This is a genomic window from Peribacillus sp. NPDC101481 (assembly GCF_044767165.1).
Classification (GTDB): domain Bacteria; phylum Bacillota; class Bacilli; order Bacillales; family DSM-1321; genus Peribacillus.
On record NZ_JBIWNJ010000002.1, the window covers coordinates 401,838 to 517,180 of the forward strand.

The 115,343-nt window shown below is 42.0% G+C and carries 113 protein-coding genes and 4 riboswitches (1 of these 117 only partly in view); of the genes, 63 read left to right on the forward strand and 50 right to left on the reverse strand.

The features are described 5' to 3' along the window. Positions 1-269: 269 nt before the first annotated feature. Together ACIROD_RS11915 and ACIROD_RS11920 are read left to right on the forward strand one after the other, a co-directional pair. Positions 270-410: an amidohydrolase family protein gene (locus ACIROD_RS11915; protein WP_230177252.1), complete on the forward strand. Its 141-nt coding sequence runs from the start codon at positions 270-272 to the stop codon at positions 408-410. Between the two features lie 495 nt (positions 411-905). Next, on the forward strand, positions 906-2,264 hold the full coding sequence (locus tag ACIROD_RS11920; protein ID WP_260356832.1) for a glycosyltransferase family 2 protein: 1,359 nt from the start codon (positions 906-908) through the stop codon (positions 2,262-2,264). Positions 2,265-2,603: 339 nt separating this feature from the next. On the opposite strand, the gene ACIROD_RS11925 is transcribed toward ACIROD_RS11920, so the two are convergent. After that, positions 2,604-3,797 (reverse strand): chromate transporter, encoded by a 1,194-nt coding sequence (locus ACIROD_RS11925; RefSeq protein ID WP_402941023.1) that lies wholly within the window; start codon positions 3,795-3,797, stop codon positions 2,604-2,606. A gap of 626 nt (positions 3,798-4,423) precedes the next feature. Between ACIROD_RS11925 and ACIROD_RS11930 the strand changes: the two genes are divergently transcribed. Further along, positions 4,424-4,564, forward strand: coding sequence for a hypothetical protein (locus ACIROD_RS11930; RefSeq protein ID WP_157831099.1), 141 nt, complete (start codon positions 4,424-4,426; stop codon positions 4,562-4,564). 176 nt (positions 4,565-4,740) lie between these two features. On the opposite strand, the gene uraH is transcribed toward ACIROD_RS11930, so the two are convergent. From uraH to ACIROD_RS11950, 4 genes are all read right to left on the reverse strand, one after another. Next, positions 4,741-5,100 (reverse strand): hydroxyisourate hydrolase, encoded by a 360-nt coding sequence (gene uraH, locus ACIROD_RS11935; protein WP_402941026.1) that lies wholly within the window; start codon positions 5,098-5,100, stop codon positions 4,741-4,743. 9 nt (positions 5,101-5,109) lie between these two features. Further along, positions 5,110-6,603: a factor-independent urate hydroxylase gene (gene pucL / locus ACIROD_RS11940; RefSeq protein ID WP_402941029.1), complete on the reverse strand. Its 1,494-nt coding sequence runs from the start codon at positions 6,601-6,603 to the stop codon at positions 5,110-5,112. 15 nt (positions 6,604-6,618) lie between these two features. Beyond that, the gene (locus tag ACIROD_RS11945; protein ID WP_101224284.1) at positions 6,619-7,944 is read right to left on the reverse strand and encodes a nucleobase:cation symporter-2 family protein; all 1,326 of its coding nucleotides are present in this window, start codon (positions 7,942-7,944) and stop codon (positions 6,619-6,621) included. Positions 7,945-8,102: 158 nt separating this feature from the next. Continuing rightward, complete coding sequence (locus tag ACIROD_RS11950) at positions 8,103-9,716, reverse strand: PucR family transcriptional regulator (protein ID WP_402941032.1); 1,614 nt, start codon at positions 9,714-9,716, stop codon at positions 8,103-8,105. A 309-nt stretch (positions 9,717-10,025) separates the two neighbouring features. On the opposite strand from ACIROD_RS11950, the gene ACIROD_RS11955 reads away from it, so the two are divergent. The 4 genes from ACIROD_RS11955 to ACIROD_RS11970 all read left to right on the forward strand — a co-directional run bounded on the left by ACIROD_RS11955 (position 10,026) and on the right by ACIROD_RS11970 (position 15,213). Next, positions 10,026-11,081: a Rieske 2Fe-2S domain-containing protein gene (locus tag ACIROD_RS11955; protein ID WP_402941034.1), complete on the forward strand. Its 1,056-nt coding sequence runs from the start codon at positions 10,026-10,028 to the stop codon at positions 11,079-11,081. Between the two features lie 197 nt (positions 11,082-11,278). Then, the gene (allC, locus tag ACIROD_RS11960; protein WP_402941037.1) at positions 11,279-12,526 is read left to right on the forward strand and encodes an allantoate deiminase; all 1,248 of its coding nucleotides are present in this window, start codon (positions 11,279-11,281) and stop codon (positions 12,524-12,526) included. Between the two features lie 14 nt (positions 12,527-12,540). Next, positions 12,541-13,803, forward strand: a complete 1,263-nt coding sequence (locus ACIROD_RS11965; RefSeq protein WP_101224280.1) for a pyridoxal-phosphate-dependent aminotransferase family protein — start codon at positions 12,541-12,543, stop codon at positions 13,801-13,803. Positions 13,804-13,833: 30 nt separating this feature from the next. Then, on the forward strand, positions 13,834-15,213 hold the full coding sequence (locus ACIROD_RS11970; protein WP_402941040.1) for an allantoinase: 1,380 nt from the start codon (positions 13,834-13,836) through the stop codon (positions 15,211-15,213). 137 nt (positions 15,214-15,350) lie between these two features. Here ACIROD_RS11970 and ACIROD_RS11975 read toward each other — a convergent pair whose 3' ends face one another. From ACIROD_RS11975 to ACIROD_RS11985, 3 genes are read right to left on the reverse strand one after another with little or no spacing between them, the layout of a single operon-like run. Further along, positions 15,351-15,797 (reverse strand): PaaI family thioesterase, encoded by a 447-nt coding sequence (locus tag ACIROD_RS11975; protein WP_101224278.1) that lies wholly within the window; start codon positions 15,795-15,797, stop codon positions 15,351-15,353. 14 nt (positions 15,798-15,811) lie between these two features. Continuing rightward, positions 15,812-17,362: a solute symporter family protein gene (locus ACIROD_RS11980; RefSeq protein WP_260356838.1), complete on the reverse strand. Its 1,551-nt coding sequence runs from the start codon at positions 17,360-17,362 to the stop codon at positions 15,812-15,814. Then, positions 17,359-17,712 (reverse strand): DUF485 domain-containing protein, encoded by a 354-nt coding sequence (locus ACIROD_RS11985; protein WP_230177268.1) that lies wholly within the window; start codon positions 17,710-17,712, stop codon positions 17,359-17,361. Before ACIROD_RS11985 ends, ACIROD_RS11980 begins: the two co-directional genes overlap by 4 nt. Positions 17,713-17,976: 264 nt before the next feature. On the opposite strand from ACIROD_RS11985, the gene ACIROD_RS11990 reads away from it, so the two are divergent. The 14 genes from ACIROD_RS11990 (at position 17,977) to paaX (ending at position 29,912) form a co-directional block, all read left to right on the forward strand. After that, positions 17,977-19,305 (forward strand): phenylacetate--CoA ligase family protein, encoded by a 1,329-nt coding sequence (locus ACIROD_RS11990; protein ID WP_402941044.1) that lies wholly within the window; start codon positions 17,977-17,979, stop codon positions 19,303-19,305. A 215-nt stretch (positions 19,306-19,520) separates the two neighbouring features. After that, positions 19,521-19,760, forward strand: coding sequence for a ferredoxin (locus ACIROD_RS11995; RefSeq protein WP_402941047.1), 240 nt, complete (start codon positions 19,521-19,523; stop codon positions 19,758-19,760). Between the two features lie 126 nt (positions 19,761-19,886). Next, positions 19,887-20,843: a 1,2-phenylacetyl-CoA epoxidase subunit PaaA gene (gene paaA / locus ACIROD_RS12000; protein WP_101224274.1), complete on the forward strand. Its 957-nt coding sequence runs from the start codon at positions 19,887-19,889 to the stop codon at positions 20,841-20,843. 18 nt (positions 20,844-20,861) lie between these two features. Beyond that, positions 20,862-21,221: a 1,2-phenylacetyl-CoA epoxidase subunit PaaB gene (gene paaB / locus ACIROD_RS12005; RefSeq protein WP_101224273.1), complete on the forward strand. Its 360-nt coding sequence runs from the start codon at positions 20,862-20,864 to the stop codon at positions 21,219-21,221. Continuing rightward, on the forward strand, positions 21,211-22,011 hold the full coding sequence (paaC, locus tag ACIROD_RS12010; RefSeq protein WP_230177270.1) for a 1,2-phenylacetyl-CoA epoxidase subunit PaaC: 801 nt from the start codon (positions 21,211-21,213) through the stop codon (positions 22,009-22,011). Before paaB ends, paaC begins: the two co-directional genes overlap by 11 nt. Positions 22,012-22,035: 24 nt before the next feature. Further along, a complete protein-coding gene (paaD, locus tag ACIROD_RS12015) occupies positions 22,036-22,533 on the forward strand; it encodes a 1,2-phenylacetyl-CoA epoxidase subunit PaaD (RefSeq protein ID WP_101224271.1) in 498 nt (165 codons plus the stop codon). A 20-nt stretch (positions 22,534-22,553) separates the two neighbouring features. Continuing rightward, complete coding sequence (locus ACIROD_RS12020) at positions 22,554-22,859, forward strand: EthD family reductase (protein ID WP_098372584.1); 306 nt, start codon at positions 22,554-22,556, stop codon at positions 22,857-22,859. Next, on the forward strand, positions 22,856-23,632 hold the full coding sequence (locus tag ACIROD_RS12025) for an enoyl-CoA hydratase/isomerase family protein (RefSeq protein ID WP_260356843.1): 777 nt from the start codon (positions 22,856-22,858) through the stop codon (positions 23,630-23,632). Before ACIROD_RS12020 ends, ACIROD_RS12025 begins: the two co-directional genes overlap by 4 nt. 10 nt (positions 23,633-23,642) lie before the next feature. Continuing rightward, a complete protein-coding gene (locus ACIROD_RS12030; RefSeq protein WP_402941056.1) occupies positions 23,643-24,416 on the forward strand; it encodes an enoyl-CoA hydratase-related protein in 774 nt (257 codons plus the stop codon). Positions 24,417-24,439: 23 nt separating this feature from the next. Beyond that, a complete protein-coding gene (locus tag ACIROD_RS12035; RefSeq protein ID WP_230177277.1) occupies positions 24,440-25,957 on the forward strand; it encodes an aldehyde dehydrogenase family protein in 1,518 nt (505 codons plus the stop codon). A 120-nt stretch (positions 25,958-26,077) separates the two neighbouring features. Then, positions 26,078-26,950, forward strand: a complete 873-nt coding sequence (locus ACIROD_RS12040) for a 3-hydroxyacyl-CoA dehydrogenase (RefSeq protein WP_230177278.1) — start codon at positions 26,078-26,080, stop codon at positions 26,948-26,950. After that, positions 26,947-28,155 (forward strand): acetyl-CoA C-acyltransferase, encoded by a 1,209-nt coding sequence (locus tag ACIROD_RS12045; RefSeq protein ID WP_101224266.1) that lies wholly within the window; start codon positions 26,947-26,949, stop codon positions 28,153-28,155. The genes ACIROD_RS12040 and ACIROD_RS12045 overlap by 4 nt, the downstream gene beginning before the upstream one ends. A 13-nt stretch (positions 28,156-28,168) precedes the next feature. Continuing rightward, the gene (locus ACIROD_RS12050) at positions 28,169-28,945 is read left to right on the forward strand and encodes an enoyl-CoA hydratase-related protein (protein WP_230177282.1); all 777 of its coding nucleotides are present in this window, start codon (positions 28,169-28,171) and stop codon (positions 28,943-28,945) included. 85 nt (positions 28,946-29,030) lie between these two features. Then, positions 29,031-29,912 (forward strand): phenylacetic acid degradation operon negative regulatory protein PaaX, encoded by an 882-nt coding sequence (gene paaX, locus ACIROD_RS12055; RefSeq protein ID WP_402942893.1) that lies wholly within the window; start codon positions 29,031-29,033, stop codon positions 29,910-29,912. A gap of 77 nt (positions 29,913-29,989) precedes the next feature. Here paaX and ACIROD_RS12060 read toward each other — a convergent pair whose 3' ends face one another. Next, the gene (locus ACIROD_RS12060) at positions 29,990-30,502 is read right to left on the reverse strand and encodes a gamma carbonic anhydrase family protein (RefSeq protein WP_034314889.1); all 513 of its coding nucleotides are present in this window, start codon (positions 30,500-30,502) and stop codon (positions 29,990-29,992) included. 80 nt (positions 30,503-30,582) lie between these two features. Between ACIROD_RS12060 and ACIROD_RS12065 the strand changes: the two genes are divergently transcribed. Then, positions 30,583-31,548, forward strand: coding sequence for an NAD(P)H-dependent flavin oxidoreductase (locus ACIROD_RS12065; protein WP_101224264.1), 966 nt, complete (start codon positions 30,583-30,585; stop codon positions 31,546-31,548). Between the two features lie 341 nt (positions 31,549-31,889). Continuing rightward, a complete protein-coding gene (locus tag ACIROD_RS12070; RefSeq protein ID WP_230177286.1) occupies positions 31,890-32,501 on the forward strand; it encodes a DedA family protein in 612 nt (203 codons plus the stop codon). A gap of 42 nt (positions 32,502-32,543) precedes the next feature. Here ACIROD_RS12070 and ACIROD_RS12075 read toward each other — a convergent pair whose 3' ends face one another. After that, positions 32,544-32,696, reverse strand: a complete 153-nt coding sequence (locus ACIROD_RS12075) for a YjcZ family sporulation protein (RefSeq protein ID WP_214743454.1) — start codon at positions 32,694-32,696, stop codon at positions 32,544-32,546. 216 nt (positions 32,697-32,912) lie between these two features. Here ACIROD_RS12075 and ACIROD_RS12080 point away from each other — a divergent pair, with 216 nt between their 5' ends. The 5 genes from ACIROD_RS12080 (at position 32,913) to ACIROD_RS12100 (ending at position 37,388) form a co-directional block, all read left to right on the forward strand. Continuing rightward, positions 32,913-33,656, forward strand: a complete 744-nt coding sequence (locus ACIROD_RS12080; RefSeq protein WP_402941065.1) for a metallophosphoesterase family protein — start codon at positions 32,913-32,915, stop codon at positions 33,654-33,656. A gap of 98 nt (positions 33,657-33,754) precedes the next feature. Next, entirely contained in the window at positions 33,755-33,886 is a 132-nt protein-coding gene (locus tag ACIROD_RS12085) for a hypothetical protein (protein WP_260356845.1), read from the forward strand. A gap of 208 nt (positions 33,887-34,094) precedes the next feature. After that, complete coding sequence (locus ACIROD_RS12090) at positions 34,095-35,021, forward strand: cation diffusion facilitator family transporter (RefSeq protein ID WP_402941069.1); 927 nt, start codon at positions 34,095-34,097, stop codon at positions 35,019-35,021. A 257-nt stretch (positions 35,022-35,278) separates the two neighbouring features. Further along, positions 35,279-35,968 carry a response regulator transcription factor gene (locus tag ACIROD_RS12095; RefSeq protein WP_402941072.1) on the forward strand — a complete coding sequence of 230 codons (690 nt, stop codon included), beginning with the start codon at positions 35,279-35,281 and terminating at the stop codon, positions 35,966-35,968. Beyond that, positions 35,958-37,388: a HAMP domain-containing sensor histidine kinase gene (locus tag ACIROD_RS12100; protein WP_230177435.1), complete on the forward strand. Its 1,431-nt coding sequence runs from the start codon at positions 35,958-35,960 to the stop codon at positions 37,386-37,388. The genes ACIROD_RS12095 and ACIROD_RS12100 overlap by 11 nt, the downstream gene beginning before the upstream one ends. A 55-nt stretch (positions 37,389-37,443) precedes the next feature. Here the strand turns inward: ACIROD_RS12100 and spx are convergent, their stop codons facing one another. Continuing rightward, positions 37,444-37,839 (reverse strand): transcriptional regulator Spx, encoded by a 396-nt coding sequence (gene spx / locus ACIROD_RS12105; RefSeq protein WP_034314875.1) that lies wholly within the window; start codon positions 37,837-37,839, stop codon positions 37,444-37,446. Positions 37,840-38,087: 248 nt separating this feature from the next. On the opposite strand from spx, the gene modB reads away from it, so the two are divergent. Continuing rightward, a complete protein-coding gene (gene modB, locus ACIROD_RS12110) occupies positions 38,088-38,741 on the forward strand; it encodes a molybdate ABC transporter permease subunit (RefSeq protein ID WP_101224257.1) in 654 nt (217 codons plus the stop codon). On the opposite strand, the gene ACIROD_RS12115 is transcribed toward modB, so the two are convergent. After that, positions 38,703-39,182, reverse strand: a complete 480-nt coding sequence (locus ACIROD_RS12115; protein ID WP_402942896.1) for a GNAT family N-acetyltransferase — start codon at positions 39,180-39,182, stop codon at positions 38,703-38,705. The two genes, modB and ACIROD_RS12115, sit on opposite strands and share 39 nt — an antisense overlap. A 115-nt stretch (positions 39,183-39,297) precedes the next feature. Between ACIROD_RS12115 and ACIROD_RS12120 the strand changes: the two genes are divergently transcribed. Then, a complete protein-coding gene (locus tag ACIROD_RS12120) occupies positions 39,298-39,789 on the forward strand; it encodes a hypothetical protein (protein WP_101224256.1) in 492 nt (163 codons plus the stop codon). A gap of 197 nt (positions 39,790-39,986) precedes the next feature. After that, a complete protein-coding gene (locus tag ACIROD_RS12125; RefSeq protein WP_028393295.1) occupies positions 39,987-40,184 on the forward strand; it encodes a cold-shock protein in 198 nt (65 codons plus the stop codon). A 41-nt stretch (positions 40,185-40,225) separates the two neighbouring features. Here ACIROD_RS12125 and ACIROD_RS12130 read toward each other — a convergent pair whose 3' ends face one another. The 4 genes from ACIROD_RS12130 to ACIROD_RS12145 form a co-directional block, all read right to left on the reverse strand. Beyond that, positions 40,226-40,393 (reverse strand): hypothetical protein, encoded by a 168-nt coding sequence (locus ACIROD_RS12130; RefSeq protein ID WP_402941076.1) that lies wholly within the window; start codon positions 40,391-40,393, stop codon positions 40,226-40,228. Positions 40,394-40,510: 117 nt separating this feature from the next. Further along, entirely contained in the window at positions 40,511-40,948 is a 438-nt protein-coding gene (locus ACIROD_RS12135) for a flavodoxin domain-containing protein (RefSeq protein ID WP_230177290.1), read from the reverse strand. Beyond that, positions 40,920-41,972, reverse strand: a complete 1,053-nt coding sequence (locus ACIROD_RS12140) for a ribonucleotide-diphosphate reductase subunit beta (protein ID WP_137023613.1) — start codon at positions 41,970-41,972, stop codon at positions 40,920-40,922. Before ACIROD_RS12140 ends, ACIROD_RS12135 begins: the two co-directional genes overlap by 29 nt. Positions 41,973-42,021: 49 nt before the next feature. Continuing rightward, positions 42,022-44,319, reverse strand: coding sequence for a ribonucleoside-diphosphate reductase subunit alpha (locus tag ACIROD_RS12145; protein WP_260356847.1), 2,298 nt, complete (start codon positions 44,317-44,319; stop codon positions 42,022-42,024). 138 nt (positions 44,320-44,457) lie between these two features. Continuing rightward, positions 44,458-44,638: riboswitch (cobalamin riboswitch) on the reverse strand. A gap of 294 nt (positions 44,639-44,932) precedes the next feature. On the opposite strand from ACIROD_RS12145, the gene ACIROD_RS12150 reads away from it, so the two are divergent. Then, on the forward strand, positions 44,933-45,862 hold the full coding sequence (locus tag ACIROD_RS12150; protein WP_101224252.1) for a manganese-dependent inorganic pyrophosphatase: 930 nt from the start codon (positions 44,933-44,935) through the stop codon (positions 45,860-45,862). A gap of 94 nt (positions 45,863-45,956) precedes the next feature. Here the strand turns inward: ACIROD_RS12150 and ACIROD_RS12155 are convergent, their stop codons facing one another. From ACIROD_RS12155 to ACIROD_RS12165, 3 genes are all read right to left on the reverse strand, one after another. Continuing rightward, positions 45,957-46,103 (reverse strand): hypothetical protein, encoded by a 147-nt coding sequence (locus ACIROD_RS12155; protein WP_155726446.1) that lies wholly within the window; start codon positions 46,101-46,103, stop codon positions 45,957-45,959. A gap of 85 nt (positions 46,104-46,188) precedes the next feature. After that, positions 46,189-47,646, reverse strand: coding sequence for a SulP family inorganic anion transporter (locus ACIROD_RS12160; RefSeq protein ID WP_402941084.1), 1,458 nt, complete (start codon positions 47,644-47,646; stop codon positions 46,189-46,191). A 1,099-nt stretch (positions 47,647-48,745) separates the two neighbouring features. Continuing rightward, positions 48,746-48,835: riboswitch (cyclic di-GMP riboswitch) on the reverse strand. A 229-nt stretch (positions 48,836-49,064) separates the two neighbouring features. Then, positions 49,065-50,276, reverse strand: a complete 1,212-nt coding sequence (locus tag ACIROD_RS12165) for an MFS transporter (RefSeq protein WP_402941088.1) — start codon at positions 50,274-50,276, stop codon at positions 49,065-49,067. Positions 50,277-50,475: 199 nt separating this feature from the next. Here ACIROD_RS12165 and ACIROD_RS12170 point away from each other — a divergent pair, with 199 nt between their 5' ends. Both ACIROD_RS12170 and ACIROD_RS12175 read left to right on the forward strand, forming a co-directional pair. Beyond that, on the forward strand, positions 50,476-51,783 hold the full coding sequence (locus tag ACIROD_RS12170) for a CitMHS family transporter (protein WP_402941091.1): 1,308 nt from the start codon (positions 50,476-50,478) through the stop codon (positions 51,781-51,783). 169 nt (positions 51,784-51,952) lie between these two features. Beyond that, positions 51,953-52,585, forward strand: coding sequence for a superoxide dismutase family protein (locus ACIROD_RS12175; protein ID WP_101224247.1), 633 nt, complete (start codon positions 51,953-51,955; stop codon positions 52,583-52,585). Positions 52,586-52,896: 311 nt separating this feature from the next. On the opposite strand, the gene trhO is transcribed toward ACIROD_RS12175, so the two are convergent. After that, on the reverse strand, positions 52,897-53,862 hold the full coding sequence (gene trhO, locus ACIROD_RS12180; protein ID WP_402941094.1) for an oxygen-dependent tRNA uridine(34) hydroxylase TrhO: 966 nt from the start codon (positions 53,860-53,862) through the stop codon (positions 52,897-52,899). 141 nt (positions 53,863-54,003) lie between these two features. Here trhO and ACIROD_RS12185 point away from each other — a divergent pair, with 141 nt between their 5' ends. The 3 genes from ACIROD_RS12185 (at position 54,004) to ACIROD_RS12195 (ending at position 55,710) form a co-directional block, all read left to right on the forward strand. After that, positions 54,004-55,020 (forward strand): nitronate monooxygenase, encoded by a 1,017-nt coding sequence (locus tag ACIROD_RS12185; protein ID WP_402941097.1) that lies wholly within the window; start codon positions 54,004-54,006, stop codon positions 55,018-55,020. 17 nt (positions 55,021-55,037) lie between these two features. Next, entirely contained in the window at positions 55,038-55,493 is a 456-nt protein-coding gene (locus ACIROD_RS12190; RefSeq protein WP_402942899.1) for a GNAT family N-acetyltransferase, read from the forward strand. A 73-nt stretch (positions 55,494-55,566) separates the two neighbouring features. Then, complete coding sequence (locus ACIROD_RS12195) at positions 55,567-55,710, forward strand: hypothetical protein (protein WP_157831096.1); 144 nt, start codon at positions 55,567-55,569, stop codon at positions 55,708-55,710. A 46-nt stretch (positions 55,711-55,756) separates the two neighbouring features. Here ACIROD_RS12195 and ACIROD_RS12200 read toward each other — a convergent pair whose 3' ends face one another. Beyond that, positions 55,757-56,335 (reverse strand): GNAT family N-acetyltransferase, encoded by a 579-nt coding sequence (locus ACIROD_RS12200; RefSeq protein ID WP_402941101.1) that lies wholly within the window; start codon positions 56,333-56,335, stop codon positions 55,757-55,759. Between the two features lie 103 nt (positions 56,336-56,438). Between ACIROD_RS12200 and pdxR the strand changes: the two genes are divergently transcribed. Next, positions 56,439-57,830 (forward strand): MocR-like pyridoxine biosynthesis transcription factor PdxR, encoded by a 1,392-nt coding sequence (gene pdxR, locus ACIROD_RS12205; RefSeq protein ID WP_402941104.1) that lies wholly within the window; start codon positions 56,439-56,441, stop codon positions 57,828-57,830. 33 nt (positions 57,831-57,863) lie between these two features. On the opposite strand, the gene ACIROD_RS12210 is transcribed toward pdxR, so the two are convergent. Then, a complete protein-coding gene (locus ACIROD_RS12210; RefSeq protein ID WP_034314851.1) occupies positions 57,864-58,283 on the reverse strand; it encodes a MarR family winged helix-turn-helix transcriptional regulator in 420 nt (139 codons plus the stop codon). 659 nt (positions 58,284-58,942) lie between these two features. Beyond that, complete coding sequence (locus ACIROD_RS12215) at positions 58,943-59,146, reverse strand: hypothetical protein (protein WP_101224447.1); 204 nt, start codon at positions 59,144-59,146, stop codon at positions 58,943-58,945. Positions 59,147-59,274: 128 nt separating this feature from the next. Between ACIROD_RS12215 and ytvI the strand changes: the two genes are divergently transcribed. Continuing rightward, the gene (gene ytvI, locus ACIROD_RS12220; RefSeq protein WP_402941109.1) at positions 59,275-60,318 is read left to right on the forward strand and encodes a sporulation integral membrane protein YtvI; all 1,044 of its coding nucleotides are present in this window, start codon (positions 59,275-59,277) and stop codon (positions 60,316-60,318) included. A 345-nt stretch (positions 60,319-60,663) separates the two neighbouring features. Here the strand turns inward: ytvI and ACIROD_RS12225 are convergent, their stop codons facing one another. Then, complete coding sequence (locus tag ACIROD_RS12225; RefSeq protein ID WP_101224242.1) at positions 60,664-62,016, reverse strand: hemolysin family protein; 1,353 nt, start codon at positions 62,014-62,016, stop codon at positions 60,664-60,666. Between the two features lie 615 nt (positions 62,017-62,631). On the opposite strand from ACIROD_RS12225, the gene ACIROD_RS12230 reads away from it, so the two are divergent. From ACIROD_RS12230 to uptA, 4 genes are all read left to right on the forward strand, one after another. Continuing rightward, positions 62,632-63,204, forward strand: coding sequence for a YitT family protein (locus ACIROD_RS12230; RefSeq protein ID WP_402941112.1), 573 nt, complete (start codon positions 62,632-62,634; stop codon positions 63,202-63,204). Between the two features lie 94 nt (positions 63,205-63,298). Further along, positions 63,299-64,012 carry a FixH family protein gene (locus ACIROD_RS12235; protein ID WP_402941115.1) on the forward strand — a complete coding sequence of 238 codons (714 nt, stop codon included), beginning with the start codon at positions 63,299-63,301 and terminating at the stop codon, positions 64,010-64,012. 91 nt (positions 64,013-64,103) lie between these two features. Next, complete coding sequence (locus ACIROD_RS12240) at positions 64,104-64,268, forward strand: hypothetical protein (RefSeq protein ID WP_157831095.1); 165 nt, start codon at positions 64,104-64,106, stop codon at positions 64,266-64,268. 162 nt (positions 64,269-64,430) lie between these two features. Further along, the gene (gene uptA / locus ACIROD_RS12245) at positions 64,431-65,060 is read left to right on the forward strand and encodes an undecaprenyl phosphate transporter UptA (RefSeq protein ID WP_101224445.1); all 630 of its coding nucleotides are present in this window, start codon (positions 64,431-64,433) and stop codon (positions 65,058-65,060) included. 54 nt (positions 65,061-65,114) lie between these two features. On the opposite strand, the gene ACIROD_RS12250 is transcribed toward uptA, so the two are convergent. The 4 genes from ACIROD_RS12250 to ACIROD_RS12265 all read right to left on the reverse strand — a co-directional run bounded on the left by ACIROD_RS12250 (position 65,115) and on the right by ACIROD_RS12265 (position 69,889). Next, a complete protein-coding gene (locus ACIROD_RS12250) occupies positions 65,115-66,446 on the reverse strand; it encodes a hemolysin family protein (RefSeq protein WP_101224240.1) in 1,332 nt (443 codons plus the stop codon). Positions 66,447-66,719: 273 nt separating this feature from the next. Further along, positions 66,720-67,829: a histidine kinase N-terminal domain-containing protein gene (locus ACIROD_RS12255; RefSeq protein ID WP_230177300.1), complete on the reverse strand. Its 1,110-nt coding sequence runs from the start codon at positions 67,827-67,829 to the stop codon at positions 66,720-66,722. A 236-nt stretch (positions 67,830-68,065) separates the two neighbouring features. Beyond that, the gene (locus ACIROD_RS12260) at positions 68,066-68,953 is read right to left on the reverse strand and encodes a cation diffusion facilitator family transporter (protein ID WP_402941120.1); all 888 of its coding nucleotides are present in this window, start codon (positions 68,951-68,953) and stop codon (positions 68,066-68,068) included. Between the two features lie 411 nt (positions 68,954-69,364). Then, positions 69,365-69,889: a universal stress protein gene (locus tag ACIROD_RS12265; RefSeq protein ID WP_402941123.1), complete on the reverse strand. Its 525-nt coding sequence runs from the start codon at positions 69,887-69,889 to the stop codon at positions 69,365-69,367. Between the two features lie 292 nt (positions 69,890-70,181). Here ACIROD_RS12265 and ACIROD_RS12270 point away from each other — a divergent pair, with 292 nt between their 5' ends. Then, entirely contained in the window at positions 70,182-72,215 is a 2,034-nt protein-coding gene (locus ACIROD_RS12270) for a transglycosylase domain-containing protein (protein WP_402941125.1), read from the forward strand. A gap of 405 nt (positions 72,216-72,620) precedes the next feature. Here the strand turns inward: ACIROD_RS12270 and ACIROD_RS12275 are convergent, their stop codons facing one another. Then, positions 72,621-72,929, reverse strand: a complete 309-nt coding sequence (locus ACIROD_RS12275; protein ID WP_402941128.1) for a hypothetical protein — start codon at positions 72,927-72,929, stop codon at positions 72,621-72,623. Positions 72,930-73,123: 194 nt separating this feature from the next. Here ACIROD_RS12275 and iadA point away from each other — a divergent pair, with 194 nt between their 5' ends. The 6 genes from iadA (at position 73,124) to ACIROD_RS12305 (ending at position 81,743) form a co-directional block, all read left to right on the forward strand. Next, entirely contained in the window at positions 73,124-74,299 is a 1,176-nt protein-coding gene (gene iadA / locus ACIROD_RS12280; RefSeq protein ID WP_101224235.1) for a beta-aspartyl-peptidase, read from the forward strand. Between the two features lie 857 nt (positions 74,300-75,156). Further along, positions 75,157-76,269, forward strand: coding sequence for a pyruvate dehydrogenase (acetyl-transferring) E1 component subunit alpha (pdhA, locus tag ACIROD_RS12285; RefSeq protein WP_402941131.1), 1,113 nt, complete (start codon positions 75,157-75,159; stop codon positions 76,267-76,269). Continuing rightward, a complete protein-coding gene (locus ACIROD_RS12290; RefSeq protein ID WP_101224443.1) occupies positions 76,269-77,252 on the forward strand; it encodes an alpha-ketoacid dehydrogenase subunit beta in 984 nt (327 codons plus the stop codon). Before pdhA ends, ACIROD_RS12290 begins: the two co-directional genes overlap by 1 nt. Positions 77,253-77,281: 29 nt before the next feature. After that, entirely contained in the window at positions 77,282-78,562 is a 1,281-nt protein-coding gene (locus ACIROD_RS12295) for a dihydrolipoamide acetyltransferase family protein (protein WP_402941134.1), read from the forward strand. Continuing rightward, positions 78,563-79,987 carry a dihydrolipoyl dehydrogenase gene (gene lpdA / locus ACIROD_RS12300; RefSeq protein ID WP_402941137.1) on the forward strand — a complete coding sequence of 475 codons (1,425 nt, stop codon included), beginning with the start codon at positions 78,563-78,565 and terminating at the stop codon, positions 79,985-79,987. It abuts the gene before it with no gap. A 376-nt stretch (positions 79,988-80,363) separates the two neighbouring features. Continuing rightward, complete coding sequence (locus tag ACIROD_RS12305; protein ID WP_101224231.1) at positions 80,364-81,743, forward strand: amino acid permease; 1,380 nt, start codon at positions 80,364-80,366, stop codon at positions 81,741-81,743. A gap of 88 nt (positions 81,744-81,831) precedes the next feature. Here the strand turns inward: ACIROD_RS12305 and hisC are convergent, their stop codons facing one another. Next, positions 81,832-82,944, reverse strand: a complete 1,113-nt coding sequence (gene hisC, locus ACIROD_RS12310; protein ID WP_101224230.1) for a histidinol-phosphate transaminase — start codon at positions 82,942-82,944, stop codon at positions 81,832-81,834. Between the two features lie 173 nt (positions 82,945-83,117). On the opposite strand from hisC, the gene ACIROD_RS12315 reads away from it, so the two are divergent. After that, complete coding sequence (locus ACIROD_RS12315; protein WP_101224229.1) at positions 83,118-83,585, forward strand: Lrp/AsnC family transcriptional regulator; 468 nt, start codon at positions 83,118-83,120, stop codon at positions 83,583-83,585. 96 nt (positions 83,586-83,681) lie between these two features. Here ACIROD_RS12315 and ACIROD_RS12320 read toward each other — a convergent pair whose 3' ends face one another. Then, positions 83,682-84,080 (reverse strand): carboxymuconolactone decarboxylase family protein, encoded by a 399-nt coding sequence (locus ACIROD_RS12320; RefSeq protein WP_402941142.1) that lies wholly within the window; start codon positions 84,078-84,080, stop codon positions 83,682-83,684. 118 nt (positions 84,081-84,198) lie between these two features. On the opposite strand from ACIROD_RS12320, the gene ACIROD_RS12325 reads away from it, so the two are divergent. Together ACIROD_RS12325 and ACIROD_RS12330 are read left to right on the forward strand one after the other, a co-directional pair. Further along, positions 84,199-84,621, forward strand: coding sequence for an Lrp/AsnC family transcriptional regulator (locus ACIROD_RS12325; protein ID WP_101224441.1), 423 nt, complete (start codon positions 84,199-84,201; stop codon positions 84,619-84,621). A gap of 223 nt (positions 84,622-84,844) precedes the next feature. Continuing rightward, complete coding sequence (locus tag ACIROD_RS12330; RefSeq protein ID WP_402941146.1) at positions 84,845-85,780, forward strand: catalase family peroxidase; 936 nt, start codon at positions 84,845-84,847, stop codon at positions 85,778-85,780. Between the two features lie 266 nt (positions 85,781-86,046). Here the strand turns inward: ACIROD_RS12330 and ACIROD_RS12335 are convergent, their stop codons facing one another. Both ACIROD_RS12335 and ACIROD_RS12340 read right to left on the reverse strand, forming a co-directional pair. Further along, complete coding sequence (locus tag ACIROD_RS12335; protein WP_101224226.1) at positions 86,047-87,717, reverse strand: ABC1 kinase family protein; 1,671 nt, start codon at positions 87,715-87,717, stop codon at positions 86,047-86,049. A gap of 14 nt (positions 87,718-87,731) precedes the next feature. Further along, the gene (locus ACIROD_RS12340) at positions 87,732-88,034 is read right to left on the reverse strand and encodes a phasin family protein (protein ID WP_402941151.1); all 303 of its coding nucleotides are present in this window, start codon (positions 88,032-88,034) and stop codon (positions 87,732-87,734) included. Between the two features lie 220 nt (positions 88,035-88,254). Between ACIROD_RS12340 and ACIROD_RS12345 the strand changes: the two genes are divergently transcribed. Next, complete coding sequence (locus ACIROD_RS12345; protein WP_101224225.1) at positions 88,255-89,004, forward strand: SDR family NAD(P)-dependent oxidoreductase; 750 nt, start codon at positions 88,255-88,257, stop codon at positions 89,002-89,004. 2 nt (positions 89,005-89,006) lie between these two features. On the opposite strand, the gene ACIROD_RS12350 is transcribed toward ACIROD_RS12345, so the two are convergent. Together ACIROD_RS12350 and ACIROD_RS12355 are read right to left on the reverse strand one after the other, a co-directional pair. Next, a complete protein-coding gene (locus ACIROD_RS12350; RefSeq protein ID WP_101224224.1) occupies positions 89,007-89,237 on the reverse strand; it encodes a hypothetical protein in 231 nt (76 codons plus the stop codon). A gap of 64 nt (positions 89,238-89,301) precedes the next feature. Then, positions 89,302-90,093, reverse strand: coding sequence for a TIGR00266 family protein (locus ACIROD_RS12355; protein ID WP_048687434.1), 792 nt, complete (start codon positions 90,091-90,093; stop codon positions 89,302-89,304). A 191-nt stretch (positions 90,094-90,284) separates the two neighbouring features. Between ACIROD_RS12355 and glpK the strand changes: the two genes are divergently transcribed. Beyond that, the gene (gene glpK / locus ACIROD_RS12360; RefSeq protein WP_402941156.1) at positions 90,285-91,775 is read left to right on the forward strand and encodes a glycerol kinase GlpK; all 1,491 of its coding nucleotides are present in this window, start codon (positions 90,285-90,287) and stop codon (positions 91,773-91,775) included. A 67-nt stretch (positions 91,776-91,842) separates the two neighbouring features. Continuing rightward, complete coding sequence (locus tag ACIROD_RS12365; protein ID WP_101224222.1) at positions 91,843-92,310, forward strand: CBS domain-containing protein; 468 nt, start codon at positions 91,843-91,845, stop codon at positions 92,308-92,310. 53 nt (positions 92,311-92,363) lie between these two features. Here ACIROD_RS12365 and ACIROD_RS12370 read toward each other — a convergent pair whose 3' ends face one another. The 4 genes from ACIROD_RS12370 to ACIROD_RS12385 all read right to left on the reverse strand — a co-directional run bounded on the left by ACIROD_RS12370 (position 92,364) and on the right by ACIROD_RS12385 (position 96,639). Then, complete coding sequence (locus ACIROD_RS12370; protein WP_402941159.1) at positions 92,364-94,478, reverse strand: peptidoglycan D,D-transpeptidase FtsI family protein; 2,115 nt, start codon at positions 94,476-94,478, stop codon at positions 92,364-92,366. Positions 94,479-94,839: 361 nt separating this feature from the next. Next, entirely contained in the window at positions 94,840-95,193 is a 354-nt protein-coding gene (locus tag ACIROD_RS12375) for a hypothetical protein (RefSeq protein WP_101224220.1), read from the reverse strand. 75 nt (positions 95,194-95,268) lie between these two features. After that, on the reverse strand, positions 95,269-96,387 hold the full coding sequence (locus ACIROD_RS12380) for a DUF2515 family protein (protein WP_402941163.1): 1,119 nt from the start codon (positions 96,385-96,387) through the stop codon (positions 95,269-95,271). Between the two features lie 84 nt (positions 96,388-96,471). Further along, on the reverse strand, positions 96,472-96,639 hold the full coding sequence (locus ACIROD_RS12385; protein WP_157831094.1) for a hypothetical protein: 168 nt from the start codon (positions 96,637-96,639) through the stop codon (positions 96,472-96,474). 510 nt (positions 96,640-97,149) lie between these two features. Between ACIROD_RS12385 and ACIROD_RS12390 the strand changes: the two genes are divergently transcribed. The 3 genes from ACIROD_RS12390 to ACIROD_RS12400 all read left to right on the forward strand — a co-directional run bounded on the left by ACIROD_RS12390 (position 97,150) and on the right by ACIROD_RS12400 (position 101,300). After that, the gene (locus tag ACIROD_RS12390) at positions 97,150-98,901 is read left to right on the forward strand and encodes an ABC transporter ATP-binding protein (protein WP_402941167.1); all 1,752 of its coding nucleotides are present in this window, start codon (positions 97,150-97,152) and stop codon (positions 98,899-98,901) included. Further along, on the forward strand, positions 98,898-100,916 hold the full coding sequence (locus ACIROD_RS12395; protein WP_402941170.1) for an ABC transporter ATP-binding protein: 2,019 nt from the start codon (positions 98,898-98,900) through the stop codon (positions 100,914-100,916). Before ACIROD_RS12390 ends, ACIROD_RS12395 begins: the two co-directional genes overlap by 4 nt. A 135-nt stretch (positions 100,917-101,051) precedes the next feature. Beyond that, a complete protein-coding gene (locus tag ACIROD_RS12400) occupies positions 101,052-101,300 on the forward strand; it encodes a type B 50S ribosomal protein L31 (protein ID WP_101224216.1) in 249 nt (82 codons plus the stop codon). A 112-nt stretch (positions 101,301-101,412) separates the two neighbouring features. Here the strand turns inward: ACIROD_RS12400 and metC are convergent, their stop codons facing one another. Both metC and ACIROD_RS12410 read right to left on the reverse strand, forming a co-directional pair. Continuing rightward, positions 101,413-102,594, reverse strand: a complete 1,182-nt coding sequence (metC, locus tag ACIROD_RS12405; RefSeq protein WP_101224215.1) for a cystathionine beta-lyase — start codon at positions 102,592-102,594, stop codon at positions 101,413-101,415. Beyond that, positions 102,591-103,703 (reverse strand): methionine biosynthesis PLP-dependent protein, encoded by a 1,113-nt coding sequence (locus ACIROD_RS12410; protein ID WP_230177317.1) that lies wholly within the window; start codon positions 103,701-103,703, stop codon positions 102,591-102,593. Before ACIROD_RS12410 ends, metC begins: the two co-directional genes overlap by 4 nt. An 86-nt stretch (positions 103,704-103,789) precedes the next feature. Next, positions 103,790-103,903, reverse strand: a riboswitch (SAM riboswitch). A 327-nt stretch (positions 103,904-104,230) separates the two neighbouring features. Here ACIROD_RS12410 and fumC point away from each other — a divergent pair. Beyond that, on the forward strand, positions 104,231-105,613 hold the full coding sequence (gene fumC / locus ACIROD_RS12415) for a class II fumarate hydratase (protein WP_101224213.1): 1,383 nt from the start codon (positions 104,231-104,233) through the stop codon (positions 105,611-105,613). A gap of 105 nt (positions 105,614-105,718) precedes the next feature. Further along, on the forward strand, positions 105,719-105,961 hold the full coding sequence (locus ACIROD_RS12420; RefSeq protein WP_076367341.1) for a hypothetical protein: 243 nt from the start codon (positions 105,719-105,721) through the stop codon (positions 105,959-105,961). Between the two features lie 47 nt (positions 105,962-106,008). Here ACIROD_RS12420 and ACIROD_RS12425 read toward each other — a convergent pair whose 3' ends face one another. Continuing rightward, positions 106,009-107,154: an ABC transporter ATP-binding protein gene (locus ACIROD_RS12425; protein ID WP_101224212.1), complete on the reverse strand. Its 1,146-nt coding sequence runs from the start codon at positions 107,152-107,154 to the stop codon at positions 106,009-106,011. A 123-nt stretch (positions 107,155-107,277) separates the two neighbouring features. Continuing rightward, entirely contained in the window at positions 107,278-108,162 is an 885-nt protein-coding gene (locus ACIROD_RS12430; RefSeq protein ID WP_402941177.1) for a PucR family transcriptional regulator, read from the reverse strand. A gap of 180 nt (positions 108,163-108,342) precedes the next feature. On the opposite strand from ACIROD_RS12430, the gene ACIROD_RS12435 reads away from it, so the two are divergent. Continuing rightward, a complete protein-coding gene (locus ACIROD_RS12435) occupies positions 108,343-109,380 on the forward strand; it encodes an NAD-dependent epimerase/dehydratase family protein (RefSeq protein WP_402941180.1) in 1,038 nt (345 codons plus the stop codon). A gap of 199 nt (positions 109,381-109,579) precedes the next feature. Here ACIROD_RS12435 and ACIROD_RS12440 read toward each other — a convergent pair whose 3' ends face one another. Genes ACIROD_RS12440 through ACIROD_RS12450 form a run of 3 tightly spaced genes read right to left on the reverse strand, consistent with a single transcriptional unit; the run spans position 109,580 to position 112,128 of the window. Continuing rightward, positions 109,580-110,401, reverse strand: coding sequence for a MetQ/NlpA family ABC transporter substrate-binding protein (locus ACIROD_RS12440; protein WP_402941183.1), 822 nt, complete (start codon positions 110,399-110,401; stop codon positions 109,580-109,582). 55 nt (positions 110,402-110,456) lie between these two features. Then, on the reverse strand, positions 110,457-111,125 hold the full coding sequence (locus ACIROD_RS12445; RefSeq protein WP_402941186.1) for a methionine ABC transporter permease: 669 nt from the start codon (positions 111,123-111,125) through the stop codon (positions 110,457-110,459). Beyond that, on the reverse strand, positions 111,112-112,128 hold the full coding sequence (locus ACIROD_RS12450; RefSeq protein WP_402941189.1) for a methionine ABC transporter ATP-binding protein: 1,017 nt from the start codon (positions 112,126-112,128) through the stop codon (positions 111,112-111,114). The genes ACIROD_RS12445 and ACIROD_RS12450 overlap by 14 nt, the downstream gene beginning before the upstream one ends. A 68-nt stretch (positions 112,129-112,196) precedes the next feature. Next, a riboswitch (SAM riboswitch) is annotated at positions 112,197-112,301 on the reverse strand. A 281-nt stretch (positions 112,302-112,582) separates the two neighbouring features. On the opposite strand from ACIROD_RS12450, the gene ACIROD_RS12455 reads away from it, so the two are divergent. Further along, a complete protein-coding gene (locus ACIROD_RS12455; RefSeq protein ID WP_402941192.1) occupies positions 112,583-113,407 on the forward strand; it encodes an MBL fold metallo-hydrolase in 825 nt (274 codons plus the stop codon). A 56-nt stretch (positions 113,408-113,463) separates the two neighbouring features. On the opposite strand, the gene ACIROD_RS12460 is transcribed toward ACIROD_RS12455, so the two are convergent. The 4 genes from ACIROD_RS12460 to ACIROD_RS12475 all read right to left on the reverse strand — a co-directional run. Continuing rightward, complete coding sequence (locus ACIROD_RS12460) at positions 113,464-113,652, reverse strand: hypothetical protein (RefSeq protein ID WP_053534060.1); 189 nt, start codon at positions 113,650-113,652, stop codon at positions 113,464-113,466. 85 nt (positions 113,653-113,737) lie between these two features. Beyond that, a complete protein-coding gene (locus ACIROD_RS12465; protein ID WP_137017043.1) occupies positions 113,738-113,941 on the reverse strand; it encodes a YheE family protein in 204 nt (67 codons plus the stop codon). A gap of 63 nt (positions 113,942-114,004) precedes the next feature. Continuing rightward, the gene (locus ACIROD_RS12470) at positions 114,005-115,201 is read right to left on the reverse strand and encodes a YheC/YheD family endospore coat-associated protein (protein ID WP_402941195.1); all 1,197 of its coding nucleotides are present in this window, start codon (positions 115,199-115,201) and stop codon (positions 114,005-114,007) included. Beyond that, positions 115,198-115,343, reverse strand: partial view of a YheC/YheD family endospore coat-associated protein gene (locus ACIROD_RS12475; RefSeq protein WP_402941198.1) — the 3' end only. The gene runs 1,222 nt beyond the window's last position; only the last 146 of its 1,368 coding nucleotides appear in the window; its start codon lies off the right edge, out of view; it ends in the stop codon at positions 115,198-115,200. The genes ACIROD_RS12470 and ACIROD_RS12475 overlap by 4 nt, the downstream gene beginning before the upstream one ends.

The following is a 115,343-nucleotide window of genomic DNA, read 5'->3' on the forward strand; positions in this document are numbered from 1 at the left end:
GTCCCGTACCAATCAAGCTAATTCTGTTTTTTAAAAGTAGGAATTGCTGTCTTATTTTACGCTTACCACATCGTAATTAAGGCTGTGCAATCCTTCTTCTCAAATTTGGTATGCTTCGCCTGAAATTTAAACGAACGATTGTTGGTGGACACGTTGTTTATGTTCAGGTGAGGACATTAGTAAAAAATAATAACCGTCTCTGCTAACTTTGCCATCTAATGTTTACTTTATAAAGGTAATTTTAAGAGCATGAATAAGGGACATTGGAAGTGGGGAAGCTTGCTGATATCGTTGCCCTCGACCGTGATCTTTTTGCGGTTCCGCTTGAGGAGATACCAGAAACGAAAGTGAAAATGACCATCATGGATGGTAAAATCATCTTCACTGCTCCTGAATGCTTAAATGCGTAATAAATTATACAATGGAGGTATAATAGGGCTCAGTCGATTATAGCGAAATATATTTAAAAGAAATAGCAGGTGGGACTACCTGTTATTTCTTTTTTGTTAACTGAGAGCTATGCCTTAAAAGGTATAGCGTTTTTGTTTATACAAGCAGTTTTATCAAAATTTAAAATAAACAGGTGTATAAGTATAAAAACAAGGAAATAAATTCTGAGGAAATAAAAATTTCAGGTGGAGTTATTAGTTTATTATACATGACTAATAGTGTACTTTTTTTGTATTTTAAGATAATTCCAGGAAAGGAATTTTCTTATAGGGGTACCGCTAAAAGGTCTGGCAAATACAGTAAACGAATCCATTACGTGTTTTTAGATTTCCCTGAAATACGTGTAGTATATATCCTTTTTCTTATTTACCCACAAAAAAGCCAGATTCCTCTTGAATTATATTGGGAGAAAGCAATATTATTTTGCTATTCTTATTTTAAGGAGGATTGTTTTATTGGGTATTTTTATCGTATTTATGTTCTGTTTATCTATTGTTTTTTCTTTACTTCATTTGTTCCATTGTTTACCTTGGTTTCGTGGACAAAACGAAGGGATAAAACAGATTCTTGAAAAGGAAAAAGGAATTAGTATTCTAGTCCCTTGTTATAATGAACAGGGAATTATAGAAACCTCCATTAAGAGTATGAAATCATTATCTTATTCACAGTTTGAGGTCATTTATATTAATGACGGTTCAAATGATAAGACTATGAATCTCTTTCATAAATTTCTAAAGTTAAAACCATGTTCAAAATCTGCACTTAGAAAGCTTTCCCATAAGAAAGTAGAAAATTTTTATCAATCCAAACTTTATCCTAATATCTACGTTATAGATAAAAAGAATGGGGGAAAAGCTGATTCCTTAAATGCAGGTATTGAATATTCTAGCCAAAGTTTGATTGTAACATTAGATGCTGATACCATATTGACAGAACAGGCCTTATCAATTGTTAACAACACATTTGAGGATAAGGATGTAGTTGCTGCAGGTGGTATGGTGCACGTTTTGCAAACAAAAACATCTAATCCTTTGAGAGACTTGTCTTTACTTCATGCAAATATGCTAGTTCGTGTCCAAATGTTGGATTTCCTAAAAGCATTCTATATTACCAAAGTATCTCTTGCACGCTTTCGTGCATTAGCTATCATATCCGGAGCATTTGGTATTTTTACAAAACAAGCTCTTGTTGATGTAGGAGGATATCGTACAACAATAGGAGAAGATATTGATATAACACTGCGCATTCATAGGTACATATCGGGACAGAAAAAAAAGAAGATTGTTTTTGTACCGGAAGCTGTTTGTTATACAGAATTACCTGAGAACTGGAATGATTTTATCAAGCAACGCATACGATGGCAAAAAGCATTTATTGATTGTTTTATCCATTTTAGATCCTTTTTTTGGAAAACGTTTTTCACTAAGCCGGTTTCCTTTTTCTACATAGCCGAATCTTTTTTAGTAGGGACCGTGGGTACTTATATTACGACAGGTATTTTTGTGATAAATAGTACCTTAAACCCTCCTACTTTATCTCCTTATTATATATTTACCTATTTGTCTTACATTTTTTTATTTAGTTTAACGTATGACTTGGTGGCAATTGGTATGGGTAAGCATTACGGGTTTACGTTTCAGAAGAAGGATAGATATCGATTATTTATTACAATTATTTTTGATATATTTGTCTATCGATTTGTAACTTTGTATATTGTTATGTATGGAAGCATTGCTTATTTCTTTAACAAAGACTGGAATAAAGTTGCTCGAACAGGAAGAAATTATCAAACTGATTCAAAATCTGCAGCATAGTTTGAAATCTGGCCTGATGTTCTGTTTCATCACACTGCTTTTTTAAAATGCCAAATTAGGTATCTAAATGCCAATTATTGCTTTATAGAAAGATTAATTTAGCACAATTCTCGAAGACCGCCCTTTAAAGGGGGCGGTTATTTTGTTCAGCTGTAGCTTTAAATGAAGATTGTAGCTTCCGTTGTCGTAGCTTTTACTAATGCAATTAATAGGGATTTTATTTCAATAATAGGGTTGTACTAGGGGCAGCCTTGGAACTAACGGTGCAGGTTAGTTCCATAGGAAATATAGAATGAATAAGATGAAAATGTGAAACGATAAATGAATAAAATACCCGATTCATATTAACGTCATAAGTGAGCCGCCAGTAGCACCGGTTATCACTATAAACCAAGCTGGCAATTTCCAGTACACAAGCATACTAAATAAGATGGCAGCAAAAGCAAAGTCTATAGGAGCTAAGATGGAGCTGGTCCAAATGGGATTATAAAAAGCCGCAATCAAGATGCCTACAACTGCTGCATTTACTCCCATTAATGCCCCTTTTACTTTAGAATTACGGCGTAATGTGTCCCAAAATGGCAATGTCCCTAGAATAAGAAGAAATGCAGGTAAGAAAATAGCAATTGTTGCTAATAAGCCACCTTGCCATCCATTTATCACGGCACCTATGTACGCTGCAAACGTAAATAATGGTCCTGGTACAGCTTGTGTTGCACCATATCCAGCAAGAAATGCCTCTTTGTCTAGCCATCCAGTAGGGACAAATTCACGTTCAAGCAATGGCAAGACTACATGTCCACCACCAAACACTAAAGAACCAGACCGATAAAAGCTATCAAACAGAGCAATCCAATTTGATGAAGTAACCTCTCGTAAAATTGGAAGTAGAAACAGTAATCCGAAAAATAAAGCTAAACTAACAAAACCGACACCACGCGAAATTGGAAAATGAACGTTAGATTCATAACTTTCGTCGTGTTGTTTATAAATTAGAAAACCAATAAATGCGGCCAGTATAATAATACCAACTTGCACATAGGCAGTCTGCCAAATCAAGGTCCCAACCAAGGCTATTAATGCAATTGTCTTTCTCTTTATATCTGGAGTTGAATTTTTTGACATCCCCAAAATGGCGTGTGCAACTACTGCTACTGCTACTATTTTTAATCCGTGGATCCAGCCTGCATTTGAAACATCCATTCCTTTGAAAAATGATGCTAATATTACTAACGCTATCACCGAAGGCAGTGTAAAACCAAGGAAAGCTAAAATTCCACCGAAGAAACCTCCCCGCATAACTCCGACTCCAATTCCAACCTGACTGCTAGCTGGACCAGGCAAGAATTGACACAAAGCAACTAAATCAGCATAGCTTTTTTCATCCATCCATTTCCGTCGTCTAACATACTCATCATGAAAGTAACCTAAATGTGCTATTGGCCCACCAAACGATGTTAAACCAAGCCTTGTTGAAACTAATAGTATTTCAATTAGTGACTTTAAACTTCTGTTTGTTTTGTTTTGGTCCACTAAAGTATTCCTCCATTATTTAAGTTCATAAGCTTTCTTTCCGGCTTCCATAAATATTTCCTTTTTAAGTGGTCGAATAAATAATTTTCTTATTTTCCCATCGACGCTTCGTTCCTCATTTATTAAAAGTCCATCAGATTCAATTGTGTATAAAGTACCTGAATTGACGGTTTATCCATGTCATTTTAGTTCTTCGAACATCCAAAGACCAAAGTCGATTATCTATAATGAAGTATACTATTTATAAATATTTAGTTTCTAATTCCAACAATTAATTTACACACTCTTAATATTTGCTCAACCTAACATTATTTATCAAAAAATGGAAACATTTATAGCCCTTAATGTTTAGGTAAATCCATAATGAAAGCCATTACCGGAAGCTGATCAGCAGCTTCTTTTCTTTTGGAAAAAAAAGCAGTAATTATAAAGAGGAGAGATTTTACACCTAACGTACGTCCTCCTTTTTTTGTTAAGTGAGACGGTTAGCAAAGAACAATATGGGAAATACTAAAAGAATGAAAATCTTACCGAATTTTCAGAAAAATACATTGACGGGAAATTACAGTTGTTATATATTATTAATAAGTTAAATTTATTGTTATATAACAGAAGGAGGAGTCAAGATGATGAATATTCAGGATAAAGCCTATGAAAGTTATTTAAAGATTTGTGAAAGGTATGAAATCGAGTCGATAAACTTCGACCGCTTCATCAAAAACTTAACTAAAGATCAGTTGGATGAATACAGTAAATTAGCCGTTTAAATGAAAGGACGTGATTGCACAAGATGGATCTCCCGGTTGATGTAGATGTAGAAGCCAGTTAGAAACCCCACCAGTTGCTATTGGGAACAGGTGGGGTTTTGTTATGTGTTTTAAAATCCAGACTGTAATCGATCAAAAAAGAAGCTACCGGAGAAGGTCTTCTCCGGCAGTTTCTTTTAACTTCCCCGATACACTTGATAGCCCCATGGGGAAACGAGCAGTGGCACATGATAATGAGAGGATGGGGAAGATAGTCCGAAACGGACGGGTACCTGGTCCAAAAAGGGCGGATCAGGAAGCTCGATGGACTTATTCCGGAAGTAATCCCCGATATGAAAAATGATTTCGTAGTTTCCCATTCTAGTGTTTTCTGCGTTCAGCAGCGGGGCATCGAGCCTCCCGTCTGTATTTGTGACCGCTGAGTGGAGCAGCTGCCAGTCAGCGGTTGATGATTCAGAAAAGTATAATTCAATCGTCACGTTTTCGGCCGGCTGGCCATGCATTAAATCCAATATATGTGTTGTTATACCAGGCATAAATACTCCTTAACCGATGTTTTCTTCAGCAGCAGCCAGGATTTTATTATTTTCGAGATTTTCTTTTTTAACGGTGAAGACCTGAAATCCATATGGCGGGCGCGGCTCTGTATATACTTTTCCTTTGGATTCCGGGATTTCGGAAACGACTGTATCCCATGTGTGGTTTTGGGATTCGAATGTAACTTCAAGAAGCTGAGGGAATCTGGTTAAAATACGGCAGCCGATTTCATAAATCAGATTTTGGATCGAAGGAGTCTCCATTTCATGGAAAACGGATGTAGCAATATCGATTACCTGTTCAGCAGCCACGTATTTAGAAGGATCCACACCGAATGCATCCTTTTGATCCTCATAGACCCAGTGGAGATTCAAATAGATGAAAAGCGGACGATTTCCATCTTCGGGAAGCGTCGTATACTCATCACGGACAAAACCGACAAAAGAGTTCCCGCTTACTTTGATTAATTGGAGGTCAAGGATGGAACTGCTTTGCTGAACGATTTCGCTGCCGTTTTCCCTACGGATGATTTCGACGGCTGCCTTGGCCCTTTCGTTGCGGGACTTTTTGAATACAAGGTCACTCGGTTTCAATTGAAGATCCGTCGCTTCAGTCACAGCTTCGAAAGGGATATCCTCGGCAATCAATTTAACCGTATCGATTTGAGGATATTTGTTAAGGAAGGCTTCTGACACATATGAAGCAAATCCTTCTAATGTTGCTCCTTTGAATGTGGCTAAATGCCGTTGGATGAAGTTTTTCATCGAATCTGTCGCGACGACCATGGAATTGTCTCCTTCCGTGAAGGAGGTAAGAAAAGAGGAGCCGCCAACGGAAACTTTTACATTGGTGCCAAAAATGATATGATCTCTGCCTGAAAAAGTGGATTCTGGTATTTGTTTGATTCCGGTTAAAGGCTTTGAATAGGTCCTATAGGCAAAAACATTTCCTTTTCCATAACTTAGTGTTTGTGCGGCTGATTTATTTTTCATTGAATTCTCTCCTTCGATTTTGATTTTATCCTGTAAACGAAATAGGGCAATTTTATGAATTTCAGATAGTGCCTTATCGAACTCTATTGTTTCTGAATGGTGAATCCTTGTTTTCATCGATTGATATATGTCATTTTTATCTTTGCCGCGTACAGCCAGGATAAATGGAAAGCCGAATTTATTCATATATTGCCGGTTCAATGATATGAAACTTTCATATTCTTCGGCAGTAAGGTCCTTTAAACCGGCGCCATGCTGTTCCTTAGTCGAATCATCACTCATTTCAACTTTGTCCCCTAGGTTCGGGTGCTTCTTGATTAATGTTAACTTTTCTTCATTTGACGAATTGCTTACAATGTCCACCATGCATTGATGCAGATTGATAATGGATGAAAATGGTCTATTGGCTGCCGCCTTTTCTGCAATCCAAGGTGAATGTTCGAAAGTATCACCAAGGAACATCGTGAACTCCTTTTCGCTAATTGCATTTAGTGACTTAATAGTAATCATTCTAAGGGCTCCTTTTTAAATGCTTTTTGCCATGAACTGATCTGCATCCGCGATGGTTCTATCTGCCGCCTTTTTCTTTCGGGGAGTCAAGATCACATTCAGGATGATGGCTGTCAGGCTTCCTGTGATGATTCCATCACCGACAACGATACGGATGGTTTCCGGCAGGCTTGAGAATAACTCGGGAACGACGGTTGCGCCCAGTCCGAGTGAGACTGAACAAGCAATGACCAATAAATTGGCATTATCCGAGAAATCGACGTCATTCAACATTTTAATTCCTGATGAAACGACCATTCCGAACATGACGACGGTAGCACCTCCGAGAACGGCAGTGGGAATCAGTGTAGCGAGTGCTGCGATTTTCGGTACAAGTCCAAGCCCGATTAAAATGAAGCCGGCTACAATGGTGATTGTTCTTTTTTTTACACCGGATAATTGTACGAGGCCTACATTCTGGGCGAATGTACTATAAGGAAAGGCATTGAAAATCCCGCCTAAAGTGAAGGCAAGGCCTTCTGCCCGGTAGCCCTTGACAATATCTTTTTCACTCAATTCCCTGCCGGTTATTTTTCCGAGAGCAAGGAATGCGCCAGTGGATTCGACAAGGATGACTGTGCCAACCAACATCATCGTAAGTATGGGTGCTATTTCAAAGCTGGGTGTACCGAAGTACAAAGGAGCGGGGATATGGAACCAAGAAGCCTCGGCAACGGTGGAAAAGTCCATCTTCCCAAAAAACGTTGAAGCGATCGTTCCTGCTATGATGCCAATCAGAACGGAAATGGAGCGAATGAATCCAGTGAAGCAGCGATTGATTAACAGAATAACGGCGAGGACTCCTAAAGAAAGCATCAAGTTCTCAGCTGAGCCAAAGTCTTTGCTGCCGGAACCGCCAGCCATATTCTTTATGCCGGTGGGCACTAAGGATAATCCAATGATGATGACGACGGTACCGGTCACGACAGGCGGGAATAATTTAAGCAGTTTACCAAAGATGTTGGAGAAAAAAATGATGAATAATCCAGCGGCTATGATTGATCCATAGATAGCGGAAATGCCATAATTGCTGCCGATGGATATCATGGGGGTGACTGCGACGAAAGAAGTTCCCAAAACTATCGGGAGGCCAATTCCAAAGTATTTATTTTTCCAGGATTGCAATAATGTAGCGATCCCGCAGGTCAATAGATCAATGGCAATAAGGTAGGCTAACTGTTGAGAATTGAATCCCAATGCCCCCCCGACGATGATCGGCACCAATATGGCACCAGCATACATGGCAAGAACGTGCTGAAGACCTAACGAGAAGGCCTTGGACTTATTAATTCTGTCATTCATAAAAAAACTCCCTTCTACAATAGCATGTCATTTTATATCACGTGATTCTGTTATGATTAATATCATAATAAAAAATCAGAAAATTGTCATTAGTTAGATTAGACAATTTTTGGTTGTGGATATAGACAACTTGCATAAAGTGATGGGAGGCTTTTGTTTTATATTTTAAGTAAGGATTTAATGCGAAGGGCAAGCCGTATCTGGAGTGTGGTCTCCGAATCTTTCAGGCTCTTGCCGAGCAGCTCCTCGCATTTCTCGAGTCTGTATACAACTGTGTTTCGGTGTACGAATAACCTTTTGGCAGTTTCGGATATTTGACAATGAGTTTCGAGATAGACGGATAATGTCTGTAATAAGGATTGCTCCTCCTCAGTGAAAACCTTTGAAAATCCCTGTAGTGCATAATGGTGAAAATTCATGAGGTCTTCTTCGGGGATGATCCTCAATAATTCCATAATATCCTTCGTTCGGAATATATGGATGTATTCGGTCCTTTTCGAAAGACCTCCTTCGAGAAGGGAGTCGTTCGCTTCTTTGTAAGAATTCTTGGTCTGTAAAAAACTCTGGCTCAAATGGCTCACTCCGAAAGAAATCGTGCAGCCGAACTGGCTGGCTGTTATCCTTTGCAATGATTTTAGCGAGGTTTCGACAGTTTGGAGAACGTCAGAGACTTCATTCACTTCATATAAAAGAATGCATTTCTTGCCTTTGGTAAAGAGATGAATGGGATTGGGTGATAGGTAAAGTTCATCTTCCAAAAACTCGTATATCGAATCAGCCCGTCGCTGCAGCTGTGTGTAACTTATGTCCGAATCGGATTCATCGATCTTTCCGACTGCGCATATATAGGTTTTTTCATTGTGTAAGGAAAACTCCTTTGCCCGATTTATGATTTCCTCTTGTGAAGAGAAACTGCCATCGAGAAAATGAAGGAAGAAATCATTTCGGATATTCCGATCATGCTGTTTAAGGGCGTGTTCTTTCATCAGGGCAAAAGAAATGACATTAGTTGCCTGTTCTATCGTCAATGTTATGAGGTTATCGCTAGTCTTAATTTCTCCCGATATCGTCAAATAACCAAATTTTTCTTCATTCATATAGATGGGGAAGACGGTATAGGGCTGTTTATTGGAAAGGGATGAAAATGAAAAGAAAGGTGTTTTGGTTTTGTGGAATCGGAATCCCGCTTCGCTCATTTTTTTGATTATTGGAATAATTCCAGGTGTTGAGATTGGTTGGAATATCGGTTTTAGGTACTGGTCAACTAATAAGATGGGGTATCCAATCATATCCGATAAATGATCAAGCAGCTTTTGAATTCCTTTGCCGCGCATGATTAAGTTTGTGAATTGTTTATGTGTTTCCATGGCAAAAGTCAATTCCGCTGCACGTTGATCCAAAATCCCCCGTAATGTATGGTTGATGATTTCCCCGAGTGACAATTCGGCCGGGAGTTCAATGATTGGAAAGGATAAATCATTGGCAAGAACCAGTGCCTCCTCAGGTATTTCCTTTAGGTACCTCCTTGTCTTTATTCCCAGGGCTGCGCAGCCTTGGTTTGCCATCGCTTCGACGAGTGATGACAAGAGATGCGGCTTGTCCTTTATGTGATAAGCCGTCGTTACAAGGAATTCATTTGGTTTTAAAAAGTTGATGATATCCGGAGCGTCCATCATATTGACTGTGAGGACTTCCCGTTCGATCCCTGCTCCTCCGGCAATTAAATGCATGCCGGTTAATGCTGGCAATGTTAAAAGTTCGGCTACCTTCATCTGAAACACCTCATTTTGGAAAATTAGAGTATTGAGTGTAAGTTTATAAATACAGGGGAAATGAATCGGTTTTAAATTAGCGCATGTTGCTGATATTAGTTTGAATCCCTCCGTTTACTAACGTGCTTTGCGGATTTTCATTATCATATCATACAAACACTTTGGCATATCCTACAAATTTCATTGTTTGGATTATCGGATAAATAAAAAAGCATTTTTATGTTAGGTTTTATAACATCGTTGGTGACATATTATTTTAATTTTGTTAATATTTATAAAAAATAACGTGAGGATAAGGGAGACGATAAAATGAGTGAAGGCACAGTTGCTTCCAGTAAGAAAAAAAGAGTAACGCCGTTTCCGAAAGAATGCACATTCAGCAAAGGGGACTGGGATGTATTATCGCAATATTGGTTTCCTGTGGCGGCAGTCGAGGAAATATCGGAAAAACCGATAGGCATTAAACTTCTGGATGTGCATCTTGTCCTTTATCGGGCCAATGGGAAGATTATCGTTGCGAGGGACCTTTGTCTGCATCGTGGTGTGCCATTAAGCATGGGCTGGGTGGATGGTGATGATATCGTATGCCCTTACCACGGTTTTAGATATGGCTCGGAAGGGAATTGTACGGGGATACCTGCACATCCCGACGCTAAAATATCCCCGCGTCTTTGCATTAATATTTATCCCGCGGTTGAGCGCTACGGCTTGATTTGGACCTCGATTGCGAGCGATAAAGAGGATATTCCAAAGTTGCCGGCCTGGGATGATAAGGCATATTTGAACATCCTGCCGCCATCCATAGACATTGCCGGTTCAGCCGGTCGGCAGATGGAAGGTTTTTTGGATGTGTCCCACTTTGCTTGGGTTCATTCGGAAAGCTTCGCTGATCGTAACAATCCTATCGTTCCTAGTTATAAGGTGGAAAAAACGGAATATGGCCTGCATGTGGAATACTTAAGTTCCGTCAGTAATTACGGAAAAGGCATGCGGCATTTAGAACCTGCCCACTTTGAGTGGCTGCGTGTTTTTGATATCTATCCACCGCTGGCGGCCAGGCTTACTGTCCATTTCCCGGAGGATGGGAAACTTCACATCTTGAACTGTGCCAGTCCGGTTTCGGCACGAAAGACAAGAATGTTTTCACCGATGGCCCGTAACTTTGATTTAGATGCCCCGGTTGAAGATACTTATGAATTCAACTTGCAGATTTTCAATGAAGATAAGGAAATGGTGGAAAATCAAAAGCCGGAGGAGCTGCCTCTTGATTTGCAAGCGGAAGCGCATATCGCGGCAGATAAGACGTCGATCGCTTATCGTCAGCTATTGAGGGAATTGGGCTTAGGCTCGAATTATACAAGTTGATAAAAAGAGGGTGTCCGGTTTAATGGGCGCCCTCTTCTTTTGTTGGCTTGTTTTCAGTTGGTTATTTTGCACAAAAAAACACCGAAATACTAACAGAATTGTCAATGAAGTTAAATGTGAAAGCAAGTAAAATAATAGATAACATAAATTTGTGAATATTCATAACATGAATGGATATTGAGAAGGGAAGCGATGTGATGGGCATTCAAATCGAAAAATTCATAAATGAAAAGGATGATGTTGCGTCGATGATAGAATGGTTGGCATCTTTCGGGGCAACGGAGAGTAATGGGGTGACCCGGTTATTATATTCCAAGGAATGGATGAGCGCTCAGCAGGCAATGAAAGCTGAGATGGAAAAAGAAAACCTCAGTACATATTTTGATAGTGTAGGCAACTTGTTTGGCAGGCTTGAGGGAAGGGATCTCTCCGGTGGAATCATTCTGACCGGTTCCCATATAGACACGGTCAAGGATGGGGGGAAATATGATGGCGCATATGGGGTCATCGCTAGTTTCCTGGCAGTTAAGAGGTTGTATAAAGCCTATGGGGCGCCGCGAAAGACGATTGAAGTCGTTTCCTTTTGTGAGGAGGAAGGAAGCAGATTTCCCTTAACGTTTTGGGGGTCGAGGAATATTAAAGGAGTCTATGGTCTTGAGCATGTCAGGGATTTAAAAGATACAGAAGGAATTCCTTTTTTGGAAGCCATGAAAAAGTCAGGGTTTGAACCTGAAGCCTATAAAACCCCGGTCCGCGATGATATTGACCGGTTCGTCGAAATTCATATAGAACAGGGGATGGTGCTTGAAAAGAATGAGAATGCAATTGGGGTCGTCAGCCATATTGTCGGGCAGCGCCGTTATACGGTTAAAATCATGGGTGAGAGTGATCATGCGGGCACCACTCCCATGTCATACAGGAAGGATGCTGTCGGTTTTGCTTCGGAATTCATTTCTTTTTTAACGAAAAAAGCGATGGGTATGGACCCGGGTTTAGTTGCGACTGTTGGGAGAATGGATGTTAAACCTAATGTTCCGAATGTCATTGCTGGTGAAGTGGAGCTCAGTCTCGATATCAGGCATCACGAGGAAGAGGTTCTTGAAAGGTTTTGTAAGGAAATTTTTTCGACTTTCGATTCCTTGGCAAAGAAAGCTGAAATGAAGCTGGAGGTTTCACAATGGATGGATGTCAAACCGGTTGCGATGGATCGGGAAATGAATGGCCTTGTCCGAAAGGTAGCTGAAGATAAAAATATACCATACCAAGATATGGTCAGCGGAGCCGGCCATGATGCACAAGTATTTGGTTCGTTTTGTCCGACTTGCTTGCTGTTCGTTCCAAGTAAGGGGGGGATCAGCCATTCGCCTAAGGAGTTTACGAGTGTTGTGGATATGGAAAAGGGAATCGACGTTTTAAGTGAAATACTATATAAATTAGCCTATTAAAGGGGTTGGGGAAAATGGCATATTCAGAATTGAATGCACCGATGAGAACGATCATGACACCAGGACCGGTCGAAGTGGATCCGCGTGTTTTAAGGGCGATGAGCACACCGATATTAGGGCAATTCGATCCTGCATTCACTACAATCATGAATGAAGTGATGGAAATGCTGCGTTTGGTTTTTCAAACGAAAAATAAATGGGCATTCCCTATCGATGGCACCTCAAGATCGGGTAATGAAGCGATTCTATGCAGCATCATTGAGCCGGGAGATAAGGTTCTGGTTCCCATATTCGGTAGATTCGGTCATTTGTTGGTCGAAATCTGTGAGCGATACGGAGCAGAAGTCCATACGATGGAATGTCCTTGGGGAGAGGTGTTCGAACCGCAAGCTGTCATCGCGGAAATCAAGAAAGTCTCCCCAAAAATAACAGCAATCGTTCATGGGGAAACTTCCACAGGTTGTATGCAGCCTTTGAAGGAAATCGGGTTGGCCTGCCGAGAATTGGGTGTCCTGCTTGTGGTGGATGCGGTTGCCTCGATCGGGGGCACCGATGTTAAGGTGGATGAATGGTGTATTGATGGGTTGATAGGAGGGACACAAAAATGCTTGTCCGTTCCTTCAGGTATGGCACCGATTACGTATAATGAGAGAATAGAAGAAATCATCCAGTCCCGTAAAAAGGTGGAACGTGGTATTGCGACGGATGAAGATAACCAAAAGGTTTCGCTCCGCCGTCCGATCACCAGTAATTATTTCGATTTAAGCATGCTGCAGGATTATTGGGGACCGCGCCGCTTGAATCACCATACAGAAGCGACCTCCATGATTTATGCGTTACGTGAAGGGTTGCGCCTTGTGCTTGAAGAAGGTCTGGAAACGCGCTTTGCCCGTCATGAACTCCACGAAGCTGCTCTCGTTGAAGGGATCAAGGCAATGGGGCTGACGTTATTCGGGGATGGGAAAAACAAACTTCCGTGTGTAACTTGCATCGAAATTCCAAACGGAATCGACGGTGAAGCTGTAAGAGCCATGCTGTTGAATGAATTTGGTATCGAAATCGCTTCCTCGTTTGGTCCGCTTCACGGCAAAATCTGGAGGATCGGGACCATGGGATTCAGTTGCAGGAAAGAAAACATCCTCTTTGTATTGGCCTCCTTGGAAGCTGTCCTTTTGCGCCAGGGGTTCCAAGTTAATCGGGGAGAGGCTTTGCAGGCTGCACTGGATGTGTATGTGGGAAAGACGGAGAAAGTGGCTGCATCAAGGGGATCTCTTTGATTATAAAACTATTTTGGGGGAGTGGTCCATATGTCAATATATGATCTTATTATCCGCAATGGATATGTAGTTTTTCCTGATGGAGTGAAGAAAGCAGATCTTGCCATCCAGGATGGGATGATTGTTAAGATTGGGGATATCCTGGATGGCACTGGTTATGCAGAGTATGAAGCGGATGGCCAGCATATCTTTCCTGGTATGATTGATGTCCATGTGCATTTTAGCGAACCTGGCCGCGCTCATTGGGAGGGCTTTGAAACAGGATCGCAAATGATGGCAGCGGGAGGCTGCACCACATATTTCGATATGCCATTGAATGGAATCCCTTCAACGATTGATCGAAAGGCCCTCCTTGAAAAGGGCAATCTCGGTGAGATGAAGTCGGTTATAGACTTTGGATTATGGGGAGGACTGGTCCCGGGAAATATCGATGATTTAGAGGATCTCGCCAAATCCGGAGTCATCGGATTTAAGGCATTTCTATCAGCGACGGGAAATGAGGAGTTTGAACGGGCAGATGATTTCACCCTTTTACATGGAATGAAGAAAATAGCGGAATTGGGAAAGGTTTTGGCCCTTCATGCGGAAAGTGATCCGATCACTCAGTGGTTCAAGCGGGAAAAAGAGAAGGATGGACTATTCAGTGCGAATGATTATGCAGCTACAAGACCTGTGCAAGCGGAAGCGGAGGCTGTGGAGCGTGCCATTACATATGCAGAGTTAACGGGCTGTCCGCTGCACTTTGTCCATATTAGCAGTAGTTTGGCCATCGAAAAAATTGAATCGGCCAAACAGAAGGGGCTGGATGTGACGGTCGAGACGTGTCCGCATTATTTATTATTCAATCAGGATGATTTAATAGAAAAAGGCGCGGTTGCAAAATGTGCTCCCCCACTAAGGGAAAGGGAAGAACAAGAAAGATTGATTACCCGTTTAATGGAAGGGAAATTCGATATGATTTCTTCCGACCACTCACCATGCCCTTTTGAGCTGAAAGATCCTGCCATACATAATATTTTTGAAGCGTGGGGCGGAATAAGCGGGGGGCAATTTTCGTTGATGTCGATGATTGAGTTGGCTGTTTTACATGGTATCCCGCTTCATAAGGTCGCTGAGTGGACAGCTTCAGCCCCGGCAAAAAGGTTCGGTCTCTCCTCTAGAAAAGGACAAATCGAGGTAGGGAAGGATGCAGACCTTGCCATCGTTTCCCTTAATGGTACGCATGAAGTTTCGGAAACGAATTTTTTCGCGAAACATAAACAAAGCGTTTATATGGGCCATACCTTTCCTTGCCAAATCACGGCTACCATGAATAGAGGGAAAATAGTTTACGAGACTGATGTAATCAGTGAAAGGGAGCGTGGGGAGTGGCTAAAAGTGATAGATTCCAGTATTCCGGCCAATAGCTAGGAAGAAGGGTTTTAAAATAAGGGAGGGGGATTCCAAATCGGGAATCCCCTTTTTATTAGCTCAACGTATGTATCATGGGCAAAACGAGGGGAAAATAAACCGGACAAGTTGATTGCTCGTCCGGTTTCAAGTGTTACTTATTCAACTTGGTCGACGAAATATTGATTTTTCCTGTATACCATCGCTTCCATGGTTGCAATCAATTCCCTTTCATTTGACACGTCTATTTTATACCAGGCCAGTTTATGGTTTTTCTTTATTTCTTCCGCTCTGGCAGTTAAAGTCTCACCCCGTTTGCCAGCTGATAAGAAGTTGATGTTGTTTGAAACGCCAACCGCAATTTTGCCATATGAATTACTGGCTGCGGCGAACACGTAATCAGCGAGTGAAAAGATGATGGCACCGTGAACCGTTCCATGGCTATTTAGCATGTGGTCACTTGGAATCAATTCTGCTTCAGCTGTCCCGGGACCGAGTTTCGTCAATTTCATCCCTAGAAAAGAAGCGTATGGTTCGTCGACCAGTACTTGTTTGATTTGATCGTAATGCAATTCGTGAATATCCTGATCTAAATGTGTGGTCATGGAAATCCTCCTTCTTAATGGTCTTTTGCTGAACTTATCCCATATCCGGTGTTTGATTTGAACAGTACCTCAGCAAAACCGTTTTCTTCATCTTTTGCTTTTGACAGTATTGTACCTAAATAAGCTCCAATAAAGCCGAGCGGTACGGTGAAAATGGTCGGGTTGCTCATCGAGAAGAGGGGATCACCAGTGAAAATTCCCATCCCAGGTTCCGGATTCCATACATTGGGACTGAGCATGACCAGTATGATGGAGCTGAGTAACCCGAATGACATTCCGGTGATCGCTCCGGTTGCGTTGAAGCGTTTCCAATATATTGTGCAAAGAATGATCGGTAAATTGGCACTGGCAGCAATTCCAAGCGCAAGGACTGAAAGAAAAGCGACATTCATTGATTGAGCAAATAAAGCAAGTAAAATCGAAATGACCGCTACTCCGACAGAAGCCATTCGGGCAACAAGTATTTGCTGTTTTTCCGTAATATTTCCTTCCTTGATGATTTCACCGTATATATCATGTGCAAAAGCCGATGCCGACGTTAAAACAAGGCCGGATACAACCGCTAAAATCGTGGCAAATGCCACAGCAGAAACGAATGCGAATAAAAATTCCCCGCCCATGGTTAATGCAAGAAGGGGCGCGGCCATGTTTCCAGCCGAGTTTGCTTCGATGATCCGCTCAAACCCGACGAAAGATGCAGCGCCGAAACCAAGGAAAATCGTCATGATGAAAAATACCCCTATAAACCATGTGGAATATACGACGGATTTCCTTGCAGTAGCTGCGTCCTTTACTGTAAAGAAGCGGACGAGTAAATGCGGAAGGCCTGCTGCTCCAAGGACAAGCGACATATTAAATGAAATCATGTCGAGTCCATCGGTGTATTTATTTCCTGGATTCAAAAATTCCTTTCCGAGCGGTGTTGCAGTTTGTACATGTTGGAACATCTCTGAAATGTTGAAATTAAAACGGGAAAAAACGATGAACGTCAATACAGCGGAACCGCCTAGCAATAGAACCGCCTTCGTGATCTGCACCCAGCTTGTCGCTCTCATCCCGCCGAAAATCACATAAATCGTCATCAGTACACCGACAAGAAGAACTGATAGCCAATAATCGATGCCGAGCAAGAGTTTAATTAATCCTCCTGCACCTACAAGTTGGGCAATCATGTAAAAGATTGAAATGACAAGTGTGTTAGCAGCAGCTATCCCTCGCACTTTTTTTGATTTGAAGCGTGCTGAAATCATGTCTGCCAGCGTAAACTTACCTAGATTGCGAAGTGGTTCCGATACAAGATACAATAAGACAAGAAAGGCAACAAGGTTCCCGATGCTCATATAAAAGCCATCAAAACCAATCAGTGCGATTGCACCCGTAATTCCCAGGAAGGATGCGGCTGACATAAAGTCACCTGCTACGGCCAATCCATTCTGCCATGCTGTCAATCCGCCGCCGGCCGTATAAAAATCGCTGGCATTTTTCGTCTTCTTAGAAGAGTAATAGGTTATTGTAAGCGTTAACAAGATGATGCCCAAAAAAAGCGTGAGGGATAAAATGCTCATTCGCCAAGCTCCTTCTCATATTTATTCAAGATATTTTTAGCCATCTTGTCGTATTTCTCTGCTTTTTTGATATAGACAATTCCCCCTAACCATACGACAGCGAATTGGAGAAGTGCATATACCCAAGCCCAAGTAATATTAAAAAAAGCTTCACCCTTCAACACTTCGCTATAAGCAGCTAAAATAGGCAGAACAAAATAAAAAGCAAGAAAGAAGAGAGTGACAGGTACGATGAAAGCTTTTTTCTTTTGAAGCAAATACTTGAATTCTTCCGTTTCAATTAATTGACGATACTTATTTCCGTTGTCATGTCCTGATGGTGAATGGCCGTTTTTAGCCTGTGATTCCATAGTAAGCCCCCTTTTTGTGTAGCACGTTTTTAAAACGATTGTTTGATAAAATGATATATCATTGTTAAAATTAACATAGTCTGAAAATTTAGTAAATTAGTATTTTGTCTATTCGGTCATTTTATCTGAATTATAAAAACATTATTGACAACGTAGAAATGACGTATTAATCTTGAAATAAATCATAACAATAATTTAATCTCCGTTTTATTACCGTTATGTATGTTAGATGGGACAATAGTAAAATTGAGGGGGACTGAAACAATGTACAATCCGGAAGTTGAAACGGCTTCGCGTGCTGAAATGGAAAGTTTACAAATGGCACGCCTTAAAAAAACGATTAGCCATGTATATGAAAATGTACCTTATTACAGAGAAAAGTTTAGAGAGATGGGCCTGGAACCAGAAGATATTCAAACTCTAAACGATGTGATAAAGCTTCCATTTACAAAAAAACAGACGCTTCGTGATCAGTATCCATTCGGTTTATTTGCCGTTCCGATGAAGGATGTAACACGCATTCATGGTTCATCCGGAACGAGCGGAAAGCCTACAATTGTCGGGTATACGAAAAATGATTTGGAAAATTGGGCAACAATCGTCGCACGTGGAATTGTAGCTGCAGGAGGCCGCAAGTCAGATATTTTCCATAATGCATATGGATATGGTCTGTTTACAGGGGGCCTGGGCTTGCATTGCGGGGCAGAAAAGCTGGGAGTTGCGACAGTACCCATTTCAGGGGGGAATACCGATAGGCAGATTACGATCATCAATGACTTTAAACCGCGAGGCATTTGCGGAACCCCTACTTATATTTTGAATATCGCTGAAAAGATGGAAGAGATGGGAATTGATCCTGCTGATAATGGGCTTGAGTATGGGATTTTCGGAGCTGAGCCATGGTCGGAGGCAATGAGGGCAACACTGGAGAGGAAACTGAAATTGAAAGCCATCGATATTTACGGATTAAGTGAAATCATGGGGCCGGGAGTTGCGATTGAATGTCATGAAGCACAGGATGGACTGCATATCGCAGAAGACCATTTCCTTGTCGAGGTCATTAACCCGGACACGCTTGAACCGGTTAAGGACGGCGAAGATGGGGAACTTGTCTTTACCAGCCTTACAAAGGAAGCGCTGCCAATCATTCGTTACCGTACAGGTGATATCGCCTCAATTACACATGAACCGTGTAAATGCGGGCGTACGACAACTAGAATGTCCCGTGTTAAGGGCAGAACGGATGATATGATCATAGTCAGGGGAGTGAATGTGTTTCCATCTGAAATAGAGCGTGTGCTATTCCAAATGGAGGGAATTGTGCCACACTATCAGATTCATCTCGTTAAGAAGGGAAATATGGACGGTGTTGAACTGCATATTGAAATTGAAAGCGGTTTCTACAGGGAAATTGAAGAAGACTTAACGCATGGTAATGTAGAGATATTAAGGAAAACGATACAGCATCATTTGAAATCCGCATGTCTTGTAACGATGGATATTGTTGTCAACATCCCAAAAAGCATTCCCCGTTCAGAAGGAAAAGCGATTCGTGTCGTTGATAAGCGGAAGGATGAAGTCATTCGTTTATAAATTCCATGCTCATGAATATGGATGTTGAAACCGGACGATTCCATCGTTCAGTTCTTTCCTGCTAAAATTACCGTACGATTGGAATAAATGAGCTGAAGAAATCGAACAAGTAAACGCGATACATAAAGCGGATGCAATCGTGGTTAAATATGGGTTTATCTCTTAATGGAAGAGAAGATGGAGCCAATCATGAAATGGAGAAGGAGGAGGGCCTCTTGTCAAAATATACAGTTGTGGATCAAGAAACTTGCATTGCTTGCGGTGCATGCGGTGCGGCTGCACCTGAAATCTTTGATTACAATGATGAGGGAGTGGCATTTGTCATCCTGGATGAAAATGAAGGAATTGCAGAGGTCGCGGAAGGTTTATTTGATGATCTGGATGATGCAGTGGAGGGCTGTCCGACAGATTCAATCAAAGTGGAAACCTCGCCCTTTAAAGTTTTAGTGGATTAAAAGATTTAAAGAAACCTAGATAATTTCCTTTTATTTCAAAAAAAGACAGAATAGTCTTGCATTTAATATAACAGTAAAATATAATAACGTTATATAAACGTTATATTATAAAAAGAGGTGATTTGGATGAACGTTCTTTTAAATGATATGGCAGGAGAAGAAAAGCTAAATCAATTCATTGCCAGAATAGAAGCGGGAGAAAAGATAGAGGCGGATGATTGGATGCCGGAAGAATACCGGGGCACTTTAATCAAGTTAATATCGATGCATGGAATCAGTGAAATCATGGGGGCGCTTCCAGAAAAGGAATGGGTACCTAAAGCCCCGACCTTAAATAGAAAACTTGGAATCATGGCAAAGGTGCAGGATGAAATGGGGCATGGGCAATTATTGCTTCGAGTCGCCGAGGATTTGCTAAGGCCTTACAGTAAAAAACGGGATGACCTAATGCAAGATTTGTTTAAAGGAGATTTAAAGTTTCATAATGTTTTCCATATGGAAGCCAAATCCTGGGGCGATGCTGGATTGATTGGCTGGCTTGTTGATGGTGCAGCCATCATTTCCCAGACGAACATGCTTGGCGCCTCATACGGACCTTATGCCAGGGCATTACAGAGGATTTGCGCGGAAGAAGTTTTTCACGCCCAGCATGGTGAAGCGATAATCATGGCTTTGGCTGAGGGGACGGAAGAACAAAGGAAATTGGTTCAAGACTCCATCAATTATTGGTGGGAATCTTTATTACTTTTCTTTGGACCTCCCAGTAAGAATGAAGTGGGCACTTCCAAACAGGATATAACGATTAAGTACAGAATCAGAACCAGTACGAATGAACAACTTCGACAAGCCTTTTTTTCTAAATATGTGAAGCGGATCCTTTCACTTGGCTTCAGCATTCCAGATGAAACGCTTAGGTTTGACAAAGCATCCGAAACCTGGATTTACCAACAACCCGATTGGGGGAAATTGAAGGTGTTCGCAAGGAATGAAGGTCCCCGTTCGCAGGATCGCTTAAGTCTTCGAAGAATTTCTTATGAAAATAATAAATGGGTACGTGAGGCATTGGCGCCCAAGGTCATCTAAGGGAGGGGGAAGGACGATATGGAAACTAGGCAAGGGAATTACTTTGAAGAATTTGAAGTGTTTAGCCGTAAAACGCAATCATCACCCGTTCAATATCACTTCAGCCTGCTGGCCCCGAATGAGGATATCGCCATCATGATGGCACAAGAAAACTTCATGAGACGTGAAGCGGTTGATGATATCTGGGTCGTGAAAAGACAGAATATACGGAAAATGACGGCCGAGGAAAAGAAAACGCTTCAACGTATCGATAATAAAGACTACAGGACCACAAAAGGATACGGGTATTTAAAGAAAAAATGGCGGAAGTATGAGCAGGGAATGCTCGATGAAAAAGAGATAATGTCTTGGGCTGGAGGTGTGAAAAATGAAGAATGAATCATTGAAGGGCATCGCAATCAAGGAATTGCTGCTTCAACTGGCTGACGATGACTTCATCCATTCATACCGTGGTGCAGAATGGTTGGGACTTGCACCGCATATCGAGGAAGATGTTGCATCCGCTTCGATATCTCAAGACACGATGGGGCATGCCGCAATATATTATAAATTACTTGAAGAACTCGGTGAAGGGGATGCTGATAAGCTTGCTCATGACCGTCCCGCCAAGGAACGGCGCAATGCAATCATTCTCGAATTGGTCAATGGTCCTGGTTACTATATGAAAGACCCGGATTATGATTGGGCGTTTGCGGTAGTGCGAAATTATTTTTATACCCAAGCCAAAGCGATTAAGGTTCAATCCCTTCATTCAAGTTCATATGAACCGCTTGCTGAAGTGGCACAAAAGGTACAGATGGAACTTTACTATCATTTGATGCACTGGAAAACATGGTTCGTCCAATTGCTGGGATCTGGTCACTTGGAAGCGGTTTCGAGAATGAAAGCGGCAATCGGGAAAACAATGCCCGATTTTGCTGGCGTATTTTCACTTGGACAATATGGAGAGGAAATGGTTGAGCTCGGCTTGATAGAGGGCGAAGCTGTTTTACAGAAAAAATGGATCGAGGCCATCACACCAATTTTTGAAAGTGTCGGCTTGGCAACAACGATTCAAATAGGGATGGCAAGAGGTGATGGTCGTAATGGCCAGCATACGGAAGATTTGGAAAAGGCGCTAGAAACGTTAAGCGAAGTATACGCAAGCGATAAAGCAGCTTCATGGTGAATCAATAGAAAGGGGAGGGGTACCATGGCGACCGTACAGTTAAACACAGAAGAAATATATAGGCTCCTGGAAGACGTTAAAGATCCCGAAATCGATACAGTAAGTATTCTGGATTTAGGGATGGTTGAAGACGTGACGGTTTCGGGCCAGGACGTTTCGGTAAAAATGCTGCCAACTTTTCTTGGGTGCCCGGCATTGTCGATCATTCAAAAAAATGTGGAAACAGCCCTTCGACAGTTGCCTGCCGTAAAAAATGTAAGTGTGGAATTTTTACGTTCCCCTTCCTGGACATCCGATCGAATTACGGAAAAGGGGAAAGCGGGATTGAAGGTTTTCGGAATCTCCCCTCCTCCCCGACAAATGAAAAGTGATGGATCATGGCATGTGGATTGCCCATATTGTGAATCGACATATGTCACGATGGAAAATATCTTCGGTCCAACGGCCTGCCGCAGCATTTTATATTGTAAGGCATGCAAAAATCCGTTCGAAGCGATGAAACCGATGATAAAAATAATCTAATAAAATGGAGGTTTTCTAAAATGGTAAAACTAATCGCCCTTTATAAACAACCTGAAAACAAGGAAGAATTCGATGAGCACTACTTCAATGTACATGGTCCGATAACGGAAAAAATTCCTGGTCTTCAAAAAATGGAGGTCACTAAAATAGTCGGGACACCGATGGGCAAAGACTCTGAGTATCACATTCTATGTGAAATGTATTATGAAGACCATGATGCACTGCAAAAAGGAATGCGTTCTCCTGAGGGCAAAGCATCAGGGAAAGACTTAATGGGCTTTGCGGGGAAACTTGTAACGATGATGATCGGCGAAGAAATAAAATGAATGCGCTTCAATTCATTGAAACGTCAATCGCGGATGGCATTGGTTATATCTCTTTAAATCGGCCGCAGCAACTGAATGCCCTTAACAGGAAAATGGTGAGGGAAATAGTTTTAACCATGGAAGAATTCGACCGGGACCCGCAAGTGAAGGTGATCTTGCTATCGGGTAATGGAAAAGCATTTTCCGCTGGAGCTGATATTGACGAGATGGTGAACGACAATCCAATCAGTATGGAGTTAACGAACCAATTTGCCGATTGGGACCGAATAAGCCTAGTCAAAAAGCCTGTGATTGGTGCGGTGAAAAGTTTTGTATTCGGCGGTGGTTTTGAACTTGCTTTATCCTGTGATTTCCTGATTGCCGCCAGCGATACCCAGTTTTCCTTTCCGGAAGTGACACTAGGGGTCATGCCTGGTGCGGGAGGAACCCAAAGATTGACGAAATTGGTAGGCAAGACAAAGGCACTTGAATGGATGTTGACGGCTGAAAGGATAAAGGCAAAGACAGCTCTGCAATATGGTTTCATCAATAAGATCGTGGCACCTGAATTGTTAATGGAAGAAACGGTTGATTTTGCCAGGAAGATAGCAAAGCAACCCCCGTTAGCTGTAAGGCTGATTAAAGAATCCGTCAATAAAGCCGTTGATTACACCTTATATGAGGGCATGCAATTTGAACGGAAGAACTTCTATATTCTTTTTGCATCAGAGGACCAAAAAGAAGGAATGAAAGCATTTGTAGAAAAAAGAGAGCCGGATTTTACAGGCGGATAAGGGGTGCTCTATGTACGAAACCATCAAATATAGGGTTGAAAATGGAGTGGCATGGCTTACTTTGAACCGTCCTGAAAAACTAAATGCCTTTACGGCCCAAATGAATAAGGAAATACAGAAAGCGATGAAAATATCTGCGGGGTCAGATGAAGTGCGGGCCATTATCATTACTGGGGAAGGCAGGGCCTTTTGTTCGGGGCAGGATTTATCGGATGTTGATGAGGGCATGAATTTAGGCCAAAAGCTGCTTGATGACTACGGTCCGATGATGCAGCAGATAGCAAACTGTGAAAAACCGATCATTGCCGCAGTCAATGGAGTGGCTGCAGGTGCTGGCTTCAGCCTGGCGTTGGCATGCGATTTTCGGCTTGTTTCTGAAAAAGCCAGCTTTTTAAATGCTTTTGTCAATATCGGGTTGATTCCTGATTCGGGGAATCTGTATTACCTTTCGCGGATCGTTGGTCATGCGAAAGCCTTGGAATTATCTTTATTGGGGGAAAAGGTTACGGCTAGCGAGGCGAAAAATATCGGACTCGCTACAAAAGTGATCGTTTTGGAGGAATGGAACGAGGAATTGAAAGCCTTTGCAGAGAATATCGCAAACAAACCAACGAAAGCGATCGGTTTAATCAAAAGATACTTAGAGGCGTCCTATCACCTTTCATTGGAAGAATACTTAAATGAAGAAGCGGAGGGGCAGCGAATTGCTGGCTTAACGAAAGATTATGCAGAAGGTGTGGCAGCATTCACTGAAAAAAGGAAAGCTCAATTCATAGGCAAGTAATATAGAAAAGGGAGTGGGATTATATGGTTAGAGTACAAGAGGCGGCATTTGAAAAAGCGGAAATGAAGCGTGATTATTATCATCTGATCATTAATGGAGAAAGAGTGGAAAGCTCGGATGGTTCCACGATTGATGCGTATAATCCTGCAACAGGTGAAATCATTGCCAAGGTTGCAAAGGCGACCAAGGAAGATGCAGAAAAGGCTGTTCAAGCTGCACGTGAAGCATTTGATAACGGGAAATGGAAGAGGACACCGATTAACAAACGGTCTCGTGTTTTGAACAAAATTGCAGCGATCATGCGTTCACGCTTTAATGAATTGGTTGAATTGGAGGTCCTGAACAGCGGCAAATCCATCTCTGCAGCTCAAGGCCAAGTCATGCAGGCAATTGAAGATTTCGAGTTTTATGCAGGAGCTTTAGTTGCACATCGCGGATCGGTCAATAATGTTCCTGGTCAATTCCATAATTATACGGAAAAGGAGCCAGTAGGAGTTTGTGCTCAAATCATCCCTTGGAATTACCCTATGATGATGGCTGCGTGGAAAATTGCACCTGCAATCGCAGTCGGCTGTTCGGTCATTGTTAAGCCAGCTTCGTTAACGCCGCTGACTGCCATTGTATTAGGTGAAATCTGTTTAGAAGCTGGTGTTCCTTCCGGCGTGGTCAACATCATTCCAGGACCTGGATCTGACGTAGGGAATTACCTTGTCGAACATCCGAAAGTGAATAAGGTAGCCTTCACGGGTTCTACGCCAATCGGCAGGGATCTCATGGGCAAAGCTTCACAGACATTAAAGAGGGTGACATTGGAGCTTGGCGGTAAGTCCCCTAATATTGTTTTTGAGGATGCAGACCTTGAAGCGGCTATCGATGGATCATTATATGGCATTTTCTACAATACTGGGCAGTCTTGCGAAGCCAGATCCCGTTTATACGTTCACGAAGACATATATGATGAGTTCGTTGCCAGATTCGTAGAAAAAACGAAAAAATTGAAATTGGGCAATCCGCTCGATAAAGAAACACACGTCGGTGCAGTCATAGATCAAGGGCAATTGGATGTCATCGACAATTATGTACAATCTGCCATTACTGATGGAGCGAAAATCCTCACAGGAGGAAAGCCAGCGGTCATCGAAGGCTTCGAAAACGGTTATTGGTATGAACCGACGGTCATTGCGAATGTCAATCATGATATGGATGTTGTGAAAGAGGAAATATTCGGGCCGGTCGTTGTCATAATGAAATTCAAAGATGAAAAAGAAGCCGTGAGACTCGCGAATGATACGGAATTCGGTTTGGGTTCAGCCCTCTGGACAAAAGACGGCGGGCGTGCGACTAGGGTCGCCAATCAAATAGAAGCGGGAATCGTCATGGTGAATTGCCCATTCTCCGCATTTCCTGGAACACCTTTCGGAGGGTATAAGCAATCAGGATTCGGCAGGGAACTTTGTATTGAGACACTTGATCTTTATACAGAAACGAAAAGCATCATTTCCTATCATGGAAGCCGTCCCTTAAATCCCTTTGGAATTTAATAAAACATAAAATAGGCGGCTGGCTGAACGGAATGTCGGAAAAGTAATTCAGGTATGGATGAATGCTGATCTGATTCATCCGCAGCCAGCCCTATTTATTTTTGAAGGAGGAATGAACGAATGATTAGAAATCTAGTGATTGTCGGATCTGGTGTCATGGGCAGGGGAATAGCTTATGTAGGAGCAACAGGGGGCTTTAATGTAGTGCTGGTGGATGTGAATCAGGATGCTTTGGAAAGTGCAAGAAACGAGATAGATGCCATTTTTGAGAAGGGTGTGCGCTATCAAAAAATCACTCAGGAAGAAGCGGCAGCTGCAAAAAGCAGATTTTCCTATTCTTCCAATTTGAAAGAATCAGCAGCATATGCCGACTTGATCATAGAGGCAGTTCCTGAAAAGGCGGAAATTAAGAGGGCAGTCTTTGAAACGATTGAAGTCCATGCAAAAGAAGACTGTTATTTTGCAACCAATACGTCCACGATGAGCCCGACGGAAATTGGTTCTTATGGAAAACGTCCCGAAAAAACGATTGCCATGCATTTTTTCAATCCTGTACAAAAGATGCCGCTCGTTGAAATCGTACGTGGACTTGAAACCAGCGATGAAACGGCAGCCGTAATAAAAGAGGTAGCCGGAAAAATGGGAAAAGAAACAGTGGTCATAAATGAATTCCCTGGGTTTGTAACCAGCAGGATCAGCTGTTTGGTAGGAAATGAAGCCTTCTTTATGCTTCAAGAAGGTTTAGGCACACCAGAGGAAATCGATAAGGCAATAAAGTTAGGGCTGAATTACCCAATGGGTCCATTTGAGCTAGGTGATTTGGTGGGACTGGATGCCCGATTGAATAATTTAAAATACTTACATAGTAAGCTTGGTGAGAAATACCGCCCGGCTCCCCTCCTTGAACAGTATGTTAAAGCTGGCAGGCTCGGCCGTAAATCAGGTAAAGGTGTGTACGATTATACAAAAGACGGCGAGCTGGTGAGGAAATGAAGGATGTTGTGATCATTGATGCTGTGAGAACACCAATCGGAAGATATAAAGGCGCATTGAAAAGCGTTCGACCGGATGACCTAGGTGCAATTGTAATCAAGGCGCTGACCGATCGCAATCCAGAGCTGCCGCCAGATCAAATTGAGGATGTCATCTTCGGGAATGCAAATCAAGCCGGAGAGGATAATCGCGATGTGGCCCGGATGTCCGCCCTTTTAGCTGGTCTTCCGGTAAATGTAGGTGGAACGACAATAAATCGCTTATGTGGATCCGGATTGGATGCCGTCATGTATGCTGCACGCTCCATTGCAGTTGGTGAAGGCGATATTTATATCGCAGGCGGTACTGAAAGCATGACAAGGGCGCCGTACGTCATGGCCAAACCTGAGAGTGAATTTCCTCGGGGTTCAATGGAGCTTCAGGATACAACGATCGGATGGCGTTTCACGAATGAGAAACTTAAAGAAATGTATGGTGCGGATTCCATGCCTCAAACGGCTGAAAACGTCGCCCTGCGTTTTTCGGTTTCAAGGGAGGACCAAGATCAATTCGCGTATCAAAGCCAGCAAAGAGCGAAAAAAGCAGTGGAAAATGAGCGTTTCATTACTGAAATCGTACCTGTTCGATATACGGATCGTAAAGGGAATGAGGTCATTATCGAGAAGGATGAACACCCTCGTCCTGACACGACCATCGAAAAGTTGGAAAAACTCAAACCGATCTTTAAAGGCGGCACCGTAACGGCCGGTAATGCTTCAGGTGTAAATGATGGAGCCTCGGCATTACTTTTGATGAGTGCAGAAAAAGCACGGGAGCTTGGATTGAAGCCTCTGGCCAAATATGTTGTAGGGGCGGTAGCGGGCTTAGAACCGTCCATTATGGGCCTTGGTCCGATTCATGCCACTAAAAAGGCATTGGAGAGGGCAAGCTTGACGATTGAAGACATCGGGCTAGTGGAATTGAATGAAGCATTCGCTTCCCAATCCTTGGAGTGCATCCGCCAGTTGAAATTGGATCAGGAGAAAGTGAATGTCAATGGCGGGGCAATAGCGTTTGGCCATCCCCTCGGTGCAAGCGGGGCGCGTATTTTAACAACACTTGTCCACGAAATGAAAAAGCGGAAAGTACGCTATGGTCTTGCGACGATGTGTGTAGGCGTTGGCCAAGGCATATCGGCCATTATAGAAAATATCGAGACAAATTAAGGGGAGGTGCCTCATGTCCAAGGTTATTTATGAAGTGATAAATCAAATCGGCTATATAACAGTGAATCGGCCCGACGTATTGAACTGCTTCGACTATGGGACACTTTGTGAACTTCAGGAAGTCATCGATGCAGTTTATTATGACGGCAATATCCGTGTCGTCATTTTCACCGGTGCTGGGGAAAAAGCATTCAGCGCGGGTGCGGATTTGAAAGAAAGAAAGTCTTTGAATGATGCGGAAGTAAGAAGGAACGTTAAAGCGATTCGTGATGTTTTTAATAGTATCGCAGGGCTTCCGCAGCCAACCATAGCTGCCGTCAATGGATATGCATTGGGGGGAGGATTTGAATGGATGCTTTCATGTGACTTTGCAATTGCAGCCGAAGGTGTTTCTATGGGGCTCACTGAAACTAGCTGGGCCATTATTCCTGGGGCAGGCGGTACACAGCGGCTGCCGAGATTGATTGGGGAAATGAAAGCGAAGGAATTGATCTTCACTGCTAAAAAATTGACTGCAGAAGAGGCATGTCAATTAGGGATCCTTTTGAAGGTCGTGCCAAGGGATCAACTAATGTCAGCTTGTGGAGAATTGGCAGCCAATATCATGAAAAACGGGCCGATTGCAGTCAAACAAGCCAAATATGCGATTGACCAAGGAATGAATACGGACTTGCAAACCGGAATGGCCATAGAAGGTAAAGCCTATGAATTGACTATCCCGACTCAAGACAGATCGGAAGCGCTGCTGGCATTCAGTGAACGGAGAAAAGCACGGTTTACTGGTGAATGATATTGCGCTTTCATTTAAAAAAGATATAATAATTATTATGTCTTCCGTGTGAAAACAGTAACAATGTTAGGACGAGGTGAGAAGGATAGGTACTAATACACAATCCATGATTTTTACGATATACGGCGATTATATCCGTAACTATGGAAGTAAGATCTGGATAGGCAGTTTAATTCGTTTGTTAAAGGAATTCGGCCATAATGAGCAGGGCGTTCGTGTAGCCGTTTCACGAATGGTCAAGCAAGGGTGGATTCAGTCGGAGAAGCAGGGAAATAAAAGCTATTACTTTTTGACTGATCGCGGTGTGCAGAGAATGGATGAAGCGGCCAACCGCATATATAAGATGAAACCGAATGAATGGGACGGTAAATGGCGTATCTTAATGTACACGATCCCTGAAGATAAGCGGCAATTACGAGATGATCTCCGTAAAGAATTATTATGGAGCGGGTTTGGCAGTTTTTCAAGTGGTTGCTGGATTTCCCCTAATGATTTGGAGAAACAAATCAAACGCTTGATCGAGAAATATGACATAGATGAATATGTTGATTTTTTCATTTCGGAGTACAAAGGTCCAAAGGAAAACCAATCGCTTGTCGAGAAGAGCTGGCATTTAGAAGAGATTGAAAATAAATATGAAGAATTCATCGAGAAATACAGCAAACAATTCATCGTTCATCAAAGCATCATTAGCAGGGGCGAAATGTCCGATGCTGATTGTTTTGTGGAACGAACGAACTTGGTGCATGAATACCGTAAATTTTTATTTATCGATCCGGGCCTGCCAAAGGAACTTCTGCCTTCAAAGTGGAATGGCAATCATGCTGCTCTTTTATTTAGCCAGTATTATCAAGTCTTGGCTGAACCAGCAAGCCGTTTTTTTGAAAGCGTATTTCAGGAAAACAATGATTTATGCCGGAAAGATGAAACCTATGATGCCAAGGACCATCCACTGATCATTAAGTGAAAAAGAGCTTCAGCCAGTCGTTAACTACGACTTGCCGAGGCTCTTTTCACATTATCATTTTCGATTCTTGCTTTTAATTAATCAAGTATCCCTTTGAAGTCTTTTCCTTTTTGAACATATGTATCGATTGAAAGTTGGATCAATTCAAGGTCTTTATCATTCAATCTGCGAACCACTTTCCCCGGGGAACCAATAACCAGTGAACGTGGAGGTATGATTTTGCCAGAGGAAATCAATGTGTTCGCTCCGACGATGCATTCTTCGCCAATCTCTACATTATCCAATATCGTTGATCCCATACCGATAATGGAGCGTTTGCCTATTTTACAGCCATGCAGGATGACATTGTGACCAACCGTCACTTCGTCTTCAATGACAACTGGGCATCCTTCGAATAAATGAATGGTGGAATTATCTTGTATACTGCATTTTTCTCCTATTGTAATTGAATCTTCATCACCGCGCAGTACGGAATTAAACCAAATGGTCGAGTCTTTCCCAATCGAAACATCACCGATTAAATGAGCGCCGGGTGCCACGAAAACAGTATCATCAATGGATGGTTTTTTATTATTGTACGGAATAATCATAGTCTCGCTCCTTTTTGAAAAGTCAGAATTGTTTTTCTAATGAATATAGTATAACATTAAATTGACAGGGAGGGATGAAAGTGAAATATATTTGTGAACTTTTTGCGATAAAATATCCCATTATACAAGGCGGCATGGGGAATATAAGCAATGCAAGTCTTGCGGCTGCAGTATCCAATGCAGGAGGACTTGGGACAATAGGGTGCGGTACCATGAATCCTGAACAGGTGGAAGCCATCATTCTCGAAACCAAAGATAAAACCAATAACAATTTCGCGTTGAACATTCCAATAAATGTTAGTCCATATACAGATGAGTTAGTGAATCTTGTCCTGAAGCATGAAATACCTGTAGTTTCCTTATCTGCAGGAAATCCTGCCCCTTTCATTCCGCTATTGCAAAAAAAGAATATAAAAGTGATTGCCATCGTTGCGTCGGTCAAGCACGCGCAAAAAGCGCAAGCAGCAGGGGCTGATGTGTTGGTCGCAGAAGGGTTTGAAGCTGCCGGCATCAACTCGAACCTGGAAATGACGACCTTTACACTCATTCCGCAAATCAGCAAGCATGTGACGCTCCCGGTTTTGGCAGCTGGCGGAATAGGCAATGGACAGGGTTTGGCAGCGGCATTGATGCTGGGGGCTTCAGGAGTCCAATTGGGAACCAGGCTGATCGCTACACAAGAGGCACCGTTCCATCCGTCATATAAACAGAAACTAATCGAAGCTATGGGCAATGATACGGTAATTTTGGGCAGAACGTTTGGCCAGGTCAGAAGGGTATTGAAGGATCCATATACCGAGAAAGTCCTTGATTTGGAAAAACAGGGGCTGTCTCCTGTGAATTATCGTGAAATGACCTCTGAGGTCCATCATATTAATGGCGCGATGAACGGGGATGTTAACAATGGTTTTATGAACAGCGGCCAGGTTGCCGGATTGATTGACGATATACCCACGGTAAAGGAATTACTTGATGGCATGATGAAAGATGCAAAAAAACAAATGGAAGATGGATTGAGGAGGCTCTCTGCCCCTTTTATGATTTGAGAGGGGTACAGATCTTGTCATGGGTACATCTCTACCCATTTAGGGGCTATTCACTTGTTTAACTATAACGAATGCTTGAGGTCAATTCGTCCTCAAGTTTTTTTCGTTTCGGGACATCTGATATTCTATTATCGTTCTTTTTACAAGCGTAGTTCTATAGTGAATAGCCCGATAACAAAATATGGACTCCATAAGAACACTGTTTTAGGATAACATTATAGAAAAATGCGGGTTAACTTGTGATACAATGGACAATGTCCTTTTTGACATCATGGGTGCCCGCATTCATCTTGGAGCACCCCTTTTTATATGTAATAAAAGTTAGAAAAGGGGAAACCTCAATGGAAACTTTAATTATGGATATGATTGAAGCGTTTAAATCTTTATCTTATTTCGGTGTTTTGCTAGCTTTGACTTTTGAATTCATTCCTGCTGAAATAGTTTTGCCACTTGCAGGATACTGGGTTTATCAAGGTGATATGAATTTATACTTGACTATCCTTGCCGGTTCGCTTGGCGGGGTAACGGGCCCATTGACGCTTTATGCCTTAGGCAAGTATGGCGGGAGACCGCTTGTATTAAAGTTCGGAAAATACTTTTTGATCAAAGATGAGCAGCTGAACAAAGCTGACCGCTTCTTTGAAAGGTATGGTGGGGGAATTGCCTTCTTTGGACGGTTTGTACCAGGTATACGTACCGCCGTGTCGCTGCCATGCGGAATATTGAAAATGAATATTTGGAAATTCATATTATATACTTATATGGCGATGCTTCCTGTTACAAGCGTTTATGTTTATTTAGGGTTTAAGTTAGGACCTAGATGGGAGCAGGCGGGAGCCATCTTTTCACAATATGCGAATTTCTTGCTTATCCCTATTGCACTTATAGTCATTTGGTTCATTATGAAGACTCGAAAACAAAAGCAAAGAGAAAAAATAAAAGTCAATTCATAACAAAGAAGGCGCCATGCTCAGGCGCCTTTTTGATTTAGTATATTAGCAGCATCCACCGAAGCCGCCGCCGCCGAATCCCCAACTGCATCCGATGATGATCAACAAGATGAATAATACGATCAGCAATGCAAATCCGTTATCGAAACCGCCGCAGCCGCCACCGCCGCCACAACATTCGTTACCATTTCCACCCATTTGATTTCCTCCTCATACATATTATGAATTACATACCTAGCAAAACATCTTTACCGGGAATACTTCATACTATGTATTCTAGGCCGAAGTGTTTGCTTATTCATAAAAAATGGGCGTGGGCAAAATCAAGGGAATAAGCCCGAATATTTTTTTGATTTTGTTTTAAATGTTATAATATACCATGTGGATTGTGGGGGAAGGGAGCTGAACTAACTCATGAAAGTTGCCATTATTACGGATGTGCATGGTAATGCTTCAGCGTTGAAAGCCGTTCTTAGGGATATTGATCAAAGGGGAGATATAGATCGTCTCTATTGTTTGGGAGATATGGTCGGGATTGGTCCGGATACTAATGAAGTCCTTGAACTTTTATTTTCAAGAAATGATGTATCGATGATAACTGGAAATCATGATGAAGCTGTCCTGGCCATCATTAACGGGGAGCCGCATCCGGACGGTCATATTCATGTTAAGGAGCATCATGAATGGATAGCTGAAAGGATGCATAGGAAATTCATAAATGAATTGGAAAAATTGCCTCGGACCATACATCATATCATTAATGATCACTCCGTTTACTTCACCCATTATCACATGGAATCGAAGAAATTGGATGAGCACATAAGCCAAAATCCATTTAGTAAAATCGTTGAACCGAGTTTAAGTAACTTAGAAACGCTTTTCAAAGATCAGCATCACGATTTAATCGGATTTGGACATCATCATCCCATCCACCTTTTTAAAAATGACCGAACGATATTCCTGAACCCTGGTTCTCTTGGCTGTAATGGTGAACCAGTTGCCCCTTATGCGATTGTTGCGATTGAAAATACCGGTATTCAGGTAAATCTTGAAAAAGTCGCCTATGATAATACATCGTTCCTGTCATCGTATCAAAGCTTACAAGTCCCAGAGCATGAATTCATTATTCGTGCCTTCCATGGCGGCCAGCAGGTCTAGGACGTTTAAAAAAGATGAAGTATGGGGAAATGTTGAGCATAAAGGTACATGCCTGTGGATACGATAATAGGCAAACTCAACGAAGCTGGAGGTATGTCATGAAGGAAAAGGAACGGGTAGTAAATCAAGAGCAGGAAGAGATGGAAGGGCACAGTTTTGTTTGTAATGATGAATTGTTTAATAAGGATCTGTACGCCATTGTCGATGATACGATGAAAGAGGAAGGATAAACGGGAAAAACGCTGCAGGTAATGTCTGTAGCGTTTATTTTTACTTTGAAATGGCTGAAGCCAGAATTTAGGGTTTTCGTAAAAGATCACGTCCTCCTGATTCCATCACTCTTTTTACCGCCAGTGAATCCCGGAAGTGAATCATTTGAAACCATTCTGGATTTATCCCATACTATATATAAGTTTCAAATCCGAGAGGAGGGATGGCATGGGACATCATCATGGTCACTCCCATGATCATGGGCACGGACACCACCACCATTCTAATAATAAAAAAGCCTTGTTGGCATCTTTCTTATTAATCTCCACATTCATGATCGTCGAGGTCATTGGCGGATTCTTGACAAATAGTCTGGCTTTACTGTCGGATGCAGGTCACATGCTTAGCGATGCAGCAGCTTTAGGGCTTAGTTATACAGCGATAAGGTTGGGGGAAAGGAAAGCGACATCGTCCAAATCGTTTGGATATAAACGGTTTGAAATCATTGCTGCTTGTTTGAATGGATTGACCTTGATCGTCATATCCGTATTCATTTTCTTAGAGGCAATTAAGAGGTTCCTGGATCCCCCTGAGGTGCAAAGCTTGGGAATGCTAATGATTTCAATCATCGGCTTACTTGTTAATATCATTGCGGCCTGGATTTTAATGAGCGGAGATAAGGAAGACAATCTGAATGTACGGAGTGCTTTTTTACATGTTATTGGTGATATGCTTGGATCTGTGGGTGCCATAGCGGCCGCACTTTTGATTTATTTTTTCGATTGGGGAATTGCAGATCCGATTGCGAGCGTCATAGTCGCGATTTTAATCATTATCAGCGGTTTTAGGGTAGTGAGGGATTCTTTCCATATCTTGATGGAGGGCACACCAGACCAAGTCGATATGGATGCAGTGAAAGCATCCTTGATGGAATTGGATGGTGTATCAGATGTCCATGATCTTCATATCTGGACGATCACCTCTGGCTTTTTGACAATGAGCTGCCATGCTGTCATAGATGAGAACGGTAATCACGATTCCGTTTTAGCAGAAGCGCAAAAACTACTTCATGATCAGTTTGGAATTGAACATAGCACGATCCAAGTGGAAAGACAGGAAGCGGGTTGTCCGAATCCACACGAGACATGTAATTGAAAAGGGCTGGCTCAGTTTAGAGCCAGCCTCTTAAGAGTGTATTTTCTGGATGATCATTACGACCATGCAGAAGCATTCCTGTTAAAATGAATCGAGATCACTTACACAAGGTTATTATGTGAAAACATCGGCTAATTTTACTGCGAACATAATCCTGACACATAAAAATGGTAAGATTGAGGGAAAATGCTTGGTCTTTTTAATAGTTAGCATATATAAAATGATTCCACTATAATTCAGTAAGGAGGAATCCGTCAATGAAGAAAATTCTTGTAGTAGAAGATGAAATTGCCATATCGATGGTATTGAAAGCATATTTGGAGCGGGAAGGTTTTGATGTAGTCCAAGTTTACGATGGGCTAAAGGCCATTCCGGTGTTTGAAGAAACGAAGCCAGACCTTGTCCTGCTTGATGTCATGCTTCCTGGTAAGGAAGGCTGGGATATACTGAAGGAAATTCGGGAGGACGATACATGTCCGGTTATCATGTTGACTGCACTGACAGATGTCGATTACAGATTATCGGGATTTAAGTCAGGTGCGGATGATTACATCTCCAAACCCTTTGTTGCCGAAGAAGTCGTGGCCCGGGTGCATGCCGTTTTAAGAAGATCATCATCGGTTGTTACGGAAGATGGTCATGTACATCAATTTGGGAGTTTAACCATCGATGATCTGTCTTATAAGGTGCATTTGAATGGGGAAGAGATAAACTTGACGCCGCGTGATTTGTCGCTGCTCGTTTTTTTCGCTAAGCACCCTAATCAAATTTTCACGAGAGAACAGCTGCTTGACCAAGTGTGGGGCATAGATTATGACGGCAGTGACCGTGCGGTGGACCTGGCGATCAAACGAATCAGGAAGGCGATAGATGCATGGCCTGTAACTGAGGGGGAAATAAAAACATTGCGTGGATTGGGGTATCAATTGAGTGTCTATGAAAACTAAAAAAAGAACCACTTTACAACGCTATTGGACAAAGAGATACGTATTGACCTTGATTTCAGGTTTGATATTATTGTCTGTTTTTTCCTTATGGTGGATGGAAAAAACGGCTTTGGAATATAGGCTCAGCCTTCTTAAATACTTAGCTGATGAAACATCCGATCGCGCGATTAAGGAAAATGGCCAGATTGTCGTTGGTCCGATCCTTTCGGAAATTGTTGAGGAAAGGGAGAAAATCCTCCATCTGAACCAACAGCCAATCATCTATATCGTCGATCCCGATGCCACCATCATATATACGATGCCACAATTGTATATCGATCCGGATGAAAATAAACTCCCGGACGTCATCATGAAAAATACGGAGTTAGTCCAGAAGGTCAAGATTTCAGACAACAAAGTATATGTCGTAAAATCCCCCATTACTTTTAACGATGAGACGAGAGGCTGGGTGGTCATTGCCCAGGAAGAAGGGGCATTGAAGGAAATCAACCAAGACCATGGCTTGTTGGCGATCATGATTGGTGGACTTCTGATTCTGGGGACGGGAGTCATTTATTTTCTTTCCAGGCAAATTTCGCGCCCCATCCAAGACGTAGCTAACGCCGCTGTCCAGGTTCGTGAAGGTAACTATGATATCCATTTCAAAGAGGAAGAGGAAATCAAGGAAGAAGAAATTTATGAACTGATAGAATCATTTAAGGAAATGACCAATCGATTGAAGGTCATGGAGAAGTTGCGGGCGGAATTGCTTGCAGGCGTAACCCATGATTTGAAAACGCCAGTCACTTCCATTAGCGGACTGATACAAGCGGTTAAGGACGATGTCGTTAAGGGAGAGCAAAGTAAGGAATTCCTCGATATTTCCTTAAAGGAAACTCAGCGATTACAAGGTATGATAGAGGATTTACTCAATTATAATGCCATATCGGCAGGCGCTTTTAAAATCCGGGTACAAAAAGAGAATATCAATATATTCATCAAGGAAATCGCCTATCGCTGGCAGGTGACCCAGGATGATGATCAAGCGTTCGCTTTTGAGATAAAAGTTCCTGATGAACCGGTCTTTGGTCAAATTGATTCATTGCGGATGCAGCAAATCGTCATTAACCTTTTGAATAATGCCAGACATGCACTTGACGGCAAAGGGAAAATAGCGATTCACCTTTATGAAAAGGATGAAGAACGGATCTGCATTGATGTACTGGACAGCGGGCGGGGGATTCCGAAACATGAACAGCAATATGTGTTCGAACCATTTTATCGAGGTGAAAACAAAAAGCTGAAGGTACGTGGGTTAGGTTTGGGACTGCCATTCAGCAAGATGCTCGCAAAAGCGCAAAAGGGAGATCTTGTGCTTAAGGATAGCGATGAACAAGGCACCACCTTCACGATTGTCATAGAGAAAGCGGATAAGATATAAAAAAGGGTTGTCCGATGTAATGGACAACCCTCTTATTATGCAGAATGTTAACTGATTAAGCCAATTGGCTGATTGCACGCCATAATTGTACATGACGGACCTTCCTTGGAAGGAAGCGTCCCATTTCTTCTTCATTATATCCTGCATGCAAGTTCTTATGGTCGAAAATGATTGGTCGGCGAAGTAAATCCGGGTTATCTTGAATAAGCTTGCAAAGATCATTAAGTGGTGTATTATTTATATCGATATTCAGGCTTTTGAATTTTTTGGAACGGGTTGAGATGATTTCATCTGTCCCGCCTTCCGTTTTACGTAAAATCTCTTTTATTTCTTCTATAGAAAGTGGTTGGGAATATAGGTTACGTTCATTAAAGGAAATTTCGTTCTTCTTAAGCCAAGCTTTTGCTTTACGACAGGCTAAACTGCTTGGGGTAGTATAAATTGTTACCATTAAAATCGACTCCTTCAAAGTTTTCAAGTTTATTGGAATGAAATTATTTTTATATTTGTGATACTCTTACTTTAACGTTCCTTTGTGTCAGCAAGATGTCAAGAAAAATAAACTTAAATGTTATTTTAAAAAAGAAAGGGAGAAAATGAAATGGAATCTGCCTTTAATGAAAAAGAAACGGTTTGGGTAATGATGCCGAAAAAGGACCTGCATAGGCCGTTATTTAACAGTGATGTGCGGATGGTATCATGACAGGGGATTTTTGGTCACCAGTCAGGCTATCGATACAAGTAGCGGGACTATCGGGTATCCTTGTTTTCGTTTTAGGAATTATCCTAGCGCGAATGATGGCTAAAAAGAAATTCAAGGGAAGAGTCCTGTTGGAAACAGCGTTTTTATTGCCGCTTGTTTTGCCGCCTTCCGTCGTGGGGTTTTTATTGATTGTGATTTTTGGCAAGAGTGGAATGCCGGGACAATTGATTGAAAGGGTTTTTGATCAGCCACTGATGTTCACGTGGTGGGCGGCGGTCATTGCATCTACCGTGGTAGCGTTTCCGCTTATGTACCAATCCGCTAAAACGGGCTTTGAAGGTATAGATGAAGAAATCGAAAATGCAGCAAGGGTTGACGGGGCCGGCGAGTGGAGATTATTCCTGAATGTATCCCTTCCATTGGCGGTCAAATCCATCGTCACTGGTGCCATCTTGAGTTCTGCGCGTGCATTGGGGGAATTCGGGGCCACACTCATGTTTGCCGGAAACATTCCCGGACAGACACAAACCATACCGACGGCGATTTATATCGCCATGGACTCCGGGAATATGACATTAGCCTGGCTATGGGTTGCCGTAATCATTGTCATTTCATTCATTATGCTTTTTATCGTGACATACATAAAATGAATGCTGTTTCTCGAATATGCTTATGAAAAAGAAAGGTGCGGCTTCTACGTCCTCTTTATGGGTGAATCCGTTTTTTTCGTAAAGGTTCCGTGCAGGCAGGTTCATTTTACCGGTCGAAACGGATATCTTTTCCCAGTCGCCGGGTAATTGAAGAGCATGCAGCAGTGCCTCCGCGATACCCTGCCGAAAATAATCAGGATGGACGACCATCCGGCAAATCAGTATTTGACCATTTTCTTTTGTATAAGATATTGCACCCGCTAAGGTACCACCCTTTAAAAAGCATAGAAACGTTTCATGACAATGAATGAATTGTTCATATGTTTCCAATAATGGAGGGATATCAGCAAAGCCGATCATTTCCGCTTCCACCTTATAGGCTTCTTTCTGAAGTTTAAAAAGCTGCCGGCCATAATCGGAGTCCAGGTCCCGAATTGTCATGAGCAATCAAATCACTCCCTTTCATTACATTATAATGGAAGAGGGGGATTATTGTTTCTAATCAGTCTATGTTATAATCGACAAACAATATGAACTAATGAAATGAGGAAGAAATTTGTTAACATTTGAAGAAAAATTGAGCATCATTGAAACTTTTCCGGAATTACAGCGAAAAGACGTTTCATTGGGACGTGTGAACTTCCATTATCCAGATAGCGTCCAAGAGAAAAAAATCGTCGTTCAGCACTTGCATCCCAATGGAAATGGATTCGTTTACGCTGGGCATATGAGAAAAAAAGACACTGACCGTAAAGGGTTTATCAATATACGTGACTATGATGAAGCGGATTTGAAAGAATTGATTCAAAAAAGCGTGGATTACCTATCAAAACCTCCGGTAGAATTCGAAGAAGAGGAAAACGAGTTCGCTAGGTTGGAAGGGGCATGGATTGGCCCTGAAAAGCAAGAGCTTACACTCGAAAGGGAAGACCTGCTTTGGAATGTTTATTCAGGGTCGAATCTTGAGGAATGTTTCGAGAGTCCGATAGAGGCGGAGCGTTACTTATTGGACGAAGGCTTCCGACAAAGCAAGAAGAGGAATATGTAGAATTTTAGGATAATTTGTCGGTTGATTTACTGCGATAATCTTGTTTTTTTAGGATTTCCCATGATATAATATGAGTAATTATTTTTGTTCGGAAAAGTTTGATAGAAGGATTTACTGTAATAGGATTCCTCTTGAAACATTATCCAGAACCAAAAATAGTAATAAAATGGATTTTTCCAAACACAGGAGGAACTATCATGGTACAAGGTAAAGTAAAATGGTTTAACGCAGAAAAAGGTTTCGGTTTCATCGAAGTTGAAGGCCAAGACGATGTATTCGTACATTTCTCAGCTATCCAAGGAGAAGGCTTCAAAACGCTTGAAGAAGGCCAAGAAGTTTCTTTCGAAATCGAGCAAGGCGCTCGTGGACCACAAGCAGCTAACGTTCAAAAATAATTGAACGCATATAAAAAAAAGACTCCGATTTTGGAGTCTTTTTATTTTTCTTTTATTTCGGCGATTTCCTTTAATGCTTTGTCCAATTTTTCTTCGATCCGTTTAGAACGATTAAAATGCCCTGACAGGAAAAAGACGATGAATATAACGAATACTACAAGCACTAGCATAAAAAGGATAGGAAGGAACTGTGTTATATTTTCAGTCATTGGATATTATCTCCTTTTTTCTTCCATTATACTCCATGCTTACGGCTGCTATGATAGAGGGAGCCAAGTTATTTAAACACTGAAAGGGGATATGCGAGCATGCATATCCCCTTTCAGTCAGTTCTGGAATAGCGAGGCGAACTTTTGAAGTCTGGGCAAGTCTGATTCTTGATACATCTGTTCTATCTTCAATGTCACCAATAACTGGCTCTTGGCAAATAACATGTCCCGGAAATGATCGACCGCCCCACAAAAATGATTATAGTTGGTTTCACCAGTGCCGAAGACTCCCGTTTTCAGATGAGCAATAGGCAACTGTTCCAGTTCTTTATAAAGGGCTGCTGATTTAGCGGGAAGCTCCCCATTGCCCCATGTATAGGTGCCGACGATCAATGCATCGTAATCCGGCAATGTACGTGAATCGAATTCATTCATTCGATATAGTCCAGCTTCAGGTAAAAGGGAAGCGAGGGCTTCAGCAAGCGCTTTTGTATTGCCGCCGGCAGAATGATAGACAATGGCAACTTTACAGCTCATCGAACCCATTGCTGGCATTTACTTGACTGTATGTCCTTGACTTCTGTTCGAAGAAATCGGTTTTGGTAAGTCCGATGGATTCATCATCGAACGTTTTGATCCATGGCATCGGGTTCTCGCCATACTCTTTATACAAATTTTCAAGGCCTAGCATACGTAACCGTTTGTTGGCGATATATTCGATGTACTCATTGAATTCTTCCAAATCAAGATCGGCTTTGGTTTGGATATCTTCGAGCATATATTCAGACCATTCCTTTTCGAGTTCGACTGCTTTTTCAATCGTTGTATAGATGAACTTCGTGTTTTCTTCATTATTTAACTCAGGATATTCATACATCAAGATTTGAATGAGCATTCCAATGAAATCGAAATGTACCATTTCATCGCGATGAATATAGGATATCATCGTAGCCGATCCGGTCATTAGATTTTGCCGTCCTAAATTATAATAAAAGGCGAAAGCCAGATAGAAATAAATTCCTTCAAGGTTCGTTGAATGGATCAGTGCCTCGAATAAATGCTGTGGGCTGGGATCGTCCACGAACGTTTGATAAGCATCAACGATCGGTTGGTTACGCTTAATCACTTCAGGATGTTCTTTGATGCGGTCGAAAAGCTGTTTTTGCTTGCCTACCGGAATCAAGGAAGCAAGGATATAGGAATAAGATTCATTATGGATCGATTCCTGCTGGGCCATGTTGGCCAGGATAGCTTTTGCCGCCGGATCTTTGATGTACCGAAGGATTTCTACTAATGTGGGCGTTTGAAGACTGTCCATTCCAGCGATCATCGTAAGGATATCGAGAAATGCATCCTGGATATCTTCATCCAATTCGCCCCACTGCTTTTTATCCTGAATCATGTTCACGCTCGAAGGCTTCCAAAAGTTATTGATGAGCTGTGTATAGGTATCATAGAATTTTTCATACTGAATATCGTTCCAAAGGAGGAAGCCTGAAGCTTCTCCTTTGAAAACACCGGTTGCCTTGGTTGGATGCGTCGGTTCGAGCATCCGAATTTTTTTGATATGATTGGTCATTCGTGAAAACTCCTTTAAGAATAGATTACTGGGTCATGATTGATTGTCGTTAACTTGAACAGCTTTCGCAGGCATTGTCATATTCGGAAGAAGTCGAACGAACATAATACGTTGATTTCAACCCGCTTTCCCATGCCGTTAAATGTATATCCAACAGGACCTTCGCTTTGATTGTATTGTGTACATACAGATTAAAGCTGATTGCTTGGTCAATATGGCGTTGTCGGGCTGCATTTTGCCTGATGCTTTCCAGTTGGTCCAAATTGAATCGCGTCTTTTTATAATATTCATACGTATTTGGCGTCAAGCCTGGTGCGGTCACCTTGAATTTGAAGTTTTTCTTTTCTTCGTAAAATTCAATTTCATACAAAGGGTCGATGCCATCCGTGGAATTACCGATTTTGGCTGTCGATGAATTGGGGGCAATCGCCATTAAATATCCATTACGGGTTCCGTGTTCCTGTACGTCTGCTTTTAAATCCATCCATTTTTGATCTGTATAGTCACGCAGTTCGAAATAGTCCCCTGTATGCCAATCAGATCCTTCAAAATATGGGTATGATCCTTTTTCCTTGGCCAATTCGTTGGATGCCTTGATTGTTAAGTAAGCGATCTTTTCGTATAAAGCATCGGCATATTGAACAGCCTCATCGGATTCCCAATAAATATTCTGTGTGGCAAGTAAATGATGCCATCCAAACGTTCCTAAACCAATTGCCCGGTAACGTTTGTTCGAGATGGATGCTTGTTTGACAGGAAGATTATTCACATCAATGACATTGTCCAGCATACGGATCTGAATGGGAATCAATCTTTCCAAAACATCGCTGCCCACCGCCCGTGGCAAGTTAATGGATGAAAGGTTGCAGACAACGAAATCGCCGCTTTTACGAACCACAACAACATCTCCATCTTCTGTTTCATATTCATCCGTGATCGTCGAAGGGCTTAGGTTTTGGGCAATCTCCGTACAAAGGTTGGAACAATAAATCATACCTTTATGTTTATTGGGATTCTTCCGATTCACTTCATCGCGGTAGAACATATACGGTACGCCTTCTTCTAATTGAGAAATCATGATGCTTTTCATGATGTCCATCGCATTGATTTTTTCAAAGCTGTAGTTTGGAAGCGTGCCATTTTCTGCGGCCTCGACAGCAAGTGCATAATGTTTCCTGAAGCTTCCTTCGCCTTTCTTCTCGTCATAAAGATCTTCAAGTGAAAATCCAAGGGTTTGCTTGACGGTATGCGGATCGAAAAGATACCATTCTTTTCTGTCGCGTACAGCCTCCATGAATAAATCCGGTATGCAAACGCCTGTAAATATATCATGGGCTTTTAATCTGTCATCCCCGTTTTGTGTCTTCAAATCGAGGAAGCTCATGATATCTTTATGCCAGGCATCCAAGTAAATCGCGATGGCACCTTTACGTTGACCCAATTGATCGACACTTACAGCTGTCTGGTTGAATAGTCGAATCCAGGGCGTCGTGCCGGAACTATTTCCAGAGAAACCCCGGATATCAGAACCAAGCGAGCGAACCTTACCAACGTAAAGGCCGACACCGCCGCCGAATTTAGATACTTTTGCTGCATCGTAGTTTGATAGATAGATGCCATCAATGGAATCTTCAATCGCGTCGATAAAGCAAGAGCTTAACTGTCCATGTGTTTTCCCAGCATTGGAGAGTGTAGGAGTCGCAACGGTCATATAAAGGTTGGACATGGCCCAGTATGCTTCTTTTATAAGTTGCAGGCGGTGCTCCGTTTTTTCCATTCGCATGATTTCCATCGCGATGATCATGAAACGTTCTTGCGGCAGTTCGTAGACCTTGTCCTTTTTTGGGCGGGCCAGATAGCGGTCGTTCAATAAGTAGATGCCTATGTATGAGAATAATTTATCTTTTTCCGGGTCGATCACCGAGCCCAATTCCTCAATTTCCGCTTTTGTATATGAAGATAGCAGTTCTGGCTTGTAAATTGGATAACGCTGACCTTCCGAAAGCTGGGAGAGTTCTGTGATCAGCTCATAGAATGGGCCATAACTCTTGCCTGCATAACCTCGATTGGCTTGTGCATCCCTATACATTGTATTCAACAGTTCTGCTGCAGCAACGAATGTCCAATCCGGAGCATCGATATCCACACCCTCAAGAGCGAGTTGAATCAGTTTTTTTGATGCCTGTTCTTCGGTTGAGTCACTTTTGCGATCAAGCCATTTTGTAAAACGCTTTTTGAACTTTTCCATATCGAGACGGCCTTCGAATTCCTTCGATAACATCTCAAGCTGGATGGATTTCTTTTCTGTTTCATTTTCACTTATGGTAGAGTTATATGTTTGAGTCATTAATAATCCTCCTTGTTAACTTCCGCTAAAATAAAAAAACCGCCCAAAGAATTGAGCGGATCAAACGATAGAATAAAAGAGCCATGAAAAAATAGCCGTTATACTATCGTTTCATCATCTCAATCCCCGAAGAATAAGAAACGTGAAAAATTCAAGGCAGGTCTCCTGACTCATGATCATCCTACTTTGAGTCCTTCCCGTATAGAGAGCTATACAGTGGGTTTCTCATTTCGTCACATTTACAGTTGCGGGGACAGTTCCGGGTTTACACCGGATTCCCTTTTCAGCCATCACTGGCACCTTGGATTATAAAAATTCTATATATAGTTATTGGTATAGATTATGTAATCAATATCTAGTATTTCTGCTTATATTATCGTAAGCCATATACGATGATAATTCAACTAATATATTTGAAAAAAACCAACCCTTATCTATTGACAAAGTGATGGCAGAGGGTGAAGGAATGAAAGATTTTATTGGGGAATGGATAATTCAAGCGCTGATTTTACGGGATTTTGTGTTAAAATAAAGTGTCTAGTAAAGGTGGCTCTCCCTTATTGCGGTGAGAGGGGATTCGCGGAAAAATATTTATGAAAAAGGGGATAAAATCTTGGAAAAAGTATTAGTTTTTGGACATAAAAACCCGGATACAGACACAATCTGTTCAGCAATCGCTTATGCAGATCTGAAAAAGCAGTTAGGTATCAACGCTGAACCAGTTCGTCTGGGTGAAGTGAATGGTGAAACTCAATATGCATTGGACCAATTCAAATTCGATGCTCCCCGTCTTGTGGAAAAAGTTGCAGGGGAAGCTGATGGCGTAATCTTGGTCGATCATAACGAACGCCAGCAAAGTGCTGAAGATATTGACCAAGTCCGTGTGTTGGAAGTTATTGACCACCATCGTATCGCTAACTTCGAAACGAGCGATCCTTTATATTACCGTGCGGAACCAGTTGGCTGTACGGCAACCATTTTAAATAAAATTTATAAAGAAAACGGCATTGAAGTTCCTAAAGCAATCGCAGGTCTTATGCTGTCTGCCATCATTTCCGATTCTTTATTGTTCAAATCACCTACATGCACGGAGCAAGACGTTGCAGCAGCTATGGAATTGGCTGCCATTGCGGGAGTCGACGCTGAAACATATGGCTTGGAAATGTTGAAGGCGGGAGCTGACTTGAGCGACAAAACGATCGCCCAGCTCATCACACTTGATGCAAAGGAATTTTCCATGGGATTGGCTAAAGTGGAGATTGCACAAGTAAATGCTGTGGATCCAAACGAAGTCCTTGCTAAGCAAGCTGAATTGGAAGCGGCGATTGAAGCGGTAATCGCTGTCAAGGAATTGGACTTATTCCTATTCGTCGTAACGGATATCTTGACTAATGATTCTGTTGCCTTGGCTCTTGGTAAAGCGGCTTATGCAGTGGAAAAAGCATACGACGTTTCATTAAACAACAACATCGCCGTCTTAGAAGGCGTTGTATCGCGTAAAAAACAAATCGTGCCGGTCTTAACGGACGTATTCAGTAAGTAATAAAGGAAAAGGGATGCTCATTATTTGGGCATCCTTTTACTGTACATGCAAAAAAAGACTCAACCATCCATTAAGGATGTTTGAGTCTTTTTTCTTAATTCAAGGCTTCCTTTTCTTTTTCATAGGCGATGACAATCAATTCTTTATTGGCTTCCTCGCCTAGTTTGCTTTCAAAGCTTTTCAGTTCATTCAATAAATCCGGTGACAGATTTGCTGCTGTATAATCCTGCTCGGGTGTCATGCTTTTCGCTCCTTTCAAAAGGAAATGATTCATATTATCTATTTTGTCGGTTTGAAAAGTTTCTATTCAGCAGAATGTTACTTCTTCAAGATATTTTACTTTCTGAGGTGGCGAGTTTTTCAAGCAATGACGAACTTTCTTCATCGAGCCCTTGGACTTGGACAGGTATTCCCAGAAGCTGATATTTAAGGATAACCGTATCAACAGCACCGACTGCTGAAGCATCCCAGATCTTGGAATGGGAGAAGTCGATGACGATTGCATCGGCTTTTTCCTTGAAGTCAAACTTCGAAACAAAGTCCTGGACAGAAGCAAAAAATATTTGTCCGCTGATACGATAAGTGATTTTCTTAGCCTGGATATCTTCCTTTTTCTCTGCTGCCACTTTAGAAATTTTAGCCGAGAAGAAAATCATGCTCAAAAGCACTCCGGCAAATACCCCTTTTGATAAGTCATATGTATAAAGTACAATGAGGACCGTCACGATCATCACGGCTGCATCCGACTTAGGAGCTTTAGTGAGCCTCTTTAGGGAAGACCAGTCAAATGTCCCGATTGAAACCATGATCATGACTGCGACAAGTGCAGCCATCGGTATTTTAATAAGGACATCATTCAATACCACGATTAATACCATAAGGAATGCTCCCGCTACAAATGTCGAGAGCCGGCCCCTTCCACCTGATTTAATGTTGATACCGGATTGGCCAATCATCGCACATCCTGCCATGCCTCCAAAACATCCGGCGATTATATTCGAAATCCCCTGGCCCTTGGCTTCCCTATTTTTATTACTGTCCGTGTCAGTCATCTCATCGACAATTTGAGCTGTCAATAACGATTCAAGCAGCCCAACAAATGCAAGGGCAATGGAATAAGGGAAAATGATTGCCAAAGTTTCGAAGGTCAAAGGGATGTCTGGAAGCATGAACATCGGGAGCGCTTCGGTCAATTGCCCCATATCCCCAACCGTCCGCACCGTAGCCCCTGTGGTAACTGCAACGACCGTCATGAATATGATGGCGACAAGTGGTGAAGGTATGACTTTCGTGATCAGCGGAAAAAGATAAATGATTGCTAATGAAACGGCTGTCATGACATACATGATCCACGTTTCGCCCACGAAATGGGTAAGCTGTGCCGTGAAAATCAAGATGGCTAAAGAATTCACAAAACCAGTCATGACCGGTTTCGGGATGAACTTCATTAATTTCCCGATTTTTAAGATCCCTAGTAAAATTTGCAGCAAACCAGTCAATATTGTTGCAGCAAGTAAATAGTTCAAGCCATGATCTTTAACAAGGTCGACCATGACGAGTGCCATTGCGCCAGTGGCAGCCGATATCATTCCCGGCCTCCCGCCGACGAAAGAGATGACAATGGCAATGCAGAATGAGGCATATAGACCAACCATTGGGTCAACGCCAGCAATGATCGAAAAGGCAATCGCCTCCGGAATCAATGCCAAGGCTACGACAATTCCCGATAGGACATCTCCTCTAACGTTGCCGAACCATTCCTGTTTGTATGCAGATGTATTCAAAGAAACACTCCTTCTTCTTACTTTTATATATGTGTGTTAAATTTCTATTTTTAACGCACTAAATTATAGCATGAGTCCTTCTTTCTATCTATATGGATAATATAAACGACAAATCGAGGGCTATTCATTTCTAATTGAATGAAGGTAAAATGCCTAAAGCGGGAAGAATTGATACAAAAGGTGCTTGAGCCATCTTGTAAGGGAACCAAGGCTGAAGAAGCCTCGATTCATCTATGGGATGAATCGGAAAACTGTCTATTGACCTTCGGTAGGGTCTCCAAAAAATGAATGACTAAAAGGGATGATATGAAGATTACCGGTTGAGTGGCAAATAAACTCGTACCTTCGTATTGGGAGGGATATATCATTATCTTATAACAGCCGATTATATATGGAGGGAGGCGGTACCACTAGAAAGCTGGATCATTTAGTATGTTTGCATACAGGGCATGCATGTAATAATGTCAATCGAAATGGATTTCCGAAAAAGTGGCTTGGCCATTTTTGACATAATGGGCTCCTACACGCTTTGCCCCAACGATTGGAACCGGTTCATGACAGTCCAGACATGGGCTTTAGAAGGTAGTGATACGCGATAGAATCTAATGATTTCTTATAAACCACATGATGATTTATCAATCGAGCCAGTTATAGGCCGACCGTACATTTACTATTCATATAATGAAAAATGATAGTGCTTTAACTGTGTCAGTATAATTGGGCATGAGGTAATTGAGTGTTTTTTACCGGAACTATATATTCCTTTTTTTATACAAGGAAGTGGTGAGGGTTAAAAAGTAAGGAACCCCATACCATTGTTAAGGGGCTAACCCTTATCAATGCTGGATTTACATTTAGGACATGTCACTTCTTTATAATGCTTGAACCTGATCTTTCGAAGGTCGCTTCTGGACAACATTGCGAATACATTATATCTTGTGCCGCATGCACAAGTATTTTTATCTTTAACTATGTGTCTCTCATCCGTAGTAGCTGAATAAATGGTTGGAAAGAACATATATAACCCTCCTTTTTTTAATTTTAGGCAAATTAAAAAGGGGCAAGAAATTGATAATAAAGTGATCCATTCAAGAAAAATCGTGGCAGCCCGGCTGCCATGACAACTAGTTGTTGGTTTAGGCCCGTGGCTTTGCGTCTTTTACTTTCATAAAATTTGCCTATAATAATCTTAACATAAAACCTAATGTGTGATGAAGTGCAGTGCAGTAAAAATACTTATCAGTTTATGGGTGGGACCTAAGGTTGGCTGGAGTTTACGGATAGGCATGAACGTTACCGGTTTCAAATTTTACCGAAACGAGATTCAGTTCCAAAATTATCCAGAACTACAGCTGTATGAGCATAAACATGAGAAAGCCTGCTTCCATCTGGAAGCAGGCTTTCTTGTCAAAGTGTGATTAATGTGATCTGGCCAACTCCGGATTGCGGTGCATCGCGAAATAGAGGACAAGTCCGGCAATGAGGAGTAAAGTGCTGGTCGTTATGAAAACGGCGGAGAATCCGTAGAAACCAGCAACCATTCCGCCCATAGCGGGTCCGATGATATTGCCTAAAAAGCGCAGGCTCGTATTGTACCCAAGCACTTCCCCCTGCATTGCGAAAGGCGCTTCTTGGCGAATGTAGGCAATCCTTACAGGGATGATGCCGCCTATTGCCATGCCTAGTATGAAACGTACAAAAACAAGCTGCCAAAAATGATTGATGAAGGCACCGGGCAAGTAGACAAGAGCTGTCAGAAAAAGAAGCAGCACAAGAATCTTCACATGACCATGCCGATCACCTATCTTGCCCCAGTGACGCGCCATCAATAAATTCCCCAGGCCTGCTGCAGAAAAGGCGATTCCTGAATAAAATCCGAGATTGGAAGTTCCATGCAGCTCGCCAACGTATAAAGAAAGAATGGGCTGGATGCTGAAGTGGGCAACTTGGACAAGTGTCGAAATGAGCATGACATTCACTAAGATGGGGTTCCTTAAGATATGCGAAAGAACCTCCCTGCTTGTATAGCTCGACTTCGTTCCCTTCTGCTGTTCCATTATGTACTCCTTGGTTGCAAAAACAAGAAGTCCAGAGATGAAAATGGTGATGGAGGTGAATTTAAAGGCGGTTGAATAGCCGAGTGTGTCTGCAAGCAAGCCGCCAAGCAATGGTCCGAAAAGGGAACCGGTTATATTTCCCGTTTGTAAGGTTCCAAGTACACGTCCGGCAATTTCTTTTGGTGTCTGCGTTGATATGAAGGCCTGTGACATGGAAATGAAGCCAGTGAATATTCCTGTGAACATCCTTAAGACGAATAGCTGCCAAACATTTTCGACGAATCCCATCAGGAAGATGGACAGACCCATCCCAAAGGCGCAGGCAATCAAGATTTTCTTTCTGCCATACCGGTCACCAATCCGTCCCCAAATGGGGGAAAATAAAAAGGCTGTCACGAAAGTGATTCCAAAAGTCCATCCGGACCAATGCTGGATATATTGAGTCGAGTAATCTCCGAATGTACCAATGTATAAGGATATGAATGGAAGAACCATCGTCATGCTCCCGCCTATGAAGAAATTGGCGAACCACATGATGAAAAGATTCCGTTTAGCTATTTTATGAGCGTTCATTTTACATACAACACTTCTTTCCTCCGAAAAAACTTCGGGTTCCTAAATAATAGTATACAGAATTTAACTAATTTATTAAACGAATTTGTTTTACTGGTTTTTTAATGAATGTGCAAATGTTATAATGTGAAAATATTGATTTTTCAGAAAAATTAAAAATCTAAAGGTTCTCATATTTTCAATTAAAGGAGTTTTTAACATGTTAACGATTTTAGGATTTTGCATGATTTTAACGTTTCTTGTCTTAGTCATCACAAAGCGCTTATCAGTGGTTGTAGCTTTTATCTTCACGGCGATAGCCTTTGGTCTGATTGGTGGGTTTGCTTCGGAAATGGGAGATATGATGGTTGCCGGTATTTTAAAGGTGACACCAACAGCAGTCATGATCGTTTTTGCTATTCTATACTTTGGTTTAATGATTGACGTTGGTTTATTCGAGCCCATGATCGCTAAAATACTGAGTTTTGTAAAAGGGGACCCGCTAAAGGTTGTCATGGCAACCGCCATAATAACCATTTTGGTAGGTTTGGACGGCGACGGATCTTCTACATTCATGATCACCGTTTCAGCCATGCTGCCGCTTTATATCAAATTAGGGATGAACAGGCTCGTATTGGCCTGTGTCGTTGGTTTAGCCGCTGGTGTCATGAATATGATCCCTTGGGGAGGTCCTTTGGTCAGGGCGGCCGCGAGCCTTCAGGTTGAAGTATCGGAGTTATTCATTCCTCTCATACCGGTCATGATCTGCGGTCTTTTATGGACGCTTTTTTCGGCATATGTGCTTGGCAAAAAGGAAAGGGAGAGATTGGGAGTCAGCTCCCTGGAAACGAACATGCAACCTGGTATGAGCGAACAGGCTGCAGCTGTTGAAACCGCACCTCAAGGAACATCCAAGCTTTTTTGGTTTAATTGGTTCTTGACGATTTTACTGATGGTTTTGCTGGTGATGGAAGTGCTGCCGATACAAATCTTATTTGCTTCCGCTTTTGCGATTGCACTATTCGTTAACTTTCCGAACCCAAAAGAACAGCAGGAAAGGATTTTAAGTCATGCCAATAGTTTTGTGATGATCTGTACACTCATTTTCGCTGCAGGGATTTTTACGGGTGTATTCACAGAAACAAAGATGATGGACTCGATGGCTGCTTCAATCGTAACGGTCATCCCTGAGTGGCTCGGGGCACATTTGCCACTGGTGGTAGCGCTGACAAGCATTCCGATGGGGTTCATTTTTTCACCTGATGCCTATTACTTTGGCATTCTGCCAATAATAAGTGAAACGGCATCGAACTTCGGTATTGCTCCTGTAGAGATCGGAAGGGCGGCTTTATTAGGTCATTCGACCGCAGGGTTCCCCTTATCGCCATTGGTGCCTGCAACATTCATATTGATTGGCCTTGTAGGCGTGGAATTTGGGGATCACCAAAAATTCCTGTTTAAATGGGCGTTTGGGACAACCATCATCATGACGATTGCAGCCATTGCTTTCGGGGTCATCACTTTGTAAAATGTGAGCCCATTAAGCTATATTGTAAAATCCTTGTCTGTGAATTTAGTAAGGTGTTCACTCTCACTGGTGTAATCTATTTTCCTATTTATCCCGCTTTCTGTTTATTCTTCCATAATAGTGGAAAGTAATAAGAGGAAATACATATAAGAGAGTGAGGGAATTTATCATGAACTATAAACAAAAACTTATACTGCCTATGTGTACTGCCTTTTTACTGTATGGATGTAATTCAGCGGATGATTCAAATCAGGCCGATAATAATGCCGAGGACATGACTACAGTGGGACAAGGAACAGATGCAGAGGTTGATCCGCAGGTGAAAGCGGAAGTTAAAGATGTAGAAGGTAATACACTTGGGACGGTGAACTTTACCGCTGAAGAGAATTCTGTAGTGATCGAGACCGCTTTGGAGGGCCTTGAGCCAGGCTATCATGGATTTCATGTTCACGAAAACGCAGCATGTGAGGCGGATGCCAAGGATGGCCCTTTCACTACAGCGGGAGGACACTTCAATCCAACTGACGAAACGCATTCTAAGCATGCAGGTGATATGCCTCCTTTATATGTAAAAGAAGATGGGACAGCAAAATATACGGCAACATTGGATAACATGACAATAGACCAACTGAAGAAAGAAGAGCTGGCTGTAATCGTTCATGCGAATCCAGACAACTTTGCCAATATTCCTGACCGCTATGAAGCCAATGGAGAAAAAGGACCGGATGCAGATACTTTGAAAACTGGTGATGCAGGCGATAGGCAAGCTTGCGGGATTGTTGTAAGTGCAGAGGCAAAATAAAATTAATGAAGTAAGAGCGATTCCTCTAAAGAGGAATCGCTCTTTTCATTGAAGGTAGGACTGCAGGCAGCTAAAATCTAAAAGCTGAAACCATTCTTTTTACGAATTAAGAAGGTTTTTTCTATTGTGATATAGAAGTAAGAATGTAAGTAATATTGCAAAAGAAGCAGTAGTATTAAAAAAGATCATAGTTAATTCTTGCAGTGGAATGAAGTCCAAGACATAGGTTTAATATAGAAAAATAAGGTTTGGTTTGAATCGATAAAAAAACCCGAACAGGGATCTTGTCCACTGATTCGGGTTTGCTAATATTATTTTGCCGTAATGGAATTATCGATTAGATGTAATCTCTCAGCCACTTCTTCTTCAGAAAGGTTATGCTCGACTACATAGCGATTACGCGGATGCACTCGGCATTCATGGGTACAGCTGCGCATATGTTTGTGTTCGTTCTCTTCGCTGCAAAGGATTTTCTTGTTGCATTCAGGATTAGCGCAATTGACATAGCGTTCACAAGGTTCGCCGGAATAAATATCGCGTCCGACAATGACATGTTCCTTTTGATTGATAGGTACGGCAATCCTTTCATCGAAAACATACATTTGGCCATCCCATAGTTCACCTTGGACTTCGGGATCCTTCCCGTATGTTGCGATGCCGCCATGCAGCTGGCTTACATCTTCAAAGCCTTCTTCGACAAGCCAGCCGGAGAATTTCTCACAGCGGATACCGCCGGTGCAATACGTTAGGATTTTTTTGCCTTCGAACATTTCTTTATTTTCCCGTACCCATTCCGGAAGTTCACGGAAATTCGTGATTTCTGGCTTGATTGCACCCCTGAAATGTCCTAAATCAAATTCATAGTCATTTCTGGCATCAAGGACGATGGTGTTTTCATCTTGCATTTGCTCGAAGAACTCCTTCGGGCTCAAGTATTTGCCAGTCGTCTGGTTCGGGTTGATGTCGTCTTCCAAGCGAAGCGTTACAAGTTCATTGCGTGGACGAACATGCATTTTTTTGAAAGCATGGCCTTCAGCTTCATCTATTTTAAACACGATATCGGCAAAGCGGGGATCGCTTTTCATCATGTCCATATATTTGTCGGTTTGTTCGATCGTACCTGAAACTGTTCCGTTGATACCTTCTGAAGCCACCAAGATACGGCCTTTCAATTCAAGGGCTTTACATGCCGCAAGATGCTCGACTGCGAATTCTTCGTGATTCTCGATAGGTACATACAAATAATAAAGTAATACTCTATATGGTTTTGTTTCCATTTTTTATTTACCACCTATGTTTTATATTTGCAAGATATAAAGGGTGATCATTTAGACACTTTTCTCTTACAGATAATCATTATACCAAGAAAACGTAAAAATGATAAGGGCATGAAGAAAAATCAAGAGGAGTTGTATGGAATGTTGAAAGAGTTAATGAGATATCCAATCATTCAGGCACCGATGGCAGGAGGAGCTTCCACTCCGAAGCTTGCGGCTTCAGTATCCAATGCAGGAGGATTGGGCTTTCTCGCAGCTGGCTATAAGACTGCGGAAGAGATGAAGGACGAGATTGGGCAGACCCGTCAGTTGACTGAGCGCCCTTTTGGCGTGAATGTATTTGTGCCAGGCAACGAGGCGGTGGATGAAAATATATTATCTGGCTATCGTGAAAAGATCGAGAAAGAGGCCGAGAGCGTTGGGGCTGAGATTGGAAAAGCCGATAGTGATGACGATGATTGGGGAAATAAACTACATGTATTGAAGGAGGCTGGGGTCGCTGTCGTCAGTTTTACGTTTGGATGTCCTACGGAAGATGTAATAAGGGAGCTCCAAGATGTCGGTTCCCTTATAGCCGTGACAGTAACCAACCTTCAGGAAGCAAAAAAGGCGGCGGGAGCAGGCGCCGATGTTCTATGTGTACAGGGGTTTGAAGCAGGGGGGCACCGGGCCAGCTTTGATAACCGCACAGAAGATGATTATGGTCTTTTAGTATTGATACGGATGATAAAAGATGAACTGGACTTACCGATCATTGCCGCGGGCGGACTGATGCATGGAAAGGATATCGCGGCCGTGCTCGAAGCGGGAGCAACAGCGGCGCAATTGGGAACCGCTTTCCTTCGCTGTCCCGAAAGCGGGGCAAGTCCGGTCCATAAGGCGGCGCTGGGAAATCCACGATTTACTCAAACCTCTATTACCCGAGCCTTCAGCGGCCGGAGGGCACGCGGGTTGGTGAATCACTTTATAACGGAATATGATAGCGTTGCACCCGTCGCCTATCCTTTTGTCCATCACATGACAAAACAAATGCGAAAAGCGGCTGGACAAAAAAACAATCCTGAATTGATGGCTTTGTGGGCAGGACAGGGATATAAGTTGAGCAGGGAACTTCCTGCATCGGAATTGGTTGAACTTCTTGTAGAAGAATTAAACTGAGAAGGGTTTGGATGATGATGGAGATAAGGGAATTATTCAAGGATGAGCCACCCCCGATGCATTTATTGCTTTTGGCAGATCCTTCAAGGGAATTGGTCGAGGAATATTTGGGGAGCGGAACGTGCTTTGTTGCCGTGAGTGATAAGCGAATGATCGGTGTTTATGTTTTACTGCAAAAAGGCCCGGAACTGATAGAGATAATGAACATCGCAGTCGATGAACGGCACCATGGAAGGGGAATCGGCAGGCAATTGATTGAACACGCCAAAGGCCATGCCAGGGTACAGGGATATAAAATGATTGAAATCGGAACGGGGAATTCGGGGATAGGGCAGCTTGCCCTTTACCAAAAATGCGGTTTTAGAATCACTGGGGTCGATCGGGATTTTTTTAATAGAAACTATTCCGAGACCATTTATGAAAATGGGATTCAGTGCCAGGATATGATTCGCTTGTCACAAAGCTTAGACTAAGCAATGATCATCCAGTTTGACGGAAATGCTTTACAGACAAAAGTGCGCGTCGCATTGCTTAGGAGGATTGAACTTGTTCTTTGGTGATATGATTTATCTTCTTTTTGCTTTACTTATGCCGTTTTTATTTGCGATTGGCGTTTTCATATTCATTCGATCAACGAAAAGGCAAAAGGATTCTTTATCGAAAATTCGTAAAGACTCAGATGAAAAATAGCGCAAGAGAAAAAGAGTGCAAAACAACGGCACTCTATTTCTCATTTTCACCTTTCCAAAAAAGCTTCCAAATTCCTTTTCACACTGGGCCATTCATGCTCAAGAATACTATAGACCACCGTGTTCCTGATCCTCCCATCTTGCAGTTTTTTCTCCATCCTCAAAATGCCTTCTTCAAGGGCGCCGAGCCTGGTTATTGCTGCACGCGATCTATTGTTGCATTCGTCAGTCCTGAATTCAACCCGTTTCATTTGCCACTTTTCAAAAGCATGCTGCAATAGCAGGTACTTACATTCTGTGTTAATGGCTGTTCGCCATTTGTCGGGATGATACCAAGTCGCGCCGATTTCCAGGGATTGATTATGAAAGTGAATATTTCTTAAGCTCGTGCTGCCGACTATCGAATCATCAGTCCGATCGATAACGACAAATGGATGATGAAGTTCCTGTTCCCTTGCTCGAATGCCTTCCTTTACATAGGAGATCGCCTCTTCATATGACAAAATTTTTGTTGCGCTCCATTCCCATATTTCAGATGGCAGGGAAGCGGCGTAAAGCGGTTCGATATGACGTTCCAGCATCGGGGTGAGTATCATGTGTTTCCCGTATAATTCGATATGCTCCATAGTTTCCTCCTCTTGATTGATATCTTCATTATAAAAATATTCTGGTTCTTCAATAAGGACCAATGCTGATATAATTTATGGAACCAGTTTGAAGGAGGACCAAATGTTTGAAATCACTCTAACCTTAGATAAAACGAATAAAGAAGCCTTATATGTCCAATTGTATAAATACTTTATAAAGGAAATCCAGAATGGGCAAATCCAGGCCGGAATGAAACTGCCATCTAAACGAAAACTGGCCTTGCATTTAGGGATAGGCCTGAATACAGTGGATACGGCTTATCAGCAGTTGATGGCAGAAGGATATGTGGAAAGTCAATTAAGGAAAGGTTATTACGTAGCCGATTTAGAACCGATCTCAGATATGAATGAGCCGTTGCCTGTAACAGAAGGGATGATGTGTCCTCCGAATGAAAGAAATGAGATAGATTACAACCATGGCTGGGTGGACGTGGATTCTTTCCCGCATGCCGTGTGGAAAAAATGCTTGAACAATACTCTGTATCTACAGGAAAGGGAAATGTTCATAAGCGGTGATCCTCAAGGGGAATGGGGGCTCAGGGCTGAGATTTCATCCTATCTATTTCAATCAAGAGGAGTTCGCTGCGGGGCTGATCAAATCATCATTGGAGCAGGTACCCAGTATTTCATCCATCTGCTTCGGTTACTTCTTGGAAATGAACGGGTATTTGGGTTGGAAGACCCTGGCTTTCATCGGGTAAGGGAGGTACTGAGGCTGGAGGGAGCGGATATGGCATACATACCCTTGGATGAAAGTGGAATGAGTGTGGACTCCTTGAAAGAGAGTGCAGCGAATGTTGCCTATGTCACTCCTTCCCATCAATTTCCTTCCGGTATGATCATGCCGATAACTAGACGGGTGGAATTGCTCAATTGGGCAGTGGAAAAAAAGGGTTATATTATTGAAGATGATTATGACGGGGAATTCCGACATGCTGGTAAACCGATTCCGTCCTTGCAGGGGTTGGACACCAATGGAAGGGTCATCTATTTAGGCACGTTTTCAAAGTCGCTAATCCCATCAATCAGGGTGGGATTTATGGTGTTACCCATGGAGTTGGCTTGCCGCTATCAGCAGAAGTTAATAGGATACAAACAGACCGTTTCCAGACTGATTCAGGAAACGCTCTGTCTTTTTATGAAAAATGGACATTGGGAACGCCATCTGAATAAAATGCGAACGATTTATCGAAAAAAGAATAAGGTGCTGCTGAATGCCATTGAAGAGAGCTTCCATGATCGTGTAGCCGTAATCGGTGAAAAGTCAGGCTTGCACGTTCTTTTAAAAGTAGAAAACGGCAGCAGTGAGGCAGAGCTCATTCAAAAGGCTGCCAGTGTGGGGGTTAAAGTCCACCCAACATCGGTTTATCATTCAAAGAATGTGAAAGATCCGACTATTTTGATTGGGTACGGTGGTTTAACCGAAAGGGAAATCGAAGCAGGAATCCGGCTTTTAAAAAAGGCATGGCTATAGCTTGGTGTGCAACAACGATATAAGATACCCATTTTAGTTTCTTATATTATTGAGGATTTTAAGGACCGTCTGGAAAAATACTTCCTGTTCTTCTTCTGTAATGCCTTCCAGGGCTTTCCCTTCGATTTTTTCGGCAATCTTGAGACATTTTGTATGTACCTCTTTGCCCCGGGGGGTCAATTCGATTCGTTTTTCCTGTTCATCTTTTCCAGGAACTTGTTTAATCATATTATTCTGTTCCATACTGTTGACCGAACGTGTGATGATAACACTATCTACATCCAAATAACTGCAAATATCGGGGATTGTGGAATAGCCACAGTTCTTTAAGTAATTCAGGATTGTCCACTGATTATGGTAAATTTCAAGTGCTGTAATTTGTTCATTCATTTTGCTTACTAATGATCTCGATACTTGTAAATATTGATGAAATAATTGAGTAGGGTTCGTCATATGATTCTCCTTTATAATGGTCGACCAATCCATTATATTCTTTAATTCTTAAAAGTCTATTGTAAAGAATCATTTATTTCAGTCAATGTTTATTTTTGGAAACAAAGCGGGAAAGGGAAAAACACTGGCAATATGAATGAATTGAGGGAAAGCTCAGTCCTCCCAAATCATCAAAAAACTACGGGGAAGCATAAGCACATTCACAAGAAGAACCTTAATATATGATGGGAGATATTTTAGACTATAGGAAATTCGAGTTTGCCAACAGTTTATTTATGGTTTTTCCATTTGGGCGTTTATAACAGCACCAGGCACTCGCTTTCCTCGGCTTGCACCTGCGGGGTCTCCCTTGGACGCGCTTTTCCCGCAGGAGTCTCGACACCCGCTCCAATCAACTTTGTTATCACATTTAGTCAGAAACCATACCTGAGGAGTTGAAGGTGTTGCTTTGCGGGTCAGTTAGGCCCGGTACATCATTTAATTAAAAATACGTTTTCCGAACTCCTTTTGACTACTAACTGTAATATATGTTTTCCTTCAAATATTCTATTAGCAAGTACTAGTGGCGCAGAGAAAAGTCTATACGACACCTCACCTTGAAGCTTGAATGCAGTATATCCTGCAAACAAAACCCAGCCTCTAAAGTGGCTGGGTTTTGTTTAAAGCTTCTCGCTGGTGGAGCGGTGTTTTGTTTCTTTTTTATTTCTTTCTTCTTGTTGTTCATATTTAATTTCATCAATTGGTAAATCATCAATGGGCATGACCACTTGATCACGTTCCAGCTGTTTTTCCTGATTTTTCTTGAAGGCCTTGGATTTATCATTACGCTCCTCAAGATACTTTTCTTTATCTTTATTATCCAATGTCAATCCCTCCATCTCTTTGTATCCCTTTTTCCCCTTATTGAGAAAATAAAACGTATAAGCGAAATATATGTGATCCCATTTCATAAATATAAGGAGAACAGGAAAGTGCAAGGAGGGTTTGTTCAGTGAATTTCGCCGTCTTTTTTCGCTGGTTTTGGAGGGGGCTTCTCCTTTTAGTCATAGTAATCGTCATTCCCTATTCATGGGCTTTGATTTTAGCGTTGCTCACAGCCATTCTTTTGGATGGATTGGTCCGCATGATTGGTGAAACGGCAAAGCTGCATCGTTTTTGGGCAGTATTGATTTCATTTGTTTTATATGTAGGCGGGCTTATGAGCATCACTTATTTTTCCTTTTCGGTATTAATCAAGAAGGTCATTGTCTATTCGGAAGAATTTCCAGGTTTCATACGTGAAGTGTATTTGACGGCAATATTGCCAGTCATTAGGCAATGGGAAAGATATTCCCAAACTTTACCGCCAAATCTCATTCAATCAATAGAACAAACGATGGAAAAGGGAGTCATGGCTCTGGAGGGGTTCACAGAGGGCTTTGTTCAGGATATGGTTCAATTCGTTACACTCATTCCGGGTTTTTTCATCGACTTTTTAATTTACTTAATCGCTTTATTCTTATTTAGTCTTGAATTGCCAAAGTTAAGAAAAAAGGCAGTCCTTTATTTGAAGACATCCACCTATCAAAAGATTTCGCTAGTTTATCAAGATTTAAGTATGGCAGCCGTAGGCTTCATCAAGGCACAAATCACGTTGAGTTTAGTAACGTTCATCATGGCTTATGGAGGACTATGGTTGTTAGAAGTGAAGTATACGATTCCGTTGGCACTCTTAATAGTAGTTGTGGATATTCTTCCTATCTTGGGAACGGGATCTGTACTGGTTCCTTGGGCAGTTATCGTCTGGGCTCAAGGAAACCATCATCTAGGTATTGGCCTCATCATCCTATTCCTGGTCATTACCATCATAAGAAGGACAATCGAACCAAAAATCTATTCAGCAAATATGGGGTTGAGCCCATTGGCATCGTTGATCAGTCTTTACTTAGGGTTTAAGATGCTTGGCTTCATTGGGCTTTTCCTTGGACCTTCGATACTGATTGTTTATGATACGTTAAAGAGGGCAGGTGTCATCAAAACCAATTTCAAAATATGAAAGATTATTAGATGTTTTTTGCCTGATTTCTTAAATTTGACATATCTTTTACCGCTTTACCTTGACCGTTGCAATGATTGCAATCCCGGGAAAAGAATTGCAGAAAACGGGTTTTCCCTTTCCCTTTGCAGTGCTGGCAAATGGTTATGAGTTTCATGATTCCTCACTCCTTCAAAAAGTATCGCTTTTTTAACAGTATGAAACAATTAAGGTAGAACTATACTTCATGTAATCATTCAATGTTAAAAGCAGCAGGTTTTATATAATATGTATTTATTTTATTTCATGTACCAGTTGAAAAAAATAACCCCCGATCCTATTGTCTTTTAGGAACGGGGGTTATTATCATGAAACGATTTCGGTTTGTGATATGATCGGGAATTCTTTTACTTCGCTTACGACTTTTACTTGTTTATATATTTCAATATAACGAATATGGTGATCTTCCATTTCCTTTATCTTAAAGTTATAAGGACCGTAAGTCAGGATATCACCTTGTTTGGCCTCGTAATTCTCGGTAAGGATCCATCCGCCCATCGTATCAATATCTTCATCATTGATATCCAATCCAAGTAAGTCATTCACTTCGCTGACCAATACCTTGGCATCGATGATGTAGTGATCTTCTTTTAATTTACGGACATCGGGCACTTCATCCAGGTCGAACTCATCGCGGATATCACCAACGATTTCTTCAAGGATATCTTCAACGGTCACCAACCCTGACGTACCGCCGTATTCGTCCATGAGGATAGCCATGTGAATCCGTTCCTTTTGCATTTTTAAAAGTAAATCGTGAATGGGGATACTGTCAATGACACGGATGATCGGACGAACATATCGGTCGATCGTTGACGCAGCCTGATTGTTCTTATCTATCATTTCAGTGAATAGCTCTTTGATATTGACCATTCCGATAACATGATCCTTATCACCGTCAATGACAGGATATCGTGTAAAGTTCTCTTCCGCCATAACAGTGAAAAACTGCTGGATCGTATCTTCTTTGGATACCGTTGCAATTTCTGTACGTGGAACCATGATTTCTTTTGCAATCCGATCATCGAATTCAAAAATTTTATTCACATATTTAAACTCTGATTGGTTAATTTCGCCACTTTTGTAGCTTTCGGAAACAATGATACGCAGCTCTTCTTCTGTATGAGCCAAATCATGTTCGGAAACTGCTTTTAATCCTAGCATTCTTGTAAGCGACCTTGCAGAGCCATTCAGTACCCAAATGAAAGGATACATGACTTTGTTAAAGGCAATTAAAGGTTTCGAAACCAATAATGTTACTTGCTCCGCTTTTTGAATCGCCAATGTTTTCGGTGCCAATTCTCCAACAACGACATGTATGAACGTAATGAAAGAAAAGGCAATTGCAACTGAGAGTAAATGTGAAGCAGACTCCGGAAGATTTAATTGATTTAAAAGTGGTCGCAAAATGTTTTCAACTGTCGGTTCCCCAAGGAATCCAAGCCCTAGAGCTGTAACGGTAATTCCGAGCTGACAAGTTGAGAGGTATTCATCCAGGTTGGAGATGACCTTCTTTGCTGAAATAGCATTCCTCGTTCCTTCTTCAATTAATTGATCGACCCTCGTGCTTCTCACTTTAACAATCGCAAACTCCGTAGCTACAAAAAATGCTGTTAAAGCAATTAAAATGGCAATAAGAACCAAGTTTATTATGTCCAAATAGTCTCCCTTAACTCGCCTTCGAGACGAATAAGGAGTACACCTCCTACATTTTTAAAATATACAAGTATATTTTTTTTTCCGTGCTGAATATTTTTGGGATTACTTCAAAATGGCTGTGGTAATAGATGTGCAGCCGCTTGAACTCCCATTTCTTTTAGTGATGAAGAGAATAATAGTATATGCCGATTAGCGATGCGTAGACGGGAAATAGAAGAATTTCTGTCTGAAGGAGTGCAGCCATTTTCCAAAAGGATGCACATATCCGTTACGCAAAGCAGCTTCCGTCCGTCAAAACGAACATTCTTTAATGCCCCATCAAATCACCTCATTCTAATTAATTTAAATACTTTCATTATAGAAAGAGTTAATCATTCAGTCAAACAGCTTACGGCACCTTAAATCCGGTAAATTGCTTGTAAAGGATCAGTTTGAGCTAATAATTAGCTGTTTTTGACTGTTTTCTCTACTTTATTGTAACATATTATAGAATATTCAGAAAACTAAGAGCCGTTTCATAAAAAATTCGTCAGTTACATTATTTTTTGGATGGTACAAACATATTCTATAGAAACCAAGACAAGTTTTAAATGAAGATTAAAGGGGGTTGCAGCCATGAAAATCATGGAAAGGATGGCAGCGATCATTGCTGGCAGCATGCTGGTAGGTGTGGGAATCAATTTTTTTCTGATACCTTATCATTTATTGGATGGTGGCATGATAGGGATTGGGCTGATTTTTCATTACTATATAGGACTTCCTACCGGACTGGGTGTGATTTTAAGCAGCATTCCATTATATATATATGCTTGGTATTATGAAAAAAAATTATTTCTGAACAGCTTGCATGGCTTGCTTTTTTCCTCTTTATGCATCGACATTTTTTCCGACGCTGTCACAGGATGGAGTCTTCCCATTTATGTAAGTGCGATAATCGGGGGAGGGTTGATTGGACTTGGAATCGGCTTGATGCTTCGGTATGGGACTTCTACAGGCGGAACGGATATGCTGGCACAGATCCTATCCAGGAAAAGTGGGCTCAATGTAGGGCTGCTGATTTTTTTCATTGATGGATGCGTATTGCTTTGCGGATTGAGCGTTGTGGGGACTTCAATCTTTTTATATTCATTTTTAACGATCATCGCGGTAGCCATGCTGACTTCAGTCACCGTGATGCGGACGATTTAGTTTTGAATCATGTATAAAAATTTGAAAAATGGAAAGGATGGGCAATATGAAAAGGACAGATTTTTAGTCTAATAAATAGTAAAGGGAAGTTCATATGAAAAAACTTTATATGTGTACTGCATTGTTAGTTATGCTAGCTGGGTGTCAAGAGGCTGAAATGCCAGAGGATAAAGAAGTGAACAGTGCTGTTCCAGAATCGATGGATGCATCTATTGTCATTAAAGGGAAAGTGGAGCCTGGAAAAGAAGTCATTCTTGAAACGACAGTGAAACAGGGAAGCCAATTGGTGAATGAAGCTGATGAGGTACTGTTTGAAGTGAGAAAGTCCGGACAGGATAAACGGGAAATGCTTGAAGCGAAGAATACTGGAAGTGGAATGTATCAAGTGATGCATACTTTTGAAGAACAAGGCAAATATATTGTAGTCTCACATGTAACGGCGAAAGGCCTTCATGTAATGCCTGAAAAAGAAGTTGTCGTTCCTGAACATGAAAGTGAAGGTGCATCGGTTCATCCTAGTACGGATGTATCCATCGAGTTTCAAAGTAACCCAGTAAAGGCAGGAAAAAGTTCAAACTTTGAAGCGACCGTTGAATTGAATGGGAAACCACTGACAAATGCAGATGTGAATTTCGAGGTCTGGAAGGAAGGCAGAGAAGAGAGTCATTTCACCAAAGCTGAAGAAGATGGAAATGGAACATATCTAAATAAGGTATCTTTCGAAGAAGCGGGAACCTATAAGGTGCAGGTACATGTTGAAAAAGACGAAGTGCACGAACATCAACTGCAAACGATTCAAGTCAATTGATTGTTTTTTGATCCCATCGTTTAAACAGGTTTCATCTCTTCGTTAAATGGGAAGTTAAAGGATGACGGTACAGCAGAAAGGGAGGGTAAGCATGAATAATCAAAAAATCAACAAGTATAAAAATCTCGGGATTCATATCGAAAAAACGAAATCACGCCAGGAGATTTTCACTAATGTTTCACAAAATGATTCATCCTTACTCACCACAGCTGTTTTTTCTCAATTTTCCCAAAAACGGGAGCTAAAAGAATATTGATGCAATGAGACCGGAGTACATATCAGCTGGTCTTTTTTTGTGCATTCCAAAATGTGATGTATTGTGAAGATGGTATGAAAAATCGAATAGAACCTCATGGGCTGAAATAGGATAGAAGGACAAACAATTTGAAATTAGCGGTAAGGGGAGTCCGATAGCATGATATCACAGCTTATTATGACAATATTGAATTGGTTTGCGGAAATGGGGTATATGGGGATTTTATTGGGGCTGATGGTTGAAATCATCCCGAGTGAGCTTGTTCTCGGATACGGTGGTTATGTCGTCGGCCTGGGGAAAATGAATTTTTGGGGAGCTGTTCTTGCAGGAGTGGCAGGCGGGACGATGGCACAGCTATTTCTCTATTGGGCTGGTTATTATGGAGGACGGCCCTTTCTCTTGAAGTATGGAAAATATATATTAATTAAAGAAAATCATATTGTACATGCTGAGGAATGGTTTCAAAGGTATGGCGTAGGCGTGATTTTTACGGCTCGGTTCATTCCAGTGGTTCGCCATGCCATTTCCATCCCTGCCGGAATTGCGAGGATGTCCGTATGGAAGTTTATATTTTACACGGTTGCGGCTGTCATACCTTGGACCATCTTGTTTCTGACCTTAGGGCGGATCCTCGGCGAGAATTGGCAGCAAATCCGGGAAATAACCGAACCTTATCTCATTCCGGCTGCTGGTTTTTCCTTTATCTTTATCATGCTGTATATTCTATGGAAAAAAAAGAGTACACCTCCAATCGTAACGGTCAAAAAAATGGGACGGTTTCCCGATAAATGAAAAATCGAAAAAACAGCCACGTAAAATCACCTTTTACGTGGCTGTTTTTAATCATTATCCTTGGGTAAGGTCTTCTTCCAGAGGAAGCTGAACGACCTTTTTTGTCACCTCGATAGAACGAATGGCGTGATCTTCCATTTCAATCACTTTAAAGCAGAAGCCGTCTTTTTCCATGATGTCCCCTACCTTCACATCATAATTTTCTGTAAGGACCCATCCGCCTATCGTATCGACATCATCTTCTTCTAAGTGAATGCCAAGTAAATCATTCACTTCCTTTACAAGAAGTTTAGAATCTAAAATATAATGGCCATCTTTAATTTTTCTGATCGAGGCAACTTCATCGATATCGAATTCATCACGAATTTCGCCAACGATTTCCTCGAGGATATCCTCGACTGTGACAAGTCCGGAAGTCCCGCCGTATTCATCCATCAAAATAGCCATATGAATGCGTTCTTTTTGCATTTTTAACAGCAAATCGTGAATCGGGATATTTTCCATTACCCGAATGATCGGACGAGCGTAATTTTCTATCGCTTTGATATGGATTTCCCGATTCTTTATAAGATCCGAGAAAACTTCCTTTAAGTTCACTAAGCCGATGACATGGTCTTTATCACCTTCGACAACAGGATATCGAGTGTATTTTTCCAATTTGGCGACATCGACGAATTCCTGAACCGTATCATCTTTGGATATGGTCATGATTTCCGTCCTAGGAACCATGATTTCTTTGGCAACACGATCATCGAATTCAAAGATGTTGTTTACATATTTAAATTCCGACTGGTTGATCTCTCCGCTTTTATAGCTATCTGATAGGATGAAACGCAATTCTTCTTCCGTATGGGCTATTTCGCTTTCGGATGCTGGCTTGAAGCCAAATAAACCGACAACTAATCGGGAAGAATGATTCAAGGCCCAGATGAAGGGAAAGGCTATCTTATGGAAAAATATCAGCGGGCTGGCAATTGCCAAGGCCACTTGCTCAGCCTTTTGGATGGCAACCGTCTTTGGAGCCAATTCACCTACAACCACATTCAGGAACGTAATCAGGGAAAATGAAATGACGAATGTCAGAATGCTTGTGACTTCTTGAGGGAAATTCAAGGCATTGAATAATGGACCAACCAATTTTAGGACGGTCGGCTGTCCAAGCCACCCCAATCCAAGGGCAGTAACGGTAATACCAAGCTGTGTCGCGGATAGGTACTCATCAAGATCGGATGTAACCTTCTTAGCCGCAATGGCTTTTTTATTTCCCTCTTCAATCAATTGATCGATCCTGGAGCTGCGAACCCTTATGATCGAAAATTCAGAAGCTACAAAAAAGGCCGTTAAAGCGATTAAAATAATGACGAATAAAAAACTTAATATGTCCAATTAGTGTGGGACTTAATTGAATCGCAAAACGATTTAATTATCCCAGTCACCTCCCAAAACCAATAATGAATGAAATGATATTTAGTGTATAAAATGTTAGATGAAAAATAAGTCTTGTCTATCTTGTATGAAAATTATGCTGGTTTATATTTTCAATCTATAGGATCATTCACCTCGATTAGTAGTGGAACCTACCTATTAGTATAAGTAACTGGACGCCAATCAGTCAAAAATTTCACACTAAAAACCTAAGTAAAAAAGGTTGTTTATCCATTATTTAGTTTTCAATTGTATGGAAAAGGTCGTTAGGAAATCGGTAGAGTGACAGGTTAAGGTTCCATGATGCTTTAAGACGATTTCTTTACAGACGAATAATCCCAATCCCGTTCCCCTTTTTTTGGTGGTGATGAATGGTTCAAAAATATTCGGCAAAACGTCGTCAGGTATCTTCGGCCCGTTGTTCGATATATTTAAAGTAAGAATGCCGGGTGGTGATTCAGAGCCTGAAATGTAAATGGATGGGGAAGGCATCCCTGCAACCACATCAAGAGCATTTAAAATAATATTAAGTAAAACCTGACGGAATTCTTCTTTAGAACCGGAAATTACGGCATCCTCGGCAATATTACATGTAATGGAAGCATTTACTTCCAAGATGCTTGGATATAGAAATTCGATTACCTCATTCACAAGCTGAGCAATTGAAAATAGATCAGGAGGTGATGTTGAAGTTTCCTTTTTGGAAATATTAAGGAATTGTGTGATCCGGTAATTGAGCTGATCCAATTCCTTTGAAATGATATCAAGGTATTTTATTTCAGGCTGTTCTGCCTGTAACAATTGTATGAATCCCATGATGGAAGTCAGTGGATTTCTGAATTCATGGACAAAACTTGAGGTCATTTGGCCAAGTAGCGTCAAACGGTCTTTATGGTTTGGGCTTATGAATTGATAGCGTTCTTCAAGTTCCATCGTTTTCAATTCGGTATAATGGGATAATGCAAAATGAATGAGTTTATCGAAGCAAACGTTTATTTGCTTAATTAGATCCGATATTTCTACTTTGGGTGCTTCGGAATTCAATACGTGCTCAATGATGATGGATCTCCCGATGGTTGCAGTGGAAAAGAAATTTTCCATATCCAATTGCTTATTAACTCGTTCAGACGCAATTTTTTCCCCTACGACCTTCAGTACATCGCCTATTTCAGTATCCGATTTTCCAAGCTGATCCATTAGCAGATTAAAAATATTTTCCACTTCTCCTTTAAAATACCCTAGATATCCGTCAGGTAAATGCAGCAACTCATCTTTCCATTTGGAAATGATGCTGGTTTTTTGAGAAGATAAAAAGTGAATGGTCATTTCTCGATTAGATACCATTTTGCCCTCCATACTGTAGGAAAATGAATTTACTTTTGACCCAGAAAGTGCTTTATTAGAATAAAATTACAAAATATCAAAATAATTACATGTTGTTTTCATGATAACAGATTACTGTTCTTTTAACATGTGTCAATTGGATAAATATTCGGCAATCAATCAATAAATACCTTTTTTTGACACAGTTTTATTACAGTAATTACAGGAATTAATAACAAAAAAAGGTATCCGTAAAGTTAATGACGGTTACCTTTTTTATGAAATGCATATGGTTCGATATGAACGATCACATGCTGAATATTATATTCCTTCAAAAGATTCTCTTCGATTTTAACCGTAATATCATGACCTTGAATGACGGTCAAAAGGGGGTTAACGTGAACGGTAGTTTCGAGCAGGATTTCACTTCCGTGCATCCGGGCTTTAATTTCACTCATTTCTTTAACACCTTCTGTCAATATAATGGTTTTTCCGATCTTTTGCAGGAGCTGCTCGTCGAAACCGTCGGTTAAAGAGATGGAGGCATCACGAAAGATATCCCAGGCTGTTTTACAGATAATGATCCCCACGACTGCTGCAGCTATCGCATCCAGCCAAGGGATTCCCATCTTGGTGCCGATGATTCCAATGAAAGCACCAACACTGACAAGGGCATCGGATCGATTATCCTGTGCGACGGCATAGATGGAAGAGCTGTTGATCTTTTTACTTAGAGATAAGTTATAACGGTAGATTCCGTACATGAAGATTGCAGAGAATAGAGCTACATAGCCGGTCAGCATACTGGGAACGGTTGTTGAATCTTGGTGAAAGAAGGATTCAATGGCACTGAATACAACCTGGAGGCCCACGGTGATCATGATGAAGGCAGCTACCAACGAGGCTACGGTTTCCGCCCGTAAATGACCATATGAATGATTATCATCGGGAGGTCTCTTTGAAATTTTTAAACCGATCAATACGGCTATGGAAGCAATGATGTCAGTCGTATTATTTAAACCATCAGCCCAAAGCCCTTTGGAATCTCCAAAATAACCGAATGACAATTTAAGAGCAGACAAGAATATGTAAGCGGCGATGCTTATGTACGCGCCTTTTTCAGCTGAAATCGAATGTTTATCCATGTCCATTCCCTCCCCAATGTAAATTAGGCTTAATAAAGATACCAAATCAAACCTTAGTGAGTCTATAGAAAAATTGTCGTATTTAGCCATCTAACATGGTTAATGGCAGGTGTATTGAAGGTCTGTAAAGAAGTTGGATAAACGAAAGAATATCGCCATAAAATGGGAACGGCGATTTTTGATGATATGTGCATTTTCTTTAATTGTAATATTCTAACCGATGATCGAAAATTAAATACTTACAAAGGGGAGCCAAATGGGCTGAGAGTGAACAGTTCGAACTGGTGCAGGGATGTGGTTTTGGATACAAACAATACATGTATTACTGAAAAATCCAACAAAAAGTCCGGATTCTATAAGAAACCGGATTTTTTCGAAGTATTTAATAACTAGTGTGAACCGGCTCAATTTTCATTTTGCAATGAATACCGAACAGGGTGCGTTTTTCAAAATGGAACTACTTGTACTGCCAAGGAAGAACTTTTCCAAACCGCTTTTAGCGCTATTGCCGACTACGATAAGATCAGCTGAAGTTCTTGCTGCAAAGTCACATACGCTATCTGGCGCATATCCTTCCAATAGTTCGAATTTCCCCTTGACTTGACATTCACTTAACAATCTCAACGTATTACTTTCTGCGTTCTGAATACTATTCTCGATGGCGGAAGGGGTGTCATTTACCTTTTGATTTCGTGGCTGATCAACTTCAACAACAGGATGTGTCTGGACTGGATCTACATAAAATCCGGCAGCAGGTACGAACCCTGGAGCAGAGGCGTCTCCCACGATACGCTGTTCAACTTTATCATTTAGGACATGAACTACGGTCAACTCGGCTTTTGGAAAGGCCTTTTTCAATGTTGCTCCATATTCGACAGCCCGTTTACTCTCTTCGTTTCCATCAAAAGCGACGACAATATGCTTTAAGTCCTTCATTAATATCATCTCTCCCCTTTTTAAGACCTTAAAGGTGTTATACCCACTTTTAAATGGCTTCACGCCTTTAATCTGTATATAGACTGCCATTTACGGGTAAAGGATAGATACGAGCATAGTTAAAATGGTAGGATGAAATCTGGTCCTTACAGTTAGTTGACATGTCAGACGATGAAGAAATATCATCAAGGGTGCCGATATCCGAGTATAGTGCTACATGAAAAGGGCGCCTAGCTTCGGCCTTTTATTCAATCGACGAGTTTTCTTTAATAAAAAGGGTAAAATATTTTTAATGAAACATGTCGCAGATGGGAAAATGGGGGTACAAATGAGAGGGTTAGTGAAATTAGGTCTAATTATAATATTGGTGATTGTGGTTTTAGGCGCCGGTTCACTGTTGTATTTCAGGCAGGGTGCTGATATAAGTCATCTTGAAAATAAGCTTCAGCAACCGACAGGGATCTATGATTTGGATGGGAATCTTGCTAGTACGATCACGGCAAATAAATCCGAAGGTGTTGCTATAGATGAAATACCGGAACATATGAAACAAGCGGTGGTTTCCATTGAGGATCACCGTTTTTATGAACATCACGGCATAGATTATCAAGGAATTATGCGGGCTTTGGTTAAAAATGCAAAGGCTGGAAGTGTTGTTGAAGGCGGGAGCACGCTCACCCAGCAGCTTGTGAAAATCACGATGCTGGAATCGGATCGAACACTGAAGAGGAAGATAGGAGAGTTTTTTCTAGCCCAGGAAGTTGAAAATCAGTATACAAAAGATGAAATACTGGAAATGTATTTGAATCAAGTTTATTTTGGCCATGGGGCATGGGGAATCAAAAAGGCTGCAAATATTTATTTTTCCAAAGAGGTCTCTGAATTGACCGTTGCCGAGGGCGCATTGCTGGCGGGAGTCATTAACTTGCCATCCAAACTTGATCCATACAAGAATTTAGACGGGGCAGTGAAGCGGCGCGATTTGGTTCTTTCGAGAATGGCGGAACATGGTTATTTGACGAAAGATGAAGAAGCAGCTGCAAAAAAAGATGCGGTGACACTTCTTATGGGGGAGAAGGAAACCGATCCATTAAGAGGTAAATATCCCTATTATGTCGATCATGTTTTATCGGAAGCATCGAGTAAATATGGAATTAAGCTTGAGGAGCTGCTTTCAAAGGGCTATAAAATTTACACGACTCTGGACCAATCCATGCAGCAGGCTACAGAAACCGTGTATGAGAATGCAGCCAATTTTCCAGTTGGAACGAGTACAGAAGAACTGGTTCAAAGCGGGTCTGTCCTCCTTGATCCTGAAACCGGCGGCATAAAAGCACTTGTCGGCGGGAGAGGTGAACATCAATTCATGGGATATAATCGGGCCACCCAGCTGACAAGGTCTCCTGGATCATCCATTAAACCGCTTGTCGTTTACACGCCAGCTGTTGAAGAGGGATATGATATCACTGACCCTTTAAAGGATGAAAAAATGAGCTTCGGTGAATATGAGCCAACAAACCTGAGCGGTGAATATAAAGGAGAAGTCCCCATGTATGAAGCGGTGATGAATTCCTTGAATGTACCGACGGTTTGGCTATTGAATGAGATTGGCATCGATAAGGGGCTTGATTCACTTAATCGGTTTGGAATTCCATATGAAAAGGATGATCGAAACCTGTCGATCGCTTTAGGAGGGATGAAAAAAGGTGTGTCCCCGCTGCAGATGGCAGGAGCCTTTTCAGCTTTTGCCAACGAAGGGGAACGGATGGAGACCCATGCCATTGTAAGAATAGAAAATGCCGATGGAAAAGAGGTTGCCGCCTGGAAAGAGAAGAGCACCAAAGTGACCTCAGTAGGCGCCGTCGATAAAATGAATGCCATGCTGCTTGGAACAGTGGAATATGGCACAGCGAAAAACGCCGCAGTATCAGGTTATGAAATAGCAGGAAAAACAGGCTCCACACAAGTTCCCATCGAAGGAATATCAGGGGTTAAAGATCAATGGTTCATCGGTTATTCACCTTCGCTGGTCGGTGCTGTATGGGCTGGATATGATAAGACCGACGAAAATCATTATCTAACGACACACAGTAGTCAGGGAAGTGCACTCATCTTCCAAAAAATAATGGCGCAAGCTTTACAGAATCAAGCGGCTCAATCTTTTAAAGCTCAGGATATCGGACCGCTAATAGCTGAACAGCAGGCACTTATAGCTGAGCAACAGGAGAAGGAAGAAGAGGACAAAAGGAGACAATATTGGATTGATAAAGGAAATGAGATTAGGGAAGGGTTGAATAAATGGAGGGACTGGGAGGTTCCATGGTGATTCTCAGGTAAGGGAGTTTAAATAAAATTAACAAACTGAGACTGTCAATCATTTGACAGTCTCAGTTTGTCGACGAAAGGGAGCGGATTTAATACGTGGCTCCGGAGTCTGAATAATCCGTGAACGGCCGAATAAAAAACGGGTAAGGTCGAATAAATCCGAGAAGGGTCGAATAAAGAGCGGGTAAGGCCGAATAAATCTGTGAACCGCCCAAAAAAGCTCAGGATGAAATCAACTGGAACGTTTTTAAAATAAAAAAACTGCAGGCAAACTCGCGTTTGGCTACAGTTCTTCATTTATTTAAAAAATTAGATTTGCTATTATGCCGATTACGACAATTGCGCCTATCACCATTAAAATGGTTCTCATTTTTATACACCCTCTTCATAACGTAGTCGGAATCATTTAAATATTAACGGTTTGGTTCGATAGGAAACCGAATGAACATTCATCATTTTCTTTACAAATAGCATGTACTTTTTCTAGCATGGCATGTACATTCTCGCCTTCAAGGATGACTTTCATGGTTGCACACTCTTGAAGAATGAGCACAAAGGATACGAAAGTCGAAAGTTTCTTGGCATCGACCAATTTATGGTTGCAGATAAAATATATATTCCCTTTAAATTCTTTTGTAACTTGATATAGGTTCATGATTTGTCGCATGGATAATCTTTTATTTGTTTTAATGTCAGAAGAAATCACTTTATTCATGTCGTTTGCTCCTTTTGTTTTTATACTTTTGGAAAAGCATAATCAAGATGTCAATTCGGCTACAACTTTTAAAAAATGAACAAGTATGTTTGGTCTTTTTTATGTAATTGTTAGCTGGTCATGTTGTATATTTACCCGGGTAAAAGATTTTGAAACCTATTTGAAAATTTGTATTTTTTGAAGGGAGAAGGAGAATGCTCACACTTATTAAAAATGGGGAGCTATATGGTCCGGAATATATGGGCCAAAAAGATATCCTCTTGGTTGGGAAGCAAATTGGATTCATCGAGGACAAGATTGAGGTACCTGACAATTTCGTTGAATTGGAGGTGATTGATGCGGATGGCCAAATCGTGGCTCCGGGTTTTATAGATGGTCACGTACATATTATCGGCGGAGGCGGGGAAGGCGGCTTTAAAACGAGGACTCCTGAAATTCAATTAACAGATGCCACTTTAGCGGGTATAACGACATTGGTAGGGGTCATCGGAACAGATGGAACGACAAGGACGATGCCCGCACTGCTTGCTAAAGCGAGGGCGCTTGAAGAAGAGGGAATTAGCTGCTTCGTTCAGACTGGTTCCTATCAAGTTCCAGTCAAGACGTTAACAGGTAAGATCGAAGATGATTTGATTCTTGTCGATAAAATTATCGGTGTTGGCGAGATAGCCATTGCCGATCATCGTTCCTCGCAGCCGACTGCAGCTGAGCTGGCTAAACTGGCCTCTCAGGCGCGTAATGGAGGTCTGCTGTCCGGGAAATGCGGTATCGTCAACATTCATGTCGGGGACAGTCTAGATCATTTGCATGTAATTGAGGAAGTTGTCGAGACAACGGAAATACCGATCACTCAGTTCTATCCTACACATATAAACCGAAATCCGCATTTATTCAATGCAGGGGTGGAATATGCAAAAAAAGGGGGGTATATCGATTTTACGACAAGTACGATCGAGAAGTTCCTTGAAGAAGGGGAGGTCAAAGCAAGTACAGCAATAAAAAGGGCACTGGAAGAAGGCGTTGAAATCGGGCAGATTACCATAACTTCAGATGGACAAGCCAGCCTGCCTGACTTCGATGGAAGCGGCAACCTGCGGGGTTTGAACATTGGTACATGCATGTCCTTATATGATTGTGTTGTCGATGCGGTCCTCGAGGATGGAGTGACAATTGCCGATGCCATACGAGTTGCGACGGCAAACCCGGCAAACATTTTAAAACTTTCTGCAAAGGGTCAGCTTGCGGTAGGTAAGGACGCCGATATCATCATAATGAAGAAACAAACTTTAGAAATAAATAGTGTTATCGCGATGGGGCAAATCATGGTCAAGGATGGTGAAGCAGTCGTGAAAGGAACATTTGAAAAATAGATCTTTCTAATTTTGGGTGCTATTTCGGTGCGAGTTCTACCCCATTTATCCTTAATTGCAAAAAGGGGTAACATGGATCTAATTTCGGATTTCTGAAAGAGGGAATGTGTAATGATTTCCACTCCAGGCACTCACTTACCGCGGGCGGTCCGGGATCCTTCTCGGCGCTCGCCTGCGGGATCTCCCTCGACGCGCTTTTTCCCGCAGGAGTCTCGAACACCCGCTCCAATCAACTGGAACTTCTTTTTTAAGAAATATTGTATGGAAACTGGCCCTTCTCCAATTCGTCTAGAGTCTGGCTGCTCCATCAATTTTTTTTGACAAAAGGAGTTTCGGATTTCTCGACCTGAACCAAGATTAAAAAGTAAACTCGATTATCCTTCATGTTTTTACTATAATCCTCATTGGATTTCAGAAATCAACTGGAATATTCCATTAGAAAAAAACGTATGCAACTGGATTTTTCCTTAAAGTTTGTATACAGTCTAAGACCCTTAATTATATAATGGGTCTTTTTTTGTGCTGGATACTTTTTGGATAAGGTCGTGAATAAATCGAGCATATCACAATTTGTAGATAATAAATGAAATTTACCCATTGAATGTTCTCATTTTCAAAATGAAGGTGAAGTATCAGAAAACATATTCTAAATAAAGGCAATATACGAAAAATTCATTCTATTTAACATATTATTAAAAACTTGGATGTATTATCCTTTTATATAAGGAAATGTATTTTATGAAACAGCATTTAATCACAGACATAGAGACCAATAAAACATTTTGGGCTGTTATTTCATGACTGTTCAAAACCTTGGTAAGTTTGCGAATCAAATCTATCTTAAGGGGAGAAATGAAATGGAAAAGACGGGAAACCCAATAATGAAAGCGCATTCAGATGGAACTGATCCGGAAATGTTTCGTGTATTGACTCCTGAAGGGGAAATCATTGAAACGATTGATGGAAAAATCGATAAATCACTTATGTTAAAGATGTATGAGAGCATGCTCCTGCTCAGAACATTTGACCGAAAATCAATTAATCTTCAGCGCCAAGGCAGGATTGGGACATATGCACCATTCGAAGGACAGGAAGCATCACAGGTAGGAAGCGCTTTAGCATTGTCGGCAGGGGATTGGATGTTTCCCACATACCGTGATCATGGAGCTGCAATCATTCATGGTCAGGAATTATACCGTGTCTTCCTATACTGGATGGCACATTTTGACGGCTCAATTTGTCCAGAGGGAAAAAGGATTATGCCTCCAAGTGTTCCCATTGCCACTCAAATGGTTCATGCAGTTGGTACGGCTTGGGCAAGTAAGCTTAAAGGCGAACAGAATGTTAGCATTGCTTATTTTGGTGATGGTGCCACTTCAGAAGGGGACTTTCATGAGGCACTGAATTTTGCTGGCGTTTATAAAACCCCGACAATCTTTTTCTGCCAAAATAATGGCTACGCAATCAGTGTACCTTTTGAAAAGCAATCGGCATCCAAAACGATATCCCAGCGGGCTGCTGCTTATGACATCCATGGGGTGCGGGTGGATGGAAATGATATTTTTGCAGTATGGATGACTGTAAAAGATGCTGTCGAAAGAGCGCTTAAAGGGGAAGGGCCTACATTGATTGAAGCCATTACCTTTCGCTATGGCGCCCATACTACTGCAGACAATCCGAACATATATCGCGATCAGGACGAAATTTCAACGTTCTGGAGGGAAAACCGCGATCCCATAACACGTCTTAGAAAGTATTTGGATAAAGAGGGTCACTGGAATGAAGAGCAGGAGGAATTGGTGATAAAACAATTCAACGAACTGATCGATGCTCACCTTCAAAGAGCAGAAGGGTATCCAAAATCCGACCCGCTCGAAATGTTTAACCATGTATATGCAAAGGAGTCATGGCATCTAAAGGAACAGAAGCAGGAATTGAATCAAATCTTAAGGAAAGGCGGGAAGAAATAATGGGCAAAAATTTAACGATGCTCCAGGCTATTACGGAAGCGCTGGACCAAATGCTGGGTCATGATGATCGCGTGATGATCTTGGGTGAGGATATTGGAGTTAATGGCGGGGTTTTTCGGTCAACGGAAGGGCTTTATGAGAAGTATGGAAAAGATCGAGTTGTCGATACGCCATTAGCTGAATCTGGAATCATCGGCTCTGCCATTGGTTTAGCCCTTAACGGAATGCTGCCCATAGTGGAGATCCAGTTTCTCGCCTTTATTTATCCTGGATTCGAGCAACTCGTTTCCCATGCTGCCCGTATGAGGTATCGTACCCGTGGGCAATTTGGGGTGCCCCTCGTAATCCGTACTCCATATGGTGCCGGAATCAGGGGTCCTGAACTTCATTCCGAAAGTGTCGAAACATTCTTTGCCCATACTCCGGGTTTAAAGGTGGTTGCACCCAGTAATCCATATGACGCAAAAGGGCTGCTCATTTCAGCGCTCGAAGATCCAGATCCGGTGATTTTTTTGGAACCGACTAAATTGTATCGGGCCTTTAAGGAAGAAGTTCCCGACGAAATGTACCGAATACCCATCGGTCAAGCAAAAGTGGTCCAGGAGGGAAGCGACCTGACCATTTTTGCATGGGGGGCCATGTTAAGGGAGGCATTGAATGCCGCGAAAAAGATTGAAGCGGAAAAAGGCTGGAAATGTGAAGTGGTCGATCTTAGAACTTTATACCCCCTGGATAGGGATACGATCGTGCAATCCATTAAAAAGACAGGTCGTGCATTAATCGTCCATGAAGCCCATAAGACTGCCGGATTAGGTGCGGAGATCATCTCCATCATTAATGATGAAGCTCTTATTTACCTAAAAGCGCCGATTAAGCGTGTAACTGGATTTGATGTTCCGGTTCCGCCGTTTACAATAGAAGATCATTATTTACCGACTGTTGACCGTGTAAAACAAGGAATAGTCGAAACGATATCATTTTAATTGTGATTAAGGGAGAAGGAGGATGACGCATGATGGAATTTAAACTTCCTGATGTAGGGGAAGGGATGCATGAAGGGGAAATTATCCAATGGCTCATCAAAGAGGGGGATGCGGTAAAACAGGATCAACCCATTGTTGAGGTGCAAACGGATAAAGTCAATGCTGAATTGACTGCTCCCGCAGCGGGAGTGGTCAAGAAGATATTTTTTTCCGAAGGGGATATCGTGGAAGTGGGAACCACAATATTCACAATTCAGGAAGAGAACGATATGTCAGTTCCGGATACAGTCATTATTGAAGAAGAAAACCATGCCGTGCAATCTAGCGATGTAAAAGTGAATGCTGAGCATATTACGACTAAACAGCATCATGAGACATTGCGTGCGCTGGCAACACCATTCGTGCGTCAATTGGCGAGGGAAATGAAGATTGATATCGAGAAGGTTAAAGGCTCCGGTCCAGCTGGGCGAATTACCGAAAGTGACTTGAAGCAGTTTAAAGAAAATAATTCGTTTACACGGGAAAAAGCCAAACAGCTTGAGGACAGGATTGTTCAAGATATGGCCCCGATGAAGGATGCCATCCAGGCAAAAGGTTTGGAAAATGAGCGGGAAGAGCGGATTCCGCTTAAAGGCATTCGTAAAAAAATCGCTGAACATATGGTAAAGTCGGTTTCAACCATTCCTCATGTAACCCATGTAGATGAATTGGAAATGGACCGATTGAAGGAATTTAAAAATCAATTAAAGGAGTACTCCGATGATAAGGATATTAAATTGACTTTTTTGCCATTTTTCGTTAAAGCGATTGTCATCGCCTTAAAGGAGTTCAAAACACTAAACGCTTCAATTGATGAAAGAACCAATGAAATCATCCTGAAAAATTATTATCACATTGGGATTGCGACGAATACAAACGAGGGTCTCATTGTACCAGTCATAAAAAATGCCGATCAAAAAACCATTTTCCAACTGGCTGATGAAATCAAGCGATTGGCAGCCCAAGCCCGTGAAGGGAAGCTGAACATAGATCAAATCACAGGCAGTACATTTACCATCAGCAATGTAGGACCGATCGGAGGGATGCACGCGACCCCGATCATTAACTATCCGGAAGCGGCCATATTAGCTTTGCATAAAATGGAACATCGCATGGTCGTTCGCGATTTGGAAGGTGTTATCCGTTTAATGATGAATATGTCACTTTCTTTCGACCATCGTTTGATTGATGGGGTAACAGCGGTGCATTTTACCAATAGAATTAAGGAATTGCTGGAAAATCCAATTCGTTTAGTTGTGGAGATGAGATAAATGGTAGTTGGGGAAGTTGCTGTAGAGACGGATGTTGTCATCATGGGAGGAGGTCCGGGAGGATATGCTGCGGCTATCCGTCTCGGCCAGTTAGGAAAATCAGTCGTGCTTGTTGAAAAGGATAAGCTGGGCGGGGTATGCCTTAATCGGGGCTGTATACCATCAAAGGCATTAATTCACGCAGCAAATCAATACCAAAGTCTTAATGATTTAGGGAAAATGGGAATCCGGCTGCCTCAGGAAAGCACGACTATGGACTTGGGAGTTTGGCAGGATTGGAAAGCGGGCATCACATCTCAATTGAGGCAAGGTATTGCCCATTTGTGTAAGGAAAATGGAGTGACGGTGGTTAAAGGTCAAGCAACCTTTTTATCTGATGACCGCATTGGAGTCGAAACCGATGGCGATTTCGAAACCTATAAGTTTGAGCAGGCAATTATTGCGACGGGGTCCAGGCCTTTCATTCCATCCTTCATTAAAGTCGATGGAGAATATATATTGGATTCGACATCATCTTTGCAGCTGCAGGAAGTTCCTTCAAGCTTGTCAATCATTGGCGGAGGATATATCGGAATCGAATTGGGTATGGCATTTGCAAAGCTAGGTACTAAAGTGACCATCATTGAAATGGCCAATCGCATACTCCCCCAAGTTGCTGAAAACTTGGTAAAGGAAGTCACAAGGAATGCCAAGAAGCTTGGGATGAAAATCAAAACCTCCTCGAGGGTAGAAAAGGCGACAGTAGTGAATGGCCAAGTACATCTTCATGTGTCCTCGGAAGAACAGGGGACTGAAGTGGTCGTGAGCGAAAAGACCCTGGTTACAATTGGCAGGATACCTAACACTGAAGAAATTGGCCTGAATCGGGCTGGAGTTACGGTTGGCGAGAAAGGCCATATAGCAGTGGATATGGAATGCCGTACAAATGTGCCGCACATCTTTGCCATCGGTGATACTACACCTGGTCCGGCTCTTGCCCATCGAGCATCCAAACAGGGAATCGTGGCAGCTGAAGTGATAGGGGGGCTGCCAAGTGCCGTAGACTCACCATATGTTCCATATGTAATCTTCTCGGAACCACAAATAGCTGGTGTTGGTTTAAGCCGTGAAGAAGCTGAACAACAGGGATACAGCGTCAAGGTCGGCAAATTTCCGTTCAGTGCCAACGGAAGGGCGCTTGCAACGAATGAAACGGAGGGATTTGCTGAAGTGATCGTGGATGCTAATAGCCACATATTGCTCGGGATGCATATGGTAGGTGCTGATGCTTCCAACCTTATAGGTGAAGGGGTCCTTGCCCTTGAACTGGCGGCTCGGGTCGAGGATATTGCCCTCAGCATGCATCCTCATCCAACTTTGACCGAGGGGTGGATGGAAGCGGCTGAGGCAGTTTTGGGACATGCGATTCACATCGTAAATAAATAACATAACTGGAATATGTATCATGGGGATTACCGATGTAGTCCCCGATTAGAATGTTTCATTTTAATAGAGTCAGAAACCCGGTCATTGGTCCCCGTAAGGCAAGGCTATCAGCAAGTCACTCCATTTCGAAAATCTGACCGGCGTTTGACCATACGGGAGCCATATTAGCCTGCAATGATTCCTCTTGTAAAACCATCAGCTTATTGATATCATTTTTACTTTGGGGAAGTATGAGAAGAGTTTTCAAGAAGGCTTTGCTTTCTTCCACTCCTAAACCATAACGGTTGATGAGATAACTTATCTATTCGCCATTCAACGATTGAAATGGGTTTAATTTTTTATATGAGAAAATTATGGAATGAAGGAGGCAAATGTAATGGAGTCAAATGGTGGGTCACTGCAAAAGAAATTATTGCCACGGCATATTAGCATGATGGCAATGGGAGGGGCTATAGGTACTGGGATTTTTAAAGGAAGTGCCGAAACCATATCGTTAGCAGGGCCAGGAGTTATATTCACTTATATTTTTGCAGGATTATTACTGCTTGTAGTCATGGGTGCTATAGCAGAAATGGCGATTGTCTATCCAAATACGAATATGAAGGGTTTCGTACAGAAAGCATTCGGTAAGCGCTTTTCCTTCATCGTAGGCTGGATGTATTGTTTCATGTGGCTGTCCGTATGTGTCATTGAGGTAGTGGTGGCAGGAAGCTTCTTGCAATATTGGCTCCCGGCTATCCCTCTATGGGTATTAAGTTTAGGGTGTGCGGCTTTCATAATTGGGATTAACATGATGAATGTCAAAAATTATGGTGAATTCGAATTTTGGTTTGCTGGCATTAAAATTACAATGATCATCTTATTCATCATATTGGGAGCCTGTATTTTATTTGGAGTGATCCCAAGCGGCGGATCTAATTATCTGCAAAACTTCACAGGGCATGGAGGATTTTTCCCAAATGGATGGATGTCCATCTTTTCGGCATTACTGATCGTCATGTTCTCCTATGGCGGTTCCGAGTTAATAGGGGTGACAGTAACCGAAGCAAAGGATGCAGAACGCATTTTACCTAAGGTCATTAAAAACTATATTTGGAGAGTCGTTTTATTCTTCACCTTACCGATCCTTGTAATCTGCGGTTTGATTCCTTGGAACGAAATTAGCGACCAGGCAAGTCCGTTTGTACAAGTTTTGTCAATGTCAGGTTTTCAGGGTTCTGCGCATATCATGAATTTCATTTTGATAACGGCAGTCTTATCAGCCGCTAACTCTGGAATATATGGGTGTACCCGAATGCTGCATTCTTTAGCTGCAGAAGGGGAAGCTCCCAAGTCATTCTCTTATGTATCAAAAAATGGCGTTCCTTTGTATAGTTTGATATTAAGTGCAGTTGTATTGGTCGTCGGCTCCATGATTACTTTCGTTGCACAGGACCAGGCATTTACTCTATTAATGGCTTTTCCGGGCTTTGTAGTATCACTTGTATGGATCAGCATCTGTTTAGCGCAGCTAAAACTTCGCAATTCTTATCCCAAGGCTCCGAGTTTTAAATTGTGGGGCTTTCCATATGTAACCTTGTTTACTGTAATCACCTTAAGCATCATTTGTGTCACGTTCGTGTTCAGTGAACAGAATCGGATCAGTATCATTGCTTGCCTGATTGTGTTGGCTGCATTAATCTCGATTTCGATTTTTAAATTTAAAAGTGTGGATGCACAGGAAACACCTATAATAGAAAAGGATATTGCTAAATAAATTCACGTAAAAGATACGGCATGGGCAAAGGCGTCCATGTCGTATCTTTCATTAATGATCATTGATATACAGCAACTTCATGGATCGGTCATGCACCAGACGTTTTATTGATAATATGTTGTAAGGATGCTATGAATCTCTCGTTTTCAGGCGCAGTGCCAATGGTCACGCGGATAGTATTTTCATAGCCTAGCAAATGACCTGAGCGGATGATGACACCCTGAATTAATAACTTCTCAAAAATGTCCCTGCCAGGCTGATTCAATTTGACCATCAAGAAGTTGGCATGTGAAGGGTAGAATGTTAATCCCATCTTGCTTAGTTCGTTTTCTAAATATCTTCTTCCTTCCTCATTCTTACGAACACATTTCTCAACAAATGGATGGTCGTCGAGGGAAGCGAATGCTGCAGCCTGTGCTAAACGATTGGTATTGAAGGGCTCCTTCACTTTAACTAGCTCTTGTATGATGGAAGCATCCATTAAACCGTATCCAATCCTTAATGCAGCCAGGCCATAAATCTTCGAAAAAGTGCGTAAGATAACCAGGTTTGAATGCATATTGAGAAGTGGTAAGGTTTCTAAAAATTCTCCATCTTCGACATATTCATAGTATGCTTCATCAACGATCAGCAAAATATGTTTCGGCACCTTCTCTATAAAAGTGCGCAACTTTTCTTTTTGAACGATCGTTCCTGTTGGATTATTGGGATTACAGACAAATATCATTCTTGTTTTTTCTGTTATGGCCTCATACATACCCTGCAGGTCATGTACCCCATTAATAAGAGGTATCTTTACAGGTGTGCCGCCGTCAATCAATACATTCGTTTCATACCGTGGAAATGTCACATCAGCCATGATGACTTCATCATTTTGTTGGATATAGGTTCTTGTTAACAAACGAATCACTTCATCAGAACCATTTCCCAAAATGATATGATCTTTATTGATATTCAATTTCCTTGCCAGCTTTTCAGCTAATGCAGGTGCCATACCTTCAGGATAAAAGGAGGTTTGCTCCATTTCGGTAAGCATGGCTTCTTTTGCTAGAGGTGAGTAACCGAATGGGTTCTCATTGGATGCCAATTTAACGATCGTTTCAAGACCAAGTTCGCGTTGCACTTCTTCAATTGGCTTGCCGGAAACATATGGGCTGATGCTTTCGATGTTTTGTCGAACCGGGATTTTCGTAAAGGTCAATGCAGGTTCCTCCCTTTGGTGAATTCTGAATTTTCTTTTTCTATTTGATTATTTTAATGATAGAATATTAACTGGTAAAATTACATACAAAAAAGAATGTATTTATTGCTATCCATACAACATTTTAAAGAAATATATGCTTATATTCCTTCATTATGAAAGGCGGTTGCTTCATGGATGAAATAGATGTCAGGTTACTGGAACTTTTACAAAGAGATGGACGCATTACGATTAGTGAACTATCGAAGAAATTGGCTCTCAGTCGACCTAGCATCTCTGAACGTATGTATCGCCTGCAAGAAAAGGGGATCATTGAGGGGTTCAGCGCAAGGGTTTCACCTCTGGCAATAGGAAGGGGTGTACTTGTGTTCATTCAGGTGAGTGAACTTAAGGTTCCTGTTTCCGATTTTGAGACATTGGTGAAAAATGATTTAGACATTATCGAGTGCCATCGTGTAACGGGAACAGTTGGATATTTTTTGAAAGCGGCTTTAGCTGATATGGACAGCATGAGATTACTGATAGATCGATTGATACCATATGGACATCTGAATACATCCGTGGTTTTGACATCCCCGGTACCTTCCCGCTCCATTCTTCCAAGGATCAATGAAATGGAGGATCATGGGGCGAAATCCTAGGTGGTAATTCAATTTATAAGGATTCGGTGACCGTTCAAACTAGAAAATAGGTTTATTACAAAAGGAACGAGGCAATGCGCCTGTTCCTTTTTGCCGTTATTTTAAATCCATCAAAGCCCCGAAATATTGCTGGGCGGTTGTAAAACAAATGAATGCCAATAGTTCAGAAATCTCTTCATCACTGAATGCCTCCTTCAACACCTGGAAAAACTTTTCCTCCGTTTTTTCACGCTGCAAGAGAAATACCTCCGCAAAGGCGATTGCATAGCTTTCTTTCATATCTTCAGGCTTTAGTGGAGTCCCTTTTGCCTGACAGTATGAGCAGCCATTACCGTATGCCAGCACCCTTCTGACGTTTTCCTTTAAATTCTCCGAAAGTTTTCCATTTGCAGATATACAATCTGAAAGCTCCGACCATTTATGCGAAATCTCTTCAGAATGAAATAATCTTTGAAATGGACTGGATCCCTGTGATGATTTTTTTATTCTTGTCATGAACATCTCTCCTTTGAGATAATCCTAATATAAAAAACCAAGAAATTTAATTCCGTTTGTAAAGAAATGTGGTTAAATAATGAAAGAATGTAAAGATAATAAGGGGGATAATTTAAAAATGAAAATAGATGAGAAAGACCAGAGCATCCTTGCCGAATTAACGTTGAATAGCCGCATCTCCATGAGGGAATTGGCAAAGAAAGTAAACCTCTCTGCCCCCACCGTTGCCGAACGGGTACGGCAAATGGAGTCGTTCGGGATCATTAAAGGGTATGTTGCCGAGATTGATCATAAAAAGATCGGTTTTCCAATTGAGTGTATCGTGGAAGCAACGGTAAAAAATGGGGAATATGAGAAATTCAAAAAGTATATCTCCGAGGTGCCGAATGTTGACTTTTGTTATCGAATTGCCGGGCAGGCTTGCTTTATGCTGAAAATCCACACTCAGAGTCTTGAAGAAGTGGAGGAATTCATCAATCGGACCATTCCTTTTGCGGCAACCGTTACCCATGTGATCCTTTCACAGGTGGAGCGGGAATAGGAATGAGTATTTTTCTTATGGAAGAAAAAGAGATCTGTAGGCCGATCATTTGAATTAATGGATAAAATCACGTGTCCATAAAGGTATACATAAGTTTGCAGTGCCTGGATATTTCCAGGTGTTTTTTTGCAATCAATGCTTTCGGTGATTCAAGAAAGAATAAGCTAATGGAATAAAGGGTACATGTAATAGTGGATTATAATCTGAAAAGGTGGGGTGAGGTATGTTGGAGGAAACTGACGACTTGAACCCTGAATTAGCCAGGGAAGCAGTTAATGTGATTGAAGATGTAGCTGGAAAATATCCTGGTTATCGGCGTGCACATGCAAGGGGATATGTTTATGAGGGGGTTTTTACCCCAAACGGAAAAGCGTCCCCATTAACGGTGGCTTCGCATCTTCAGGATGAAGCCGTGCCGGCGATCATTCGGTTTTCAAATAGCTCGCCGATTCCAAGCCATCCTGATGCCATTTCCCCTGTAAAGGGCATGGCAGTCAAGTTTCAATTGCCGAATGGAGAGGTGTCAGATCTTATTACTGTGACCATTCCGTTATTCTTTGCTAAAACACCGGAAGCGTTTGTTGATATAGCTGTTTTTTTCAAATCTGCCAAAGAAGGTTTCCCAAATCTGAAAGAGCTTGCAAAAATTCTGTGGAAGTATCCAGAAAGCAAGGCAAGCCTGCAAATGCTTAAAGAAATGCGTTCTCCAGCCAGTTTCTCAACGTGTCAATATTATTCCATTCATGCATTCTATTTCATTAACGCGGAAGGAAGGAGGCAGGCCATCAAGTACGAGTGGGTACCGGATGTCGGCCTTAGTATGCTAGAAAGAAAGGATTTGGCCAAGCATTCGCCAGAGTATCTGAATGAAGAAATGGAAGAGAGGCTGAAAGAAGGTCCGGTGGGCTTTAAATTGAACATACAAATAGGAGGGGAAAATGACCCGACTGACGATCCAACCACAGCTTGGCCGGAAGATAAACAGGTAATCACGATTGGGTATTTAACGATCTCCAAAAAATCGGAAGTGTGTAAAGATTCTTTATTGTTTGATCCAACCAATATTTCTGAAGGAATCGAGTGCTCGGAAGACCGGATCTTGAATTTTCGCCATAGTGCGTATGCCGTTTCATATGAACGACGGATAAATAACCAATGAATGAAATCACGAAAAGGGAACCCTGCATTAAAGGGGTTCCCTTCAGACTGCTGGAAAACCTGCTTTCGGAAATCCACTCCCTTTCCAACTGTAGACAAGCCTCATCAATGCAAGCGTCTGTGGGTTTCGGCTAGCCCAGTTATTCGGCAGGAGTGTCGCAAATTTCTTCAATCCAGTGAGAATTGCAGTAAAAAACTTAAAGGATAATGACTTGTTTTAAATTCATGGTTCGGGATGAAACTAATCTGAACCCCTTTTATAGTAGGTTACATTTTTCCGGATCTGAATATGGTGTAGAGCATAAGTAAGAACATCAGGGTTGCAACGACAAATCCAATCTCGATAACCGGTATTTTCCATAGGATCAAGGTTTCCCCGCCTATTGCAGAGCCGATAATGAGACCGACCATGATTATGCTGAATGCAAGCAGTATAATACTGAACGACAGCCGGTTCGAGATTTGATCAAGCTTATGTAAAAATACTTGAAGTTCGGGAATGTTGATATCGAGCCGCAATTTACCTTTTTTAATGATACTTGTCACTTCCTTGATATCCTTGGGCAGTTCGGCAATGGCTTCAGCAGACTCGATGAATTGATTCCAGGCGTTTTTCGCAATGTTTTTTGGATTGTAGCGTTCCTTAAAAAGCCTCTCCCCAAAAGGTTCAGCTGCCTTCATGATGCTGAAATTCGGATCTAACCCTTCGACAATGGCCTCCATGGTAAGCAGAGCCTTGCCGAGCATCGTGAATTCGGGAGGGATTTGGACTTGATGCCGATTGGCAACAGTGAACAGGTCATTGACTGCTCCGCCTAAACTGATTTGGCTCAATGGGATATCATAATATTTATTTCGCAGCTCATCAATATCCCCCCTTAATGGGGCCATATCGATTTCGTCCGTCAGGAGGCCCATATCTGAAAGCGTCTTGATCAATCCATTGGTGCTTCCTCGTTTCAGGTTTATGACTAGCGAGGCGAACTGATACTTCGTTTCCTCCTCCAGACGTCCTACCATTCCGAAATCCATGAGTGCGACGACATTTCCCGGCAAAATGATGATATTGCCCGGATGGGGATCGCCGTGGTAAAAGCCATCAATCAATATTTGCTGAAGCATGGAGTTCGCTAATCTTTCTGCGATTTGCCGGCGATCATAACCTTCATCATCAAGCTGTTTATAATGGTTGATCTTAATGCCTTGAATGAAATCCATCGTCAGGACCCTTTTTGTGGAAAATTCCCAATGGATCCTTGGTACCTTAAACCCTTGATCATCGATGAACTGCTTGGCAATTCTTTCCCCGTTTCGACCCTCGGAGTTATAATCGAGTTCTGCGCGTAGTGATTTAGCGAATTCATCAATCATTTTTCTGATTTGGTAGCGTCTTGCCCATGATATGCGAGCTTCCATAAGTCTTGCCAAATCATCGAGGATTTCCAAATCCGTTTCCACTGTCGGCATAATATCGGGCCGCTGCACTTTGATTGCTACGACTTCCTGTGAAGGAAGGCGCGCCGTATGGACCTGTCCAATTGAAGCGGTTGCCAGAGGGGTTTCATTAAATTCAAGAAAAATGTTTTCCAAAGAATCACCCAATTCGGCTTCGACAATTTTGCGAACCTTATCAAATGGAAAAGGGGTCACCTGGTCCTGTAGCTTTTCAAGTTCGCGGACGATCTCATCGGGAACGAAATCACGCCTCGTGCTTGCAATCTGACCAAGTTTAATGAATGTTGGTCCCAAGCTTTGTAATATCTTATGCAGCCGCTCTCCGATCGAGCGGAGGTTCAGATTTTCATCGGGTTGGAGTTTCGAGTTCGCTTTGCTCTCGGATAATCCCAGGCGATAGATGAAGTAACCGAAACCATTTTTCAAGAAGGCATTAATGATTTCCTGGTAACGATGTGCGTGTTTCAGTCGCTTGCGAAACATTCAAGTACCTCCTGTCACGATTGTAAGTTTTGGTTCTGCTTCTCCAAAATTACGATACGGCGCTCCAATTCCTGAACTTCTTCTTTAGTTGCCAAGTTTAGGCCATTGAGCGTTTGGTTGACTTTGGCCTTGACGGAATCATCCAGCTGCTTTTGGGCTTGTTCCCCTTTTTCGACCCATTGCTTCAAAAGGACCTTGGAGTCTTCTTTGCTGATATCGCCTTTTTTGACAAGAGGGTCCACTGCTTTTTCAATTTGCTCTTTTGTAGCAGCGGCAGCACCTAATCCTAAAGAAAACACATTTTTTAATAAGTCCATTTTTACATTCCTCCAATATAAGTTTTTTACACCGTAAGAAAGATAATAGCGGATGCCGTTCAATCTGGTTCATTCTTGCTGTTATTATCTATCATACATCACTTTAGGGCAGCTAGAAAAATATAAGGGTCCTCCAGGTTATTGATGATAGGAAATTGTTTGAAGTGTAGCGAATTGGATATTATGATAGGGACAAATCTGTGAAAGTGAGGATGGAATAATGGGTTTCAAAAATAAAACGGTGATTGTAACAGGCGCTTCGAATGGGATAGGGAGAGGAGTGGCAAAGGGATATGCAGAAAGCGGCGCTTCAGTCGTTCTCGCAGATTTGGACGAGCGGGAAGGTCTTTCGTATGTGGAAGAGCTCAAAAGTAACGGTCATGAAGCCATGTTCGTCAAAACGGATGTACGCAAGGAAGCTGACATCCATCATTTGATGGATGTTACTCTAAAAACATATAAGACCATTGATATATTAATCAATAATGCAGGAAAGGCATTATTCAAATCGCTTTATGACCTGACGATTGAGGAATGGGACGATATGATGAATACGAATTTGCGCAGTGTTTTCCTTTGTTCCCGGGCTGCTGCAGAATCGATGCGGAAAAATGAAAAGGGAGGTGCAATCATCAATTTGGCATCAACCAGAGCGGTGATGTCTGAACCTGATTCGGAATCCTATGCAGCGACAAAAGGAGGGATCAAAGCACTGACACATGCACTTGCCGCTTCTTTAGGCAAAGAGAAAATTACGGTCAATTCGATTTCTCCGGGCTGGATTGAAACGCGAGATTATGAATCGCTGAGGGATAAAGATCACCAGCAGCATTTTTCCAATCGGGTTGGAAAGCCTGAGGATATTGCAAGGGCCTGTCTTTATTTGACGGCATCGGAAAATGATTTCGTTACGGGTGCGGACCTTATCGTCGATGGAGGCATGACAAGAAAAATGATGTACGAGGAGTAATCTCATTTTTTCCGATAAAGATATTGCAGTTCAGTCCCGAGTTCACGGTTGAGCAGCTGTTCCATTTCTTCAAGCTCCTTTATGCCGATAGGGCCATCGGCAGCTGTCCAGTGAATGGTATAAACAAAATAGTAATCTCTTATTTTTCGGAAAATAACAGGCGAATTCGGGAATTGATCAAAAATTGCCTTGATATTATAGCGTCTCATGTAGGACCACTTAACGAGCTGCATGTTGCTACCCATCCTTTTCAAAAGAGATCAATGACTGCCAGGATGGCAGCCATTGGTCCGGTTCTTATTTATCGTTGAATAAATTGAATAAGCCTCTAGCTACGCTGCCTTCTTCGGAGGATCCTCCATTTTGCGGAGCTGCAGCAAATACACGGCTTGCAAGCCGGCTGAATGGCAAAGATTGCACCCAGACGGTTCCTGGTCCTTTTAATGTTGCAAAGAATAAACCTTCGCCACCGAATAAAGCTGTTTTCACGCCTTTTACAGTTTCAATATTATAATCTACCCCGCTAGTCATCGCTACTAAACATCCTGTATCGACCCGTAAGATTTCTCCTGCAGCCAATTCTTTTTTATGGATTGTGCCGCCGGCATGAACGAAGGTCATTCCATCTCCTTCAAGTTTTTGCATGATGAAGCCTTCACCGCCAAAGAAGCCTGCCCCTATCTTTCTTTGAAACTCAATTCCGACTGAAACGCCTTTCGCTGCCGCCAGGAATGCGTCTTTTTGACAAATGATTTTCCCGCCGAGCTCGCTTAAATCCATCGGAATGATTTTACCTGGATAAGGCGAGGCGAATGAAACATGTTTTTTATCTCGTCCTTCATTCGTAAAAGCCGTCATGAAAAGACTCTCACCAGTAAGGAGCCGTTTCCCGGCACCGAATAGCTTACCCATCATTCCGCTGTCACCATTCGATGACCCATCGCCAAAGATGGTTTCCATCTTGATTTGATCTTCCATCATCATCAAACTTCCAGCTTCGGCAATCACCGTTTCCTGAGGATCCAATTCCACTTCAACAAACTGCATGTCATCTCCATATAATTTAAAATCTATTTCATGGTTATTCATATTCCATTCCTCCTATCAATCTTATTTTCATTGTAAAAGATAAACTCTTAACCTGCCAATATTTTTCAATTTTTCGCCGTAATTTATATATTTTTTGTTTTCACGGGTATATCTAGTAAAATGTAGGAAGAAAAACAGCATGACACTTAAGCGGGAATGAACTTTTTTCTTAAGTGCAGGAGGAGACAGCCATGGAGACTTACATACTATCATTGGACCAGGGAACGACAAGTTCCCGGGCCATTTTATTTAATAAAAGCGGGGAGGTTTTGCATATTGCCCAAAAGGAATTCACCCAATATTTCCCGAATCCTGGATGGGTGGAGCATAATGCCAATGAAATTTGGGGTTCCATCCTATCGGTAATCGCTTCCTGTCTATCGGAAATGAATGTAAAGCCTGAACAGATCGCTGGAATTGGCATAACGAATCAACGGGAGACGACCGTGGTATGGGATAAGGAAACAGGTCAGCCGATCCATCACGCCATCGTCTGGCAATCCCGGCAGACAAGCGAAATCTGCACGCAATTGAAGGATGGAGGTCTCGAAGACTTATTTTTGCAAAAAACCGGTTTGTTGATTGATGCTTATTTTTCCGGTACAAAGGTGAAATGGATTCTCGACCATGTAGATGGGGCACGGGAAAAGGCTGAAAACGGAGACTTATTGTTTGGTACGATCGATACGTGGCTGATATGGAAACTTTCGGGTGGTAAAGCACATGTAACCGATTATTCGAATGCTTCAAGGACGCTGATGTATAACATTCATGACCTGAAGTGGGACGAAGAGCTGCTGGAAATCCTGCAAGTGCCGCGATCGATGCTCCCGGATGTTCGCTCTTCATCGGAGATATACGGGAAAACAGCGCCGCACCATTTCTTTGGGCACGAAATCCCGATTGCCGGGGCAGCGGGAGATCAACAGGCCGCTTTGTTCGGACAAGAATGCTTTGAAAAAGGAATGGCTAAGAATACGTATGGCACCGGATGCTTCATGCTGATGAATACAGGAGAAAAGGCAGTGAAATCAGAGCATGGCCTGTTGACCACGATTGCATGGGGGCTGAATGGTAAAGTCCAATATGCCTTGGAAGGCAGTATTTTTGTCGCAGGTTCGGCCATACAATGGTTAAGGGATGGGCTGAAACTCTTGCATGATCCGAAAGACAGTGAAAAGTATGCTTTGCGGGTCACTTCAGCCGATGGTGTCTATGTAGTTCCCGCATTTGTTGGATTAGGTACCCCTTATTGGGATAGTGATGTCAGGGGAGCTGTATTCGGACTGACAAGGGGGACATCGAAGGAGCATTTCGTCCGGGCAACATTGGAAGCGCTGGCCTACCAGACAAAAGATGTACTTAAGGCCATGGAAGTCGATTCAGGGATTAACCTAAAGGCATTGAGGGTCGATGGCGGCGTTGTCAAAAACAATTTCTTGATGGAATTTCAAAGCGGCCTCCTGAAAGTACCAGTCGAAAGACCGGTCATTAGTGAAACGACAGCTTTAGGGGCAGCGTATTTAGCTGGGCTTGTTGTCGGATATTGGAAAGATCAGGAAGAGGTTTCAAAGCTATGGGCAGTCGATAAGAAATTCGAACCCGAGATGGAAGAACAGGAACGGAAGGATTTATATGATGGCTGGAAAAAGGCAGTTCAGGCGGCAAGGGTTTTTAAATAGAGTAAGTAAGGGTATTAATAGAGAGAGATGAATACAGAACGTACAAACTTAAAAAAGGGGTGGTAATATGTTAGTTAAGGATTTCATGATAAGGGAAGTCTACGTAGCCCGTCCTGATTTTACATTAAAGGAAATTCTGCGGATCTTAATCGAAAATAAAGTGGGCGGGGTCCCCGTTGTGGATGAACATGATAAGCTATTGGGAATGGTGACGGACGGGGATATCCTCCGTTACTTGACACCTGCAGAGGAAGCCATCATGGGGTATTTCACCTATATTACGGTTCTTCCCGGTGAAGAGTTGGATGAAAAGGTTACATCCAAAATGAATGATAAAGTCTCACAAATCATTAAAAATAAAAGGATTACAAAGCTATCTCCCGAAGATCCGTTAGATGAATTGATAAAGGTCCTTTCCAAGCATCATTTCAAGAAAATCCCCGTCGTGGACAAAAATGATAAAGTCGTCGGCATCATCAGCAGGGGAGATGCACTTAGGGCCCTTTATAAGGAATTCGTTCAAAAGCTGGAATAAACGGGCATCATAAAAAGGCCTGCTCGATTACGAGCAGGCCTTTTTTGTAATCATCATTGAGTGCTTTCTACTGCTTTATCTGCATCAGATTCACCTTTTGCTCTTTTTTCCTTCAATTTAAAGTAGGCGTCCATTACGTCCCGCCCGATCCGTTTGTTAATATCATCAGAGGGCTTGCCTTGATACACCCATGGCACGACGACAGAGAATGCCACTTCCGGATTATTGTGAGGTGCATAACCTACAAGCGTCAAATTGATAGTCGGGACTGGCGCGCTATATTGATTTCTTCGCGGTCCGTCGTAAAAGGCCTCGGCAGTACCCGTTTTTGCTGCCGCACGGTAGGACTTCCCGCCGAAATATTTATATGCCGTCCCGCCTGGTTCCTGGGCAACCTGTCTGAATCCTTCCTGGACACGTTGCATCCAAACGTCTTTCCCGCCTAAATCGTTTAATACTTTAGGACTCATTGTTTTAAAAACGCTGCCCAATTCCTGGTGCTCATTGGAAGGATTCCTGATTTCCCTGACCATATGGGGCTCAAGCCTTTTTCCGCCATTTGCAATCGTCGAAACATACTGTGCCAATTGCATAGGAGTATATGTATCATACTGTCCAATCGATAAATCCAGCAGCAATCCGTCTGTTGACATATCGACTCCTTTAAACCCTACGGATTCATTTGGCAGGTCGATGCCTGTGCGGACACCCAATCCAAATTGGGCATAATGATTCCGCATGATTGAATAAGCTTCCCGGTTGATTCCTAACGGCCGGTTAGGGATATAATGACCGCCGGCAATTTTGATTGCCGTCATGAACATATAGACATTCGACGATTTCTTTAACGCAGAGACATCGGTAACATAACCCAAATCACTATAAGATCCTTTGGGCTTAGCCCCTGCTAAAAGGAGTTTTCTGTCAAAAAAAGCTGACCCTGGTGCGATGGCTCCTGTCTGAAAGCCTGTGTAGACAGTGGCTCCTTTAACAGATGACCCCATCGTATAGGATGTCGTAATGTTTCCAAGGGCGAAATCGTTCATTTCGGTCAATCCGGTTTTACTGTTGCGGCCGTATTGCCTGCCGGCCATTGTAAGCACCTCGCCTGTATTCGGGTCCATTAAAACGACGAAGGCACGATCCAATAAGTAGGTATTTCCCTTAGCCTTGGTTTTGCGCAATTCGTTCTCGATGATTTTTTCAACCTGCTGCTGCAGCTCCATATCAATTGTAAGGACCAAGTCTTTTCCGCTTTGCCCTTCAGTGAGGGTATTCGTATTGATGACTTCCCCTTTGCTCAGCACATTTTCAATCCGCGTCTTTTGACCGCGCAGGACATCTTCATATTGTTTTTCAATATAACTTTTTCCGACCCGGTCATTCCTGGTATAGTCGCGTGCCAGATAATAGTCAATATTTTCATTGGGAATGCCTTCTTCGGAAGAAGAGACCTTGCCAAGAACCGAACGGAGGGTCTCATCATATTTATAGGTCCTTTCCCAATCCGTCGTTACATCCACGCCTGGCATTTCATCCAAATGTTCACTGACCCTGGCGAATTCCTTAGTGGAGACATCTTTATTCTTCACGATTGACGGTGCGAGGGCATAGCCGCTATTGAATTCCCTGAAGATGGCGATCACTTCCAATTCATCCTTGGTGAATTCCTTGATATCCTCATCGGTTACCCGTTCCATTTGAAGTTTGTATAAATCTTTTTGCTCCAGTTTCTTTTCGATGACTTTCTTCTTCTCGGCCTTGGTGATCAAGGCTTCGGCCTCTTTTGGATGCTTTAAAATCCAAAAATCCTTTTTATCCGGCAGGGTTACCTTTTTGGTATCTTTTTCTATCAAGGTGGCAAGGACCTCTGCCGTCTTCACCATATCGGCCGTTTTCGTATTCGGGTATTTCGTATAGGTGATGGCATTACGTGGCTCATTATCAACGACCGGATTCAAGTTGCGGTCATACATCTTGCCACGGGGAACGGGGGTATTGGCCACATCGTTTTCCGTTCGGTCGACTTCGCGGAGGTAATCATCCCCATACACGATTTGGACGATGCCAAGCCGGATTATTAAGCTTGAAAATAAAATGAATATTAAAAAGAACATAAAGTTCAGTCGGAAAGGAATTGGGGTTTTTTTCTTCTTTTCTTTGGCCATCATTAACATTCCTTTCTAGTAAAAGTAAAAAATAAGAAAATTCCTATCTCCAATGATATATAAAATTAACTTATTTTTCTATGCTTTATCCGTAAATTTATCTATATTTCCAAAAGAATGTTCTGGAGTTATATAATCCCTAGTAATCTTATAATTGGGAAAATTGATATAAATATAAATGTCAATGGGGTTTTAATAGATAAAGAGAGGGAGAAGCGGCAAAGCGACAATAATGGGGAGAGATGCATATATGAGTCGCTCTTGTGGCAAAAGCGCTAGGAAGGACATTTTGTAAATGAATGAAAAAAAGGTCTTTAAACCTTAGAATCCATTCACAATGACTTAAGTACCATGATAAGCATTAATTTACTTCATATTTCCTAACGGGAGTTTGAGTCGTGACACTGATAACCTCTTTGAAATATCCGCATAGCTCAAGCCATTTTTCAGGGTAAATATAGTTGAAGCGTTCGATCGTTTCTAGGGAGTGAAGCACAAGGGAATCGATTTGACCCGCTTTTTTACTTTGTAAATTGAATAAAAGCTCATGCGGGATTGTGTAATAAGGGTGGATTTGATATGGATTGAGTATGACCGGGGAAATATTCTTCTCTTCCATATACTTGTCCGTCACGATCTTTTGGATTGCAAAGCTTTCATCAGTATGTAAATCCCCGATTTTGTAATTTGGATTCAATAGTACAATGCCTCTCATTTGCTTCACCCATTCTTTTTTGCTAACCATTCTTGCCAAATGGGGGAAGGGATATTCAAAGTAAGAGGCTTGATGCTAGAAAATGGCTTTCATTCCGTTAAGGGTTTTGAGATGCTTGACATTTTCGAGCACCTCGTTGGTCAGGTCCGACTTTTTAATGATCGGTAAGCTTTGTAAATCTTCTATGAAGCTTACATTCGTGAACCAATCAAAGGAATGGGGAGGAAAGAATAGTTGATCTTCCCATGCATCATGAAGAGTGGGGCTGTAGACTTTATCATCTTTTGACGTGGATGCATCAGAGGTATATATACTTGCCCAGTAATCCTCTCTGGAACCCGTGTGGGGAATCTCTTTAGTAAATTGGCCAACACCGCGAAAAACCACCGGATGCTGAAAAAGAAGCTCATATAATGATTTCCCCGTTTCAATACGCTGTTTCGGGTCGGCAAAGCGTTCAACGGTAAGGCCGGTCAAGGAATGAAGTCCTTTTTGCTTGTTTGCATAAGGAAAGATCACTTTCATGAAGCCTAAGTATTCCTGCAGCTGAAAATCAAGCCTGCGGAGGATTTCACCATGACGGGTGCGTTTTAATATCCTTTCCTGAAGCATTCTTTGCTCATTAATGATAAGGGCCGTTGTCAAAAGGGGTGAATGGGGCTCTTCAATGAAAGATTCCCAAATCGGGGCCATGAATCTTGAAATGCGGAATACCGGTAAATACCTTCTTAGCGGAAGTTCTTTTTGTTTAGAATGTTCATATAAAAGAAGCTGGGGGAAGGCATCATCAAATATGGCTGAATTGGCGCGCTCAAGGAACAGGAAGAATTTCTGCCGTTCCGCTTGGTCAAAGAGGTGGGTCATGGCTGAGCTTTTCAAGTCAGTCATATGGTATCCTCCATTCCTCGAAACCATATGTGCTAAAAAGGCCCAATGGACCTCTGGATTACGATTGTAAAAGGCAAGATATGCTTGTGTTCTTGTGATATTGTTCCGGTTCAAGGCAGCAGTCTCGGTTCGAATGCTTTTTATAAGAGCTGTTTCCTCAGGGAAAAAAGCTTTTGACTCATCAAAAGGCTGAAAGAGCTCTTTTTGTAAAAGGGATTTTAGCGTGCCATATCTTTCATCATCGATGATGGGTTTTGTTTTGGCAGGGTGTTTACCCAACAGCTTTTGCAAATATTGGGAGAGCATACAATCACCACGGTTGTTTTTCGATCATTATATGCAGAGCCGTCAAGAAAGGGGCGTTGCATTTGCAGCGCCCCCAAGGTGATGTCATCTTTTCTTCTTCTTTTCCAGGTACAATAAAATATAATAGACTATCCAGAAAAGAAACACAGGAATGAAGGATAAAAATCTATATTGGACCGGTACGGCAAATAAGATGAAAATGGATGATAATAAAAAGGGAACCGCCAGGAGTATATATTTTCTCCATTGCATATGCTGAACCTCCTTAGGTTACGTCATTCTATAAGAATAAAGGATTATCCATCAATAATCTAGAAAAGTCGCAATTGACAAAAATATGCAAACGTAGTAATCTTTAAATATAAGTTAAAAATTACCATTAATTAATGAAAAAGGAGGCGAACGTCATGACTAAATCAGTTAAGCACAGTGATGTCATAATCGAATATCATACGTCCGCCTGCCCTGAGACCTTGTCTTTCTAGACATAGGATCCGACGTGTTCATTGATCATTTTAAAGCGCAGGTTGTGGAATTTTCGCGGCCTGCGCTTTTTATTTGTGTTATTACGCATTTAAAAAAGCTTCCGCTAATTGGCGGGGGCTTTTTGGCATTTGGAATACAGGTGCATTCGCATCCTTTCCATATAAAAGATAGGAGGAATTTTAAAATGAGACAAAAGACATTGGGAATTTTATTGCAGCCGGGAGATCCAGAAAGCGGTTAGCGAGTGAAAGAGTTGATCAAAAGGGAGGGGAATTCATGTTTGCGATTTTTAAAAAGCTGTCCTGGTTCTTTAAAGAACAGTGGCAGCGTTACACCTTGGCGATTTTATTTCTATGTATAGTGAATATCTTGGAGGTTATCCCGCCAAAACTTGTCGGGAATGCCATCGATGATATGAACAATGGCAGCATGACGCAGGAAGGGGTCATGAAATACGTTATTTATTTGCTGATGGTACTGATCGGCAGTTATCTATTTGGTTACTTATGGAGTTATCTGTTATTCGGCGGCGGAAACTTGGTCGAACGAAAACTAAGATCCGGATTTATGGGCCATTTGCTGAAAATGACGCCGAGCTTTTATGAAAAAAACCGTACAGGGGATTTAATGGCAAGGGCAACCAATGATTTAAAGGCAATATCCCTCACAGCTGGTTTCGGGATATTGACCCTCGTTGACGCTGTGCTGTTCACCATTACGGTAGTGGTCATGATGGGAGCCACGATCAGCTGGCAGTTGACGATTGCGGCGGTTCTGCCGCTTCCGATCATGGCAGTGATGATGCAAATTTACGTGAAGAAAATTTACAAACGTTTTACGGATGCACAAGCAGCCTTTGGTACTTTAAATGACAAGGTCCTGGAATCCATTTCAGGTGTCCGTGTTATCCGGGCCTATGTCCAGGAACGGGAAGATGAAAAGCGGTTTGATGAAATGACCGAGGATGTATATCGCAAAAATCTAGCCGTGGCAAGAATCGATGCCCTCTTCGATCCGACGATCAGCATTATCATTGGCATCAGTTATTTAATCGGGTTGGGCTATGGGGCTTACCTTGTATTTCAACAGGCCATAACGCTTGGCGGACTTGTTTCGTTCAATGTGTACCTAGGCATGTTAATCTGGCCGATGATCGCGGTGGGTGAACTGATCAATGTCATGCAAAGGGGAAATGCTTCGCTAGATCGTGTTCAGGATACCCTTTCACATGAAGCGGATGTGAAGAATTCATTGGGGCTGGATAGTATTCCGAATCCGGGAAATATCCAATTCAATTCAGTGTATTTTACATACCCTTCCTCAACGGTTGTGAATCTATCCAATATTTCCGTTCAGCTTGAGCGCGGTCAAACATTGGGGATAGTGGGGAAAACAGGTAGTGGAAAAACGACATTCGTGAAGCAATTGCTGCGGGAATACCCATTAGGAAAAGGTGAAATCGCTTTTGCAGGCATGCCGCTGGAGCAACTGACCCTTGAAGATATTCGTAAATGGATCGGCTACGTTCCACAGGACCATTTTTTATTCTCGAAGTCTGTTAGGGAAAATATCTTATTCGGTAAAATGGATGCAACCGAAGATGAACTGGCTGAAGCTATCCGGCTTGCGGATTTTGAGAAGGACTTAATGATGCTGCCAAACCGTCTTGAGACACTCGTCGGTGAGAAGGGTGTCGCACTATCCGGAGGGCAAAAGCAGAGGATCTCGATTGCCAGGGCACTGATCAAAAATCCGGAAATCCTTATATTGGATGATTCCTTATCCGCTGTAGATGCAAAAACGGAAACGACGATCATCGAAAATATCCAAAATGAACGTGCAGGGAAAACGACCATCATCACAACCCATCGCTTATCGGCCGTTCAGCACGCGGACAGGATAATCGTATTGGACAGCGGAGAAATCATCGAAGAGGGGACTCATGCGGATTTACTGCAGAATGATGGCTGGTATAAGGAGCAATATGAGCGACAGCAGGTTGACGAAGGGACGGAGGTGAAGGCATGAAGGTCGTAAAGAAACTTTTTAATTATGCTGCCCTTTATAAAAAATTGATCATTGGCGCCCTGATCATGCTGGCACTTTCGGTAGCCGCCGATTTAACGGGTCCTTTCGTTGCCAAGAAAATCATCGATTCACATATACTTGGCATTGAATCTTCCTGGTATGAAGCGGGTAAAGGAAAAGATGCTGTCAAGTATGATGGAAATTGGTATAAACGGGCTGATTACTTTGCAAAAGGTGAGAAGAAAGGCAGGGAAGTCCATGTTCTGCAGGTCGGCAATCAATTTGTCTTCGTAAATGAGGCTGTCCCTATCGATGGGCGCAGAACCTTGGAGGACCAATCATTGATCATCAGGAAAGACGGGAAAGAGCAGCGTACGCAAGCAGTGAAATTGACGAGTCAGGAAGTGATGGGATTTTACCAACCGGAAATCCCTCGGATCATTAAGCTTGTGGCTTTTTATTTTAGCCTTGTCATCCTTTCCTCCATTTTTCAATATGGGCAGAGTTTTTATTTACAGAAAGCGGCGAACCGAATCATACAGAAGATGCGAAATGATATTTTTAAGCATATTTCCCGTCTGCCGATACGTTATTTCGATAATATGCCAGCGGGTAAAGTTGTAGCCAGGGTCACTAATGATACGGAAGCGATCCGGGAATTATATGTAACCGTGCTCGCCAACTTCTTCTCGAGTACTATTAATATTTTCGGCGTTCTAATTGCTTTGTATATTCTGGATCCACGAGTCGGTACCATCGGCACTTTACTTATTCCGATCATCGTTATCTGGACGATGGTATACCGTAAATTCGCCTCGAAATATAATCACATCATTCGGGAACGGGTAAGCGATATTAATGGGATGATCAATGAATCCATTTCTGGAATGAGCATCATTCAGGCATTTGGACGTGAAAAGGAGACAAAGCAATCTTTTGAAAATCTAAACAGGGAGCATTATTCCTATCAAAATAAAATGCTCCATTTGAATTCGTTGACGGGTGGAAACTTGATTGGGGTCATTAAGGTTTTGGCGCTTATGGCATTCGTCTGGTATTTCGGCGGGATTTCCCTTTCTGCCAGTTCGGCCATTTCCTTAGGGATGATGTATGCAATTGTTGATTTGATCAGCCGCCTGCTTCATCCGCTTCATGGAATCGTCAATCAGTTCGCTAATCTTGAACAGGCGCTTGTTGCAGGGGAGCGGGCATTCAGTTTATTGGATGAGCAGGGATTGGCAGTCAGTGATGAAAACATATCCAGATACAAAGGAAACGTGCAATTCGAAAATGTTTCTTTTGGTTATAAGGATAATGAATATGTGTTAAAGGACATTTCCTTCTCCGCTAAACAAGGGGAAACGGTCGCTTTAGTTGGCCATACCGGGTCAGGAAAAAGTTCCATAATGAATTTATTGTTCCGCTTTTATGACAGCAGTGAAGGCCAAATTAAAATCGATGGCACGAATATATTGGATATACCTCATCAGACGCTTCGTGAGCATATGGGAATCGTCCTTCAGGATCCCTATTTATTTACTGGCACCATCGCCTCCAATATCAGTCTGAATCATAAAGACATTACAAGGGAAATGGTTGAAAAATCATTAATAGATGTCGGGGGGGACAAAGTGCTGAAGCATCTTCCTTTAGGGCTGGACGAACCCGTGATTGAAAAAGGCGGAACGCTGTCTTCCGGGCAGCGGCAGCTAATCTCTTTTGCCCGTGCTCTTGCATTCAATCCGGCCATATTGATTTTGGATGAAGCGACAGCGAGCATCGATACCGAAACCGAGGCAATTATCCAGGAGGGGATGGAAGTGCTGAAAAAAGGGAGAACGACCTTCATCATTGCACATAGACTTTCCACGATAAAAAATGCCGACCAGATTCTTGTACTGGATAAAGGGCGGATTACTGAGCAAGGTACACATGAGGAATTAATGGAACTAAAAGGGAAGTATTATCAAATGTATGAACTGCAGGCTGGTCCGCATAAAGGCATGGCTGGTTGAACACAATTGAATAAGGGTGGATCATCAAGATTAAACTATAATGAGGGTACCGACTTTTGGTACCTCAAGCATAATTATTGATAATAGTAATCATTACGTTTAAGATATACCTATACTGACGATGAGGTGATAATAGTGAAACAAGAAATTCATCCCGATTATCAACAAGTGGTATTCATGGATACCAACAGTGGGTATAAATTTTTGACAGGCTCCACGAAGACGTCCAATGAAACGATCGTTTGGGAGGACGGACAAACATATCCATTATTAAAAGTGGAAATCAGCTCGGATACGCACCCTTATTATACAGGAAAGCAGAAGTTTGCTGAAAAAGGCGGACGGGTGGATCGCTTCCTGGATAAATATAATATGAAGAATTGAGAGTCAGGCCATCGGGAAATCGATGGCCTTTTTTTATGACTGGGAAGAAAAAGAGTTAATAATGATGCAAGGAAAAAAGGTGCCCATAATTTATGAGGCACCCATCCTTTATTCATTTTGCAGCAATTGCTTCCCCTTTGGCAATATTGACGAGGGCCGCATCGAAGTCCTTGATTATATCGTCCGGATTTTCAAGTCCGACAGAGAGGCGGAGCAAGCTGTTCGTGATGCCCCGCTTTTCCCTTTCATCATCAGGCATGGCAGCATGAGACATTTTGGCCGGGTAGGATAATATGGATTCGACCGCTCCCAGGCTTACGGCAAATACAGGGAGCTCGACAGTGTTCACGAAGGAACGGAAGATTTCCTCACTTTCCAATTCAAAAGATAGGACCGCCCCTGCTCCAAGTGACTGGCCTTTCTGGATGGCGTGCTGTGGATGATCGGCTAGGCCGGGATAATACACTTTTTTCACCAAGGGCTGATCTTTTAAGTAGGCTGCAATCTTTTCTGCCCCTTTTTGTGAATGTTCCATTCTAACTGACAAGGTTTTTAAACCTCTCATTACAAGCCAGGCATCTTGGACACCAAGGACCGCTCCAAAGGAGTTTTGGAGCGAACCGAGTCTTGCCGCCAATTCCGGATCTTTCACGACCGCAAGCCCAGCTACCACATCACTATGTCCGGATAAAAACTTCGTCGCGCTATGGAGGACAACATCAGCGCCCAGATTCAGCGGTTTTTGCAATGCGGGCGTCAAGAATGTATTATCAACAAAACTTAAGGCACCGGCTTTTTTTGCAATATCACATACAGCTTGTATATCGGTCACTTTAAGTAACGGATTTGAAGGCGTTTCAATGTATATGGCCCTGGTATTTGGCTGAACGGCCGCTTTGACGCTTTCAAGGTCCGTCATGTCAACGAAGGTATGCTCAATATTGAAACGGGTCAATACGCTTGTGACCATCCTGAACGTTCCGCCATACACATCTTCGGAAATGACGATATGGTCTCCGGCAGACAATAGCAGGAAGGCTGTTGAAATGGCAGCCATACCTGATGAAAAGGCAAAGCCGTGAGTGCCTTCCTCTAAATCGGCAATGATATCTTCAAGTGCCTCGCGAGTTGGGTTCCCGCTTCTGCTGTAGTCATATTTGCCGAATTGATCGATATCCGATTGATGGAACGTCGATGCATGCTGAATGGGGACGCTCACACCGCCCGTTGCCGGATCGAATTTATGTTGATTATGAAGTAATTTCGTTTCAAAGCTAAAATCATGACCTGTCATCGTAGTGCCTCCCTTTTTACATGTGCGAATGCTTGCTGCAGGTCGCCAATCAAATCATCGCTATCCTCGATGCCAACGGAGAAGCGAAGCAGGCGATTACAAACCCCATTTGCCGTTCTGACTTCAAGCGGTATATCGGCATGTGTTTGTGTGGCAGGATAGGTGATGAAGCTTTCAACCCCTCCAAGGCTTTCTGCAAAGGAAATTAATGAGAGCGATTGTAAAAATGGGTTGACCGCCGCTTCATCAATGATGCGGAAAGAAATCATGCCGCCTCTGCCGGGATACAATACATCAGTGACACAATCATGCTCCGATAAGTAATCTACAAGTATCTTGGCATTCTTTTCATGACGCTCCATCCGTAATGCCAGGGTTTTCATTCCGCGCATCAACAGCCAAGAATCAAATGGGCTCAAGACAGCTCCAGTACCATTATGATGGAAGGCAAGTGCATCACATAATTCAGCGCCGCTAGCAACGATCAGTCCCGCGAGCACATCATTATGACCACCGAGATACTTGGTTGCACTATGAATCACAATATCCGCTCCAAGCACGATGGGTTGTTGAATAAGAGGCGTGTAAAAAGTGTTATCAACGATTAACAATAAATTATATCGTTTGGCCAATGCCGCAACGGCGCTAATGTCCGTTTGCTGCATAAGGGGGTTAGTGGGAGTTTCGATGAAGATGGCTTTCGTGTGAGGAGTGATGGCTTTTTCGATATCCTCCAAACAACAAGTGTTTACATAGTCACACTGCAATCCCCATTTTTTAAAACCTTGTTCTAACAGACGATATGTACCGCCATAAAGATCTTCGCTGACAATCCATGCATCCCCGGATTTAAAAAGGGCGAGAATAGTGGAGATGGCGGCCATTCCTGAACTGCAGGCATAACCTTGGTCTCCTTTTTCCAGATCGGCGATGGATCGCTCCAATAGCTGGCGTGTAGGGTTACCAGTCCTTGTGTAGTCGAATCCCGTCGATTGGCCAATTCCTTCGTGACGAAAAGCTGTTGAAAAGTATACCGGCGGATTGACTGTTCCTGTCGCCGTTTCGCTGCGATTTCCTAATTGAGCAAGATATGTTTCAGATTTGTACATGGTTTTCACTGCTCCTTTGAGTTATATAAAATAAAAAAAAGTCTTCTTTAAGAAGAAGACTTTGATTAAGTAGGGACGAGTCATTCTTCTTATCTTCCAAGTTCACAAACTTGTGGAATTAGCACCTTTTCATTGGTTTGAAACAAATGAAGGTTGCTGAGGTGTCATCGGGCCATTCCCTCTACCTCTCTCGATAAGAGTTTAGATTATTCAATTTCTTTTGAATTTACTATATATACAAAATGCTGTCAAGGACATTTTGGGAGTGATAATGCTTTGATGTTCATGACCAGGTCAATTGGAGCCTAGCGGTGTCTACACTTTATGTGTCTAAAAAGAATAATTGAATTTTCATATAAACATGAATGGAACTTGGATTTTTCAGAAAAAATGGAAAGGGTCAGCGGGATATTTTTGCTTTAAAATAATAAAGTTTGTACAATGTATGGAGAGAAGAATAATCCGACATTATTCATTTCATATGCAAAAGGTGTTCAATGAATAGTGCAAACATAGGAGGAGAACACATGGAATACAGAATCGAACGAGATACGATGGGTGAAGTGAAAGTTCCTGCTGATAAATATTGGGGAGCACAAACTGAGAGAAGCCGTAACAATTTCAAAATAGGTAACGAAAAAATGCCGATTGAATTAGTTCGTGCATTTGCATACGTTAAACAAGCTGCGGCAAAGGTGAACTATGATCTTGGTGATCTTTCCGAAGTTAAAAAGAATGCCATCGTCAAGATTTGCGGGGAAATCCTTGAAGGTACGCTTGATGAACATTTCCCGCTTGTAGTTTGGCAAACGGGAAGCGGCACGCAAAGTAATATGAACGTGAACGAAGTGGTCGCTAACAAAGGGAATGAATGGTTAAAAGAAAATGGTGAATCTGAAACCCTTCACCCGAATGATGATGTTAACAAGGCGCAAAGCTCAAATGATACTTTCCCGACCGCCATGCATATTGCAGCCTTTATGGAAGTCGCTGAAAAATTGGTCCCTGCCATCAAAGCCCTTCGTGATACATTCGATACAAAAGAAAAAGAATTTTGGGATGTCGTGAAAATTGGCCGGACACATCTTCAAGATGCTACTCCATTAACATTAGGACAAGAAATTTCCGGTTGGAAAGCGATGCTCGATAAAGATCTAGCGATGATTGAAGAAAGCAGCCAAAAATTATTGAACCTTGCTCTAGGCGGAACGGCTGTAGGAACCGGAATCAATACAAAAAAAGAATTCCCGGGACTCTCTGCCAAACAAATTGCAGCAGATACAGGATACCCTTTTGTCACATCTGATAATAAGTTCCATGCATTGACTAGCCATAACGAAATAGTCTACGCACACGGTGCTTTGAAAGCATTGGCGGCGGATTTAATGAAAATTGCGAACGATGTCAGATGGCTTGCAAGTGGACCAAGAAGCGGAATCGGCGAAATAGCCATTCCGGAAAACGAACCGGGCAGCTCCATCATGCCAGGTAAAGTCAATCCAACACAAAGTGAAGCGCTTACCATGATTGCAACACAAATCGTTGGTAACGATGCTACAATTGGCTTTGCAGCAAGTCAAGGTAACTTTGAATTGAATGTATTCAAACCAGTCATCATCTATAACTTCCTGCAGACGGTCAAATTATTGACGGAAGGCATTCATTCATTCAACGACAATTGTGCGGTGGGCATCACTGCAAATGAAGATAAAATCAAAGAAAATGTAGAACGTTCCCTTATGTTGGTAACAGCATTGAACCCGCATATCGGTTATGAAAAAGCAGCCAAGATCGCCAAAACGGCATTCAAGGACAACTCTACGTTAAAAGAAGCGGCGTTGAAATTGGAGTTCCTGACGGAAGATGAATTCAAAGCATGGGTCGATCCTGCTAACATGGTTAATAAATAATTAGTAGTGCCCTCCCTCTGGTATTAGGGAGGGTGTTTCCATGTGTTAAAATAATGGAATCTACAAATACTGAAATCATAAGTATCGGGAACAGGAGGAAAAACAATGTCTATATGCCCGCTTTGCAACGGTCTGAGAAAAATTCATGTGAAATGCCCGGAATGCGGCAGTGATCTTGAGGATAAAGGGAAATTCATGGACTACGCGGATGATTACAGTGCTTATATGGATATCGACATACTTAAAGAAAACGACGGATACCCTCAATCCCTTCAAAAAGGCCAATGCCCGCATCTCATGAAATGCCCGGAATGCGGACATGATGAAGTGGTATTGGTCCAGGAATGAATTTGAATAAACGTAAAAAGACCCATTATGAATGGGTCTTTTTACGTTTAATTGGCAGATAACTTCATGCTTTCCTGCATCTGTTCATCTTCTTCAACTAAAATGCGATGTTCAGTCCCTTTATCAAAAAAGTGTGCTTTATTCATGTCGAGGGCAAGATCGATCTTTTCCCCTGCCTGAATAATATTCTTGGCATCGACCCGTGCAACGAAGTCCTGCCCCTCTAATGTGGAGTAGAGCATAATCTCCGCGCCCATGAGTTCGGCTACATCAATTTGGGTCGTGAATGTAGTGTTAGGGGACTTCGTGAAGTAAGCTCCTTCATTATGGAAATCCTCCGGACGGATTCCAAGGATAACATCTTTTCCGGCATATCCTTGATCACGCAGCATTTTCATTTTCAATTCAGGTATTTCAAGCGTTTGTTCGCCTATTTTAATTGTGCCTTCTTTTAATGTTCCGGTAAAGAAGTTCATGGCAGGCGATCCGATAAAGCCGCCGACGAAAACATTTATTGGTTTCTCATAAACGTCCTTTGGAGCACCAACCTGTTGGATGATACCATCTTTCATTACAACAAGGCGTGTCGCCATGGTCATTGCCTCTGTTTGGTCATGCGTGACATATATCGTTGTAGTGTCGAGCCGTTTATGCAATTTAGCGATTTCGGCACGCATTTGAACCCGCAGCTTTGCGTCGAGATTGGATAATGGCTCATCCATCAAGAAAACTTTTGCGTCCCTTACAATTGCACGGCCGAGAGCCACACGCTGGCGCTGACCACCTGAAAGCGCTTTAGGTTTCCTGTTTAGCAGCTCTTCAAGTCCGAGTATCCTTGCCGCTTCATTGACCCTTTGCTTGATTTCCGCTTTTGGCGTTTTCCTGAGCTTTAATCCGAATGCCATATTGTCAAATACGGTCATATGAGGATATAAGGCATAGTTCTGGAAAACCATCGCAATATCACGATCTTTAGGAGGGACATCATTGACTCGCTTGCCGTCTATGTATAAATCCCCTTGGGAAATGTCCTCTAGTCCGGCAATCATCCTTAATGTCGTTGATTTGCCGCAACCGGAAGGTCCCACAAAAACGATGAATTCCTTATCGGCAACACGAAGGTTGAAGTCTTTAACAGCCGTCACCTTTTTATCATAAATCTTGAATATATGATCTAACACTAACTCTGCCATGAAAAATCCCCCTTTTAAACTCCTGATTACTTGTACCAATTAGCTATAGTCTAAGCTATCGGTTTAGAAAAAAGTATGGGCACATTGCACAAAAAAGGATGATATTACCTCTTTGTATGGAAATTAATCATTCAGAAGAAAAATCAAGTACGCAGTAAGGGCATGACGGAAGTTTCTAATATCGAGACCAGTTCTTTCAGAGAATTTATCGATTCGGTATTGTAAGCTGTTCCGATGTATATAAAGCTGTTTGGCGGCATAGGTGGCATTGGAATTACATTCAATATACGTTTTAACTGTTTTGATAAGCTCAGTATCCTGCTTGGTCTTGCCAAGAATTTGATTGATATACCACTTTGCATTCTTAAAGGATGGTTCATTTATTAATGAATGAGGGATGATATCTGCCAAATCAGTCACCTTTAGATCCGGCAAATGCACCTGTGCCAAATCAAAACACCTTTTCTCCTGGGCCCAGTGATGGTGAAGGTCTTGATTTACAGGATGAAAGCGCCCCGTGAACATACGGGTCTTTACATAAAAATCACTCTCAAGCGTGGAAGAAATGGCGATTAGTTCTTTATTTGATAATGGTTCATCCTTGTCTGTTTCAATTAAGACTCCTGCAGTTTCATTTTCCCAGATAATAACTGCGTCAGATGGAACGAAAGCGAGGAAGGCCTCTTCAAAATCGGAGTTGGAAAAATCAGCATGAGTCAGCTTGAAATGAAGGAATCGAACATTCTCCCAGCTCGTTAAAGGCAATGGTGCATTCGGATCGGATAAAAAATTTTTCCATGATGAGTCTGGATGTGCATTGAGGTTCTTTGGGTTTATGGAAGGAGCAAAAAGCAGTTCCAATAAACGGATTTCCTCGGCTGTGATTTCTGAACGGGGAATGCCAAGTATACTTCTGGATTCTTCGAACCAAACATAATCAGAAATATCATCAGTATCCTTTTTATTGGTAAGAGCGTTCGGGAATTTTTGTTTAAGATTTTCAAGCATCGGTTCCACCTTCTTTCTCTCTTTCCATTTCATTATAGCGAAAAAGAATAAAGTTCAAAAGATTAGGATATTGCCAGTTTTTCCGAAAGGGAAAATCAAAGAAAAGTTGCAAGTATTATTAATGTTAGGAAAGGTTATTGCGTATGCTTTATGGAATATCGTTAAAGAGGAGGAGATCTTATGAACATTTTACTATTGGGCGGTACACGGTTTTTAGGCCGGTATTTAGCAAAAGCTGCGATAGGGAAAGGGCATGATGTCACACTTTTTAATCGTGGAAGCGATCCTTATGTCTTTCCCGAAATAGAACAGTTAAAAGGGGACCGCGACGGGGACCTGGAAATGTTGAAAGGGAGACAGTGGGATGCAGTCATTGACACATCAGGATTTATCCCTCGAACTGTATCGAAATCCTGCAGATTGCTTAATCAAGTTAAACACTATACATATATTTCAAGCATCTCAGTTTACAGTGATCCGACCGAGCCAGGAATTGATGAAAATGGAGAAGTTCATACACTAAATGAAGATAAAGCAGAGGAGATCACCCACGGAACTGCTGGACCGATATACGGTGAATATTATGGACCGTTAAAATCATTAAGCGAAAAAGCAGCTGAAAAAGAACTGCCGGGGAAAGTCCTGTCAATTCGTGCCGGGCAAATAGTGGGTCCATATGATTACACTGACCGATTGCCGTACTGGCTTAAAAGGATAGCGGAGGGGGGAGAAATTTTAGCTCCTGGACGCCCTGGACGTACAATCCAAGTTATCGATGCAAGGGACTTGGCCCAATGGATCATACAAATGATAGAAAAAAGCATGACAGGTACGTATAATGCCGTTGGCCCAGATTACACACTGACTATGGAGCAATTACTTGAAGGCTGCAAAAAGGTAACAAGAAGTAATGCTGATTTTACATGGGTATCTGAAAAATTTTTAAAGGACAATAAAGTAGAGCCGTGGGGAGAAATGCCTTTATGGATACCAGAAGAATTCCCTTTACCTGGAGGAAAGGAACCTTTGAATGGGTTTTTGGCTGTCGATAACGATAAAGCCATCAATAATGGACTAACATTCCGTCCCCTATCAGAAACTCTCGAAGATATATGGAATTGGGAAAAGAGCCGTCCGGAATCTGCCGATAGAAAAGCAGGCATTCACAGACAACATGAAAGTGATCTCCTAGGATTATGGAAACAGACAGTAGGTTGAAACATTCTTTTATTATTATTTTTAAATAAACAATGTGAAGGAAATTAAAAAAACGATGGGGTAAAAACCCCATCGTTTTTTAGTTCATGGAGCTGCTTGCATGGTTTGTGAGGATTTCAAGGTTTTCCATGGCGGCTGCCACTTTGTCCTTAATGAAAGGCCTGCTCCCAATAAGGGGAAGCAGGCCACGATTATTTGATCAATTCATCCAGTCTGGTTTTCCAAATCCGGCAAATTTGTCATCGATGACTTTTTCGAACTGGTCGGATTCCACAACTGATTTAATATCCTTTGCAAATTGGGAGTCTACATCTATTGTATTCACTGTAACAACGTTTCGATACATATCCGGCATTTTTTCTAAAACAATGGCATCCTGTAGGTCCATTTTCGCTGCAAGAGCGAAGTTGCCAGGGACCGCTGATAGGTCAACACTGTCTGTTGCCCGGGGCAATTGAGCGGATTCCAATGGTTTGAGTTGAATGTTTTTTGGATTTTTCGTTACATCCTTTTCAGATATTTTTAAAGGGTCGACATCTGGATCTACTTCAATCAGCCCTTCATCCACCAGCACTTTAAGTGCACGTGCGAGGTTAACCGGATCATTGGGCACTGCAAGGGATGTACCGTCTTTAATTTCTTTCAATGATTTATACTTGTTCGAATATATGCCCATTGGTGCTGTTGGAACTATGATAAGGTCGGAAAGCTTTAAATCATTTTCTTTAGCGAAGTTATCCATGTACACCTTATGCTGGAAGAGGTTGGCGTCGATCGAATGGTTGCCAAGGGACTTATTCGGCTGGATATAGTCGGTGAATTCGACGATCTCTATTTTGTAACCGAGATCTTCCAGACCTGGTTTTATGGCCTCTTTAACCATATCGGCATAGGGCCCGGTAGTCGCCCCGATCTTCAATTCCTTTTTGTCTTCAGTTTTTGGGGATGCATCATCGCTCCCGCATGCTGCCAAGCCAAGGGCAAGTGCACAGACTGATAATAACGAAGCTATTTTCTTCATTTGAAATTCCTCCTGAGTAATGAAATGTATTGAATCATTGAAAAATGACGGATCACTATCGTTTGTTAACTATGTATGAGGCCTTGTCACCAACCATTTGAATGATTTGAACAAGGCAGATCAGCAAGACGATCGTCGTGATCATGACTGTGTTGTCATAACGGTAATAACCGTACCGGATGGCCAGGTCGCCAATTCCGCCTCCGCCGATTGTCCCTGCCATTGCTGAGTAACCGATAAGCGAAATGGTCGTTAATGTCAGTCCTTGAATTATACCCGGTTTTGCCTCTGGTAGAAGTACATCCTTAATGATCATCCATGGAGTGGCTCCTACGGCAATTGCAGCTTCAATCACTCCTCTGTCTATTTCACGTAATGCCGTTTCAACGATTCTTGCAAAAAAAGGTATTGCGGACACCGACAGGGAAACAGAAGCCGCTCTCGGCCCTATCGTCGATCCAGTTAGAAGATCCGTTAAAGGAAGGAGGGCGACCAAGAGAATGATGAAAGGGATTGAACGGACAATATTGACTGCGAATCCTAGAGAGCGATTCACGATACTATTTTCAAAAAATAAATTCCTTGTTGTGGTAAACAGCAATACTCCAAGCGGTAAACCGATCAGCAGGGCTACTGCAAGGGAAACGCCGACCATATAAATCGTTTCAAGAAAGGCTTTATTAAGATCAGGTAAAATATTGACGATGGAATCAAGCAGTGACATGTTTTAACACCTCCACAGAACTGGAACGATTTTTTATATATTGCAATGCCGAATGAATTTGAGCGGCATCGCCTATTAACTCGATGATTAAAATGCCTAAAGGGACATCCTGGATATACTCAATTTTACCGTGTAAAATATTACCCTTTACTGAATGGGATTGGAGAGTATCCGAAAGGATCGACTCACCAGCGGTTTGCCCTTCGAATTGAATTTGAATGATCGTACCTTTACTTTCTTCAATCAAGTGCGGAGGGAGTGCGAAATCCAGAACACTGCTAATGAATTGCTTCGTTAACTCCTGCTTGGGCTGTGAAAATATTTCATAAACGGGACCTTCTTCAATTACACGGCCGTCCTGCATGACGGCGACACGGTGGCATAGTTCTTTGACCACTTCCATTTCATGTGTAATCAACACGATGGTGATGCCAAGCTTACTGCTTATCTTTTTCAATAATTGTAAAATCGCTTTTGTAGTTGTTGGATCAAGTGCTGAAGTCGCTTCATCACATAATAGTACAGTGGGGTCATTTGCTAAGGCACGGGCTATGCCTACCCGTTGCTTCTGTCCACCGCTAAGCTGCGCCGGATAGACATCTTTCTTATCGCTGAGCCCTACGATTTCCAACAATTCCAATACACGTAACCTGATTGCATCCTTCGATCGATGCGCGGCCTTTAAGGCGAAAGCGACATTTTCATAAACGGTTTTTGAACTGACCAGTGAAAAGTGTTGGAATATCATTCCGATTTTTTGACGTTGTTTACGAAGCTCTTTACTTGATAAAGAGGTTAAATCAATGCCGTCGATGATGATATTTCCACTTGTCGGACGTTCAAGCAAATTCAAGCAGCGGAGTAATGAGCTTTTTCCAGCTCCACTGTAGCCGACAATTCCATACACTTCGCCAGTTTGAATGGTTAAGGATACGTTATCCACTCCGATAACTCGGTTTTTCTTCGAGACGTATTCCTTTCGGACTGAACGGATTTCAATCATGAGCTTTCCCCCTTAAACATTAAAAAACTGCCCCTATCATTCAGAAAGAGGCAGCGAAATTATATCTCGTCTTATCTTTCAGAATGCAATCATTCTGCAGGAAGTGGCACCGTTCCCTAAGGGCGGTTGCCGGACATCACAGGGCCTGATCCCTCCGTCACTCTTGATAAGTAAATTATTATTTTAGAATATTTCAAGTTTTTTAATATAATCTATATTATTTGTAAAATCCGACAATGTCAATCGTTTCTGAAGTTTTTGGGGTGATTTTTATTATTAAAGTCTTGTAAGGTCCGTTAAAAAAGGGCTATTATACAAGAATCCAGCATTTTCATCCAGGTTAATTATTCCAGTATTTCCTTGTCAAAAAGGTAAAGTGGTACTACATTTATTATAGTAAAGTTAAAAAAAGGAAGATGAAACTATTTTTGTACAATGATGGGGAGGAAATTGAATGAGAGAGATTAAGACGATAAATGATGTGGTTTGTGTGCACGGGACTCCTGGCGGGAACAAGGCGGGAATGAGTGTTAATGTTTTTTTAACGGATGGCCTATTGATAGATACTGGAGCAGAAATTTTATTGAAAGAGCTTATTCCGTTCTATGAGTCCGCAGACTTCGACTCAGTGGCCTTGACTCACTATCATGAAGACCATACGGGGGGCGCTGCCTGGATACAGGAACATAAAAAGGTCCCGCTTTTCATTCACCCGATGTCGGTTGAGGTTTGTGCAAGGGATGCTGTATATCCTGAATATCGCAAAATTTTCTGGGGAAAGAGAGACGCCTTTAAAGCTGAGCCGCTAGGGGAGGCCATTCATTCACGCACCCAAACGTGGGAGCCGATTTTTACCCCCGGCCATGCGAAGGACCATATGGTGTATTTGAATAACAGTAATGGAGTGCTCTTTTCAGGAGACCTTTTCGTAACACCAAAGACAAAGCTTGTCTTACGGGAAGAGTCTATCCCGGTCATCATTGATTCCATAAAAAGATTACTTCAATATGACTTCGGGGAAGTGTTTTGCTGCCATGCTGGGCATGTCCCTGATGGAAAGGAAATGTTCAGGAAAAAGTTGGATTATTTGGAAAACCTCCAAGGTGAAATTTTACGCCTGCATTCTCAAGGGCTGACCGTTCATGAAATCCAGCAGGTCGTTTTACCGAATCGCTATCCTCTTATCGAGATATCTGGGCATGAATGGGATTCAGAGCATATCATTACATCGATATTAAACGAAAATATTTTGAGTGCCAGGGAGAATCGAACAATTTGAATGTTAACGGTCTGACTGATATAAAGGAGAGCTCTCCATAGGAGAGCCCACATAATTCATTTATTGATATTGGGATCTGTTTCATCATAAAAATCATGTGCTTCTTCGATGTTCTGAAGGTTAGCGACTTCATACACATTTCCGCCCGCCATACCTTCATTGATGATACGGTCGATATCAAGGTAAACGGAGTCCTTGCCATCATATTCGGTATCCTTCAAAAATGTCATTTTTTCTTTATCCAAAATAAATCCCTCCTAGCCTTTTCTTTAGTTTAGGCAAAGGAGTTTTTTTTATTCTGTTTAGGGATTTCATGAATGTAAAGGCGGTTCATTCATATACATGGAAGATCATTAAATCATGTATCATGCTTTTAAGTTTGGCTTCATCTGTTTCGGAAGGCGGATTGGCTGTCCACTCGATGGATCCATCTTTATGATACAAGGCTTGGATTGCCTGCTTGTTGAAATAAAAGGAAATTTTCCATCCTGGCAGATTCTTATGCAGTGGTGTCCATTGAAAATGAGTAATCATATGTATTACCTCCATATATACAGTTTCTCATTTAATTATAATGGAAAACGGCAGCTGGAGGTGCTATTTAATTGTCAGGCTGGGAAAAGTTAATTCAATAAAAAGATTTTTTAAATGCAAAAGCCTGTTTGTTTCAATTTCCTCCTCATCGAATTGCATGGGCTTTGAGTTCACCTCGTATATGAAGAGCGATCCTGATTCGTCTTCCCCTATATCCATGGAAAACTCTCCGAGAAATCCGATTTTTTTTGAAAGTATCTCACCGCTTTTTTGGGCGATTTTCGCTAATTCTCGATTCAGGCTTCTTGATTGCAGGTCTTGATAAGGAAAGATCTTACCCCCTTGGGGAGTGTGGGTAGTGATTTCCTGAGTTTGTGACATCCTTACCGCTTTGCCGGTCACTTTATAAAAACCTTTTTCATAATGGACCAGAATCCGGTAATCATAACGGTGTCCAAAAAGTTTTTTTGGAATGATCGCCTGTTGAGCAAGGTAGCTCCTTTTTAATAAATCCCTTTTTTTTGTTTCCCAGAATGACGCGAAATCCGGGAAGGACTCACTATGCTTTAAGCTATTGAACAATAGTGTATCATCATCATTTCTGATAATGGTATAAATGCCTTTACCTTGGCTTCCTTTGCAAGGTTTAAGGTATATATGCCTGTAGGTCTCCAGGAAAGCATCAAGGCAGCCGCTGTTTCGCAAGACCATGGTGGGCGGAAGGTGATTGGTGAGGGATCCTTCTTCCATCAATGCTTCGAACATCACATATTTATCTATGAAACAGGGGTTGAAAAGATTCATTCGAGATTCTTTAAAATATCCGATGAGCTGTTGGAATTCTCCTGACGCCTCATAGCTCCTAGAGGGGATTCGGTTATAGACGATGTCAGGGAAGGGCACTTTACATTCGATCCACTTGTTTGAAATGGAGGAAAAAACATACCCTCTCATCGATTCGGAATGAAGGGCCTTTTCTGTGAATACATACGCCAATATTCCATGTTTCAATAAATATAGTGATAGGTCCCGAAAAAGGGTCAGGTTTCCACCCAAACCTGATTCCTTTTTGGGATTGGAAACAGTCAGTATGCCGACGGCAAGCATCCGGTTACCTGGAAATATGGTGATAGGAATTAGGGGTTGATTCGTATGATCCTTATTATAGCTGATTACCTCTTCGGCAGAGCCGGCGAAAAGTTCCGCATTTTCTTGATTGTGGTACCAATTTTCAGTGGGGATATCGTAAAAAATGTTCATCGCGGCACACTGATTGATTTCGTAATCGTCTGTTCCGTAAGATAAATGGCGTAATCAAGGCTAAGCTTTCTGGTCAGCAATTCGAAATCCTTGAGTTTTGGATGGGAGAAGATGGAACGTCCCGGTTTGGAATTGGCTTCAA

Bases quoted from the DNA above. Each gene is read 5' to 3' on its own strand.
- ACIROD_RS11930 (WP_157831099.1), top strand. From the start codon at position 4,424: ATGATGAATATTCAGGATAAAGCCTATGAAAGTTATTTAAAGATTTGT.
- uraH (WP_402941026.1), bottom strand. From the start codon at position 5,100: ATGCCTGGTATAACAACACATATATTGGATTTAATGCATGGCCAGCCG.
- pucL (WP_402941029.1), bottom strand. From the start codon at position 6,603: ATGATTACTATTAAGTCACTAAATGCAATTAGCGAAAAGGAGTTCACG.
- ACIROD_RS11945 (WP_101224284.1), bottom strand. From the start codon at position 7,944: ATGAATGACAGAATTAATAAGTCCAAGGCCTTCTCGTTAGGTCTTCAG.
- ACIROD_RS11950 (WP_402941032.1), bottom strand. From the start codon at position 9,716: ATGAAGGTAGCCGAACTTTTAACATTGCCAGCATTAACCGGCATGCAT.
- ACIROD_RS11955 (WP_402941034.1), top strand. From the start codon at position 10,026: ATGAGTGAAGGCACAGTTGCTTCCAGTAAGAAAAAAAGAGTAACGCCG.
- allC (WP_402941037.1), top strand. From the start codon at position 11,279: ATGGGCATTCAAATCGAAAAATTCATAAATGAAAAGGATGATGTTGCG.
- ACIROD_RS11965 (WP_101224280.1), top strand. From the start codon at position 12,541: ATGGCATATTCAGAATTGAATGCACCGATGAGAACGATCATGACACCA.
- ACIROD_RS11970 (WP_402941040.1), top strand. From the start codon at position 13,834: ATGTCAATATATGATCTTATTATCCGCAATGGATATGTAGTTTTTCCT.
- ACIROD_RS11975 (WP_101224278.1), bottom strand. From the start codon at position 15,797: ATGACCACACATTTAGATCAGGATATTCACGAATTGCATTACGATCAA.
- ACIROD_RS11980 (WP_260356838.1), bottom strand. From the start codon at position 17,362: ATGAGCATTTTATCCCTCACGCTTTTTTTGGGCATCATCTTGTTAACG.
- ACIROD_RS11985 (WP_230177268.1), bottom strand. From the start codon at position 17,712: ATGGAATCACAGGCTAAAAACGGCCATTCACCATCAGGACATGACAAC.
- ACIROD_RS11990 (WP_402941044.1), top strand. From the start codon at position 17,977: ATGTACAATCCGGAAGTTGAAACGGCTTCGCGTGCTGAAATGGAAAGT.
- paaA (WP_101224274.1), top strand. From the start codon at position 19,887: ATGAACGTTCTTTTAAATGATATGGCAGGAGAAGAAAAGCTAAATCAA.
- paaB (WP_101224273.1), top strand. From the start codon at position 20,862: ATGGAAACTAGGCAAGGGAATTACTTTGAAGAATTTGAAGTGTTTAGC.
- paaC (WP_230177270.1), top strand. From the start codon at position 21,211: ATGAAGAATGAATCATTGAAGGGCATCGCAATCAAGGAATTGCTGCTT.
- paaD (WP_101224271.1), top strand. From the start codon at position 22,036: ATGGCGACCGTACAGTTAAACACAGAAGAAATATATAGGCTCCTGGAA.
- ACIROD_RS12020 (WP_098372584.1), top strand. From the start codon at position 22,554: ATGGTAAAACTAATCGCCCTTTATAAACAACCTGAAAACAAGGAAGAA.
- ACIROD_RS12025 (WP_260356843.1), top strand. From the start codon at position 22,856: ATGAATGCGCTTCAATTCATTGAAACGTCAATCGCGGATGGCATTGGT.
- ACIROD_RS12030 (WP_402941056.1), top strand. From the start codon at position 23,643: ATGTACGAAACCATCAAATATAGGGTTGAAAATGGAGTGGCATGGCTT.
- ACIROD_RS12035 (WP_230177277.1), top strand. From the start codon at position 24,440: ATGGTTAGAGTACAAGAGGCGGCATTTGAAAAAGCGGAAATGAAGCGT.
- ACIROD_RS12040 (WP_230177278.1), top strand. From the start codon at position 26,078: ATGATTAGAAATCTAGTGATTGTCGGATCTGGTGTCATGGGCAGGGGA.
- ACIROD_RS12045 (WP_101224266.1), top strand. From the start codon at position 26,947: ATGAAGGATGTTGTGATCATTGATGCTGTGAGAACACCAATCGGAAGA.
- ACIROD_RS12050 (WP_230177282.1), top strand. From the start codon at position 28,169: ATGTCCAAGGTTATTTATGAAGTGATAAATCAAATCGGCTATATAACA.
- ACIROD_RS12060 (WP_034314889.1), bottom strand. From the start codon at position 30,502: ATGATTATTCCGTACAATAATAAAAAACCATCCATTGATGATACTGTT.
- ACIROD_RS12070 (WP_230177286.1), top strand. From the start codon at position 31,890: ATGGAAACTTTAATTATGGATATGATTGAAGCGTTTAAATCTTTATCT.
- ACIROD_RS12075 (WP_214743454.1), bottom strand. From the start codon at position 32,696: ATGGGTGGAAATGGTAACGAATGTTGTGGCGGCGGTGGCGGCTGCGGC.
- ACIROD_RS12080 (WP_402941065.1), top strand. From the start codon at position 32,913: ATGAAAGTTGCCATTATTACGGATGTGCATGGTAATGCTTCAGCGTTG.
- ACIROD_RS12085 (WP_260356845.1), top strand. From the start codon at position 33,755: ATGAAGGAAAAGGAACGGGTAGTAAATCAAGAGCAGGAAGAGATGGAA.
- ACIROD_RS12090 (WP_402941069.1), top strand. From the start codon at position 34,095: ATGGGACATCATCATGGTCACTCCCATGATCATGGGCACGGACACCAC.
- ACIROD_RS12095 (WP_402941072.1), top strand. From the start codon at position 35,279: ATGAAGAAAATTCTTGTAGTAGAAGATGAAATTGCCATATCGATGGTA.
- ACIROD_RS12100 (WP_230177435.1), top strand. From the start codon at position 35,958: ATGAAAACTAAAAAAAGAACCACTTTACAACGCTATTGGACAAAGAGA.
- spx (WP_034314875.1), bottom strand. From the start codon at position 37,839: ATGGTAACAATTTATACTACCCCAAGCAGTTTAGCCTGTCGTAAAGCA.
- modB (WP_101224257.1), top strand. From the start codon at position 38,088: ATGACAGGGGATTTTTGGTCACCAGTCAGGCTATCGATACAAGTAGCG.
- ACIROD_RS12115 (WP_402942896.1), bottom strand. From the start codon at position 39,182: ATGACAATTCGGGACCTGGACTCCGATTATGGCCGGCAGCTTTTTAAA.
- ACIROD_RS12125 (WP_028393295.1), top strand. From the start codon at position 39,987: ATGGTACAAGGTAAAGTAAAATGGTTTAACGCAGAAAAAGGTTTCGGT.
- ACIROD_RS12130 (WP_402941076.1), bottom strand. From the start codon at position 40,393: ATGACTGAAAATATAACACAGTTCCTTCCTATCCTTTTTATGCTAGTG.
- ACIROD_RS12135 (WP_230177290.1), bottom strand. From the start codon at position 40,948: ATGCCAGCAATGGGTTCGATGAGCTGTAAAGTTGCCATTGTCTATCAT.
- ACIROD_RS12140 (WP_137023613.1), bottom strand. From the start codon at position 41,972: ATGACCAATCATATCAAAAAAATTCGGATGCTCGAACCGACGCATCCA.
- ACIROD_RS12145 (WP_260356847.1), bottom strand. From the start codon at position 44,319: ATGACTCAAACATATAACTCTACCATAAGTGAAAATGAAACAGAAAAG.
- ACIROD_RS12155 (WP_155726446.1), bottom strand. From the start codon at position 46,103: ATGACACCCGAGCAGGATTATACAGCAGCAAATCTGTCACCGGATTTA.
- ACIROD_RS12165 (WP_402941088.1), bottom strand. From the start codon at position 50,276: ATGAACGCTCATAAAATAGCTAAACGGAATCTTTTCATCATGTGGTTC.
- ACIROD_RS12170 (WP_402941091.1), top strand. From the start codon at position 50,476: ATGTTAACGATTTTAGGATTTTGCATGATTTTAACGTTTCTTGTCTTA.
- ACIROD_RS12175 (WP_101224247.1), top strand. From the start codon at position 51,953: ATGAACTATAAACAAAAACTTATACTGCCTATGTGTACTGCCTTTTTA.
- trhO (WP_402941094.1), bottom strand. From the start codon at position 53,862: ATGGAAACAAAACCATATAGAGTATTACTTTATTATTTGTATGTACCT.
- ACIROD_RS12185 (WP_402941097.1), top strand. From the start codon at position 54,004: ATGTTGAAAGAGTTAATGAGATATCCAATCATTCAGGCACCGATGGCA.
- ACIROD_RS12190 (WP_402942899.1), top strand. From the start codon at position 55,038: ATGGAGATAAGGGAATTATTCAAGGATGAGCCACCCCCGATGCATTTA.
- ACIROD_RS12200 (WP_402941101.1), bottom strand. From the start codon at position 56,335: ATGGAGCATATCGAATTATACGGGAAACACATGATACTCACCCCGATG.
- pdxR (WP_402941104.1), top strand. From the start codon at position 56,439: ATGTTTGAAATCACTCTAACCTTAGATAAAACGAATAAAGAAGCCTTA.
- ACIROD_RS12210 (WP_034314851.1), bottom strand. From the start codon at position 58,283: ATGACGAACCCTACTCAATTATTTCATCAATATTTACAAGTATCGAGA.
- ACIROD_RS12230 (WP_402941112.1), top strand. From the start codon at position 62,632: ATGAAAATCATGGAAAGGATGGCAGCGATCATTGCTGGCAGCATGCTG.
- ACIROD_RS12235 (WP_402941115.1), top strand. From the start codon at position 63,299: ATGAAAAAACTTTATATGTGTACTGCATTGTTAGTTATGCTAGCTGGG.
- ACIROD_RS12240 (WP_157831095.1), top strand. From the start codon at position 64,104: ATGAATAATCAAAAAATCAACAAGTATAAAAATCTCGGGATTCATATC.
- ACIROD_RS12255 (WP_230177300.1), bottom strand. From the start codon at position 67,829: ATGGTATCTAATCGAGAAATGACCATTCACTTTTTATCTTCTCAAAAA.
- ACIROD_RS12260 (WP_402941120.1), bottom strand. From the start codon at position 68,953: ATGGATAAACATTCGATTTCAGCTGAAAAAGGCGCGTACATAAGCATC.
- ACIROD_RS12265 (WP_402941123.1), bottom strand. From the start codon at position 69,889: ATGAAGGACTTAAAGCATATTGTCGTCGCTTTTGATGGAAACGAAGAG.
- ACIROD_RS12270 (WP_402941125.1), top strand. From the start codon at position 70,182: ATGAAACATGTCGCAGATGGGAAAATGGGGGTACAAATGAGAGGGTTA.
- ACIROD_RS12275 (WP_402941128.1), bottom strand. From the start codon at position 72,929: ATGAATAAAGTGATTTCTTCTGACATTAAAACAAATAAAAGATTATCC.
- iadA (WP_101224235.1), top strand. From the start codon at position 73,124: ATGCTCACACTTATTAAAAATGGGGAGCTATATGGTCCGGAATATATG.
- pdhA (WP_402941131.1), top strand. From the start codon at position 75,157: ATGGAAAAGACGGGAAACCCAATAATGAAAGCGCATTCAGATGGAACT.
- ACIROD_RS12290 (WP_101224443.1), top strand. From the start codon at position 76,269: ATGGGCAAAAATTTAACGATGCTCCAGGCTATTACGGAAGCGCTGGAC.
- ACIROD_RS12295 (WP_402941134.1), top strand. From the start codon at position 77,282: ATGATGGAATTTAAACTTCCTGATGTAGGGGAAGGGATGCATGAAGGG.
- lpdA (WP_402941137.1), top strand. From the start codon at position 78,563: ATGGTAGTTGGGGAAGTTGCTGTAGAGACGGATGTTGTCATCATGGGA.
- ACIROD_RS12305 (WP_101224231.1), top strand. From the start codon at position 80,364: ATGGAGTCAAATGGTGGGTCACTGCAAAAGAAATTATTGCCACGGCAT.
- ACIROD_RS12315 (WP_101224229.1), top strand. From the start codon at position 83,118: ATGGATGAAATAGATGTCAGGTTACTGGAACTTTTACAAAGAGATGGA.
- ACIROD_RS12320 (WP_402941142.1), bottom strand. From the start codon at position 84,080: ATGACAAGAATAAAAAAATCATCACAGGGATCCAGTCCATTTCAAAGA.
- ACIROD_RS12325 (WP_101224441.1), top strand. From the start codon at position 84,199: ATGAAAATAGATGAGAAAGACCAGAGCATCCTTGCCGAATTAACGTTG.
- ACIROD_RS12330 (WP_402941146.1), top strand. From the start codon at position 84,845: ATGTTGGAGGAAACTGACGACTTGAACCCTGAATTAGCCAGGGAAGCA.
- ACIROD_RS12335 (WP_101224226.1), bottom strand. From the start codon at position 87,717: ATGTTTCGCAAGCGACTGAAACACGCACATCGTTACCAGGAAATCATT.
- ACIROD_RS12340 (WP_402941151.1), bottom strand. From the start codon at position 88,034: ATGGACTTATTAAAAAATGTGTTTTCTTTAGGATTAGGTGCTGCCGCT.
- ACIROD_RS12345 (WP_101224225.1), top strand. From the start codon at position 88,255: ATGGGTTTCAAAAATAAAACGGTGATTGTAACAGGCGCTTCGAATGGG.
- ACIROD_RS12350 (WP_101224224.1), bottom strand. From the start codon at position 89,237: ATGCAGCTCGTTAAGTGGTCCTACATGAGACGCTATAATATCAAGGCA.
- ACIROD_RS12355 (WP_048687434.1), bottom strand. From the start codon at position 90,093: ATGAATAACCATGAAATAGATTTTAAATTATATGGAGATGACATGCAG.
- glpK (WP_402941156.1), top strand. From the start codon at position 90,285: ATGGAGACTTACATACTATCATTGGACCAGGGAACGACAAGTTCCCGG.
- ACIROD_RS12365 (WP_101224222.1), top strand. From the start codon at position 91,843: ATGTTAGTTAAGGATTTCATGATAAGGGAAGTCTACGTAGCCCGTCCT.
- ACIROD_RS12370 (WP_402941159.1), bottom strand. From the start codon at position 94,478: ATGGCCAAAGAAAAGAAGAAAAAAACCCCAATTCCTTTCCGACTGAAC.
- ACIROD_RS12375 (WP_101224220.1), bottom strand. From the start codon at position 95,193: ATGAGAGGCATTGTACTATTGAATCCAAATTACAAAATCGGGGATTTA.
- ACIROD_RS12380 (WP_402941163.1), bottom strand. From the start codon at position 96,387: ATGCTCTCCCAATATTTGCAAAAGCTGTTGGGTAAACACCCTGCCAAA.
- ACIROD_RS12385 (WP_157831094.1), bottom strand. From the start codon at position 96,639: ATGCAATGGAGAAAATATATACTCCTGGCGGTTCCCTTTTTATTATCA.
- ACIROD_RS12390 (WP_402941167.1), top strand. From the start codon at position 97,150: ATGTTTGCGATTTTTAAAAAGCTGTCCTGGTTCTTTAAAGAACAGTGG.
- ACIROD_RS12395 (WP_402941170.1), top strand. From the start codon at position 98,898: ATGAAGGTCGTAAAGAAACTTTTTAATTATGCTGCCCTTTATAAAAAA.
- metC (WP_101224215.1), bottom strand. From the start codon at position 102,594: ATGACAGGTCATGATTTTAGCTTTGAAACGAAATTACTTCATAATCAA.
- ACIROD_RS12410 (WP_230177317.1), bottom strand. From the start codon at position 103,703: ATGTACAAATCTGAAACATATCTTGCTCAATTAGGAAATCGCAGCGAA.
- fumC (WP_101224213.1), top strand. From the start codon at position 104,231: ATGGAATACAGAATCGAACGAGATACGATGGGTGAAGTGAAAGTTCCT.
- ACIROD_RS12420 (WP_076367341.1), top strand. From the start codon at position 105,719: ATGTCTATATGCCCGCTTTGCAACGGTCTGAGAAAAATTCATGTGAAA.
- ACIROD_RS12425 (WP_101224212.1), bottom strand. From the start codon at position 107,154: ATGGCAGAGTTAGTGTTAGATCATATATTCAAGATTTATGATAAAAAG.
- ACIROD_RS12430 (WP_402941177.1), bottom strand. From the start codon at position 108,162: ATGCTTGAAAATCTTAAACAAAAATTCCCGAACGCTCTTACCAATAAA.
- ACIROD_RS12435 (WP_402941180.1), top strand. From the start codon at position 108,343: ATGAACATTTTACTATTGGGCGGTACACGGTTTTTAGGCCGGTATTTA.
- ACIROD_RS12440 (WP_402941183.1), bottom strand. From the start codon at position 110,401: ATGAAGAAAATAGCTTCGTTATTATCAGTCTGTGCACTTGCCCTTGGC.
- ACIROD_RS12445 (WP_402941186.1), bottom strand. From the start codon at position 111,125: ATGTCACTGCTTGATTCCATCGTCAATATTTTACCTGATCTTAATAAA.
- ACIROD_RS12450 (WP_402941189.1), bottom strand. From the start codon at position 112,128: ATGATTGAAATCCGTTCAGTCCGAAAGGAATACGTCTCGAAGAAAAAC.
- ACIROD_RS12455 (WP_402941192.1), top strand. From the start codon at position 112,583: ATGAGAGAGATTAAGACGATAAATGATGTGGTTTGTGTGCACGGGACT.
- ACIROD_RS12465 (WP_137017043.1), bottom strand. From the start codon at position 113,941: ATGATTACTCATTTTCAATGGACACCACTGCATAAGAATCTGCCAGGA.
- ACIROD_RS12470 (WP_402941195.1), bottom strand. From the start codon at position 115,201: ATGAACATTTTTTACGATATCCCCACTGAAAATTGGTACCACAATCAA.